Raw genomic sequence first — 100937 nt, 5'->3', positions numbered from 1 at the left:
AGGCCGCTAAGCGCGGCGTATCCCTCCTCCTCTCAGCTTTCGATGATGTGTGAATCTGATAGCCCCTCGGGGAGAAGGTGGCCCGAAGGGTCGGATGAGGGGGCCACACGGCACACCCTTCACATAATTCACCTATTCCGGCAGGAAACGATGCCGGTGCAGTCGGAGCCCGCAGGAGGAAAAGACCAGCTTTGCGGCCCCCTCATCCGCCCTACGGGCACCGACCGGGGTCGAGCCACGGGTCTGGCCCCGTCCTTCGGACCCCCGCTGGGGAGAAGGGGAGTCGAGAAGCCGCGCCTCAGATCGCCTTGCTGCCCTGCTTGTTGCGCTCGAGCAGCGCCTTGACGGTCGCGTCGGTCACCTTGCCGTCCGGTTCCTGGCCGACCGACTTCTGGAAGCTCTTGATCGCGGTCACGGTCTTCGCGCCCATTTCGCCGTCCGGCGCGCCGGCGTCGAAGCCGTTATTGTTGAGGATCGCCTGGATGTTGCGGATCGCCTTTTTCATGTCGACGCTCGCCGTCTTCGGGCCGGTTCCCGCCCATTCGTCGGGAATGTCGATGGCGTTGGTGCGGTGGTCGAGCGGCTCCGGCTTCCACAGATCGGCCTTGGCGCGGGCCCGTTCGAGCTGGTCGGGCTTCATGGCATTGGCCACTTCGTCGCGCTTCTGGCTCGCATCCTTGTCGCCGGCCTTGGCGGCGATCGCAAACCATTTGTAGGATTCTTCGAGATCCGCCGGCACTCCGTTGCCCCGGGCGCAGAGGATCGCCAGGTTGAACTGGCTGTCGGTGATGCCGAGGTTGGCAGCCTTGGTGAACCACGAGGCCGCCGTCGCATAATCCTGCTGGCCGAGCGCGCCGGAGGCGTAGAGCACGGCCAGATTGTGCATGGCGCTGGCATTGCCTTGGTTGGCCGCCTGTTCGTAGAAGCCCTTCGCCTTGGCGATGTCGCGTTCGACGCCGTTGCCCTTCTCGTACATGCTGCCGAGCCGGTATTCTGCGGGCGCAAAACCCTTGTCGGCCGAAAGCTGGTACCAGCTTGCCGCCTGCTTCTGATCGACCGTCATGCCGTTGCGGCCGTCAGAATACCGCGCGCCGATCTCAAACAGCGCCAGCGCATCGCCGGTGCTTGCCGCGTCGGCCAGCGATTTCGGCTGGACCGTGTCGGGAATGGTGATTGCGGCCTGCGGTGCGGATGCTGCCGGCGCGGGAACGAAGCCCGATGTCTCCGGTGCTGCGCCTGATGGAGCCGAGGGAGCAAATGTCGCAGCCCCTTCGCCGTCGAGCGGCGCTGCGTCGGTCAGATGCTCGCCGACAACCGGCGGGGCAGCTTCCGGCTGCGCCTGCTCCGAGAGGGGAGGGGTAGCCTCCGCTGCCGGAGCGGTGGTCCCGAGAGCGGCGGTGTCCGGCTGGGCGGGTGTTACTTCCGGCACGGCCGGTGACGGGTTTTCCGCCGCCCCGGTCAGCGCCGAAACTTCCGCCGGTGCCTGCGGTGCGCGCTCGCCGCTCGTCAGCGTCCGGGCGAGCGGAAAGGCCATGATGGCAAGCAGCACGGCGCCGACCGCCAGCAGGATCGGCCGCCGGTAGCGCGAAAAGGCGCTGGTCTTGCCAGTCTTGTCGGAAGCCTTGTCGGACGTCTTGCCGACCTTGTCGGCGGCGGCACCCTTCTTTTCTGATTGGACGGCTGTCTGTTTTGGGTTGGCGTCGACCTCCATCGCGGCGGCCTGCGCCGCACGGCGAGCAGCAGCAATATAATCGGCGCGATCGGTCTCAGCGGCGGGTTTGCCGCGTGCCGCACTCTGGCTGGCGCGGACCCGCTCGAGGATCTTCTTCACGTCGGGGGCGCCGGAACCCGGCTCAAGCAGCTCGTTTGCCGCATCCGTCGGCACCACGTCGGTCGGATCGATCGACGGTGCGGGGTCGATCATCGGGCGTTCGGTTGCGCGGGCCTCGGCTTTCTTGCCGGGCAGCAGCCGCTTGCCGAGGCTGGCGAGCAGGCTGACCTTTGCCGGTGCCGATGTCGCAGCCTCCGGCGTCCTGGTCGCGGCTTCGATGGCGATCGCGCTCGTTCCGCTCATGGCGGTGGCTTGTGCCGGGGCGGCCGGTTCGGCTGCAACCTCGGCGGTGCGGATCACCGGAGAGGCCTTCAGCGCGGGGGCAGCGGCCGGCGTCCTGTCCATATCGGCCTCCGCCACCATCAGCGCATAGGGATCGACATCAAAATCGACGTCCGCGACCGGCATTTGGGCGACCGGCCGGCCGCGCTCTTCCATGCCGTCGAGGCGGTCGGCGATATGCACCAGCGTCTCGTGCAGCGCCTTGAACGTCTTGTGCGTGCGTTCCTCGCTGTCGCGGCTGATATCTTCGAGGAGTCGCAGATCCTCGGCCAGCGCCGTCAGCGCCGACATGTCGGCAGCGGGCACACCACCCTGTGCGTTGCCATTGCGCGCATAGGCTTCGACCACCGCTTCCGCCGCCTGGCGCGCCGCCTCGATGATATATTCGTCGCTGGTCGCCATATAGTCTTCGATCGCGCCCATGCGCCGGTCGAAATCGGCCGGTATCGCAGCGCTTTCGCGCGGCTCGCTCATCAGCGCCGAAAGATTGGCGATCTGGTCTTCGAGGTTCTTCAGCGCGCGCGAATCGGTTGGCGCTGCCGCCGTGCTCTCTTCCAGCCGGGCGGCAATGTCGCTCAGCCGCCCTTCGAGACGCTGGAAGGCGCCGTCGTCGATCACTGCTGCCGGCGCCGGCTGCTGATAGGCCATCTCGTCGATGCGCCGTGCGAGATAATCGAGCCGCTGTGCCAGCACATCATTGACGGCGCCATTCTCGAGCGCGTCGATCTTGCGGGAAATATCGGACAGCGGGCCGGTGAGGTCGGGCTGGGGTGCTGCCTTCTGCGTGTGCTCCAGAAGATAGGAGAGCTGTTCCAGCCGTTCGTCGAGCCGCGACGTCGCTTCCGCCTTGCTCAGCTCCTCGACGCGCGTCGTCAACGCCTCCAGCCGCATCGCCAGCTCGTCGGCCGGGTTCACGCGGTTCGCCGCATCATGGCTCATCAGGTCGATCTGGTCGGCGAGCGCCGAAAGCCGGCTTTCCAGCCGCTGCATCAGCGCCGGGTCGTTGGTCGCGGCGGCGCGTCCGCTGGCTGCGATCGCCCGGCTGATTTCGTCGAGCCGCGTATCCATGGCGGCGAACTGTTCGGACATGACCCGGTCGTGCGGCTGGATCATGTTGCCGAACTGCTCCATCGCCGTGGCGATGGCAATCAGCTTGTCTTCCAGCGCGCGAACGGCCGGGCTTTCGCCCATGCCGCCGATATGACGCTTGATGTCATCCAGCCGGTAGGCGAGCGAAACCAGCTCTTCCTGCAGCCCCTCGGTATCGAGCGCGGCCAGCCGGCTCTCGAAGCCGTCCCAGCGGTTTTCCATGTGGCGCAGCGAATCCTCGCGCGCCAGCCCGTCCATCAGCGAGCGCAGATCCTCGAAATCCTCGCGCAGGCCGGCGGCCTCCGGGCCGGCGGAGCGGCCGGTCAGCTGGGTGATGCTCTGGGCAAGGCGGCCCATGTCGGCGCGGATTTCGTCGGCGAAACGGCCGTCTCCGGCACTCGTTTTGATCTCGCGCAGTTCGGCGCGCAGCGCGTTCATCTCGCGGGTGACGCCCTCGGAAATGTCGCGCTTCAGGTCCTGGCGCAGATTGACGAGCGCCTGGGCAATCTCCGTCATCGTGTCGTCGCCGGCGCGGAAGGCGGGTGCCGGCAGCGGCGCGGCGGCGCGCGGCGCCGGTTCGCGTGGGAGCGGGGCCGGCTCGCGTCCGTAGAGCCGGTCGCGGCCCGCTTCGAGGGTGCGCTGGCGCTGGCGGATTTCAGCGAGCGGATCCGGCCGCGGCTCGAGCGGCGCCCGTGCGGGCCGCGGGGCGTTGGCGCCGGCATAGGGATCGCGCTCGGCCGTTGCCGTGCGCGGCCGCTGTTCGCGCCCACTGCCCATCAGCCCTTCGATGCGTGCCTCCAGCCCTTCGATCGTGCGGTTCAGCGCATCGAGCGAGGTCCTGTCGGACTGCCGGGAAGGATTTGATCGCGATCCGTTCATCTTCTTGCTCGCTTCGACTGCTCGACCTCTCGTCAGAGCTCGATCCTTGGCTTTTCCGTCTGCTGCCCGCGGCTTGCCGCGGACCGAGCGCACCATTCATCAGAAGTTAGTCAATTAGACTTTCCTCAAGCTGAACGATGTAGCGGCATCCTTAGAAACGCGAGACTGACAAAAGGAGTGCGGATCACTACTGCTCAATCCGCACCTTTCACGAAACGTGGTAAACAAGCCGTTAATCTCGATGAGAATTTTTTAACGTTTGTGTTGCAACCGCCATTTTTGACGGCAATTGCCGTTCAATTCGTCAGATCGATGGCGCCGCCACGATCAGGCCGGACGCGGATATTGCAGCTCGATCTTCACGCTCTCGGGGCCGTAAACGAAGACCTGGCCGAGGTCGGTATCGGGAATATCGTAATATTCGTAGCGGTAGCCGGTCGCCTTGATGCGATCCAGCGCCGGGCCGAATTCGTAAAGGCTGAAGGCGACATGGTTGAAGATGCCGGCCGGAAAATCGGTGCTGCGCGATGTCAGGCTGAGATGGATGACCGGGCGTTCGTCGAGATAGAGCCAGTGGCCGGGCGAAGCGAAGGGTGGCCGATAGCCTTCCTTGACGCCGAGCAAGGTTTCGAAGAAAGCGATCATTCTAGGCGCATCGCGGGTTTCGATGGTGACGTGGTCCAGACGCGGCATCGGTTCCTCCCAGCCAACTCAGAGGACGGAACATAGTCCGTTTGACGCTGTCGCGAAAGTTGCCTTGTCAATCTGTCGCGGAGCTCAGAAGCTCTCCGTCCACGGCCGGACTTCCACCTCCAGCGACCATGCGCTGCGGTGCTGGCGCAGCACGTCGATATAGGTCTGGGCGATCGCATCCGGCAGCAGCGTGCCATCCGGCTTCTCTTCCCTGTCGGGCCGGGTCTGCGAGCGCACCCCGCCGTCGATGACGAAATGCGCGACATGGATGCCCATCGGCCCGAGTTCGCGCGCCGCACTCTGGGCAAGGCCGCGCAGCGCGAACTTGCCCATTGCGAAGGGCGCCGATTGCGCAAAGCCCTTGACGCTTGCCGACGCGCCGGTGAAGAGGATGGCGCCGTGGCCGGGCGGGATCATGCGCTGCGCCGCCTGCTGCGCCACCAGAAAGCCGCCGAAGGCGGTGGTCGCGATCGCCTTTTCCACCTCGGCGGGATCAAGTTCGGCGAGCGGGCCGCGCACGCGGGCGCCGGCATTGAAGATCACCACCTCGGGCCCGCCGATGGCAGAGGCCGCCTCGTCGAACAGCGCCGCGACGCTTGCCGGCTGCGAGACGTCGGCGTGAAAGGCGCTGGCGCCGGTTTCGTCGCAGAGCCCCCGAAGCTTGTCGATATTGCGGGCGGCGAGCCCGACCTTGACGCCGAGCGCCGACAAGTGCCGGGCCAGCGATGCGCTGATGCCGGAACCGGCGCCGACGATCAGCGCGCTGCCATAGGGAAAGTCGGTCATATCTTGTCCTCGATGGATCGTCGCACAGACGTAGGAAGCCCGGAGAGCTCGCGCTACCGTCCGGACGAATTTCAGTGCGGTTGCGCCGCATCGATCGAATAGGCGCTGATGCGCGACAGATGGATGAAGGAAAGGCCGGTCTCCTCGGCCCAATCGTTGAAGGCCTCTTGGATCAGCGTCTGGTCCTTCTTCGCCGTGCCGGAGGAGGAGAGCGGCACGCCGGCCGATTTGAGGCAGGCGAGCACATCCATCGTGGCGACGAAGCTGTCGCGGCCGATGCCGCGCAGGAAATATTGCCCGGTCATGCCGCCGAGCCGGCTGCCGCGTTTGCTCAACAGCTCGAGAAGGCCGATCTGGTCCTCCCGCGGCCAATCGGCGAAGAAGACGCCGGCGCTGCCGTATTCCTTCGCCAGCTCCCGGGTGAAGGCGGCATTGGCGCGAACCGACATGATCTTGGCGCCGTTGCGGATAATCCGTTCGTCCGACGTCAGATCGTGCCAATAATCGTCCGGGGCGATATTCAGCGCCGCCGGATCGAAACCGGCAAAGGCAGCCTCGAAACCCGGCCATTTCGCATCGATCACCTTCTGGACGAAGCCGCTATAGAAGATGCGCCTTGTCATATCCGCCAGAATGCGATCGTCAGGCATAGCGCGCAGCCGGTCGTGATCCGGCCGGTGTTTCTCCAGCAATGCCTGCAGTGCCGCCGCGCCGCCTTTCCGTTGCTCCGCCCGCTGCCTTATCGCCTCGAAACTGATCATCCCGGCGATCCTCCTTTGGCATTCCCGAATGGCGGGTTGAACGACGCTTCCGCTTATACGCCATTCCCGGATGGACAAGGAAGGGGAGATGACGTCTCGTGCCTTTCGGGGGCTTCATCACCGGCAGATTCGCCGGTTGAAATTTTTTCGCAAAAAGCGGGCCGGCCTGCAGATTTTGACGTTTACGCAAACGTCAATATTTTGTAAGACAGTGCCCGAGGCCGGCGCGATCCGGTCAATCGAATGGGAGGAATTCGCAAGATGCCAGTCTACAAGGCCCCGGTGAACGATACGCTCTTCGTCCTGAACGACGTGCTGGGCCTCGAACGCTACAACAATCTTCCCGGTTTTGCCGATGCGACGCCCGATCTGATCGAAGCGATCCTCGGCGAGGCGGCCAAGGTTGCCGAGGAAGCGCTCTTCCCGCTGAATTATTCCGGCGACCAGGAAGGCTGCACGCGCCACGACGATGCCAGCGTCTCGACCCCCAAGGGCTTCAAGGAAGCCTACAAGGCATATCGCGACGGCGGCTGGATCGGCCTTGCGGTGCCGGAGGAATTCGGCGGGCAGGGGCTTCCCTATACGCTGCATACCGCCGTCGGCGAATATACCTCCGCCGCCAACATGTCGCTGATGATGTATCCCGGCCTGACGCAAGGCGCGATTGCCGCCATCCTCGTCCACGGCACCGACGAGCAGAAGAGCACCTATCTGCCGAAGATGGTCGACGGCTCCTGGTCCGGCACCATGAACCTCACCGAGCCGCATTGCGGCACCGATCTCGGCATGCTGCGCACCAAGGCGGTGCCGCAGGCCGACGGAAGCTACAAGATCTCCGGCCAGAAGATCTTCATCTCCGCCGGCGAGCACGACCTGGCCGACAATATCGTTCATCTGGTGCTCGCCCGCATCGAGGGTGCGCCGGAGGGCACCAAGGGCATTTCGCTGTTCATCGTTCCGAAATTCCTCGTCGGCCAGGACGGCGCGCTCGGCGCCCGTAATGCCGTCTCCTGCGGCGCGATCGAGCACAAGATGGGCATCCACGCCAACGCCACCTGCGTGATGAACTACGACGAGGCGACCGGTTTCCTGATCGGCGCCGAAAACCGCGGCCTCAACGCGATGTTCGTGATGATGAACGAGGCTCGCCTGATGGTTGGCCTGCAGGGCATCGCCATTTCCGAGATCGCCTATCAGAATGCCGCCAGCTACGCCCGCGACCGCATCCAGGGCCGTTCGCTGTCCGGCCCCAAGGCGCCGGATAAGAAGGCCGATCCGATCATCGTCCATCCGGATATTCGTCGCTCGCTGATGACCATCCGCGCCTTCAACGAGGCCGGCCGCGCCTTCCTGCTCTGGACGGCGCTGAAATCCGATATCGCCCACCGCTCCACCGACGAGAAGGAGCGACAGACGGCCGACGATATTCTCGGCCTCGTCACCCCGATCCTCAAGGGCGTGATGACCGACAAGGGCTTCGATCATGCCGTCATGGCCCAGCAGGTCTTCGGCGGCCACGGCTATATCGAAGAACACGGCATGAGCCAGTATGTGCGCGATGCCCGCATCGCCATGATTTATGAGGGCGCCAACGGCATCCAGGCGCTCGATCTCGTCGGCCGCAAGCTCGCCCTCAACGGCGGCCGCGCCGCCATGGCGCTCTTCAAGGAGATCGGCGATTTCTGCGAGGAGAACCGCGGCAACGAAAAGCTCTCCTTCTTCACCAAGCATCTGAAGAAGGGCTTGAACGACGTCCAGGCCGCGACCATGTGGTTCATGCAGAACGCCATGGCCAAGCCCGACAATGCCGGCGCCGGCTCGACCGACTACATGCACCTCTTCGGCCTGGTCGTTCTCGGCTATATGTGGGCGAAGATGGCCAAAGCCGCCGAGGATGGCCTTGCATCGGGCGATGCCGCCCGCGAGGATTACCTGAAGAACAAGCTGATCACGGCGAAATTCTTCATGGAGCGGATCATGCCGGAAACCACGCTGCGCAAGGCCCGCATCGAGGCCGGCGCCGACACGATGATGGAATTGGCCGCCGAAGCGTTTTGAGCCGGTTCTCCCTCCCCCTTGTGGGGAGAGGGTTGGGGAGGGGGCCTTTCCCCTCCTTCCAAGATTTGAGGCAGGATAGATTGCCGCCAGGGAGACGAGGAAATGACCGAGGTTTTCATTTACGATCACGCCCGCACGCCGCGCGGCCGCGGCAAGAAGGACGGCGCCCTGCATGAGGTGCCTTCCGTCCGCCTCGCGGCCAAGACGTTGGAAGCGATCCGCGACCGCAACGGGCTGGACACAGGCACCGTCGACGACATCATCATGGGCTGCGTCGATCCGGTCATGGATGCCGGCGCCGTCATCCCCAAGGCCGCCGCCTTCGAAGCCGGTTATTCCACCCGGGCGCCCGGCATGCAGATCTCCCGCTTCTGCGCCTCCGGCCTCGATGCCGTCAATTTCGCCGCCGGCAAGATCGCCCAGGGCGCCGACGACATCGTCATCGCTGGCGGCGTCGAAAGCATGTCCCGCGTCGGTCTCGGCATGTCTGGCGGCGCCTGGTTCATGGACCCTTCGGTAAATTTCCCGGCCTATTTCATGCCGCAGGGCGTCTCGGCCGATCTGATCGCCACCAAATACGGCTTCAGCAGAACCGATGTCGACGCTTATGCGGTCGAGAGCCAGAAGCGTGCCGCCCATGCCTGGGAAAAGGGCTGGTTCGACAAGTCGGTCGTCCCGGTCAAGGACCAGAACGGCCTGACGATCCTTGATAAGGACGAGCATATGCGCCCCGGCACGGATATGCAGGCGCTCGCCTCCCTCAATCCGTCCTTCCAGATGCCCGGCGAGATGGGCGGCTTCGAGGCCGTCGGCATCCAGGCCCATCCGGAGATCGAGCGCATCAACTATGTCCATCATGCCGGCAATTCCTCCGGCATCGTCGATGGCGCCGGTGTCGTCCTGCTCGGCTCCAAAGCCGGCGGTGAGAGCATGGGCAAGAAGCCGCGCGCCCGCATCAAGGCTTTCGCCAATATCGGCTCCGATCCGGCCCTGATGCTGACCGGGCCTGTCGACGTCACCGAGAAACTGTTGAAGCGCACGGGCATGAGCCTTGCCGACATCGACCTCTTCGAACTGAACGAAGCTTTCGCCGCCGTGGTGCTGCGTTACATGCAGGCTTTCGACATCGACCACGGCAGGATCAACGTCAATGGCGGCGCCATCGCCATGGGCCATCCGCTCGGCGCCACCGGAGCGATGATCCTCGGCACGGTGCTGGACGAGCTTGAACGCCGCGACCTCAACACCGCGCTGGTGACGCTCTGCATCGGCGCCGGCATGGGCACGGCAACGGTTATCGAACGCGTTTGATGCGATCCAAGCCCTCTCCCTTGCGGGGAGGGGCTTCACCGCCAAAGAATTCAGGGAGAGGAATTCCCAAGATGAGCACCTACACCAATTTCACGCTCGAAACCGACGCCGACGGCATCGCTCTCGTCACCTGGGACATGCCGGGCAAATCGATGAACGTCTTCACCGCCGAGGTGATGGCTGAACTCGACGCCATCATCGACGCCACCACCGCCGATGCCGCCGTCAAGGGCGTCGTCTTCACCTCGGGCAAATCCTCCTTCTCCGGCGGCGCTGATCTGTCGATGATCAAGTCGATGTTCAGTTCCTACCAGGAGGAGAAGGCAAAGAGCCCCGAGACGGCCGTGCAGACCCTCTTCGGTCTGGTCGGCCGCATGAGCGGTCTGTTCCGCAAGCTCGAAACATCGGGCAAGCCCTGGGTGTCCGCCATCAATGGCACCTGCATGGGCGGCGCTTTCGAACTGTCGCTCGCCTGCCACGGCCGCGTCGCCTCCAATGCCAAGAGCGTCAAGATCGCGCTGCCCGAGGTCAAGGTCGGCATCTTCCCCGGCGCCGGCGGCACCCAGCGTGTGCCGCGGCTGGCGAACGCGCAGGACGCGCTGCAGATGATGACGACGGGCCAGTCGCTGACCGGCTCCCGCGCCAAGGCGATGAACCTCGTGCATCAGGTGGTGGAGCCTGATCAGCTGATCCCGGCCGCCAAGCAGATGATCAAGGATGGCCTGAAGCCGGTCGCCCCCTGGGACGAGAAGGGCTTCAAGGCGCCGGGCGGCGGCATCTGGACGCCGGCTTCCGCCCAGCTCTGGCCGGCCGCTCCGGCGATCCTGCGCAGGGAAACATCGGGCAATTACCCGGCAGCGCTTGCCATCCTGAAATGTGTCTATGAAGGCCTGCAGGTGCCGTTCGACACCGGCCTGAAGATCGAGCAGCGTTATTTCACCGAGGTGCTGCAGACCCGCGAAGCCTTCTCGATGATCCGCTCGCTGTTCATCTCGATGCAGGAGCTCGGCAAGGGTGCGCGCCGCCCGGCAGGCATCCCGAAGACCGCGCTGAAACATGTCGGTGTCGTCGGCGCCGGCTTCATGGGCGCCTCGATCGCCTATGTCACCGCCGCCGCCGGCATTCCGGTGACGCTGATCGACCGCGACATCGAAGCGGCGACCAAGGGCAAAACCGTCTCCGAAGGCCTGGTCAAGGATTCTGTCGGTAAGGGGCGTCTTACGCAAGACGAGGCGGCAGCCCTGCTCTCCCGCATCACGCCGTCGGCCGACTATGCCGCCCTCGCCAATGCAGATCTCGTCATCGAGGCGGTGTTCGAGGATCGCGAGGTGAAGAAAGCCGTCATCGAGGCTGTCGAAGCCGTGCTGCCGGAAGGCGCAATCTTCGCCTCCAATACCTCGACCCTGCCGATCTCGGGGCTGGCGAAGAATTCGAAACGGCCTGCCGATTTCATCGGCATCCACTTCTTCTCGCCCGTCGAGAAGATGATGCTGACCGAAGTCATCCTCGGAAGCGAAAGCGGCGACAGGGCGCTCGCCGTCGCGCTCGATTATGTCGCCGCCATCAAGAAGACGCCAATCGTCGTCAACGACACCCGCGGCTTCTTCGTCAATCGCTGCGTGCTGCGCTACATGTCGGAAAGCTACGACATGTTGATCGAGGGCGTACCGCCTGTTATGATCGAGAATGCCGCCAAGATGGCCGGCATGCCTGTGGGACCCCTAGCGCTGAACGACGAGGTCGCCATCGACCTCTCACTGAAGATCCTCAAGGCGACGGTCGCCGATCTCGGCGACAAGGCCGTCGACCCCAGGCATATGGACCTCATCTCGCGCATGGTCGAAAAGGAAGGCCGTTCCGGCCGCAAGAATTCCAAAGGCTTCTACGACTACCCGCCGAAGCCGGCGAAGAAGTCGCTCTGGCCCGACCTCAAGAGCTTCTACCCGCAGAAGCCGGCGGATGAAGTCGACGTCACCGTCCTGAAGCAGCGCTTCCTCGTTACCATCGCGCTCGAAGCCGCCCGCACCGTCGAGGAAGGCATCGTCACCGACCCGCGCGAGGCCGATGTCGGCTCGATCCTCGGCTTCGGCTTCGCGCCCTATACCGGAGGGGCGTTGAGCTATATCGACGGCATGGGCGCAAAGGCCTTCGTGGAACTGGCTGAAAAGTTAGCCGGAGCTTACGGAAGTCACTTCCAGCCGACGCCGCTTTTGAGGGACATGGCCGCCAAGGGCGAGACGTTCTACGGACGGTTCGATCCCTATGCGAAGATGGGGGCGGCGGCATAAGCTGTCTTTGCCATTGTGCCGTGGCCGCCCCCCTCTGGCCAGCAGGGCAGAGGGGCGCCGCGGCACGATATTTAAGAATTGTTCGATATCGATCAGCCAACCCTAATTCGACTTTTCCTTGCGGACGCCTTGTCACGGACACAATTCCCGATTAAACGTTCACGCATCGATCTTGCTAGATGAACTTTGAAACGGCGCTTGCGTCGTTCCTGGCGAACTTCCTCCAAAATCGGTTTTCATCGCCGCTTGGGCATCTGTCCGGGCTGCATTCTTCTATGAACGATTCGAAAAGGATATCGTCATGAGCACTGGTACCGTAAAGTGGTTCAACGCAACCAAGGGCTTCGGCTTCATTCAGCCGGACGACGGCGCAGCCGACGTTTTCGTCCACATCTCCGCCGTTGAACGCGCTGGCATGCGCGATCTCAAGGATGGCCAGAAGCTGTCTTACGAGCTCGTCCGCGACAACAAGTCCGGCAAGATGTCGGCAGACCGCCTCCAGGCGGCCTAAGCCTTACAGCGCGTCCTTCTGGACGCGCGGGCATTGAATATCATCTCCGGATCGTGACCACGGATGTACTGGCACGGTTCGTTGAGATGGCAGGGAAGGTCGGGTTAGCCCGGCCTTTTTTTGTTTCTGGGTGGTTGATGCTGTGCCCTTTCCTAAGCAATGCGTCCGCGATACCCCCCTCTGCCCTGCCGGGCATCTCCCCCACAGGTGGGGAGATTGGCTGGGCGCACCGGCTTCCCCAAACAATGAGCGTCCAGCACGGCGAAACGGTAGACAAGCAGGAAGTTCAAGCCACTTGTGATCTCCCCACCTGTGGGGGAGATGCCCGGCAGGGCAGAGGGGGCGGCCACGGCAGAACTTTAAAGAATCTTTCGCATCACCAAACTGAATTCGTCGCTGGCGACAACAAGTCCCGCAAGACAGCTAAACCGCTCAACCTCCACCCGTCTCGCCACCCTCCAGCATCTCCATCACCCGCGCCATCACCACCCGCGCCGCATCGAGTTCGGCCGAGGTGAACGCAGCACCGAGCCCATCGGCCCATCCGGCCTGCGCCACCTCGATGACGTCAAGCCGCGCGGCCCCCTCCGCCGTCAGCCGCACCAGCTTGGCCCGCTGGTGCTGCGGGTTATCGGCATATTCGATCAGCCCTTCGCCCTCCAGCACATCGGCAAGCCGCTGTACCCCCTGGCGGGCGAGGCCGAGGGCGCGGGCGATCTGCGCCACCGACATGTCGCCGCGCCTTGCTGCGGCCAGCACTTGCCAGCGGGCGCTTGTCTGTCCTGCCGGTCTTGCCAGCTGGTCGCCGGCGGCCGTCAGATGGCCGGCGAGGCGAAGCGCCGTGATCGCGAAAGCGGAAAAGGCATTCCCCTCCATCGTCCGCTCCGGTCGATTTTGTTTGACAACATGTTGTCGATTTTGTATCTCATCCATAATGACAACATATTGTCATATGTGATTGATCGATGCAACGCCGAAGGAGGAGATCACCCATGAAGAAAACCTACAAGGGAAGCTGCCATTGCGGCAAAGTGCATTATGAAGTGGACATGGACCTCGCAGAAGGCACCGGCCGCTGCAATTGTTCGATCTGCGCCAAGCGGCGCTATTGGGGCGCCAACGTCAAGCCGGAGGATTTCCGGCTGATGTGCGACCCGGCGGAAACATCGGACTACCAGTTCAACACGATGAGCGGTCATCACCGCTTCTGCCGCACCTGCGGCGTGCCGGCCTTTGGCGACGGTTATGTCGAGGCGATCGGCGGCGCCTATGTCTCGATCAACATCGCCTGCCTCGACGATATCACCCCTGAGGAACTCGCGGCCTTGCCGGTCCGTTATTCCGACGGCAGGCATGATGCCTGGTGGAACGAACCTGAAGTGACGAGTTATCTCTGACGTCATTCCGGCAAAACCCTGCAGCAGTTTTGCTGGAATTGCATAAAGCCTGTCGGATCGTCGTCATCCCGTTCGTCCTTGGTTCATAGCGGAGAAGGAGAACGGATGTGAAAGATGAAACGAACGCCAGACATGAGGAAGAGGCGGTCATCGCCATGCTGATGATGCGCGCCAAGGCGCTGGGGGAAAAGAACGCCGAGGAGGCGCTTTCCTATGAGGCGGAAGAGTCCGTCGAGTTTTCGCTGGCGCCGCCGCTCGTCTATTACGGCAAGGACCAGGCCGGCCTGCAGGCCTGGTTCGACACCTGGGAAGGCCCGATCGGCGGTGAAGTGCGCGATGCCAAGCTGACTGTCGGCGGCGATGTCGCCTTCTGGAGCGGCCTCATGCACATGACGGGAACCAAGACCGATGGCGCCAAGGTCGATCTCTGGTTCCGCCAGACGCTCGGCCTCGTCAAAGAGGACGGCCGCTGGCTGGTCGCCCACCAGCACGCCTCGGTGCCTTTCGCCATGGATGGCAGCGGCCGGGCGCTGCTTGATCTCAAGCCGTGAAGCCAAGCTCTGTTTGTATAATTTTATCCTGCAATTGGCAGTAGGGCATGCAGCACGGGATCTAAACTGGAAGCGGATAGTTCCGTTGCCAGTTCGTGGAGAATAAGAACTTTCTTTTAATCAAATTTTGCAAGCATCGATCTTGGGAGGCCTTCAGTTTCTGCTGGATGACGGTTGTTCAAGCGCCGGCGAATTGACTTAAGGCGTGCGCCAGTACAGCAGCGGGGGCGAGCGGGAACATGCTTTTCAAGTCTACGACGAGTCGCAATCTTTTTTCCGTGGCGGCCTGCGGCGTCATTGCCGTTATTGTTGCTTCCGGCATCATTTTCTATCGGTCCTATACTGAAATTCGCAGCGGCAGCATCGAAGCGATGCGCCAGATCGCGACGGCCGAGGCATTGAAGGTCGAAAAGAATATCGGCGGCAGCGTGCATATCGTCGACGGACTGGACACCGTGCTGACGACGATGAAGGAACTGGGCGACACCGATCGCACCAAGGCCGACAAGGTCTTGTTCAACATGCTGCAAGCCAACCCGCCGATCCTTGGGACCTGGACCGGGTGGGAGCCGAATGCCTTCGACGGCAAGGACAAGGACTATGTCGGCAAGGAAGGTCATGATGCGACGGGTCGCTATGTGCCCTACTGGGTGCGCAGCGGCGGCCAGATCACCCATACCGCGCTGACCGATTACACTGTGGCCGGGCCGGGCGACTATTATCAGCTGCCGTTCACCCAGCGCAAAACCCTTGTCATCGAGCCCTATTCCTATGCGATCGACGGCAAGGATGTTTTGATGACCTCCGTGACTAAGCCGATCATCATCGATGGAAAGGCGGTCGGTGTTGCCGGTCTCGACCTGTCGCTGCAGGACACCAACAAGGCGCTGTCGGCCGTTCGCCCCATGGGAGCGGGCTTCCTTGGACTGGTCACCAGCGCCGGCAAGGTCGTCAGCCATCCGGATGCGAGCCTCATCGGCAAGAGCCTGTCGGAGACGGGCGTAAAGACTGCGGATTGGGACCGTCTGATCGCCACTCCAGGCGTCGAGCATGAGGTGACCAATGAGGACGGCAGCATCTCTCTGGCGATTGCCGTCGCGGTCAAGCTTGCCGAGAGCTCGAATTGGTATGCGATCGTTTCGGTCCCGAAGGCGACCCTCTTCGGGGCTCTCTATACGGTGGTGCGGGATGCCATTCTCGCCACCAGCCTGGCGGCCTTGCTGCTCGGTCTCGCCGGCTGGCTGATCGCCCGCCGCTTCGTCGGCCGGATTTCCAGCGTGATCGGCGAGACTGCCGACATTGCCGCCGGCAAACTCGATGTGACCTTGAAAGACGGCGACGCGAAGGACGAAATTGGTGACCTCTCGCGTTCCCTGCAGGCACTGCTCGAGAGCAACCGCGAAAGAGCGCGTCTGCAGGCCGAGGCGGAAGAAAACCGTATGCTGCAGGAAAAGGAGCGTGCAGAGCGCGCCCGGATTGACCAGGCCCAGGAAGCGGACGTCAAATTCGCCGTCGGCGAATTGGCGCTTGGCCTCGCCAAGCTTGCGGAAGGCGACGTGACGATCGCACTCGATCAGTCTTTCGCAGCGACGCTTGACGAGACCCGCGTCAATTTCAACGAGTCGGTCGTCAAACTGCGGTCGGCGCTGCTGTCGTTCTCGCAAAATGCCGCGGTCATTCAAAGCGGCACCGAGGAGATCCGTTCCGCCGCCGACGATCTGGCGCGCCGGACGGAACAGCAGGCGGCTTCCGTCGAGGAAACGGCGGCAGCGCTGGAGCAGATTACGACGTCGGTCAAGGATTCCACGGCGCGTGCCGAAGAAGCAGGATCGATGGTTGTTCGAGCGAAGGAAAATGCCGAACGTTCCGGCCAGATCGTGCAACGGGCCGTCGAGGCGATGCACGACATCGAACAATCGTCCAAGTCGATCTCAAACATCATCGGCGTCATCGACGAGATCGCCTTCCAGACAAACCTGCTGGCGCTGAATGCCGGCGTCGAGGCGGCGCGCGCCGGGGAAGCCGGCAAGGGCTTCGCCGTCGTCGCTCAGGAGGTCCGCGAGCTCGCGCAGCGCTCGGCTGGCGCGGCCAAGGAAATCAAGGCGCTGATCAGCTCATCCGGCGGCCAAGTACAACAGGGTGTTGCTTTGGTCCGCCAGACCGGTGATGCCCTGGAAGGCATCGTCCAGGAGGTGCAGCAGATCGACCGCAATGTCGAGGCGATCGTTCAGTCGGCGCGCGAGCAGTCGACCGGCCTTCAGGAAATCAATACCGCCGTCAATCAGATGGATCAGGCGACGCAGAAGAATGCGGCTATGGTGGAGGAGTCCAACGCGGCGGCCCACACGCTTGCGACCGAGGTCTCTGCCCTCTCCGGACGCCTGGGTCAGTTCCGGCTCGATACCGGCGCGGGCATGACTTCGACTGCGACGCGTTCGAATGTCCCGCGTCCGATCACCGCTCCGAAAGTCGTATCATCGCACACGGCGATCCCCGTTCCCTCTCCGGCCCGCGCATTGAAGAAGACGCTGGCTGTCGCCCTCAGTGGCGGCTCAAAGACAGCAGCTTCGGCCGGCGATGGCTGGGAGGACTTCTGACACAGCCTGTTGACCGGAGACGGATCCCTTCGCCTCGGGCGGTGAAGAATGTCAGGCTGCGCTTTCCGCCGCCTTTCGCCGGCCGGCGCGAACCGCGATGATCCCGACACCCATCAAAACCAGGATCGCCGTCGCATAAATATCCGTTGTCAGCGCATAACCCGCCGATTTCGCCAGGAACCCGGCAAGGATCGCCGGCAGGCTGAATGCGAGGTAGCTCTGCACGTAGAAGGCCGCCAGTAATCCGGCCCGCTCGTCCGGTTTGGCAATCGGCATGATCGTGCCGATCGAGCCGAGGAAATTGGTGCCGAAACCGGTGCCGGTGAAGACGGTGCCGATGAGAAGCAGCGGCACGTTGGCGAGATGCACGCCGGCAACGACCGTCAGGATACCGAGCGTCTTCGCCGACACGCCGAAACCGAGATTGGCCGAGGCCGTCTTGCCGCGCCTGAGATAGACGGCGATTGCCCCGCTCACCATCAGTGCGGTGACGACGGCGCCGCCCGTCAGCGGCGCGCCGCTGCCGGTGGTGCTGGCGACTAGCGACGGGACCAGGGAGAGATAGAAACCGGCGAGCGTCCAGTTGGCGATGTTGATCGGCGTCACCAGCGACAGCGGCCGCTTCACCTGCGGCGGAACGGTGACGCGCGGGATCAGCGACCCGAGCGCGCCCGGCCGGGTGCCGCCGGTCTCGCGCGTCAGCCAGACGGCGGCCGCCTGCAGGGCGAAGGCGACGAGCAGCAGCGCATAGGTGAGGTGCATCGGGAAGGGACCGTATTGGATCAAGGCGCTGGTGCCGACCGCGCCGACCGCCATGCCGCAAAGCGGCGCGATCGAATTGACGATCTGCCCTTTGGCCCGGTCGACATCGACGAGCGCGGCTCCGAGCGAGGCGCCGGCAATCCCCGTTGCAATACCCTGGACGATCCGCGCCGCGATCAGCCAGCCGGGACCGCTGGCGACGACGAAGAGCGCCATGGCGATGATTTCGAGCACCAGGGCGAAAAAGATCACCGGCTTGCGGCCGAGATGGTCGGAGATCGAACCGGCGGTCAGCAGTGCTGCCAGCAGCGCGAAAGCATAGACGGCGAAGACCACTGTGATCAGCACCGGCGAGAGCGCGAAGTTCTCCTGATAGATCCGGTAGAGCGGCGTCGGCGCTGCGGAGGCGCCGAAGAAGGTGGCGAGCGTCAGCGCATGAAAGCCGATCGAGGGGCGCGGCGCATTCTCTGTGGATTTGGTGGCGGTGACCATATATAAGCCCCTTAAAGCTAAGTGATTGCTTTAAACTTTAGGGTCGGCATTTCGTAAAAGCAAATTATTTGCATTAATAGAGCTGTCAAAGATATTGAACCATCGTATTAAGGGGGAAAGTTGCAGGCATGGCAGTGAAAGAGAATCTCCGCCCGGGCGGCAGAAGCGCCAGGGTTCAGGCATCGGTGCACAAGGCGGTGCGTGAACTGCTGGCCGAAATGAGCCGCGCCGAGGTGACCATTCCGCTGATCGCCGGCAAGGCGGGTGTGACGCCATCGACCATCTATCGCCGCTGGGGCGACCTGCAGGCGCTACTTGCCGATGTCGCCGTCGAGCGGCTGCGGCCGGATATGCAGCCGGTCGATGCCGGCAGCGGCAGGGCCGATCTCGAGGCTTGGGCCGAGCAATATGCCGAGGAAATGTCCTCGGGTCCGGGCCGCGAGATGATCCGCGACGTGCTGGCGGCGCAGGCGGGCGCCAATGCCTGCAAATGCTGCGAATATACCCGCCAGCAAATCGTCGTCATCGCCGAGCGGGCAATGGCGCGCGGCGGGCCGTTTCCGGATGTCGATCTCGTCATGGATCAGGTGGTGGCGCCGATCATGTATCGCATCCTGTTCGGCGACGTGCCGGATACGGCGCGTGTGCGCGATCTGGTCACCCGCGTCATGAACACACCGGACTAAGTTTATTCTGCGGCTGCGCGTTTCAGGCCGGAAATCTGGGTGATATAGGCGCGCAGCGCCGCCGGCCGCACCGGTTTGTGCTGAACGGCGATGTCGTACCGCTCGGCTTCGCTGCGCACCTCCGGCGTGCGGTCGGCGGTGATCATCAAAGCAGGGATATCGGCGCCGAACTGCCGACGCAGATGCAGGATCGCCGCAATGCCGGTGCCGTCGCCGAGATGATAGTCGGCGATGGCGAGATCCGGCGGCCCGTCACGGCCGTCGCTTGATATCACGTCGGCGAGGCAATCCAGCGCAGTGACCTCGCAACCCCAGCCGCTGAGCAGCAGCCGCATGCCTTCGAGGATCTTCGGCTCGTTGTCGATGCAGAGGATCTTCAGCCCCTTGAGCGGCTGCCCCGGGCGGTCGGCAGGGGTGGCGGCCGCCGCGGCCGCGGCCGGACGCGAGACGTCGAGCGGCATGGCGATGCGGAATTCAGTGCCCTTGCCATGCGTCGACTGCAGCTCGACCGGATGATTGAGCACGCGGGCGATGCGGTCGACGATCGAAAGGCCGAGCCCGAGGCCGGAGGCGGTTTTGGCGCCTTCATCCAGCCGCGCGAATTCCTTGAACACGGTGCGGAATTTCGACGGCGGAATGCCGATGCCGGAATCGATCACCTGGATGATCACCTGGTTGCCGCGCCGCCGCGCACCCACCAGCACCTTGCCGGTGATCGTGTATTTGATGGCGTTGGAGACCAGGTTCTGCACCAGCCGGCGCAAAAGATTGGGGTCGGAGCGCACCCTGAGCGACGTCGGCATGACCACCAGTTTCAGCTGTTTTTCCCGGGCGATCGGCGCAAAATCGGTCTCGATGCGCTTCAACAGGTCGGAGAGCGCCACGGCGGCAAGCCGCGGCCGCATGGCGCCGGTATCGAGCCTCGAAATATCGAGCACCGCACCGAGAATGGTCTCGACCGATTCCAGTGCGGAATCGATGTTGCGCACGATCGGGCTGTTGTCGGATTGCGCCATGCGCTCGACCAGCGCCGAGGAATAGAGCCGGGCGGCATTGAGCGGCTGCAGAATGTCGTGGCCGGCGGCGGCGAAAAACCGGGTCTTGCCGATATTCGCCTCGTCGGCGGCGGCGCGTGCCTCGCCGAGTTCACGGTTGACGCGGGTGAGCTCGGCCGTGCGTTCGGCGACGCGCTGCTCCAGCGTCTCGTTCGCCTGTTTCAGCGCCTGGTCGGCGTTGACGCGCTGGGTGATGTCGGTGAAGGTGGCGACGATGCCCTTGTCCGGCATGGCGTTGGAGCGCACCTCGATGATCCGCTCGCCGCCGCCGAGCACCAGCGAAAAGGGTTTGTCGAGCGTCAGGAAATGCCGCACCGTCTGGCTGAGATCGCCGGGCGCGATGTCGCCGCGCTGGCTGAGCGTGGTGACGATCTCCGATAGCGGAAAACCGACCTGGCCGGCACTTTCCGGCAGATCCAGCAATTGCCGGAAGCGCCGGTTCCAGATCGTCAGCCGGTTGGAACTGTCGAACACCGCGATGCCCTGATCCATCTGCGACAGCGCCGTCTGCAGCATGTCCTGGTTATATTGCAGCGCCTCGCTCGCCTGGTCGAGCAGCCAGGCCGTGTCGGACGAGGCATCCTCGATCTTCTGCAGGATCAGTGACAGCACCAGCCGGGCCGAGGACGAGCCGATGGCGCTGCCGAGCAGCTGTTCGCTGAAATGGATCAGCGCCATGTCGGCCGGCTGCTCATCCTCCAGCTTGCGGCCGGAAGTCTGTTCGTAGGTGGTGAGCGAACGCTGCATCCGTTCTTCGCCGAGATAGCGCGAGATCGCCGCCTTGAGGTCGCCGACGCTGATGCGGGTCTTCCAGCCGCGCGTGGCAAATTGCGAGCGCGAATGCCGCTTGACGAAGATGCCGGCCTGAATGCGTTCCAGCGGCCTGGCATTGCGGGTGAGCGAACCGACGACGAAGAAGGCGGTGTTGACGAGCAGGCTCATAACGGTCGCATTGACCAGCGGATCGGCGTCGGGCGCGGTAAACAGCGTCGTCCCGGGAAAGATGAAGCCGAGCACGGCGCTTGCCACATAGGAATAATCGGGGCCGCCGAGCGAGGGCAGGAACAACAGGTACACCCAGATGACGAAGCCGGAGGTCAGCCCGAGGATTGCGCCGCGCGCATTCGCCCGCCGCCAGATCAGCCCGCCGAAGAGCGCTGGGGCGATCTGCGCGATTGCGGCAAAGGAAAGCAGGCCGATCGAGGCAAGACCGGCGGTGCTGTCGGTCGAGCGGTAATAGGCATAGCCGAACAGCAGCACGGCGAAGATGGCGCTGCGGCGGATGTTGAGCAGCGTCTTGGCGAAATTGTCGCGCAGGCTGGCGCGGCCGGCGAGTTTGCGCCTGAGGAAGATCGGCATGATGATATCGTTCGACACCATGATCGACAGCGCCACCGAATCGACGATGACCATCGCCGTTGCGGCGGAGAAGCCGCCGATGAAGGTGATCAGCGACACCACCGGCATCTGGCCGGCCAGCGGCAGCGACAGCATGTAGAAATCGGCATTGCCGTTGCCGCCGAAGGTCAACAGCCCGCCGATCGCCACCGGCAGCACGAAGAGATTGATTGATATGAGATAAACAGGAAACAGGAAGCCTGCGAGTTTCAACTGTTTCGGCGTCCGGTTTTCGACGACCGTCACGTGGAATTGCCGCGGCAGCAGGATGATCGCGAAGGCCGACAGCAGGATCAGGGTGATCCAGCGGCTGATCGGCGTATGGTAATTCAGCGCCGACATGACCAGCGTGTTGTCGACGGTCTTCTGCCAGAGGTCGGCCGGACCGTCGAAGAGAAACCAGATGACGCAGACGCCGGCCGTCAGGAAGGCGACGAGCTTGACGACGGATTCCATCGAGACGGCGAGGATCAGCCCGTCCTGGTGTTCGGTCGCATCGGTGTGCCGGGTGCCGAACATGATGGCGAAGCAGGCGAGCACCAGCGTTGCGAGGAGCGGCAGGTCGAGGAAATAGAGATTGCCGCTGCCGATGCCGTAATCGGACGGGTTGACCATGGCGCTGACGGTACTGGAGATGGCTTTCAGCTGCAGCGCGATATAGGGAATGGTGCCGATCAGCGAGATCAGCGCGACGATCGTCGCGACCGTCGGGTTCTTGCCGTAGCGCGCGGCGACGAAATCGGCAACCGAGGTGAGCTTTTCGGCCTTGGCGAGCTCGATGATGCGGCGAAGCAGCGGCATGCCGAGCGTGAAGACCAGGATCGGGCCGATATAGATGCCGGCAAATTCCAACCCGCGCTGTGCGGCAAGCCCGACGCTGCCGAAATAGGTCCAGGAGGTGCAGTAGATCGCAAGGCTCAGCGCATAAACGACCGGCCATCCGCCTTCCAGCGTGCCCGGGCCGAGCATGCCCGGGCCGCGATCAAGCGTGCCCTGGCTGCGGTTCTTGCGGTCGCCATAGCTTGCCACGGCGAAAAGCAGCAGCAGATAGCCGAAGGCAGACGCGAATATGACCCAGCCTGGAAGCATTGACCCTCCGCCGGCGGAAAACCCGCCGGGACCTCCCGCAACGTGGGTCAGCTTAAGTTATTTCAAGCACTTTGAGAATTCCTGGCCGTCTAGGCCTTAAGTCAAAGACCGCACGGGGTATCCCAAACAAATACGATTGCCGATTGATTAATTGCAATGAAGATGTAGCTAATAAAAACAATTGTATCGAAGGGAGACGGATCCGATGCTCAATGAGTTCAAGGCCTTTATCGCTCGCGGCAATGTCATGGATCTTGCAGTAGGCGTCATCATCGGCGGCGCCTTCGGTGGCATCGTCAAATCTTTGGTCGACGACCTTATCATGCCGATCGTAGGCGCCATTTTCGGCGGCTTCGATTTTTCGAATTACTTCCTCCCGCTCTCGTCGGCTGTCAACGCGCCGTCGCTCGCCGCCGCCCGGGCCCAGGGAGCGGTGTTTGCCTATGGCAGTTTCCTCACCGTGCTCATCAACTTCCTCATTCTCGCCTGGATCATTTTTCTGATGGTCAAGGGCGTGAACATCCTGCGTGCCCAGGTCGAGCGCCAGGAAAAGGCCGCACCGGAAGAACTGCCGCCGCCGCCGGCCGACGTCCAGCTGCTCACGGAAATCCGTGATCTTCTCGCCACGCGCCCGACGGCTTGATCCGAGCTGGAGCCCGTCCGTTCCGGCCGGGCTCATTCATCACCAAAATCGATGTGCCATCACGGGATATCATGGGATTTGCCGGCACAAATCCTCTATGAAGGCGGAAACCGGAGATATGCATGTCGATCGTTGAAAGCCTCAGCCCGCGCGCCCTAACGGCGCCCGAAAGCGGGATTGTCGAAGTCGTCAATTATGCCCGCGGCCGCGAAGGCCTGCTTCCGCTCTGGGTGGGTGAAGGTGATCTGCCGACGCCTGACTTCATCAGCCGGGCGGCGATGGATGCGCTGGCCGCTGGCGAGACCTTCTACACCTGGCAGCGCGGCATTCCCGAACTTCGCCGGGCGCTTTCGGATTATTACGCCAGACATTTCGGAATTCGGCTTCCAGTCGAGCATTTCTATGTCACCGGTTCCGGCATGCAGGCGATCCAGATCAGCGTTCAGGCGTTGACCTCGCCGGGTGACGAATTCGTCTATCTCACCCCCGCCTGGCCGAATATCGCCGCCGCCCTCGAGATCGCGGGCGCCCGCTCGGTCGGTGTCGAACTGCAGTTCGAAGGCGGCAAATGGGCGGTCGATCTCAACCGCATCGAAGCCGCGATCACGGAAAAGACCAGGGGCCTCTTCATCAACACGCCGTCGAACCCGACCGGCTGGACAGCAACGAAGAAGGATCTCGCCGATCTCCTGGCGCTGGCCCGCAAGCACGACCTCTGGATCATGGCGGATGAGATCTACGCCCTCTATTATTTTCCGGGCGGTCGCGCGGCCTCCTTCCTCGATGTGATGGCGCCCGACGACAAGATCATCTTCGTCAATTCCTTCTCGAAAAACTGGTCGATGACCGGCTGGCGTGTCGGCTGGATCGTCGCACCCCCTGAGATGGGCCAGGTGCTCGAAAACCTTGTCCAGTATTCGACCTCGGGTGTGGCGCAGTTCATGCAGAAGGGCGCCGTCGCCGCGCTCGATCAGGGCGACGATTTCATCGCTGCCAATATCGCCAAGGCAGCCCGCTCCCGCGATATTCTCTGCGATGCGCTTGTCGCCACCAACCGCGTCGAGACACTGAAGCCGGACGGCGCGCTTTACGCTTTCCTGAAGATCGACGGGGTCACCGACAGCCGCAAGGCAGCGCTCGATATCGTCGACAAGACCGGCGTCGGCCTTGCGCCCGGCACCGCCTTCGGCGCCGGCGGCGAGCTCTTCCTGCGCGCCTGTTTCCTGCGCGACCCCGCCCAGGTGGCGATCGCGGCCGAGCGTCTCTGCGACTATATCCTCAAGCGCTGAGAAGCGGGCCGGCCAAGTCGATTTTGTGCCGGAATCGCCAGATCGATAAAACTCTAGCAAAGCCCGAAATCGGCCTCTAACCACAAGTCCAAACATACCGGTTCAAAGGTCCCCGAACGGCCATTCGATAAGAAAATTGGAAAGAAAAACCGGGCCTGATGCCCCTGCTATAAAACGAAAGCAGGGATGCGGGACATGGCGGTTTTGGTGACGGGCGGCGCCGGATATATCGGCAGTCACATGGTTTGGGCGCTGCTCGATGCGGGCGAGGATGTGGTCGTGCTCGACCGCCTCTCCACGGGCTTTCGCTGGGCCGTGGCGCCGGCGGCGCGTTTCTATCTCGGCGACGTCGCCGATCCCGACATATTGAAGAAGATCTTTATCGAAAACGACATCGAGGCGATCATCCATTTCGCCGGCTCCGCCGTCGTCCCGGTCTCGGTCGCCGATCCACTCTCCTATTACGACAACAATTCCGGCAAGACCCGGGCGCTGCTCTCCGCTTCGGTCAAGGCCGGGATCCGCAACTTCGTCTTCTCCTCGACGGCGGCCGTTTACGGCCAGCAGAAGACGGACCTGCCGGTGAAGGAGACCGCCCCTCTCAATCCGGAAAATCCTTACGGCCAGTCGAAGCTGATGACCGAATTCATGCTGCGCGATGCCGCCGCTGCCTATGATTTCAATTATGTCGCGCTTCGCTACTTCAACGTCGCCGGCGCCGATCCTGACCACCGCGCCGGCCAGTCGACCTCAGGCGCCACCCACCTGATCAAGGTTGCCTGCGAGGCAGCCCTCGGCAGGCGCGACAGCGTCAGTGTCTATGGTATCGATTATCCCACCCATGACGGCACCGGTGTGCGCGATTACATCCATGTCACCGATCTTGTCGATGCACATCTGAAAGCCCTCCAGCACCTGCGCAAGGACAAGGGCTCGCTCGTTGCCAATTGCGGTTATGGCAGCGGCTATTCCGTGCTCGACGTGCTGAACATGGTCACGCGCCTGCACGGGCATTCCTTCAAGATCCACATGGCGCCGCGCCGCGCCGGCGATTCGGCAAGCGTCGTCGCCGACGCTTCGCTCGCAAGGCAGGTGCTCGATTGGAAGCCGAGATACGATTCTCTCGAAACCATCGTCCAGAGCTCGCTCGATTGGGAACTCTTCCTGGCGAACAGAAATGTCGACGATCTGCACAGCATCCACCGGGCACTCGCCGCCGCGTCGTTCTAAACCGCTGCCAGCAAAACTGCGCAGCGAACATACCCGTGCCTGCGGGACCTGCATGACATCAAGTGAATAGGGAAAAATCGCGCATTCTCCTGGCTCCGGCCAATGGAAAAAGAAGATGAGGAACTTTCTAGCCTCCTTGCGGCTGCAAAAAGACAATCCGACCTTTCTGACGGCGCAGTTTCAGGCCCTGTCGTCGCAGATCCCCATTCTCTATGTCCTCCTGATCATCAATGCCCTGGCGGTGGCGGTCACCCATCTCCAATCCGCGCCCCTCTGGCTGTCGTGCTATATTCCGGTCGGCTTGAGCGTCGTCTGTATTTTCCGGCTCTGCTGGTGGGAAACCAGCGGCAAGGACGTGACCGCCGAGCGGGCCTATAGGCTGATGAAGATCACCATATCGGGCGCCTGCATCCTTTGCGTTGCTTTCGGCGGCTGGGCGATCGCGCTTTACCGGTATGGCGATGCTTACCAGCAGGGCCAGATCGCCTATTTCCTCGTCGTGACCGGGATTTCCTGCATCTTCTGCCTGATGCATTTGCCGCTGGCGGCGGTGCTCACCACTGTGATCACCTTCTCGGCCATGGTCGCGACTTTCATGTTTTCGGGCAATCCGGTTTTCGTCGCGACCGCTGTCAGCGGTCTCTTCCTGATCCTGCCCTTTCTCCGGGTGATCGACAGCTATTTCCAGAATTTCGTCGGCCTCGTGCGCTTGACCGAGGAGCTGAAGCAGAAACGGGCGGAAGCCGAAGAGCTGAACCGCGTCAACAGCCGCAACGCCCTGCATGACCAGCTGACCGGCCTTGCCAACCGCCGCAGTTTCTTTGTCTCGCTGGAACAGCGGTTGCAGAAAGACCCGTCCCGACCGCCCGTCATCGGCATTCTCGACCTCGACGGCTTCAAGCCGGTCAACGACGTCTTCGGCCATGCCGCCGGCGATCTCGTGCTCAAGGAGACCGCCCGCCGCTTCTCCACGCTGGTCGGCGAAGAGGGCATCGTCTCCCGTCTCGGCGGCGACGAATTCGGCATCATCTTCCCCTGCTTGATGACTCGCCAGGCGATCGCCGATCTCGGCCAGGCGCTCTGCGCCGCCGTTCGCGACCCTTACGAAATCCCCGACGGCTCGGTGCGCATTTTCGGTTCCTGCGGTATCGTCTATCCCGATAGCGGCAAATACACCGCCGAGGAACTCTACGAGAAAGCGGATTTCGCCCTCTACCAGGTCAAGAGCAAGCGCAGCAGCGGCGTCGAATTCTTCTCGGCCGAGCACGAGAAGATCCTGACGCAGCGCCACCTGATCGAACTCGAGCTGCAGGCGAACGACTTCGACAAGGAATTGAAACTCGACTATCAGCCGATCGTCGAATTGAGGAGCGGCCGCGTCGTCGCTTACGAGGCACTCGCCCGCTGGGACAGCGCCCGCTTCGGCCGCATCAGTCCGGAAGCCTTCATTCCCGCTGCCGAGCGCACCGCCGTCATCGGCCGGATGACGCGCATCCTTTTCGCCAAGGCGCTCGAAGCGCTGGCGATCATTCCCAGGCATCTCAGGCTGTCCTTCAATCTCTCGGCGCGCGATATCTGCGACCACGAGACCTCGATGGCGCTGCTCGCCATGATCACCCGCTCCGGCATGGACCCCAGGCGCATCGAATTCGAGATCACCGAGACGGCGCTGCTCTCCGATTTCGACGCCGCCGACCAGGTGATATCGATGCTGCGCGCCGCCGGCATCTCGATCGCGCTCGATGATTTCGGCACCGGCTATTCCAGCCTCAGCCATATCCACCGTCTCGGCTTCGACAAGCTGAAGATCGACAAGGCCTTCGTGATGAATCTCGATCGCGACGCCCGTTGCATGAACATCACCCGCTCGGTCGCCAATCTCTGCCAGAATCTCGGCATTGCCTCGGTCGCCGAAGGCGTCGAAAGCGAAGAGATCGCCGAGGGATTGAAGGCGATGGGCGTTCGCCTGGCGCAGGGCTATCATTTCTCGCGGCCGCTGCCGCTGGAACTTGCCATCGATTATGCCGCCCGGTGCGAAGTCGCAGCCTCCGCCCGCAATTCGCTGTCTGCCTGAACGGATCCGATCGACCAGTCGCAAATCGACTGGAGCGATGCCTCCTCGTCAGCTATTCATGGTGGTAACAGATGAGGTGAACCATGCAGGACGGCGAAGTCATCATTGAACGGCGGGGCACCGCGGGCGTGATCCGGCTCAACCGGCCGCGGGCGCTGAACAGCCTGACGCTGCCGATGATCCGCGCGATCACCGCGGCGCTGCACGCTTTTGCGGAGGATTCCGAGGTGGCAAGCGTTGTGGCGATGGGCGAGGGCGAACGCGGCTTCTGCGCCGGCGGCGACATCCGCGCCCTGCATGAAAGCGCTCGCGCCGGCGATGGCTTGGCGGCAAGCTTCTGGCGCGAGGAATTCCGCCTCAACCATCAGATCGCCTCCTACCCCAAACCCTATGTCGCGCTGATGGACGGCATCACCATGGGCGGCGGTGTCGGCCTGTCGTCGCACGGCCGCCACCGCGTTGTCACCGAGCGCACGCGCCTCGCCATGCCCGAAACCGGCATCGGCTATGTCCCCGATGTCGGCGCCACCTGGCTGCTGCCGCGGGCACCCGGCGAGGCCGGAACATGGCTCGGCCTGACGGGGCTGGATATCGGTGCGGCCGACGCGCTCCATGCTGGACTTGCCGACCTGCAAATCGCTTCGTCGCGGCTCGGCGCGGTGATCGATGCGTTGTCGGGCCTGGCGCGCGGCAGTTCGTCGAGCGACGTCGATGCGGTGCTGCAGACGCTCTCGGAGCCTGCGGGAGAAAGCCGGCTCAGGCAGAATGCGGCGATGATCGATCGCGCCTTCCGTTTCGACAGCGTCGAAGAGATCCTGACGGCACTTGCCGGGGAGGAGGGCGACTTCGCCGCCGAGACGCGCCGGGTGCTGCTGACCCGTTCGCCGACCAGCCTGAAGCTCGCCTTGGCGCTGCTCCGGGCCGGCCGCCGCAGCGCTTCGCTTGCCGAATGCCTTAGCCGTGAACTCGGCGCCTGCCTGCAGATGCTGGATAATCCCGACTTTTTCGAAGGCATCCGCGCCGCCGTCATCGACAAGGACCGCAATCCGAAATGGTCGCCGGCCTCAGTCGAGGCTGTGGAGGCCGCAAGGATCGAGCATTTCCTGAAACCGGCCGAACCGCCGCTTTCGCTCTAAACTATTTCAGCCTATCGCCACATGCCGCGCATGCGGGCGCCGACATCGATGCGCACCTGCCGCGCCTGCGCTTGGGCGGCGGCGTCCGATTTCACCTGCGGCCAGCTGCAGGCCTCGAAGAACTGCAGCAGCGTCGCCGGGATGAAGCGGCTGCGGGAGGCATAGACATGCCGGTCGCCCTGCGAATTCTGGCCGTAGGTGAAGAAGCGTTGCGGCACGACCAGATCGAGGCCGTCTCTCGCCCGCGTCATCGCGACATAGAGCAGCCGGCGTTCCTCCTCGATTTCGGCGCTGGCGCCGACGGCGAGATCGCTCGGAATGCAGCCGTCGACGACGTTCAGCATGAAGACCCGCGTCCATTCCTGGCCCTTGGCGGAATGGATGGTCGACAGGATCAGATAATCCTCGTCGAGCAGCGGCACGCCGGCCTGGTCGCTGGTGGCATCCGGCGGATCGAGGGTGAGTTCGGTGAGGAAACGTTCGCGCGAGGCATAACCGCCGGCGATCTGCTCGAGCTGCAGCAGATCGGCTTGCCGCGTCGCGGCGTCCTCATGCAGCCGTTCCAGATGCGGCGCGTACCATTGCCGCGCCAGGCCGATCTCCGCCGGCCAGCCGGCCTTGCCGGATTTCATCTCCTGCAGCATGGCAACGAAATCAGTCCAGTCCTCGCCGGAGCGCGGCGGCGCCGGCATTTCGGCGAGCGCCGATAGCGGGCTCGCATCCTCAGCCATCAGGTCGAGCGCCTTCTGTGCCGTCGACGGCCCGACGCCCGGCAGGATCTGCATCAGCCGGAAGCCCGCCACCCGGTCGCGCGGGTTCTGGGCGAAGCGCAGCGCAGCCAGCATGTCTTTGACATGTGCGCTGTCGAGGAACTTCAGCCCGCCGAATTTGACGAAGGGAATGTTGCGTCGGGTCAATTCGACCTCCAGCGGGCCGCTGTGATGCGAGGCGCGGAACAGCACGGCCTGCTGCTTGAGCTTCAAGCCTTCCTCGCGATTGTCGAGCACCATGTCGGCGACGTAACGCGCCTGCTCGGTCTCGTCGCGCACCGTCACCAGGCGCGGCCGCTCCGATGATTGCCGCTCGGTCCAGAGATTCTTGGTGAAGCGTTCCGAGGCGAGATCGATGACGGCGTTGGCAGCCGCCAGGATCGGCTGCGTCGAGCGGTAATTGCGGTCGAGCGTGACGATATCAGCGACCGGGCTGAAGGCAGCGGGAAAATCGAGGATATTGCGCACCGTCGCGGCGCGGAAGGAATAGATCGATTGGGCATCGTCGCCGACGACGGTCAGCCCCTGGCCTTGCGGCTTCAGCGCCATGAGGATCGAGGCCTGCAGCCGGTTGGTGTCCTGATATTCGTCGACCAGCACATGGTCGAAGCGGCTGCCGATATCCTCGGCAATCACGCTCTCACCCACCATCTGCGCCCAATAGAGCAGCAGGTCGTCGTAATCGAGCACGTTTTGACTCTGCTTGGCCTCGACATAACAGGCGAAAAGCTCGCGCAGCTGTTTCTCCCACGTCGCGCACCAGGGAAAGGCGTCGCGCAGCACCTGGTCGAGCGCGGTCTCCGAATTCACCGCCCGGGAATAGATGGCAAGGCAGGTGCCTTTGGCTGGAAACCGGCTTTCCGTCTTGGAGAAGCCGAGGTCGTGCCGGATGAGGTTCATCAGGTCGGCGCTGTCTTCGCGGTCGTGGATGGTAAAGTCAGGATCGAGGCCGATCTGCTGCGCATAGTCGCGCAGCAGCCGCGCGCCGATGCCGTGAAAGGTGCCGGACCAGGACAGTGCATCCGCCATGATGCCGGCATTGGCGCCGAGAACATCCCGGCAGATGCGCTCGACGCGTCGCGCCATCTCGGCGGCTGCTCGGCGCGAGAAGGTCATCAGCAGGATGCGGCGGGGATCGGCACCCTTGACGATCAGATGCGCGACCCGATGCGCCAGCGTATTCGTCTTACCGGAGCCGGCGCCGGCAATGACCAGCAGCGGCCCGGCAATATGGCTGCCGTCGGTGAGCGTGCCGTGCTCGACGGCCATGCGCTGCTGGGGATTGAGTTTTTCGAGGTACATCCAGCCGTCCGGTCGGGCTCCCGCAGAATCACTGGGGAAAGATTAGATGTTCCTTGAATGTTCGCGATTTCAGCCGCTGTCAAGCGCTGTGGTAGGAGCGAGAAGCCTCAATCGGGGAAATCCGGGCCGATCTCGCGCCGCACCAGTTTCAGGCTGCGATCCGGCTGAAGAATATAGGTTTCCTCCACGCGCTGGCCGGTCTCGTTGTAGAACTGGTTGTAGACGGCGCTGCCGACCGGCGACTTGGTGAGCTTCGTTCGCGGCTGACCGCCATAGGTAATGCTGCCGGGAATGGGTTCCAGTGCCGGCCTATCGGCCGAGGAGCAGCCGGCAAGCAAGGCTCCGGTCAACAAGGCGGGCAAAAGCGCTTTCATCGTCGTCATCCCTCTTTCGACTGCAGCCAGATATGGAAATCGCAGCCTCTTTCGCCAAGGGCTATCCGCCCGGCTGCAACGAAACGCCCCGCATGGCGTTAACCTGCATCTACCAACATCAGGAGAGGGTCACGGTGCTCGGGTTTCCAGCATTCACCGACCATGAGGAGCCCGGCCGGCAGGGCCACAGCGATGCGGCGACGCGCGCTTCGGTGGAAAGCGCCCTTCATGCGACCGGCGATATCGAAGCCGACGAAATCATCGTCGGCATGTCGGGCGCCTATGTCGTCTTGGAAGGCTTCGTGCGCCGGCGGGGTGATGTCGAGCGGGCGGTTGAGATCGCTGAGAGCATCGTCGGACGAGGCTATGTGCACAGTCGCTTGCTGCGACGCTAGCCCACTCCACGCCCTCATGTTTTTGCAACGCATGAAGGGAACCAAAACGCCATCCCGGGTGTTGAAAGGCCGGACCTGAACGCTGGAGAACCTCATGCAGTCGCTTCTTCGCATCTCTGCAATGACCTTGATAACAGGCGGTTTCCTTGCCGGCTCGGCTCATGCCTCGCTGGAAACCGGCACAAATTATTCCGCTTTGCCGAAGGACCAGATCGCCCTCAACGACTATACCGGCACTGTCGCCTGCCAGCCGGCAGCGCCTCACTATCTCCCCTCCTTCATCCGCGCGGCGGATGGGACCATCATCGGCGTCGGTTATGTCGAGGTGGAGAATGAGGGCGGCGCGGATTGCTGAACATCCGGGCTTGCTCGGACGAGGCTCGCCTTGCGTTTCCGCAGAGGGTGCGAGCCTCTGACCATCATCATGATGGCTGAACATCTTCTATGAAGACAGCGGTATTAGGCGCAACGCCCGTGGCGCCAAAACCCGGCCCGAGTTCGATGCAGGGTTAAGCAAAATGAAAACATTGCCCCGTTCCGGCACGTTTCCTTAACGAAACGCCGGGAACGGCCGGAAATCTTCAGCGAAGCGCAGCACATAACCCCGAAAATCGGAATCGATTTTCGGAAAGGATTATGCGCCAGTTCAATGCAGCTTCAGCTTTGCCTCTTCGGCGGCCGCCAGGAATTCAGCTCTCGCCTCTTCCACGCTTTTGCGCCCGTCGAGCGCTGCCCGGCAGGTGCTGCGGGCCTTGATGTAACGCAGCCCGCGCGCATTCGGCCAGAAATCCGCCAGGCATTTCAGCGCATCGAACGGGCCGTTGACCGTTCGCGCACTGGCACCTTCGAAACCGACCGTCACCGGACTGTTCCATCTTTCAGTTGCCATCGATGCTCCTCCACGATTGTCGACAGAAACAAGGATGCAGCGCCCCTTGTTCCTCCGGGGAGACGCCGCCATGATCACTATTCTAGCGTGATTTTCACGGTCAACAATGGTGAATCGTTGGTTGCCGATGAGGCGAAATGTCAACCTGCCTAGCCTTGCCGGTTCGCGCCAATGGCTGCCTCTCACCCTAACCCTCTCCCCGCTCGCGGGGCGAGGGGACGTGCCATGCGAGAGGTGAACGAGGAATCGAGAGGTTGCGCCTATCTCCCTTCGCCCCGCGAGCGGGGAGAAGGTGCCGGCAGCCGGATGGGCTAGCCTCATCGAGTGAGCAAAATGATTCCCGATGTCTTTGAAGAAAACTGGTGCTGCCGAGTGGGATTGAACCACCGACCTCACCCTTACCAAGGGTGTGCTCTACCACTGAGCTACGGCAGCAGGACCAGTACCCGTGTGGAGCCGGGCGGCTCAATCGCGGGAACGGGGCGGCTATTGCCACAGCTTGACGGCAAGCGCAAGCAGCAAATTCCAACTTCGCGTGGATTGGCACGCAAGGGACTTTTGGATCGGCGCAAATTCGGCTAATCCTGTTTGCATGAACGACAAGACCGAAACCGGCCAGCAGAGCCGCAAAGAGGCGATCGAGGCACAGGCGAAGCTGCGGCGCGAGCGCGCCGCCGACAAGCTCAGAGAAAATCTTTCAAGACGCAAACAGCAGGTGCGCGCCCGCCGTTCCGGGCAAGCTGACGAAACAAATGGCCTGCCCGCCGCAAAAATGGACGAATCGTAATGTTCCGTCCCTCGCCAATTGAAGCGTTTTGATAAATCCCCTAAACACCTCACTCCTTCTTTCAAGGCAGAACTTTCAGGAAAGGCGGGCGCGGCCCGTAAGCGCACATGGATCGTATCAGAATCGTCGGCGGTAATGAGCTGAATGGCATCATTCCGATTTCCGGCGCCAAGAATGCCGCACTGCCGCTGATGATCGCCTCGCTGCTGACCAGCGATACGCTGACGCTGGAAAACGTGCCGCATCTGGCCGATGTCGAACTCTTGATGCGCATCCTCGGCAATCACGGCGTCGATGTTGCCGTCAACGGCCGCCGCGAGCGCCAGGAAGATTCCTACGCCCGCACGATCCATTTCACCTGCCGCACCATCGTCGATACAACGGCCTCTTACGAGCTGGTCTCGAAGATGCGTGCTTCCTTCTGGGTCATCGGCCCGCTCTTGGCGCGCGAGGGTCATTGCCGTGTATCGCTGCCGGGCGGCTGCGCCATCGGCACGCGCCCTGTCGATCTCTTCATCGACGGCCTGACGGCGCTCGGCGCGTCGATGGAGATCGATGCCGGCTATATCAATGCCAGGGCGCCGGCCGGCGGCCTGATCGGCGCGCGCTACACCTTCCCGAAGGTCTCGGTCGGCGCCACCCATGTGATGATGATGGCGGCAACGCTTGCCCGCGGCACGACGGTGATCGGCAATGCCGCCCGCGAGCCCGAGGTCGTCGATCTCGCCAACTGCCTGAACGCCATGGGCGCCAAGATATCGGGCGCCGGCACTGCGACCCTCACCATCGAAGGCGTCACCTCGCTCTCCGGCGCCCGCCACCGCGTCCTGCCGGATCGCATCGAGACCGGCACCTATGCGATGGCCGTCGCCATGGCCGGCGGTGACGTCGTGCTCGAAAATACCGATGTGGCGCTGCTCGAAACCGCGGTGGAAACGCTGCGCCGGGCCGGCGCGGAAATCTCCTCGACCAACAATGGCATGCGCATCAGGCGCAATGGCGCCGGCATCAGGCCGGTCGATATCGTCACCGATCCCTTCCCGGGTTTCCCCACCGACCTGCAGGCGCAGTTCATGGCGCTGATGACCCGTTCTTCCGGCGTTTCGCATGTCACCGAGACCATCTTCGAAAACCGTTTCATGCATGTGCAGGAGCTTGCCCGCCTCGGCGCCAGGATCTCGCTCTCCGGCCAGACGGCGAAGATCGAGGGCGTCGAACGGCTGCGCGGCGCACCCGTGATGGCGACCGATCTGCGCGCCTCGGTTTCGCTCGTCATCGCCGGCCTTGCCGCCGAGGGCGAAACCACGGTGTCCCGCGTCTATCATCTCGACCGCGGTTTCGAGCGGCTCGAGGAGAAACTGACCCGCTGCGGCGCCATCGTCGAGCGCATCAGCGAGTAAACGCGCCCTTATCCCGGTTGCGTAATCCGCCGCAGCATCCTATTTCCCTTGTCTGACGCATCGCCATTCCGGCGGTGCCCGGCATTGACCGGTAATGGGATGAGGCTGAATGACCGACCTGAAGCTTGTGGCGCTCGATGACGAAGACCTTGCGGTCGTTTCCGCGCATATGCAGGACAGCGTCTTCAAGGTCGGAGACATCGACTGGTCGCCGCGTGACGCGCAGTTCGCCCTTGCCGTCAATCGTTTCGTCTGGGAAGGTGCCGAGCGCAAGCGCCGGGGTTTCGAGCGCCGCCGTGCTGCCGTGGTCTTCAAGCGTGTGCTGGCCGTCCGGTCGCTCGGCATCGATCGTGGCAAACGCGACGAGGTGCTGTCGCTGCTGGCATTGCGCTTCGATCAGAAGGGAGAGGGGCCGGAGGGTACGATCGAACTGTCGCTGTCCGGCACGGCCTCGATTGCGCTCGATGTCGAATGCATCGAGGTCCAGCTGGCCGATATCGGCGGCGCCTGGGAGGCCTCCTCCAAGCCGCGCCATCGCTGACGCTTGACGTTTGAATATCGCAGTTTCGAGTTGAGAAGGAATATCGGCCTTGGCAATCTGGCTGGATCAGGCATCGGAAGGTTTCGAGCAGCATTTCGCCGCCTTTCTGACGACGAAGCGCGAAGTTTCCGAGGACGTGAACGCCACCGTTCGCGCCATCATCGATGATATCAGAGCCCGCGGCGATGTGGCGCTCGCCGAATATTCGCTGAAATTCGACGGCATCGATTACGCCACCGTGCCGATGCGTGTCACATCAGAGGAAATCGACGCCGCCGTCGAGGCGGTGCCTTCGGAGGTGCTGGGCGCGCTGAAGCTCGCGGCACTGCGCATCGAATCCCATCATCGCCGGCAGTTGCCGAAGGACGATATTTACGAGGACGATCTCGGCGTCGGTCTCGGCTCACGCTGGACGGCGATCGAAGCGGTCGGCCTCTATGTTCCGGGCGGCACGGCAAGTTATCCGAGCTCCGTGCTGATGAATGCCGTGCCGGCCAAGGTCGCCGGTGTCGACCGCATCGTCATCGCGGTTCCCGCCACCGGCGGCGCCGTCAATCCGGCGGTGCTTGCCGCCGCCAAGCTCGTCGGTGTCACCGAGATTTATCGTGTCGGCGGCGCCCAGGCGATCGCCGCTCTTGCCTATGGCACCGAGACGATCGCCCCGGTCGCCAAGATCACCGGCCCCGGCAATGCCTATGTCGCCGCCGCCAAGCGCCATGTTTTCGGCACCGTCGGCATCGATATGATCGCCGGCCCCTCCGAGGTGCTTGTCATTGCCGACAAGGACAACAATCCGGATTGGATTGCCGCCGACCTCCTGGCGCAGGCCGAACACGATGTCAGCGCCCAGGCGATCCTGATCACCGATAACGCCGAATTCGGCAAGGCGGTGGAACAGGCGGTCGAACGTCAGCTGAAGACGCTGAACCGCGCCGAAACCGCGGCGGCAAGCTGGCGCGATTTCGGCGCCGTCATCCTGGTTGAAGATTTGAAGCAGGCCGTTCCGCTGACCAACCGCATCGCCGCCGAGCATCTGGAGCTTGCCGTCGCCGATCCGGATCGGCTGCTTGACGGCATCCGCAATGCCGGCGCGATCTTCATCGGCGCCCATACGCCTGAAGTGATCGGCGACTATGTCGGCGGCTCGAACCATGTGCTGCCGACGGCGCGTTCGGCGCGTTTCTCATCCGGTCTGTCGGTGCTCGATTTCGTCAAGCGCACCTCGATCCTGCGCCTTGGGCCGCAGCAGTTGCGTACCCTCGGCCCGGCGGCGATCGCGCTAGCGGTCTCCGAAGGCCTCGATGCCCATGCGCGATCGGTCGCGATCCGCCTCAACCTCGAAAGGTGAGGGGATGGCGAAGGGCGATTTCCGGCTTTGCGACGTCGTCCTCGACGATACGATCGGCCGTTCGACGCCCGATGTCGAGCATGAACGCGCCGTCGCCATCTTCGATCTGATCGAGGAGAACAGCTTCGCGCCGCTCGGCCATGCCGGCGGACCCTACCGGTTGAACATCTCGCTGGTCGATTCGAAGCTGGTTTTCGGCATCACCACGGAAGAGGGCGGTACGGTTGCCACCCATATCCTGTCGCTCACGCCTTTCCGGCGGATCGTCAAGGATTACTTCATGATCTGCGAGAGCTATTATGAGGCGATCCGTTCGGCCACACCGAGCCGCATCGAGGCGATCGACATGGGCCGACGCGGCATCCACAATGAAGGTTCGCAGACGCTGAAGGACAGGCTGACCGGCAAGATAGAGGTCGATTTCGACACCGCCCGGCGGCTTTTCACCCTGGTCTGCGTGCTCTACTGGCGCGGGTGACGGCCATGGATCTCGCCGCTAACGTCGAGGAGGGAAAGCGGCCGGGCGCCATCCTCTTCATGTGCGGCATGAATGCCATCCGCTCGCCGATGGCCGAAGCGATCGCCCGTAGCATTCTGCCATCCAATACCTATATCAGGTCGGCCGGCGTTCGCGCCGGCGAGCGTGATCCCTTCGTGGATGTCGTGCTCGAAGAAATCGGCCTGTCCCTTGGGCGCCGCCAGCCGCAAACGCTGGAAGAACTCGAGGACGATTTTTTCGATCTGATCATCACCCTGTCGCCGCAGGCCCATCATTCAGCACTCGAGCTGACCCGGTCGAATGCGATCGATGTCGTCTACTGGCCGACGATGGATCCGACGGTTGTCAGCGGCACGCGCGAGCAGATTCTGGAGAGCTACCGCGAGGTTCGCGATCACCTGGCCGCCCTCATAGAAAGCCGGCTACTCAAGCGAAATGGCATCGCCGCGCAATCGGCTTGAAAACAAATAAAGGAAAGCCTGATCAACAAGGTTCACAAACCATCGTTGATTGTGTAGTTTCCGCCCAAATTTTGAAGGCGCGCCCTGCGCTGCCTATTCAACCCACAGGAAGAAAACACTTATATGCCTAAAGAAGAAGTCCTCGAATTCCCGGGAATCGTCACCGAACTTCTGCCGAATGCGACGTTCCGCGTGAAGCTCGAAAACGAACACGAGATCATCGCCCATACCGCCGGCCGCATGCGCAAGAACCGCATCCGCGTGCTCGCCGGCGACAAGGTGCTGGTGGAAATGACGCCCTATGATCTGACCAAGGGCCGCATCACCTATCGTTTCAAGTAAGCTTGCCCAAGGCCCTGCAAGGGTTTTTCTCCCGTCTGCCGATGGTCGAGGTTCCATGACGCTGAAATACAAGCTCATTCTGGCCTCGGGCTCGCCCCGTCGCGTCGACCTGCTCAACCAAGCCGGCATCGAGCCTTCGCGCCTGATGCCGATGGATATCGACGAGGCGCCGAAGAAGTCGGAGCATCCGCGTTCCCTCGCCCGCCGGCTTTCGGCGGAGAAGGCCGAGGCCGCCCTTGCCGCCATCAAGGGCGATATCACCTGGAAGGGCAGCTATATCCTGTCTGCCGATACGGTGGTCGCCGTCGGCCGGCGTATTCTCGGCAAGGCCGAGTTTGCCGACGAGGCGTTGAGCTCGCTGCATCTCTTGTCGGGGCGCAACCATATGGTCTACACCGGCGTTTGCCTGGTGACGCCGGATCGCAAGATCCGCCAGAAGATCGTCGAGACCAAGGTCCGCTTCAAGCGACTCTCCGGCTTCGAGATCGAAAACTACCTGGCCTCAGGCCAGTGGCGCGGCAAGGCAGGCGCCTACGGCATCCAGGGCCTTGCCGGCACCTTCGTACAGAAGATGGTGGGCTCCTACACCAATGTCGTCGGCTTGCCGCTTTATGAAACCATTCTGCTTCTGACCGGCGAAGGCTTCGATGTGCATAGCCGGTGGCCCGAGGGCTGAGCCCGACGGCCGATGCTTAAAGCGCTCCGCGATCTTTCAGATTCGCGCGTCGCACTTTAGGCCTTTGTTTTTTCGCATGTCGTTATCTCGCGACATGCTTTAGGACGGACCGATATGCCTGAAGACAAGAAACCGGCCGCCAAGGTCGAACCGCTGCGCAAGGCGCGCCCTTGCCCCGAATGCGGCAAACCCTCCCACCGCGAACATTACCCCTTCTGCTCCAACCGCTGCCGCGAGGTCGATCTCTCCCGCTGGCTGACCGGCGCCTATGCCATCCCGGTGGCCGAAGATGAGGCGAAGACCGATTATCCGGACGACGAAAACTAGAGAAACTTCACGGCGAAGCTCTTATTTTTCCTCATGAATCCGCAAAACCGGCAAGACCGTCAAAAAAGAGTCATTTGACGCTTGCCATGGCCGAACAAGATGCTATAACCCCGCTCGCTTCCGGGGCGAACCAAGGCCCCACGGTTCTTTTTCTGAAAGGCACCATCGGAAGCAGGTTAGCCCAGGTAGCTCAGTTGGTAGAGCAGCGGATTGAAAATCCGCGTGTCACTGGTTCGATTCCGGTCCTGGGCACCACTTTGATTTCCTTACCAATCAGCTGATTCTTGACCACCTTAAACGCGCTGCTTTGCAGCCCCAGAAGGTGGCGGCGAAACGTCGTAACGAACGTCGAACTATATTGCTCCGAGCATAGAGGCGCGCGTGTTGGGCTGCCCTCCGTGCAGCCAAGCGTCGTAGAAAAGCCTCACTTGAAATTGCATTTGCACGATGAGCGCATCGCGCCGCATACCGAACCTAACTCTTTGCTTATAGAGAATTTTTGATGTCAGTAATTCGCAAGCTCCTATTCGGGCTGACCGCAGCCTTGGTCATTGTGATTGTCGTTGGCGCAGGTTTGCTCTGGCAAGTCGCGGGCGCCTATGGGTTCAACACGGTATTGCGTCGCGGCGGAACCTATTGGATCACCGTGAAGCCTGACGACGAGCGGCTATCCGCCTCCATGCAATTGGCGTTGAAGAGCCCGGTTCCGGCCGCGCAGCCGGGGCCGCTGGCCTGGCAACAGCCGGAGCCTGGCTTCGAGGTGGCGGAACTGCCGGTGCTGGCCGATGGACGCGAAGTCGACCGGATTTTTCTCAGCCGGATTGATCCGGCGCGCTTCCGCTTCGTCGTCCATAATGCACCAAAGGGTGATACGGGTATCGACGAATGGGAACATGCCTTGCCGAAGGCCGTGCTGATCGTCAATGGCAGCTACTACGACATGCATGGCCGGCCCGACACGCCCTTCATCAGTGAGGGGGTAGCGATGGGACCCCAGCAGTATGATGCGAAGGCCGGCGCCTTCTTTGCAGACGCAAACTCCGCCGACATCCGTGACCTGACCCATCAAGATTGGGGAAGTGCCCTTGCCGGGGCGACGAATGCGATGGTTTCCTATCCGCTTCTGATCGGCGACGATGGCCAGACTCATGTGAACGTGAAAAGCAACTGGCTGGCCAATCGAACCTTTGTCGCGAAGGACGGCTCAGGCCGCATCGTGATCGGCACGACGAAGGAGGCGTTCTTTTCTCTCGATCGGTTGGCAGAATTTCTCAAGGCGTCGCCGCTCGATCTCAAGGTCGCCCTTAACCTCGACGGCGGCCCCCTCGCGCACCGCAGCGTCCGGCTGAACGGCTATAGTCAAAAGTTTTATGCGCGATGGGAGGCGCAGGTTGACGACGACAACGTCAAATTGCTGCGCTGGCCGATTCTTCAGGTCAACTGGGCCATGCCAATGGTTTTGACGGTAGAGCGGAAATAAGTGAAAGGAATCGCAAGTCCGAGATGAGGGAACTCAGGCGCCTATCTGCTGCATCTGCGTGTCATGAGAAGGCTCGGCAACGACGGCTTGATTGCGGCCTCGCTGCTTGGCGCGATAAAGCGCGCGATCGGCTTCGAGCAACAGCGCTTCCGGAGAGATATTCTGATCGGGTGCTGCCAGCGCAATGCCGACGCTGAGCGTCACCTGCCCGAAAGGCGATCCCTCATGGGACAGCTTGACGGCGGCCATTGCCGAACACAGGGCCTGTCCGATGACGGGTGCGTTGCTGGCTGAGGCGATCCGCGCAATGACGGCGAATTCCTCTCCGCCATAGCGGGCAACGAGGTCCTGCTTGCTCCGCGTGTTGCTTTCCAGCACCCCGGCGATTTGCTTCAGGCAGGCGTCTCCCGCCGGATGGCCGTATCGGTCGTTGTAGCCTTTGAACCAATCGGCATCCACCATCGCAAGCATCAGCAAGTCCTGACCTTGCCCAAGCCCGGCGAGCTCGCTCGCGAGAACCTCGTCGAAGCGACGCCGGTTGGCCACGCCTGTCATCTCGTCCGTCTGGCTGATCGTCAGGAGCTTCTGATTGAGCCGCTCCAGCTCGGACGTCCGATCCCGTATCTTTCCCTCAAGCGCTTCATGGGCTGCGTGAACGCGCGCGGCCATCGACGCAAAATCGCGGGCAAGCTCGCCGATCTCGTCGTCGGAGTGCGTGGGCAGGGCGTCGTTGGCAACGGTAACGCCGGAACGGCCGACCAGCTGCGTGGCGCGGATCAATCTCACCAGCGGTTCGGCGACCTGCTTTTGCAGGATCGAACGGAGGATGAAGAGTTCGACGAACAGAGTGAGCAGCCCGACCGCGACGACGATCCCGAGATTGGTGAGGATGGCGGGTCGCATCAGAGATTTCGGATAGTGGACGGCGAGCACCCAGGGCGTATCCGGGATCCGGCCGACGGCGGCAATTTCGCTATCGCTGTCGATGAGCGACACCGAACCCGCTCCGATCGACTGGCTTGCCTTCAGCAATGGCTGGTAGTCGGCGATTTCAAGCGAGGAAATCGAGGCTTCGCCGGCGCTGGCCGTTATCGCATCGGTGTATTTGCCGTCGAAGATCAGAGTTCCCTGAGCATCGGCCGCAAAGATCGTCGCCCGCGCGCCCGGCAGCGTCGGATTGGCGGTTCGCTTCATCAGATCGTCGAGCAGCACGTCGACACAGGCCATGATGCGATGTCTGCCCGAAGCGTCGGGCGCATCGGGCGTCGCAATCGTCGTCATCCACGCATTGTTGGACGGATCCCAATAGATGCGCGTGAAGAAAGTATCGTTTTGAGGCCCACCGAACCCGCGGGAGAAAAATTCGAAGGTCTCGAGCTTCAGCGCATCCGGGCCTTCATATTTGAAAACCTTGGCGATGTCGGCAGCCTGGTAGATCGGGAAGCCTTTTTCCGGAACCACTCCGTAGAAGTTGAAGAGCCGGCCCTTTGCAGCGGAGCCGAATTGGTAAGAGAGCAGATAGGATAGCGCAAACCGTGTCTTCACATCCTCATCCGGCGTCACGTCAGGCGCGTAAGTCGCCGACATGCCGGGAAACCTGCGCCCGTCCGGCAACGGGTCGCCTTCAAACAATCCCGGACGTTGGGTGTAGGATCCGTCCTCATGGCGATAGAAAATGTCGTCGAAATTCCGGGCCAATGATTGCCGGGCTTCCGTTACCGCGTAGATTCTGTCGAACTCGGCAAGGAAATTCTTCTCGAGGTCCTTCACCTCGCGGAATGGCAGAGACTCGCGCTGCAAGGCCTGTTCGGTCGAAAGAGAGAGCTGCGTGCGCACCGACTGCTCAAGTGCGGAATGATTGATGAAATAGGACACGCCGCCCGCACAAGCGCAGACGAGCGCGATGCGCAGTGTCGCAAGCCGCAACGCCCGCGACGCCAGCGTATGGCGGGTTTTCCGCTCCACCTTCGGTCTCAAGACGATCTTCAACAACGCGCTCATGCCGGTACCGCTCATTTCGACGATCCGGCCTGCATGATCGACAACCCGATTGCGTCGACCGCTCGCATGCCAATAACCAGCAGGCTGCTCGAGATCATGCATTTACCTCAGTCGTTGGAAGCAAACCGGTCCGGCAGCCCCTCGAGAGCAGCATCAAGACGTCGTGCATTTATGGGCATCGCGGGAAAGCGCCACGATTCATTCGTGACGTGGCGAGTTCGGCAGCGGCGCCGAAGCTCACAGCGCATCGAGACATTGCTCGATGGGACTGGAGCCAATAAGTGCAGTCTACAAGTTAACAAAGAATGCTTTTGCTGAAGCGCCGCCGATATTGCCTGCGCAACTTGGATAGAACGGGGAGAAACCGGATCAAACGGTTGCTCAGCGCCGTTGAGGACACGTGCATCGATGGTTGAACCCGTAATCCGCGCTGCCGTGACAGCCGGCAGCTTTCGTTTCAGCCGGTCTCATATCGTGAATCCCCGGTGGGAACCGCGAGTCCGGCCGTCCGTTACCTCTGAGGAACGGAGGACATGGACATGCGCAAGAAAAAAGCCATCGTGGAGGCAGCGCTCGAGTCCGAGTACGAGCGCCAGGCGCTCGGGATCATGAATACGGAGCAAGCTCTGAAGCTCGAGGATTCCGACGGTCTTGTTTTCAGCCATCCGGACAAAGAGGCGGGCGTGACGGATCATTTTATCGATCAGGATGAGCTGCGCCGATTGGTGCGGCGGCCAACGTCGCCGCTTCCCGTATCGCAATCGCGGGATCGTACGACACGTTAATCCTGAACCTCACGCGATCATATAACCGCCGTCCACCGGCATCGATATCCCGTTCACCATGGCCGCCTGATCGGAAAGCAGGAAAAGAACAACCTCGGCAATGTCAGCTGGCTCGGCGAAGCGACCGACGGGAATGCGCTGCTTCATCCCCGCGGCCTTCTCGGGATCGCTCCATGCCTTCACCGCCATCGGCGTCAGCGTCACCGTGGGATGGATTCCGTTGGCGCGGATGCCGTGCGGCGCGAGTTCCTTGGCCATGACCCGCGTCAAGCCGTCCAACCCGCCCTTCGACGCACAATAGGCGGCGTGGTCGGGGAGACCGATGAAGGAGGCGACCGACGAGACGTTGACGATGGCGCCCTTGCGGCCCTGCTTGATCAGCGAACGGGCATATTCCTGGGCGACGATCATCGGCGCACGGGTGTTGACCGCGACAACCCGGTCGAAGGCTTCGACTGTCGTCTCCAGGAACGACTGGAGCTCGGTCGTGCCGGCGCAGTTGACGAGGAAATCGGCGGGAAGGGCAGCGATCGCAGCCTGCCTGGTCGCATCGGCATCGGCAAGATCGACCTGTATGGCCCGGCAACCGGGCTCCCCACGCAGCGCTTCGACGTCGGCGGCACTCCGCGTCAGGGCGACGACCTCAGCACCCCGTTCGGCGAGCATCCTGGCAATTTCGCGTCCGATGCCTTTTCCGGCGCCGGTCACGATGACCGTCTTTCCTTTGAACTCCATGGATCGTCTCCCTTACAGTCTCTGGCCCGTTTCCCGATCGAAGATATGCGCACGTCGGGGATCGATGTGGAAGTACATCGTCCGTCCGGGATCGACCTCGATGCGCTCGCGGATCAGCGCGTCGATCGGCACGCCGCCCGTGCGGCCGAAGATCAATGTCTCCGACCCCGTGGGCTCGAACACCGAGACCTCCACCGGAACGCCTTCGTCGCCGATCGTAATATGCTCCGGCCGGATGCCGTAGGTCACGGCTCTTCCTTCCTCAGCATTGGTATGTCCCATGGGCAGGGCGATACCCTGGTCGGTGACGACGATCTTCCCGCCGTCGCGGGTGGCGATGCGGCCCTGCAGGAAGTTCATCGATGGGCTGCCGATGAAGCCGGCGACGAAGAGGTTGACCGGGAAGTCGTAGAGATCGAGCGGTTTGCCGATCTGCTCGACCCTGCCGTCGCGCATCACCACGATCTTGTTGGCCATCGTCATGGCCTCGATCTGATCATGCGTGACGTAGACGGTGGTGGTCTTCAGCCGCTGGTGAAGCTCCTTGATCTCGACACGCATGGTGACGCGGAGTTTAGCGTCGAGGTTCGACAACGGCTCGTCGAACAGGAAGACCTTCGGATCGCGCACGATCGCGCGGCCCATCGCCACGCGCTGACGCTGCCCGCCCGACAGCTGCTTCGGATAGCGGTCGAGATAACGGCTGAGGTCGAGAATCTCGGCCGCCCTGCCGACCTTCTCGTCGATCTCCGCCTTAGGGCGCTTGGCCATCTTCAGCGGAAAGCCCATATTCTCGGCGACCGTCTTGTGCGGATAGAGCGCATAGCTCTGGAACACCATGGCGATGTCGCGCTCCTTCGGCGGAGCGTTGGTGACGACACGGCCGCCGATCCGGATGTCGCCGCCGCTGACGGTCTCGAGACCGGCGATCATTCGCAGCAGCGTGGACTTGCCGCATCCGGAGGGGCCGACCAGCACGACGAATTCGCCGTCCTCGATGTCGACGCTGACGCCGTGCATGACCTGAAGCGCGCCATACTTCTTGGTGACGTCGCTCACCTGTACATTTGCCAATGTCGTTCCTCCCTAAAGCAGCTCAGCTTGTATCTTGGCGTTGACGGAATTCATCGGCTCATCCCTTCCAGACGAGATAGGCGCCGAGGACCGCCGAAATGGCTGCCGCAAACCAGACCGAAAGCCCGAACGGCTCGATGAACCGCATCCAGAACAGCGAGAGCGCGACCCAGATCACCACCGAGATGAACAACCGGTCGAACCAGTTCGTTTCGATCGGCAGAAAGCCCGGCTTGCGTTCGTTATTTCCTGATGGAGACGTCATGACTTCATCCTTTCACGGCGCCGAAGGTGAGGCCGGCAACGATGTGACGCTGCACCACCGAAAAGACGATCAGCGCCGGGACCAGTGTCAGCATTGAGATCGCCGCCATGATGCCCCAGGCCGTTCCCGTGGTCGTCACATATTCCGACAGGCCGGTGGTCAGCGTCCGCGCATTGAAATTGGTGAGCGTCGCCGCCAGCAGATATTCGTTCCACGCAAACACCCAGGTCAGGATCAGCGTCACCGCAAGTCCGGGCCGCGCCAGGGGAAAGACGATGTCGTAGAGGACGACCCATGGGCTGGCGCCGTCCATATAGGCGGCCTCGTCCAGCTCTTTTGGGATCCCCTCCACGGTCGGGCGCAGCGTCCAGATGGCGAAGGGAAGGTTGAAGGAGCAGTAGACCAGGATCATGCCCAGCCTGGAATCGGCGAGCGAGAAGTCGCCGATCCTGTAGACCTGCGTCAGCAGCAAAAAGAGCGGCAGCAGGAAGACCGCCGGCGGCGCCATGCGGTTGGTGATCGTCCAAAAAAAGATGCTTTCCTTGCCGGCAAGCTCGAAGCGCGTCAGGGCGTAGCAGGCAAAAAAGCCGAGCGTCGTGACGAGCAGCGCGTTGCCCGACGAAATGATCAGCGAATTGAGCATGTAGCCGCGCAAGGTCGGATTGGTCAGCACGTCTTGGTAGTTCTTCCAGAAGAAGCTCCGGAGAATGACGTCGGGCGTCGAGAACAGGTCGAAGGGCTGCTTCACCGATATGACGAACAGCCAGTAGATCGGGAAAAGCGTCGCGAGGCTTATCAGGGTCCACAGGACGACGGGAAGCCAGGGGGTCTGGGTCTTCATCACGTCAACCTCTCTTCACGCGGGGCGCGATCAAGCCGACATAGAGCAGCCAGCAGACGACGATGGTGAGGTAAAGGACGATGACGGATATGGCCGAACCGTAGCCGTAATTCGTCTTCGGAAAGACTTCCCGGAAAATATGGACGCCGATGTAGCGCGTCGATGAACCCGGACCGCCGCCGGTCAGCATCAGCACTTCGTCGACGGTGCGCAGCGCGTCCATCAGCCGGATGAACACTGTGGCGAGCAGGGCCGGGCGGATCAAAGGCAGCGTTATGTGCCAGAAGATCTGGCTCTTGCCGGCGCCGTCGATCTGCGCCTGCTCGAACGGGTCCGACGGAAGCGAGACGAGGGCGGCGATCAGCGAGAGGGTAACGAGCGGCGTCCAGTGCCAGATGTCCATGATGACGGTCACGGTGAAGGCCGCGACGGCACTCTGGCCGATATTCAGGTCGTAGCCGAACCAGCTTCGGAGCAGATAGGGAATGATGCCGATCGACGGCGTGGTCATCAGCTTCCAGACCGAGCCGACGATGATCGGCGCCATGATCAGCGGCAGGGTGTGGATGGTGCGAAACACCGCTTTTCCGGGAAAGTCTTTCAGCAGTGCCTGGGCGAGGATGTAGCCGAGGACCAGCTCCGACACGACCGCGAAGAAGACGAATGCCAGGGTTATGCCGAGCGAAGCCAGGAACTGCGGGTCGAAGACCAGCCGCCGATAATTGTCTGCCCAGTTGAAGACCATGCCCGGATTGGCCGCGAACGGGTTCCATGCGTGGAACGAGACCCAGAGGACGTAGATGAACGGGAAGATCCCGAACAATCCAAGGATTATGATGGTCGGTGACAGCAACAGCCATCCGAGCTTCTGCGAATGCATCGCCTATCCCCCATTGAACGCTATGTGGACGTCCGCTCCGTATAGGAGCGCAAGATGACGGGTCGTCGGAAACGACCCGTCAGTCGGGAGGATGTTTATTTGCGATAGCCGAGCGAGGTGAGCTCCTCTTCCGCCTTGGCCGCCATCTGGTCGAGGCCTTCATCGGGACCGATCTTGCCGGTCAGGATGTCGTAGAAGATCGGAGCGGTCGCTTCACGCACCTGCGCATGGAAGGGGTAGGGAGGAGCGCCGGCGAAGAGCTTGCCCTCGTCCTTCAGCATCGTATAGAAGCCGCCGAGCTTGACGTCCATTTCCTTCACCTTCGGATCGTCGAAGGTCGCCTTGTTGGTGATGCGCGGTGCGGCGATCGCCCAATCGGGCTGCACTTCGTTCTGACCGATGAATTCGAGGAAGAGCAGCGACGCTTCCTTGTTCTTCGAGGTGACCGGCACGCCGAAGGCGCCGCCATCGTAATAGCCGATATAGCCCTTTCCGGCCTTCGCATCGTCCAGCACGCCCGGCTCGAGCGGCGGCAGAGCGAAGCCGACCTGGCCAACCACCTTCGACTGCGCCGGATCGCTGGCGATCCAGGCGGCGTTCTCACCATAGATCAGTCCCTGGGCGACACGGCCCGCGGCAAAGGTCGTTGCGGTTTCCGTCCAGGTCGACTGCGTCGATTCCGGAGGAGCGATGTCGCGCAGGTGCAGCCAATATTTCAGCGCGGCCTTCGCCTTGTCGCCGTTCATCGAGCCGCCGTGTTCGACCGTCGCCGCATAATTGTTCTTGGCGTCGATGCCCCAATTGTAGACGCCGAAGGTCGGCACGATGGACTCGAAGAATTCATACCAGGACGCCGGATGGCCGGTATGGGCCTGAGCGGTCGTGCCCCAGAGTTCCAGGCCGTTGTCCTTGCCGTACTTGGTGAAGAATTCGGCAATCTCCGTATATTCCGCGTGGGTGGTTGCCGGCTTCAGCTCCTTGCCGGTTTCCTTCTTGAAGGCTTCCTTGATCTTCGGATCGTCGAACAGGTCCTTGCGATAGAGATAGGTCTTCAGGAAGGCTTCCATCGGCACGCCGAAGAGATCGCCGCTCGTGTCCTTGAAGTAGTCGGCAAAGCTGGTGAAGTTCGAGTCGTCATAGGTCGGCGCCTTCAGATCCGGCTGGTCTTTCAGCGTCTTGGTGATGTCGACGAGGAAATTCCTGGCGAGATAAGAGTAGATGATGTCCTGCTCGATATAGACCATGTCATAGATGCCGGTCTTGGCTTCCATGTCCTTGATGGCCTTGTCGTACATCTGATCCCAGGACGTCGTCTCGATGTCGACCTTGATGCCGGTCTTCTTTTCGAATTCCGGAGCAAGCACGTTCTTGATGTAGTTCGATGGCGGGGTGCTTTCGGTGACGCCATGCAGCGTCACGCCTTTGTATTTAGCCCCGGCATCGGACCAGAAGTCAGCCCAGGCCGGCGAGGCGGTGGCGGCGAGGCCGAGCGTCAGCGCAAGCGCGCTAGCCTTCAAAGCATAATGCATTTCCAATCCTCCCAGAGTGCAGCGAGATCGTTTCGCCGGTGCTTGTGTAGGCCAAAAAGTCTGCCAGCGCAATATTTGTTGTCTAAACATGCAAATATAGGAGCTATGTCTTTGATTTGTGCGGAAACTAATTTCTCTTTGCAGAGATTGATTTGGTGCGGGTGGCATAAAATGCTGCATTGCAAAGATATTTCGCATGGCAGCAAAAAGTATGAGCCAAAAATTATTTGTTGCCTTGCCAAACTAAAAGGCATAGCACTGTCCGAAATCAAAGGCAGATCGCGGAGGAAAGACCTATGCGGCGATTGGGTATCCATTCATTTGTATGGACAGGCGGCCAAACGCAGGAAGGGCTGGAGATGGCTCTGAACAAGACGGCCGAACACGGATATCGCACCATCGAATTTGCCTATCTGCGCCCGGAGAAATTTAACCTCGATCGACTGGCAAAGCTTGCCCAGTCCCTTGACGTCGAGATCGGCGTGACGATGGGTCTGCCGCTCGACAAGGACGTATCGAGCGAGGACATGTCTGTGGTGTCCGCCGGCAGGCAGACCCTGGCCGACGCCGTTCGCGCGGTCCGCGATATCGGCGGCAACAAGCTCGGCGGGATTCTCTATTCCGCCCACACCAAGTACAATCGCCAGCCGACGAAGAAGGGCTGGGACAACAGTGTGGCCGCGATCGCCGCGACCGGCGAAGTCGCCAGGCAGGCGAACGTCGACCTCGTCCTGGAGGTCGTCAACCGGTTCGAGACGAACCTGCTGAATACGACGGCGCAGGGGCTGAAGTTCATCGCCGAGACGGGATCGGAGCATGTCCGTCTGCACCTCGACACGTTCCACATGAACATCGAGGAAGCCAATCCGGCCGCCGCGATCCGTCTCGCCGGCGACAAGATCGGCTACTTCCACATCGGCGAAAGCAATCGCGGTTATCTTGGCGACGGCGTCATCAACTTCGATCTGATCTTCGACGCGCTGCTCGACATCGACTACAACAGCGACATCGTGTTCGAAAGTTTCTCGACGACGGTGGTCGACGAAGGCCTGTCGCTCGCCTGCGCGATCTGGCGTGACACCTGGGAGGAGAATGATCCGCTTGCAGCCCATGCGAAGCGCTACATCGAGCTGAAATATGACGAAGCCAAGCGCCGCCGCGCCACAAACGCGCGGCCTTAATTATCCTTCTGAAAGCCTGTTCCAGTCGTGTAAGGGTTGGGCGACTGAAGGGAATTGAAATGAACGACACCGTCTCCATCGGGAGTTCGCCGCGCAGGATCCGGCAAAACAATATCGTCGCCGCCTTGCAGACGATCTACGCCCACAGAAGCCTCAGCCGGGCGGATCTGGCCCGCAAGCTCGGCATGAATCGCTCATCCTCGGGAGAGATCGTCGCCGAGCTGACGGAAGGCGGGTTCGTTCAGGAGTCGGATGAGAGCGGCAAGCAGCGCCTGGAGCATTCCCGTGCCGGGCGTCCGGGCATCATGCTCGAACTGGTGCCAGATGCCGCATTCTTCGTCGGGATAGAGATCGGCGTCGAGCATATATCGGCTGCGGTTATCGATCTCTCCGCCGAAGTCCGGGCATGCCGGAAAATGGCGTTCGATACACCGTCTTCGACGGTGGAGGCGGCAGTGGTGCAGGGTGTCGAGCTCATTGTCGGCGCGATGGAAAAGAGCATGATCGCAAGCTGCAAGGGTCTCGGCATATCGACGCCGGCCCATATCCGGCCGGATGGATTTGTCACCCTGGCACCGATCATCGGCTGGCGGGACGTGCCGCTGAAGGAGATTGGCCGCGCTGCCTTCCTGGCCGCCGTCCCGGATACCGTCCCGATCGCGGTCGAAAACGACGCCAACGCCTTTGCGATCGGGGACAGCTATCGTCACGGCGCCGCGGGCGTGACCCTGTTCCTGCTCATGGAAACCGGCGTCGGCGGCGGCATCATGATCGACGGCAAGCTGTTTCGGGGCGGCCACGGCCTGGCGGGAGAAATAGGCCACACCCTGGTGCCGGGAAGCGGCGGCCAGAAGTTCGAACAGCTGATCGGCCGCGAGGTGCTCATCAGGCAATATCGCGAGGCTGTCGGCCGCGAGGAGGCGGATCTGCAGGAATTCCTCGGCGACGTTCGCGACCGTGTCCCGGCCGCGGTCAATATCGCCGAAAGCTGGTCGCGCCATCTCGCCTACGCCTTGCTGCAAGCCTGTCGCCTGCTCGACCCGGACAGGATCGTGCTCGGCGGCTCCGTGGCATCCCTCTATCCGATGGTCGCCGCCCGCGTGGCGGTCCACATGTCGGAGGGCCAGAACATCCCTTTCCCCACGCCCGAGATCGTCGTCGACGGTGATGCGGAGTTCGGTTCCGCCTTCGGGGCGGCATGCATGCTGCACCAGCGCTTTCTGTCACTGGAGAACGAGGAGTTCGGCAGTGAGGATGGTGCGCCGGTCCAATCGGCGACGAGTTGACGACAAGAACGATCGAAAGCAGGATTGAAATGGCTTCAGTATTGGCCCCGGACGCGCTTGGTCCCACGGTTTGCGTCGGCGAGATCCTCGTGGAGATCGTCGCTACGACGGTTGGAGACGGGTTTCTCGAAGCCCAGCCGCTGGTTGGCCCGTTCGCAAGCGGAGCGCCGGCGATCTTCATTTCGCAATGCGGCCGCCTGGGCGGCAAAGCGGCCATGGTCGGCGCCGTCGGCGATGACGATTTCGGCCGCGTTAATACCGATCGTCTCAAACGCGACGGCGTCGACGTTTCGGCGATCTCGATCGATCCGGATTATCCCACGGGAAGCGCCTTTGTCCGCTATCGCAAGGATGGCTCCAGAGATTTTGTCTACAACATCGCCACATCGGCAGCCGCTCGTTTCGGCTGGTCGCAAACGGTCGGCGATCTCATCGATCGGAGCGGGCATCTTCACGTGATGGGCTCGGCTCTGTCGGTCCCCAGTGCACGGGAGGTGATCGGCAAGGCGGTCGATATCGTCAAGGCGCGCGGCGGAACGCTCTCGGTGGATCCGAACATTCGCAAGGAATTGAAGCTGGACGAGGACACCGAGCGCCGGTTTTCCAAGCTTGTCGCCATGGCCGATCTCCTTCTGCCGTCCGGAGAGGAGCTCGAGCGTGCGGCAGGTGTCGAAGGCGAGGCGGAAGCGATCCGCCGCCTGTTCGAGATCGGTGTCAAGGAGGTCGTGCTGAAACGCGGAGCTGATGGCGCGACCTATTTCGGCAGGGGCGGAGACCGCATCGACGCTCCGGCATTTCTCGTTCAGGAGGTCGATCCGACCGGGGCCGGCGACTGCTTCGGCGGCGCCTATCTCACCTGCCGGCGGCTCGGAATGGCTCAGCAGCAAGCGCTGACCTATGCCTCCGCGGCCGGCGCCCGCAACGTGACGGTGCTCGGTCCGATGGAAGGTGCCGGCACTCGCCAGCAACTCGACGCGTTTATCGCTTCAACGGAAAGGCGGCCGTGATGCAGGTGCATCTCGACGAATTGGCCAGGCTGAGGATCGAAGGCCGCCCGAAAGGCGTGACCTCCGTATGCTCCGCCCATCCGATCGTGCTTCGCGCAGCACTCCGGCACGGGGGGCAACAGCAAAGCACCGTCCTGATCGAAGCGACCTGCAACCAGGTTAATCACCTCGGCGGCTACACCGGAATGACGCCAAGCAACTTCGCGTCCCTCGTGATGAAGATCGCGGCGGAGGAAGGGTGCCCCGAAAAACTCATCGTTCTCGGCGGTGACCATCTCGGCCCCAATCCCTGGCGCGACCGCCCGGTGGAAGAGGCCATGGCCGAGGCCGAGAAGATGGTGGCCGCCTATGTCGACGCCGGATTCCGCAAGATTCACCTCGATGCCTCGATGGGCTGCAAGGGTGAGCCGGTGGGGCTCGACGACGAAACCACGGCGCATCGCGCCGCCCGGCTGGCTGCTGTCGCCGAGGTCTCGGCGAAGAAGGCGGGCGGCGCGATGCCGGTTTATGTCATCGGCACCGAGGTGCCGCCGCCGGGTGGGGCCGACCATGCGCTGACGACGATCGAACCGACGGCCGCCGCGGCGGCGCTGAAGACGATCGACGTCCACCGCCGGGTCTTTACCGAGGCAGGACTGGCGGAGGCGTTCGGCCGCGCCATCGGTCTGGTCGTTCAGCCGGGCGTCGAGTTCGGCAATCACAATGTCATCCTCTATGACAGCAGCAAGATCGATGCGCTGCAATCGGTGCTGACAGACGAGCCGCAATTCGTGTTCGAGGCGCACTCGACGGATTATCAGGGCACCGGCCCGTTGACCGCGCTGGTCGAGGACGGGTTTCCCATCCTGAAGGTCGGTCCCGAGCTGACCTTCGTCCTGCGCGAGGCGCTCTACGGGCTGGATGCAATCGCGTCCGACCTCTTGCCCGATTATGGCCAGCGGCCGCTCTATACGGCGATGGAGGCGCTGATGCTCGATCAACCGGGCAATTGGAGCCGCCACTACCACGGAACGAACGGCGAGAAGCGGTGGTTGCGTCACTATTCGCTCTCCGACCGCATCCGCTACTACTGGGCATCGGCTGAAGCGCAAGGCGCCGTCCGGCGCCTATGCGAGGCCCTTCGAGGGCAATCCGTGCCGCTGCCATTGCTTTGGCAGCACATGCCGGCTGCGCAGGGTTTCGCAGATGCGCCCCTCGATCCGGAACAGGTTCTGGTCTGGAGAGTGACGAAGAGTCTTTCGGACTATCACGCCGCCTGCGGCGTCGGGAAGAATGAGCAATCAGCATCAAGATAGGAGGAGAAATCGATGACGGAATTGAATGGGAAGATCGCAGCGGTCACGGGTGCTGCGTCGGGCATTGGCCTCGCTTCGACGGAGGCGATGCTCGCTGCAGGCGCGACGGTCGTGCTGGTGGACCGCGATCAGAAGGCCCTCGAGACGGTTTGCGCCCGGCTTGGCGAGCGCGCTATTCCGCTGGTGATCAACTTGCTGAATCCCAACGAATGCGCTGGGCTGCTCGAGGGCATCCTGTCGAAGACCGGCAAACTCGACATTCTGCATGCCAATGCCGGCACCTATATCGGCGGCGACCTGATGGAAACCGACCTCGATACCATCGATCGGATGCTCAATCTCAACGTCAACGTCGTCATTAAGAACGTTCGAAACGTCATTCCCCACATGATCGAGCGTGGCACCGGCGACATTGTCGTCACCAGTTCCGTCGCCGGACATTCGGCGATTCCATGGGAACCGGTCTATTCGTCATCGAAGTGGGCGATGACCTGCTTCGTCCAGACGATGCGGCGCCAGCTTCTGAAAAACGGCATTCGTGTGGGCTCGGTTTCTCCGGGGCCGGTGATCAGCGCTTTGCTGGCGGATTGGCCGGAGGAAAACCTTCGCAAGGCCAAGGAGGCCGGCGCCTTGATCGAGCCCAAGGAAGTCGCCGACGCGATCATCTTCATGCTGACCCGGCCGCGCAACGTCACCATCCGCGATATCGTGGTGCTTCCAAGCGCATTCGACATTTGAGGAGGCATGACATGAGCTATCAACAAAGGTTTCGCCTCGACGGCGAACGTGCGGTGGTCACCGGCGGAGGGCGCGCGATCGGCCTCTGCTGCACCGAGGCGCTGGCGGAGGCGGGCGCTGCTGTCGTCGTCATCGAACGCAGCGAGGCCGATGCCGAGCAAGCGCTTGCGCTGCGCGACAGAGGCTACGACGTCGAAGTCCGGGTCGGCGACGTCACCGACGCGGCCCGAATGGAGGCGATCGCAACCGAGCTTGCCGACGCAGGCCGGCCGGCGACGATCCTCGTCAACAATGCCGGCATTGGCCAGAGTGGCATTCCGGCGGAGGATCTCACCGATGCCGATTGGCTGCGCATGATGGACGTCAACCTCAACGGCGTCTTCTGGTGCTCGCGCGCCTTCGGTCGTCCGATGATTTCGCTGAAACGGGGCGCCATTGTGAACCTCGGCTCGATGTCGGGGACGATCTGCAACCGGCCCCAGCCTCAGACGGCCTATAACGTATCCAAGGCTGCGGTCCATCACCTCACGCGCTCGTTGGCCGCCGAGTGGGCGCATCACGGCATCAGGGTAAACGCCGTCGCCCCCACCTATATCGAGACACCGATGGTGGTGACCGTCGAAGCCAATCGCGAGCGGATTCCGCTCTGGCTTGCCGACACGCCGATGGGCAGGATGGGAACGCCGGAGGAGGTTGCAAGTGCTGTCCTTTTCCTCGCATCCGGCGCCGCCAGCCTGATGACCGGGGCGATCGTCAACGTCGATGCAGGCTTCACCTGCTGGTAGTCCTTGCGGGACGAATTGCGAGCGGCGTCCCGTCCACACTGGAACCCAGTATGGAAACGTTACCACATTTTCTTGACTCGCAGTCCTGCTCCATTTATTCGAATGTGGAAACGTTGCCATATCTGGGAGGAGTTTGATGAAGTCCGCGCGGTTGAACCGACTTTTCGGCGTGTCTGGAAATTGTTTTGACGTTGCCATCGATCACGGCATGTTCAATGAACGGACGTTCCTTTCCGGCATCGAGAACATGAAGACGGCCATCGAGGTGATCGCGGAGGCCGCACCCGACGCCATTCAGCTTCCGCCGGGGACGGCACCCATTCTGCAAGCGATCCCCGGCAAACATCGCCCGGCGCTGGTGCTGCGCACCGACATCGCCAACATCTACGGCAATCCCCTGCCGTCCCAGCTGTTTTCCGAAATGATCGACAGGGCAGTGGAACAGGGCGTCGCGTTGGATGCCGCCTGTGTCGTCGTCAATCTTTTGATGCTGCCGGACCAGCCGGAGGTCTACCGCGCCTGCGTGCGCAATGTGAACAGCCTGAAGCGTGAATGCGAGATCTACGGCATGCCGCTGATGGTCGAGCCGCTGGTCATGCAGGACAATTCCAAGGGCGCCTACATGGTCGACGGCGCGATCGACAAGATCCTGCCGCTGATGCGCCAGGCGGCCGAACTCGGCGCTGATATCATCAAGGCCGACCCCTGCGACAATGTCGAGGAATATCACCGCGTGGTCGAAATCGCCCAGGGCCTGCCGGTGCTGGTGCGTGGCGGCGGCCGCGTTTCGGATCAGGAAATCCTGGTCCGTACCAAGCAGTTGATGGAGCAGGGCGCCCGTGGCATCGTCTATGGCCGCAACGTCATTCAACACAACAATCCCGGCGGCATGACGCGAGCCCTGATGGCGATCGTCCATGACCAGGCTTCCGTCGAGCAAGCCTCGCGGCATATTGGCTGACGCGCGTCTGGGAGGAGATGTTATGACGAAAATATTCCGTTTCGGCGTCATCGGCTGCGGTCTGATGGGGCGCGAATTCGCCAGTGCCGCGGCGCGCTGGCTGCATCTGGCCGATGTGAAGGCGCGACCGGAAATCGTCGCCGTCTGCGATACCAACGCGACGCTGCTCGACTGGTTCAGGGACAATGTGCCGAGCGTTCGGCAGTTCACTGCCGACTATAAGGCGCTTCTGGCCAATCCCGAGGTCGATGCGGTCTATTGCGCCGTCCCGCATGTGCTGCACCAGCAATTCTACATCGACATCCTGAAGGCCGGAAAACATCTTCTCGGCGAAAAGCCCTTCGGCATGGACGCGGCTCAGAACCGAGAGATCATGGCGGTTCTCGCCGAGCATCCCGAACTCCTGGTCCGCTGCTCCTCTGAAATGCCGTTCTTCCCCGGTGCACAGAAGGTCATTGCGCTCGCAAAAAGCGGCGAGATGGGGGAGATCCTCGAAGTCGAGGCGGGTTTCCTGCATTCTTCGGATATCGACCGGCAGAAGCCGATCAACTGGAAGCGCATGGCCGAGATCAACGGCGATTATGGCTGCATGGGCGATCTCGGCATGCATGTGCTGCACGTGCCGCTGCGTCTTGGCTGGCGTCCGGCGACGCTGCATGCGCAACTGATCAAGAAGGTCACCGAACGTCCCGACGGCAAGGGCGGCATGCTGCCCTGCACCACCTGGGACAATGCCACGATCAGCAGCCGCGTGCGCACCGGCGATCAGGATTTCCCGATGGTGCTGAAAACCTGGCGCATCGCGCCCGGCGAATCCAACAGCTGGTACATCAGGGTTCTCGGCATGAAGAAAAGCGCATTCTTCAGCACGAAGTCGCCGCGTCAGTGGCAATGGATGGATTATAATGGCGGTGCGCAGGCCTGGAGCACCGAGGATCTCGGCTATGGGTCGCTGTTTCCAGCCATAACAGGCAAGATCTTCGAATTCGGTTTTGCCGACGCCATACAGCAAATGTGGGCGGCCTTCGTCGATGAGCTTGCCGGCGGCAACGCCAACGGTTTTGGCTGCGCGACGCCTGATGAAGCGCAGGCGCATCATGCGGTCCTGACGGCAGCCCTCAAATCCGGCCGAGAAGACGTCGTGGTGCCGGTCGCCTATGACGGGGCATCCGTCTGATGCAGCGCTCAGAGATCAACGCCGCCTTGCGGCGGGCAACCGAAACCCTCGAGCGCTGGCACTGGTCGCTGCCGGCATGGGGCTATTGGACGGCAGCAGATTTTGCCGCTAACCCGGAGGCATCGGCCTATTTGCGCGCCCATCAGCTGGGTTGGGACGTCACCGATTTCGGCTCGAACCGGTTTGCCGAATGCGGCCTCGTACTGTTTTGCCTGCGCAACGGCATCGTTGACGTCAGGGGCGAGCGGACCTATGCCGAAAAGCTGCTCTTCGTTGGAGAAGACCAGGTCACGCCGACGCACCGGCATGCGGCGAAAATGGAAGACATCATCAATCGCGCCGGCGGCGATCTCGTCATCGAATTCGCCGCAACCGACGCCGATGGCACTGTGCTGATGGAGGATGTGACGGTTCCGGTCGACGGGCTGCCGCACCGCCTCTCCGCATGGGAGCCGCTGATTCTCCGGCCTGGTCAGAGCGTGACGATCCGCACCGGGCTTTACCACCGCTTCTACGGCCGGAAAGGCGGCGGCCCCGTCCTTGTCGGCGAGGTCAGCCAGGTCAACGACGACCACAGCGATAATGTCTTTCTGGAGCCGATCGGCCGCTTTGCCGCGATCGAGGAGGACGAGCCGCCGCTCAGACCCCTCTGGAACGAAGGAGGCTGCTGATGCGAACCGGGGAGGAGGTTCACCATCGCGACAGTCGGAAAGAGGGCGGCATCGTCTGCGCGGGAAACTTCATCGTCGACCGCGTCCACACCCTGTCCTATTGGCCCGACCAGGGCAATCTCGCGCATATCCTGCACCAGGATCTGGGCGTCGGCGGCGGGGCGGCCAATGTCGTCACCGATCTGGCCTCACTCGGATTTCCCGGAAAGCTGGCGGCGGCCGGCTGTATCGGCGTCGATCAGGACGGTGAGATCGTCAAGGCCCGCCTTGCGGCCGCCGGCGTCGATGTCGGCGGGCTGACGGCGCTGGCCGACCGGGTGACGGCGCATACGCATGTCATGAATGTGCCCGGCCAGAACCGCACCTTCTTCTATCATGGCGGGGCCAACGATGCCGTCACCGACAAGCTCGTCTCACCCGCGACCTTCGCTGAGGCCGGCTATCGTCTGTTCTATCTCGGTTATCTCATGCTGCTGCCGGGTCTCGATCGCATCGGCCCCGACGGTCGTTCGGGAGCGTCGCGCCTGCTGGAAGCCGCGCGCCGCGCCGGGCTGACGACCTGCGTGGACTTCGTATCGAGCGAAGACCCGGAATTTGCCGCCAAGGTCGGTGTTGCCTTACCCTTCTGCGATTACCTGATCATCAACGAGATGGAGGCCGGTCGCGCAACTGGCATTATCGTTCGCGATGCGCAGGGCGATTTGATCGAGGCGGGGCTTTTGACAGCGGGCGAGCGCCTGCTGGCGGCGGGTGTCGCGAAAGGCGCGATCATCCATGCGCCGGAAATTTGCTTCTGGTTTGCGCCGGGCGCTTCCCCGGTCATGACGCGGTCACGCCCCGTCGATCCCGATGACATCGTCAGCACGGTCGGCGCCGGAGACGCCTTCTGCGCCGCCGTGCTCTATGGCCTGCATGAGAACTGGCCGGTCGAACATATCTGCGCCGTCGCCCATGCTGCGGCTGCGCATTGTCTCGCGGGTGCGACGGCCACCGATGGCATCCCCGACATATCCGTCCTCCTTCGGGAGGCGAAGGAGACGCACCCGCAACCCGCTTAGCCCCGTCGTCTCGGGAGCGGGCGGCGCCGATCACCGCCCAGTCAGAAATGGAGGAGCAGACATGAAGCTATTCACTATGGCAGCCGTACACGGCACCTTCGCCGGTGCAGATGCGACCGGGGAGGCACTGCGATGACAGATCCGGAAACGGGGCGGCTCTCCGGCAAGGTGGCATTGGTCACGGGAGGCGCGAGCGGCATCGGCAAGGCGGTCTGCGAACGCTTCGCCGCTGAAGGCGCCAGGGTTGTCGTGGCGGATCTCGACGGCGAACGCTGCGCAAGGGTGGCGGAAGCGATCGGTCCTGATGCCTGGGGTGTGGCGCTTGACGTGACCAGCCAGGACAGCATCGAAGACGCGGCGCGCTTCACCATATCAACCGCCGGTCAGATCGACATCCTGGTCAATGCCGCCGGTATTTATGACGTCGAGTCGATTCTGGAGATATCCCGGGAGCGCACCGCAAAAGTATTTCAGGTCAATATCGAAGGCCTGATCTTCATGACGCAGGCCGTTGCCCGGCACATGGTGGAAAGAGGGGAGGGTGGGCGCATCATCAACTTCTCGTCCCAGGCGGGCGTCGGGGCGAAGGGCCTGCGGTGGCTTACTGCGCTTCCAAGGCGGCCGTCATCAGCATCACGCAAAGCTGCGCCCTGGAGCTGATCCGCTACGGCATCAACGTCAACGCCATCGCGCCCGGCGTCGTCGATACGCCGATGTGGGACGTCGTCGATAGAAAACTCGGCAGCCGCGAAGGTTTGAAACCCGGCGACGTCAAGCGCCGCGTGGCCGCTGCCGTTCCCGCCGGACGATTTGGCGCCCCTCAGGAACAAGCGGCCATGGCGGCCTTCCTGGCCGGGCCCGATGCAGCATACATCGTGGCGCGGTGCCACAATGTCGATGGCGGCAATGTCATGAGCTGACGCCTCGCTTCATCAGCAGTAATAGGCAATCGAATGTGAGGTCTGGAGGAGTGGAATGAAGGCTGTACGCTTGGAGTCGATCGGGTCTTTGACCATGCGCAGCGTCGAGAAACCGGTTGCCGGGCCGGGCGAGCTGCTTGTCCGGGTGGCAGCCGCCGGCATCTGCGGTTCCGATCGCCATATGTACAAGGGCGAGTACCCGACAGCGATCCCCGTCACGCTGGGCCACGAATTCTCCGGCATCGTCGAAGAGATCGGCGATGGTGTCACCCGCTTTACCGGCGGCGAACTGGTGACGGTTGACCCGAATATCGCCTGCGGCACCTGTCCGGCTTGCACGCGGGCGCGGCCGAACTTGTGCGAGCGTCTGACCGCCATCGGCGTGACACGGGATGGCGGCTTTGCCGAATATGTGGCGGTGCCGCACGCGCAGGCCTTCAGGCTGCCGGCCGGCCTCGATCCCGTTCACGGCGCCTTCAGTGAACCGCTGGCCTGCTGTCTCCACGCCATCGACAAGGCAGGGATCCGTCCGGGCGACAGCGTCGCCATCCTTGGCGGCGGCGTGATCGGCCTGCTGATGGTGCAGCTGGCCCGCCTGGCCGGGGCAGGCGAGATCATTTTGATCACGCGGCAGCAATCGAGACGCCAGACCGCTCTGCGGCTGGGGGCGACGCACGCCTTCGACCCGGCCTCTTCGGACATGATCGCTTGCGTTGGAGAGGTCACCAAAGGCGGCGCCGACGTCGTCATCGAATGCGCCGGCGTCAGCGAAACCCTTCAAAGCGGTCTGAGGATGACGCGGCGCGGCGGCGCCTTCGTGCTGTTCGGGGTGACGCCGGCCGGTGTCGAGGTGCCGGTTCTGCCCTTCGATCTGCTGGTCAACGAAGTCGATATCAGGCCGGCCTACCTCAACCCCTTCACCCATTCGCGCGCTGCGGCAATGGTCGCCGGCGGCGCGTTGGAGCTGGACGCATTGGTCACCAGAACCATCGGTCTCGAGGAGGTCGCCGAAGTGGTGGGCAGCGCGCCATTGCCGGGCGAGATCAAGGTCATCGTCCGGCCCTAGCCTCGGGGGCTCGCCTCAGTTGCGGACGGGGCCGGTGGAATCGCGCTCGATCAGCGTGACCGGCACCTTGACGATCGCACCCTGCCGAGAACCGTCGCCTGTCTGGTGCGCCTCGATCAGCGCTTCCAGCAGCCGGGCGGCCTGCTGCCCGACATCGCGGATCGGCTGTGCGACCGTTGTCAGCCGCGGAAAGACATAGGCTGCTTCGGGCAGATCGTCGAAGCCGACGACCGAATAGTCGTTCGGAACGGAAAATCCGCGATCCTGGATGGCATGGATTGCGGCAATCGCCGAAATGTCGGTCGTACCGATGATCGCGGTGACATCAGGCCGGGACGCCAGCAATTCCCGCGCCAGCCGATAGGTCTCGGCAAAGCTGTGCTCTTCCGCCATCGCCACGACGGCAGGGGCGATGCCGTCTTTCGCCATTTCCGCCGTGATGCCCTGAAGGCGAAGCTGAATCGGCTGGCTGTGCGCCGGCGCGCCGACGATGGCGATCGCCCGGTGGCCAAGGCCGATCAGATGGCGCGCCATCAGCCGCCCGCCTTCCTGATGATCGGCCATGACAGCATCGTCGGCGATGCCGTTCAGCTCGCGGTCGATGGCGATGATCGGAATGCGGGCGTCCCGCAGCACCGCGAAATGCTCGATGCTGCCGAAGGCGCTGGCCACGATGACGCCGTCGACGCGCTGGGCGAGCAGCATGGAGATGTAGCGCACCTCGTGGTCCATATTTTCCGCCGTGCTGCAGATCAGCGTCTGATAGCCGTGCCGAAACAATTCCTGTTCGATGGCATGGGCGAGAATGCCGAAGAAAGGCACGTCGATTGACGGCAGCATCAGCCCGATCATCCGGCTAGGTGCACCGCGCAGCATACGCGCACCCTTGCTGGGCGTGTAGTTCAGCGTTCGGATCGCCGCCTCGACGCGATCCCTGAGTTCGGGTGAAGCGTAACCGCTGTTGTTGAGCACGCGCGAGACCGAAGAGACTGACGTTCCGGCAAGTTTGGCGATATGTCTGATGCTGGTCGTCACGTGTTCGCATTTCTTTCTGGCGGTCGAATGAGACGGACTTGCTGAAGTTCACCTCCATTTATCATTCACTAGAGCACTAGCGCGACGCTGCATCAAGCGCGCGACGCTCGCCATCCCGTCGTCCTTCCCCGTTTCAAAGGGCGCAAAGCAGGCATTGTGGGACGATGCCTCAGCGAAGACATGTCCACGTGCCGAATATTTTGGCGATCAATTTCCCATTTTCACGTCGCAACTGCCCATGGACAGTTTTTTGCTCGTCGGAAAAGCCAATAAGGTCGAAGAAAACGCTTTCCTTTCGTTCGATATTGCCAAGGAAGAAAACGTCCTTTCGGACGACCGGCCCCTTGCGGGGAAACCAGTTTTCCAAGGCGCGATCAGCCAATGCCTGATACTCGGCAAAGTAAAACAGTCCGGCGCCGTTGAACTCCTGCGAGGCGCTAGGATCAAACTTAAAGGTTCTGAGCGCTGTGTCGGCGAGGACGGGAAACCCGAAATGCGTGCCGAACCGCCCATTCCGGATATCTGCAGCATTCTGGGCGAGAAGGCTGGGCTGGAACCGTTGTCCCTGCGGCTCGCGCAACGTCACACGTGCGATCGAGTGGTTGTCGCCTTTGATCGTTCTGTGAACGAAGGTCGAGATCAGTTCGACCGCGCCGACCATTCGTCCGTGCACAGATAACTCGTGTCGGGTCGAAGTCCGGGTTCGCGAGACTGCGGACAGCCTCGAGTGGATGGTCAAAATATCGTTTGCCCGCACGACGTCGAAATGGACATCCGTCAGGGACGTAGCACAGATTGCGGCATAGGCCTCCTCTCCATCGGCGGTTCTGAAATCCGCATTGTCGAGCCCGAGATGACACGCGAGCATCAGCCAGTGACGATGGCCGAGTTCCTTCATCAGCCAGGTCTCCGACAGCCCATTTCCATTCAAGTGCGGCATGCCGAGAAGCACATGCGGATCAAGGGCACGTTCCATCAAGTCGCGTGCCGAAGGTCCTGAGGGCGGAAAATCGAGAAGGGCTGCGCTCATCATCAGGCGCTGACCGATCGCTTGAGAGACGATGCCTGTGCCGAAATCCGAGCTGCGAGATGCCCGACCACATGTTCGGCATCCTTGCCGACGCTGAGGAACCGGCCCGAGCCCCAGGTCCAGAGCCAGGGAAGTCCGAGCACATAGACGCCATCGACGACGGTGACGCCACGGCGATGCACGGGATAGGCGTTGCCGTCGAAGATCGGCAGGCCGACGAAGGACCAATCCGGGCTGAATCCCGTGGCCCAGATGACCGAAGTGATCCCCTCCGCCTTCAGGTCGAGCTCGGCAATCTCCGCCCCAGGCTCCCAGACGGGGACATAGGGGGATCCGGCCGGAGCATCGATGCCCTTTTCGGCGATATGCCGGTCAATCAGGGCATTGATGCCGTTATAGACACGGTCGGCACCGTCGAGATTGGCCTTCAGGTTCGGCTCGAACAGCATCCGGCCGGCGGCGACGCCGGACATGCGGCCATAGAGCGCCATGCCCTCCAGTGCGAACTTGCGCAGATCGATATCGCGTCCGCCGTCGCGTCCGGTCAGGTAATGGTTGGTGTCGTGCTTCTTCTTCGTCATGCCATCATGTTCGACGGTGATGTCGTATTGGCCGATATCGGAAAGCCAGTCGACCACATCGCGGCCGCGATAGAACCGGGCGCAACGCGGTGCATTGCCGGTGACGAGATGCACCTTGCGGCCGGCAAGATGCAGATCCTCTGCAATCTGGCAGCCGGACTGGCCGGAGCCGACCACGATGACGCCGCCTTCCGGCAGTTGGTCGGCATTGCGATAGGCGGCGGTGTGGATCTGCATGATGTGCTCGGGCAGGCGCTCGGCCGCACGCGGAGTGGCTGGATCTGCATAGAGGCTGGTGGCGATCACCACGGCATCAGCAGTCACCGCCCCAGCCGAGGTCTCGAGCCGGAAGAGGCCGCCATGCTTTTCGAGCGACGTCACGCCGGTTTGCTCGAAGACCGGCGCCTCGACCTTCTTCACGAAGCGATCGACATAGGCGAGTATCTCGTCCTTGACCATAAAACCGTGCGGATCCGCACCGTCATAGGGATGGCCGGGAAGCTGGCATTGCCAGTTCGGCGTCACCAGGCAGAAGGCGTCCCAGCGTTCGTTCTTCCATTTATGCGCAGCGGTCTTCTTCTCGAAAACCACGTGATCAATGCCGTGCCTCTTCAGATAGTGGGAGGCCGAGAGCCCGGCCTGGCCACCGCCGATGACAACCGCACTGTAGTGGTTCTTGAGGGATGGTGTGGTCATGATGGGTCCTTTCAAAGGATGAAGGTTTTGCAGTGGACGCGGGCATCTGCGTCATGCAGGAAGGCGACAGCGACGCTTTCAATTCGGGCGAGTTGGTCGTTTGCGGATGAACACGCAAAACCAAACTTCGCCTCCACGCGATCGCTGGCGATGGTAAGCGCCCTGCGGCTGCGATCGACGAAATCGGCGACCGAATAGCTTTCACCCTCGGTGAAAAACTCACGGATGATCAGGGAGGGGGAATAACAGGTCTCTTCCTGGCCATCCGGCCAGGTTATGACGAACCGCATTTCAGGCATGGTCGGCCTCCAACAGTGTGTGATAGCGGGCAAGGTGGGCGGTCGCAGTTTGGTGCCAACCATGGCGGGCGGCAACTTCGAGACCACGGGGGATGATCTGCTCGCGGATCGGCGCGACCAGCGCCAGCGCCATGCCCTCGGCAATGGAGACCGGATGGTGCGGATCGCACCAGATCGCATCGCCGGGACCCAGATATTCGGTGAAGGGCGCAATCGAGGATGTCACGACCGGAATGCCGCTGGCCATGGCTTCCAGAACGACGAGGCCGAAGCCTTCCTTGAGCGAGGGAAACACCAGCGCATCCGCCAGCCGGTAGAGGCTGGGCATGTCGGCATCCGCTATCTGACCGGTGATATGCACCGCCGCGGCGTCCCGGCCGAGGCAGGAGAGGCAAGAACGGAACTCTTCCTGATAGTCGCCATGGTCTAGGAGAGAGGCGCCGCCGGCAATGACAAGCTGGGCATCCGGCCGGATGGCGCGGACCTGACGAAAGGCTTCGAGAATGCCGAGAGTGTTCTTTCGCGCCTCGATGCCGCCGACACTGAGGAAGATCGGCCCGCTTCCGAGCTGCAGTCTGTCGCGCAGAGCGACCTGCTCGCCGCTCCAGGCAGGCGAGAAGCGGTTGGTGTCGACGCCATTGCCGACCACCGCCGCCTCAATGCCGCGATCCTCTTTGAGCCTGTCCCGCCAGAGGCGGCTGACGGCGAAGAAGATATCGGCGGCGTCGATCGCGCGATCCTGCAGAGCCATCAGGCGCGGATCGGCGAATTGATCGATGTGGTGGACGGTGCGGGCAAAACTCGGGATGAGGCCCTCCAGCTTGAGGGTCGCCAGCGCATTGCTGGAAATGCCGTCATGGGCGTGAAACAGGTCGAAGCCATTGGTTCCGGTTCTGCGGAAATAACCGACATATCGGCAATTCGCTGCTCGACCATTTCCGTCGTGTCCGGGGGTGCCGTTGCCACGGCAATGCAGGCCGTGCCGCAGGAGGGTTGGCGAAAGAAGCCCGTCCCCTTGGCATCAGGCGCATGCAGGACCACCTCATGACCAAGCGAGGTCAGCGCTTCCGAAAGCTGCATGGCATGAACCACGCCGCCACGCGGATTGGTGGAATGGGTCAGCATGGCAATGCGTAGGGTTCGGTGCGACGGGAGGCTCATGCGGCGACATCCTGCCGACCGAGCTGCAGCAGGGGTGTTTCTGTATGATCGCGCACCACTGCACGGCTCTCGCCATCGACCAGTGCGACCTCGGCACCAGCCACGACTGCGCCGATGACCGCAGCGTTGATGCCGCGCGCGGTGAAGCGGGTGACGACATCGGCCGCATGTTCCGGCGAGACCGAGAGCAGATAGCCGAAGCTCGGAAAGGTGACGAGCCAGCGATCGAGGGCGACACCGGCGGGCAGGGGAATAGCGGTGACGTCGATATCGATGCCGACATGCGAACATTCGGCCAGCATGATGGCGGTGCCGATGATGCCGCCTTGGCTGATATCCTTCGCAGACAGCGCCAGCCCGGCTTCGGCGATCTCGGGTAGCAGCTCGAGGTCGCCGCGCAGGCGCGCCGGTGCGGCATCGGTGGCGGCCTCCCAGTTGTTGAAGGGCTCGCGGTAGCGGCCGCGATGGTCGATCGCCGCAACCAGCACATCGCCCGGCCTTGCATCGAAGCTCGTCAGCAGCGTCTTGGCGCGACCGAGAATGGCGACCGACAATTGGCCGCGCTCGGTGCGGATATTGGTGTGGCCGCCGACGATCGGCACGCCAAAGGCGCTGGATGCCGCCCGCATGCCGTCCAGAACGGGTGCCGCGCCAGCCTCGCCATCGGCCCAGACGGCATCGACCACGGCGATCGGCCGGCCGCCCATGGCAACGACGTCGGAGATATTGACCATGACACCGCACCAGCCGGCGAACCAGGGGTCGGCGGCGACGAACTCGTTCATAAACCCTTCGATGGCAAAAAGCAGATAACCGTCGCCATCGGGCAGCGCGGCGCAATCGTCACCGACGGCAATCTGCTGACCCTGCAGGCCGAGCCTTGCGGCGATCGTGCCGATATCCTGCTTGGCGGCGATGCCGCTGCTGGCCGAGAGTTTTGCCGCCAGCGCCTTGATGTCGATCGCGACCATCCTCACGCCGCCTTTCTGGAAAGGGCGGTGAAGCCTGCCTCGGGTGTGACGCAAGGCGGATAATAGGCAAGGTCGGCCTTCATCCTGAGATGCGGTTTGCCATAGACCTCGAATTCCTCGATCACATCCCAGTGCAACCTGCGGAACAGCAGACCGTTCTGAACCTGCACATTGGCGAGGAACGTGTGGCATCCGATTGCATTGGCGGAGGACACGGCGAGCTTGATCAGGGTCGCCCCCAGGGCGCCGATCTTGCGGAAATCCGGATGGACCGCCAGTCGTGAGCCCCACCAGAGACCGGGTTCGGCCTGATGGATGCGCACCGTTCCGACCAGCTGGTCGGCGGCAATGCCGAGCTTGGAGAGGGCGACGATCGGGATGGCGTGATCGTCGATCTGGTCGCGGTCATCGCCCTCGAAGATCCGCTGTTCCTCGCAGAAGACGGCACGGCGCAGCGCATGCGCTTGGCTGCGCTCCCAGGCGGAGGTCGCGAATTTCACCTGGAATTCGCTCGAGCGATAGGGAGCAAAGGCTTCGAGCATCATTTGGTGAGCATCCTTTCATAGGTGGAAAGGGCGGAGCAGGCGCCGCATTTGCCGCAGCCGGCCTTGATGTCGACGGCCTTCAAGCCGCTGGCGACCAGCATCCTGGACAAGGGTCCGAGGATCGAGTGCATGAAGTCGGGCCTCGGCGCCGGGTGGCTTTCCAGCGGCGTGCCGGAGATCGGTACGAACGGCACGACGAAGGGATAGACGCCGAGCGCAACCAGCTTTTCGCAGATGTCCAGAATGGCTTCACGGCTGTCGCCGAGCCCCGCTAGAATATAGGTCGAGACCTGGCCGCGCCCGAAGACCTCCACTGCGGCCTCGAACGAGGCCATGTATTTGGCGATCGAGACCTGCGCCTTGCCCGGCATGATGCGGGCACGCACCTCCGGCGTCACGGCTTCCAGATGCATGCCCAGTGCATCGACGCCAGCCTGCTTCATGCGGGTGAACCATATATCGTCTTCCGGCGGCTCGCATTGTGCCTGGATGGGAATGTTGACGGCCGCCTTGATGGCGCGGGCGCTGTCGGCGAGGATCGCAGCACCGCGGTCGTCGCCCTTCGGCGTGCCGGTGGTCATCACCATGTGTTTGACGCCGTCCAGTTCGACAGCGGCCCTGGCGACTTCCGCGAGCTGCTCCGGCGTCTTGTGGGCGATGGTGCGGCCGGATGCCAGCGATTGGCCGATGGCGCAGAACTGACAGGTCTTGGTGCGGCTCTGATAGCGGATGCAGGTCTGCAGCACGGTGGTAGCGAGCACGTCCTTGCCGTGGAGAACGGCGATCTGCGAATAGGGAATGCCGTCGGCGGTCGAGCGCTCGTAGAAGCGTGGGCGCAGGGGAAAGGAGACCTCGCCCAGCACCGTACCGTCCCGGCTGATACGGCTGCGGCCCATATCATCCGGCTTTTCCACCAGATAGGGGCTCTCGAACGCAGGTGCGGTATGAACCGGCACCATCACCGTCATGCCGTCAATGGTCAGTGCCTTATGGTCGGAAGGTCCGGCACCACCGCGGCGGCTTTCATGTCCGGCCTTGGGGTCAACGAGCCGAGCTCCGTAGGACTGCAATTCGTTGATCAGAATCTCGGTCGGCAGACGTGTCGTATTCTCCATCGGAAAGGATCCTTGCTTCGGCTGTGGGGAGGGATGGCTGGGTGGTGGTGACCATCGGCGCAGTGGCGCGGCCATTCATGACAAGATGCAGCAGCTCGGGCCGGGCATAATGGCCGACCGAATCCATCATCCGCTTGCGTTTCACGATCAGGCTCATGTCGAGATCGGCGATCAGGATGCCTTCGCCTTCTGTCAGCGGCGGCACGACGTGTTTGCCTTCGGGTGAGATGATCGCGGTCATGCAGCCGCCGCGCAGGGCCTTCTGCAGGCCGGCGTCGGACGTGATGGAGGCGATCTGCCCGTCGGTCAGCCAGCCGGTGGCATTGACCACGAAGCAACCGCTTTCCAGCGCGTGGTGGCGGATGGTGACCTCCATCTGGTCGGCAAAAATCGGCCCGACCATCGAGCCCGGAAACTGGGCGATGTGGATGTCCTCGTGCTGTGCCATCAGGGCGTAGCGGGCCAGAGGGTTATAGTGCTCCCAGCAGGCCAGCGCCCCAAGGCGTCCGACGGCGCTGTCGACCACCTTCAGGCCGGAAGCGTCGCCCTGGCCCCAGATCATCCGCTCGTGAAATGTCGGGGTGATCTTGCGACGCTTGAGGAGGAGCGTGCCATCGGCATCAAACAGCAGCTGGGCATTATAGAGCGATCCGTGGTCACGCTCGTTGACGCCAAGCGCCACGACGATGCCATGCTCGCGGGCGGCTGCCGAGACGGCATCGGTGGCAGCGCTCGGTACCGTGACGGCTTCCTCGTAAAGTCGCACATGCTCCTTGCCGGAGAGAACAGGCGGCAGCACGAAAGAAAAATAGGGGTACCAGGGGACGAAGGTTTCGGGAAAGACGATCAGCTCGGCGCCTTTGGCTGCCGCTTCACGAATTGCATCCAGCACGCGGGCCAGTGTTTTCTCGCGCGAGGTCAGATCCGGCGCGATCTGCGCGGCGGCAACCCGGACGCTCGGTTTTTTCTCCATGACGAAATCCTCGATTGACGGGTGGGGAGGCGGAGCGCCAAGGCTCCGCCCTTTATTCTTTGGGGCGCTTGCTGCTCAGAGCGTCCAGGTATCAAGGATGAAGGCGCCGTCGCGGCGATGGATCAGGATCAGGTCGAGAACGTCGAGCGGACTGATCGGCGTGATGCCGGGGATCAACGCGCCTTCGCCATGGCCGTAAAGCGCCTGAAGGGCAAAACGGCAGGCATAGACCTTGCCGCCTTCCTCCATGAACTTGACGATCTGGTTGTTGAAATTCAGATGGCCGGGAAAGGCCTCCGCGCCGAGCGTCGGAAAACCGCGCTGGACGCCGAGCGTGACGCCCGGGCCGTAGAGAAGAACCGATGTCTCGAACCCCTTCCGCTTCAGGCGTGTCGCCTGTAGCAGGTTGACGAATCCGATCGATCCTTCGAAGGCCACGGTATGGAAGGTGACGAGGGCTTTTTCGCCTTCGCCGGCCTGTACGTCTTCGAAAACCTTGTCCTCGTAATCGACAAGAAAGTCGCCTTTTTGATTGGCTGGCTTGGTCACTGCGGGCATGGATGGCTCCTTGATTGAAATCCGATCCCCATCCGGGGAGCATCCATCCAATTGCAAGCGCTATGCCAGATTGATTATGCACAAATAGCAGTCAAATGTATCCAATAATGCATTCAATTGTGCGATCAATTTCCAGAATGAAAATTCCGGAGCTGATTTTCTGTGCGACAGAATGCAAAAATCGAATGCACGAAAGCCCAAATCAGATGCATCCAATTAGGCGTCAATCATTAGGAGGAGCCATGATATTTGAGCTTCACGAGCCTCTGTCACCTGTTGACGCGGGGCTTTGGGAAGGGCTGCCTGGACTCCGGCCGCTTTCTGGTGTCGGCCGCAATGGCATGGATGCGGCTCGTATCCAAAGGAAGGTCCGCGTCAAGATGACGTATCGCATCAATCGGAAAGATCTAGTATTGAATGCAATCAATTAATGCGGTTGGATGTATATGTAGGACCGTTCGCAGGGCCGCCAACGGCGTGAGCCGCCAATTCCGTCAACGGCGGAGGAAGGAGGCGAAAGAGGATGCTCAGATTCCGTTCGCCGATCACGGCCGTGTCGCTCTTCCCAGGAAACAGGAGAAAACTATGAGTAATAAACCGACGATCATTCTGGTGCATGGCTTTTGGGGTGGAGCCGCACATTGGGGCAAGGTCATACTCGAACTGGCACTGAGGGGCTGTCAGTCCGTTCGCGCCGTCGAACTGCCGTTGACTTCGCTCGTTGAGGACGCTGAGCGGACACGCAAGATGGTGGCACAGCAGAAAGGGCCGGTCCTGCTAGTGGGTCATTCCTACGGCGGCGCGGTCATCACCGAAGCGGGAGATCAACCGAATGTCGCGGGGCTTGTTTATATCGCCGCATTCGCTCCCGACGCAGGCGGAAGTACAGGCGGAATCACCCAACAGCATCCTCCTGCGGCAATGGCCAATATCGAGTCGGACAGCGACAGCTACCTATGGCTCAAGGCCGACAAATTTCACGAAAGCTTCTGCCAGGATATATCCCCGGAAGATGCTTTCGTTTTGGCGGCGACCCAAAAAGCGCCGCTCGCCGGCACCTTTGGAGACGTCATCACCGCGCCAGCCTGGCGGAAGAAGCCGTCCTGGTATCAAATAGCAAGTGAAGACAGAATGATTGCTCCTGAAAATCAAAGGGCAATGTCGGCTCGTCTCAATGCTCGGAAAGTCGCGACCTTGGAGGCAAGCCATGCTTTGCCGCAATCAAAGCCCCTGGAGGTCGCGACCCTTATCGATGAGGCGGCCGTAGACATCTCAAAGTAGGAACTAGGCGCTTGTGGCGGGGGTGTGAGAATAAGCGCACGCCTGCTTTCACGCCTTGCATACTCCGGCTTCGAGCACATGTGCGCCACAACGAAATGGTTCGGATGTCTGGCTATCCGGCATTGATCGACAAGGTTCACCTTGAAAGCTACAGGATAGACCCGATCGATAGCAGCACGTTGAGCGGACACTGATGAACGACACAGTTCTCCTTTTTCACGGCATTGCCCGGACGAAAAAAAGCATGGAGAAGCTCGCCGGCTTCCTGTCCGGCCACGGTTATCGGGTTGTGAATGTCGGTTACCCCTCCACTAGGTTGTCGATCAGCGACCTCGTCGACGTCATTCGACCGGAGATCGACGACGCCGTGAAGAAAGCAGGCGATGGTCGGGTCCACTTTGTCGGTTATTCGATGGGTGGACTGATCATCCGGGCGTTTCTCAAGAACGATCGACCACCCAACCTCGGCAGGGTGGTCATGGTCGGAACGCCGAATAACGGCAGTCAGGTTGCCGATTTCCTCAAGGGCTGGCCCTTATACAGGAGGTTCTATGGACCGGCGGGACAGCAACTGACGACCGATCAAACGGCCATGACCGAACTGTTCGGCGCGGTCGATTACCAACTCGGCATCATCGCCGGCAATCGGACCATCGACCCGGTCTCCTCCCTCATCATCGGCCTCAGCGTGCCGAATGATGGAAAGGTGTCGGTGGAGAGCACCCGTCTCGACGGCGCGGCGGCGCATATCGTCATTCCCGCCAACCACACTTTCTTACCCGTCAGCAGGACGATGTGGAAAGAGACCCTGTCGTTTTTGAAAGATGGGCGGTTTACGGAATGACCAGGGCTTGTTTAACTCTTGAAATCAGAACGCGGGAGCCGTCAGCGGTGAAATGCCCGTAGTCGAATTGGACCGGGTCTCCGGCCTTTGTCCACACCACGCAGTCCGGGTTGCACATCGTCTTATAGGTGGAGATGTAAGTTGCCCCGCTTCCGGCCAAGGCGTCTTGAATGTCCAGGCCGATGTGTTGCCGAGGCACCAGATGATCGGCGGCTTTAAATGGTTGCTTCTCGTAGAGGCTGTGTGCGAGCAGCCGCGGCAAGGAAGATTTATATTCGGCCACTGGTCCGAAGACGACGATCTTTTTGGCAAACGGTGACAGGTAATCAACGGTCTTTCTGATGAGTTTCACGTCATCTTTTGTCCAGCGCCCGGCCAGGACAAGAACATCGACCTTATGGCTCGGCAAGAACTCCTTGAACATGTAGTTCATGAGTTCGATGCAGCGTTCTTCGCCTTCGGCGTCGAGAGTGGGGCGACATCCAGATGCGTTCGCTTGAATGACATTGGCCCCCGAAAGCGCCTTTAGCCCGGGATATAGATGAGCGGCGTGACTATCACCGACCAGCGCTATGTTTTGCTGATTCTGTGAGAGAGCCAAGCAGGCATCACGATCGTATTTTTCGATACCGTCGTTTGAGGTGAGGAAGCATTGTCCGCTGCGAAAGGCTTTCGAAGGGTCGTAGTCAGCAAATTCCGCCACGCGCTCAACGACCGTGTTGTCCTCTTTCATTTGATCGGCAGCGAGTTGCCCGACAAATGCCAGCATGGCTACGGATGCGATTGAAGCAGCCCCGGCGGCGACGGACACGGCAGGTCGGTATCTCATCGTTCGGAACGGCGTTTCGACAAACCGCCACGAAACATACGCGACGATGAAACTCAAAGCGACCGGCACCAACTGCCAGCCATGCTCCCACGCCCCATACTGCTTCGAAAATACCCAAATCGGCCAATGCCACAGATAGAGGGAGTAGGAGATCAAGCCTATGGAAGTGGCAACCCTCAATGAGAGAAGCTTGCTGACCACGGTGCTTGGACCCGTCCAGATGATCAGCGCCGTGCCTGCCGTCGCGGGCAACGCCGTCAATCCGGGAAACTCGGACGTCTTTGATAACAGCAGTGCGCTGAGGCAGATCAGCAAAGCACCGATTGCCGAAAGCACATCGTTGACCCGCGTATCAGCGAATCTCGTCAATGCCGGTCCTGCGATAAGAGAGCCTACGAGCAGTTCCCATGCGCGATATTGCACAAGATAGAAGGCTGCGGAGCGGTTGATTGGAACGGTGATAATGGACGCAATGATGCTGACCGCAAAAAGCCCCGCTATGGCCATCCCGGTTGCCCTGCGCCCATATCGGCTTGCTAACATGACGATCAGGGGAAAAAAGACGTAGAACTGCTCTTCGACCGACAACGACCAGGTGTGCAGGACTGGATTGAATTCCGCGGAATCATCGAAATATCCAGTTGTAAAATAGAAGTAGGCATTTGAAGCAAAAAGCGCGGAGGACGTCACGGACTTAAAGACCCGCAAGCTTTCGTCAGGCAGCATCGTAAAATAGGAAGCCGCCATCACAAAAGCATACATGACCACGACAGCGGGAAGAATTCGTTTTGCTCGGCGACTATAAAAGTTGCCGATCGAGAATCGGCCATCTCGCACGTCGGCAAGAATGATTTTGGTAATCAGGTATCCCGATATCACGAAAAAAATGTCCACCCCGATAAATCCGCCGGGGAGAATGCGATCAAATCCACAGTGATAAAGAATCACAAAAATTACGGCTACGGCACGCAGGCCGTCGATATCTTGACGATGCGTAATCATTTTTGGCCTCGATTTGGCCTCCCGGAACTTCGTACCGTGAGACCGTTCAAGATGCAACCAGCATCAAGGTAATATGAAAATCACTCGCCTTAGACGGGCTTTCGGCCATAGCGAGAGACGACCTCTGGGGTCAGCGCAGCGGCCGCAAGGTCATCGGGGTTTTCGGGGTATTGCCTATTTTACCATTCGTCCGATGAAGCCGGCGACAAGGAGAGCGATATCAATCCGCTTCTCATTTCGACAGGGATTCAACTAAAGGGCACATTCTACAGCTGCCTTTCAACGGTTCCACAACTCAGGCCATAGAGCCTGACGGGCGATTTAACATTGACTGCTGAAACGCAGCGCGGCATTGCCAAGACGGCTTGCAGGCCAAATTGGGCGAAGGTGTGACCGGCACTGTGCCGACAAGCGCTCCCAGGTCGGAGCGCACGGATGGACAGACGTTCCGGCCGATGGGGCCGAACCCGATAAAACGCAAGCGCAGGCATGATTTGCGCGATACGGATTGCGGGGATGTCTGGGGTCTATTGACATCGATTTCCCAGCGGTCGTTCAGGTCAAGATAATTTTCCGATATTCAAACATCCGCCACACGACCCCTCATTATGACGAGCTGCAACCGTATCGAATGGAGATCCGATGACCGCCATCTTGCGAAAGAAAATTCACGGTGCATCCACCCGGGGGCAGGTCATCGACGGCGCCGAGGACATCGGCCTGGCCTATCAGGTGTTTTCCGATACGGTGATCGAAGATGTGATCGTCAAGAATTCTCCCCGCGGCTTCAAATTTCACAACGGCAGGAATCTCGTCATAAGGCGCTGCGAGACCGAGAATGTACGCGGTGACGGCATTTACCTGACGATGACCTCGGACGTGTTGCTGGAGAACAACCGCGTCGGCGCGGCGCCCGGCCAGGGAGCGGATTGTTGCCAATTCGCCTATGAAAACGACGACCGCAATGTGAGTTCCAATGTGGTGGTCCGGGGCAATCTTTTTCTTCAGTCGCCGACCAGCACATCCAACAAGGGGGCGCTGGTTTGCGGCAGAACGCGACAATACCGCGTTGAATATAATTTCATCGGCGGAAAAAACTTCTCCTTTTCATCGATCGGGGACGATGCCGTCGTGCGCAGCAACGTCATGCGCGACGGGAGGATGAACGATTATTCCTTCGGCTACGGAGTTGGCGATCAAGTCGACCATGCCGGCCACCATGTTTATGACAACAGGATCGAGAACAGCAATCGCGGCGTGAGTTTGAGCGGTTACTCGGACCAAAACCGGGCATTTCGCAAAGACATGAATATCCACGATAACGTGATCAGCGAATGTGAGATCGGCTTTTTCGCCAATCGGCCATGGTCCGGAAGCTTTCGACGCAACATATTCCTGCGGTGCAAGCAGGACATCGTTCTGAAGGGAAACGGCAAGGCGACGGCGGGGGAAGTCGACGGCAACTATCTCAACGACGGCAGCTTTCTGAACGTCACGCCGCCGCCGCTTCGCGTCAAACCCGATGGAAAGGTTTCCGTTTCCTCCGGCGAATGGACTTCCGAGCCCGACGAAATCCGCATCCAGTGGCGTGACAAGGGGATCGACATTCCAGGCGCCAACCGGCCCTCCATTGCGATCGAACCCGGCATGGAATTGTCATGCGTCTTGCTGGCCCGCAAGGAGCAGAATTGGATGCTGGCGATCGCCGAGACGGCCTATGACGATTTCACGCCGCGCGCATGGCAAGAAAGCATGCTGCCTTGGCAGAAACGCTATCTCTCGACTTGACGCCGCACTGAGACCAGCGAGCCGCCGTCAAGCCTCGCGCGGTCTCCGGTTTGCCAACAGCCGCGGACGCAGTTCGGAGAGGGCAATCACGGTGTGTGGCCAGAGAATGAACGGTGCGAGCATCATCCCGGCCTCTGTCATCGATCCAAGCATGATCAGGATGACAATCACGATCTCCTTCCGTCTGGCGCCCGATTGCTCTTGATCGGATTCGACGATTGTCATCTTCCGGAACAGACGGGTCACCAAGAACACGACCCATGCACTGACACCGGGAATGCCGATGTTGAGGGCAAGTTCGAGATAGGTGTTGTGCGTCGACCGGGCGTCGAACGTCACCTTGACATATTCTTCCATGACGTCTGGCTGGCGGAACATCGCAAAGCCATAGCCAGTTATGGGCCTATCCCATATCAGCGGAAACAGCTGTTCCCAGATGTTGGTGCGCCCCGAGAAAGTAAGGTCTTTGCCGAAAGCTTCAGCAACGGCAGAGGCCACACCTAGATAGATGAAACTGGCGCCAAAACCCACAAGAAGAAACAGCAGAGCGACGACAAATGAGCGAAATAGGCGATTTGGATAGACGTGGATAATTCGGATCGCATACAGCATGATACTTCCGAACATCGTCAAAACAACCGCTGTCGAGGACTTTGTCGCTACAATCAAAGCGAGGAGGCAAAGCATCGCAGCCCATCGTACCAGCGTGCTGTAACGAAGCCGGCCCAGCTTCTGCGTCGACAACAGACAAACAAAGCTGACCGAGCAAAACTGTCCCAACGTATTCTTGTGGTAAAACGCTCCCTTTACCATGCCGGCATAGCTGCCGCGCATGATGGCGAATTGCGGGAAAGCGGCGGTATAGAGAACGTTGATAAATGCAGCCGCGATCGCAAAACGCCCCAGGACGCGAAATGCTTCCACATTGCCGTACCGCGCGCGAAAAAGAAGCGGTGGAACCGCGAGAACGATGACGGCGGCCAAGCCCTTGAGAGACGCACCTTTGTCGATCGAGAAGGCGATTGATGTCAGGCAGGAAATGGCAACGACCCCGATCAGGGGCGAAATCCTTGAAAAGGTCCTTATGAATTGCCGCTGCTCCAACAGGAAATACAAACCGGACAACGGGATAAGGCTGTAGAGCATCAACTTCATCGGAAGCGGGTCTACCGATGCGCCCTCATCGAAATTTGCCGGCAGGCCGTACCACATGCCGGTCGCCCGCCAAAGCGCTGCGTAAAATGCGACAGTAAGAACCAGCTTCGCCAGCACGTCCCGTCTGACACGCCATCTGGAAGCAGTCCGCCGGCGGTGGCTGCCCTGATAATAGTCCCGTGCTGTAGACGCGTCTTGTATCGCCATTAAGAGCTCTTCTATCTCATGTTCGGGGATGTTCCTATTCGAAATAGGACTGAGCCAAAATTACAATTTACCTCTGTCGGACTCTGCATGCGGCATCGAAATCATCGACACTGGTTTCTGTCTACGACCCATCAGAAACGTTACGGTTCGATCGGTTGACCACTCCCACAATCCAAAACAGCCGACACGCAGCTCTTCCTGCAGTGCATGGTCTTTGCAAAATTAGTGAACTGGATCAATTAGTTATTGCTTCAGTTCCTGCTTGAGCCCGCCATGTGGCGCCACTCTAAGCCATATCATTCCTCGAATCCAGTTTGCTGAACCTTCCAATATGTCGCGCCCACTGGTCCAACCCGCAGGGCGGCGCGATCGCACTCCTGCAGCGCCAGCGGCACCTTGGCTGCTGTCGTCAATCGAAACCTCATTCAGCTCCCGGAACCAAAGACCGGTTCCGCCGTTGATAACAATGCCCAACCGTGTCCGGGAGGCAGGACAGACATGGCGCGTCAGACATTCTGGAAAGGTTATCTCAAGCTCTCGCTCGTCACCGCCGCCGTCTCGCTGACGCCGGCGACGACCGAAAGCAACAAGGTGCGTTTCCATGTGCTCAATCGCCAGACGAAGAACCGCGTCGAAAGCCGCTATGTCGACAGCGTCACCCACAAGCCGGTGGCCGATCGGGACCAGGTGAAAGGTTATCCGCGCGGCGAGGACGACTATGTCCTGCTCGAAGACGAAGAGATCGAGGAGGTCGGGCTCGAAAGCACCCGCACCATCGATATCGACACATTCGTGCCGCGCGGCTCGATCGATTGGATCTGGTACGACAAACCGCATTTTCTCGCCCCCGAGGACAAGGTCGGGGTGGAAGCCTTCTGTGTCATCCGCGAGGCGATGAAGGCCAATAATGTGGTCGGCATCGCCCGCCTTGTTCTCTATCGGCGCGAGCGTGCCGTTCTCCTGGAGCCGCAGGGCAAGGGCATCGTTCTGTGGACCCTGCGTTATGGCGACGAGGTGCGCGAACCGGTGGCCGAGATCGACGGCAAGGCGGAGATCGACAGCAAGCTGCTGACGCTGATGACGCAACTGGTGAAGGAAGAGACGAAAGATTGGAGCCCGGCCATGGTACAGGATCCGATCCAGAAGCGCCTGAAGTCGATGATCCGCGGCAAGCAGAAGAGCCTGAAGAAAGCCGCGCCGGCGAAAAAACCCGCACCGGTGAAATCGACCGGCAACGTCATCAATATCATGGATGCGCTGAAAAAGAGCCTGGCCGCGGAGGGCGAGCGGAAGCCGCCGCGTTAAGAACGGTCAATCCTCTATCGCTTCTTCTCGAGCGGTTTTGCCGCTGGAAAAAACCGTCCCAGCGATTTCTCGGCAAGGCATCGAGTGGTTTCCAGAGCCCTCTCAGCCCGCCTTTTTGCTGGGGCTGTCGCTGCGCGCCGGCGCCTTCTTCGCCGGCGGCTTTTTTGCCGAGCTCTTGCCGCTCATGCCGGCACTCTGGCGCAGGGCTTCCATCAGGTCGACGACCTTGCGTTCCGGCGGCTGTTTCTTCTTCGGTGGTGCCCGGCCATCGATCTTCGCCTTCACCAGTTCGACGAGGGCAGCCTCATAGCGATCCACATATTCGCTCGGTTCGAAACTGCCCTGCTTGGTGCCGATGATATGGCCGGCAAGCGCGATCATCTCCTTGTCGAACGTGATGTCGGGAATGTCCTTGAAGACGGTGTCGGCCGAACGCACCTCATAGTCGAAGTTCAGCATCGTCGCGACGATACAGTCGTCATGCGGACGGATCAGCAGCGTCCGGTTGCGCCGGAACAGCACGGCTTCGGCCAGAGCCGCGACCTTGCCGTCGCGCATGCCCCTGGCAATCAGCAGCAGCGCCTCTTCGTCATGCTCGTCGACCGGGGCGAGGTAATAAGGCCGGTCGAAATAAAGCTTGTCGATATCGTCGTAGCCGATGAAAGCCTTGATATTCAGCACCTTGTCGCTTTCCGGCATGAGTTGAGCGATCTCGTCGCCCTCGATGACGAGGTAATCGCCATTCTCCATCTGGTAGCCCTTGACCTGGTCGTCCCGCTCGACCGGTTTGCCGGTCTCGCTGTCGACGAATTGCCGTTCCACCCGATGGCCGGTCCTGCGGTTGATGATATTGAAGGAGACGCGGTCGGAGGAGGAAATGGCGGTGTAAAGCCCGACGGCGCAGGCAAGGTCGCCCACCTTCAGATGACCCTTCCAGCTTGCCCGCGCGGCCATTCCATCCTCCGTCGCAAATCAGAGCCGACTGTTGCTCTTGTCGGTTTCGAGTTCCTGGAATGCCCAGCCGCGGCCGTCGGGCGCGGGATAGGCAAGCAGCGCGTCGCCATCGCCGATCTTCTGACGCGACGCGGCGTCCCTGGCGTGAACAATCGCTTCATCCGCCGTCGCATAGGTTTCCGACAGCGTGTCGCCGAGCTTATAGGCCCAGCCATTGTCATGCGGCACGACCTGATAGGTGATATCGGCCATTTCGAATCTCCTCTTCTCAATGAGATAGGGAGCATGACGGCGTCGCCATCATACTCTAATTCCGATTTGTTTTGCGCCGCTCGTCCAGCGCGATGATCTTCTCCACCGAGGCGATATCCTCGCTGGTGACGACGGGAACCGGATCGGCGGCAATCGCCTCCAGCACCGCCTGCGAGACGGCGCCGTTGCGGATCGCCCATTCCAGCGTCTCGCGTGTTTCCCGCTCGGCCTTCAGCTGTGCATAGAGCGCGACGATCAGCCGATCGCGGGCGTCCATGCGCCCGCCTTGCCGATCCATTCTGCGGACATGCGCCATCGCAATCCACCTTTGTCACTGATTTCGTTCAGGTGTAATCAACTGCTGACGGATGGAAAGGTTCCGAAACCGGCGGGCAGCCGTTGCCCGGTGCGGTGCCGGGCGCAAATTTGCCATCTGCAGAATGTTCACGAGAGGAGTTCTTCATGGTCGATCTCAAGGCCCGTCCCCGCCCGACCGGCGCCACCGCCGTTCTCGGCCGCACCGGTTTTCCGCATGTCACCTCCGCCACCAAGGGCGAGATCGATATTGTCACGTCGCCGTCGCAGCCGGGCTTCAACCCGCTCGACCTGCTTTATTCCTCGCTGTCGGCCTGCCTGGTGCTCAGCGCCCGCATGGCCGCCAGCCAGATGGGCATTCTCGACAAGATCAGCGAGATCACCGCCGACGTCACCGGCGAGAAGGCGACGGAGGGCCTTTCGCGCGTTGCCAGGTTCAACATCGCCTTCTCGATCAAGGGTGATATCGATGAGGAAAGCCGGCGCAAGATCGTCCATGCCGCGGAGGATGAGATCTGCACGGTGAGCAATACAATCCGCGGCAACCCGGATTTTTCGATGACGATATCGGGATAAGCCTATAAAAATTATAGACAATGGTGGCGGAAGGATTGCGCGGCCGCTGCCCGGCTTCTATGCTTCCGGCATCGAAAGCAATGATCCCGGCCGCCATGCATTCCAAGCCATCTCCGACGTTCGAACCGCCCGTTATCGCCATCATCGGCGGCGGTGTCTCCGGCGCAGGTGTCGCCTATCATCTCGGCCGAACGAGCCGCGGCGAGCGTCCCGTCATCCTGGTCTTCGAGCCGCGCGCCGAGCTCGGCCGCGGCCTTGCCTATGACACAACAGATCCGGCCCATCGCATCAATGTTCCAGCCGCCAAGATGAGCCTGCAGCCCGACGCCATCGGCGAATTCCAGGCCTGGATCGAAGCCCGCGACGCCGTCGCCGACGACCCTGGGGCAAAACGGCCCGATGGCTCGCTCTTCCCGCGGCGTCGGCTGTTCGGCGATTACGTCGCCTGCCTGCTGAAACCGTTGCTGGAAGATGGCGACGTGCGTCATCGCCGCGCCGCCGTGACCAGCGTTGAGCGCCATGCCGGCCGCTGGACGATCCGCGACGACAAAGGCGGCGTCACCGAGGCCGATATCGTTGCGATCGCCACCAGCCACCCGCCGCCCGCAGCCCCCGGCCGGCTCGCGAGCCGGCTTGCAGCCCATCCCCGTTTCGTCGCCGATACCACCAAGCCGGGCGCGCTCGACGTGATCCGCCCGCATGACCGGGTGCTGGTCATCGGCAACGGCCTGACGGCTGCCGATGTCATCGCCTCGCTGGCTGAACGCGGGCATGACGGTCCGGTGACATCAATCTCGCGCCGTGGCCTGCGGTCGCGCGGGCATCCGCCGGTGCCGCAGCCGCTCTTCGGCGATTTCGTCTCCGATTCGGCCCCGTCTGCCGTGTCGCTGCTGGCAGCGATCCGCACCGCCATAAAAGCGGCGAAGGCTGAGGGCATCAGCTGGCACGGCGTGATCGACCAGGTGCGGGCGCAGGGATATGATCTCTGGCAGGCGCTGCCGGTTGCCGAACGCCGCCGTCTCGTCCGCCATCTGCGTCCCTATTGGGACGTGCACCGTTTCCGGATCGCGCCGCAGGTCGAGGCCGTGCTCGACACCGCGGTTGCTGCCGACCGCCTCGAGATTCTCGCCGGCTCGGTCGCCGATGCGCGCATCGAAGGCGAGCGCATCGTCTGCGCCCTGCAGCCGCGCCATCAGCGCCAGCCGCTGGAGCGGAGTTATGACGCCGTCGTCGTCACCACCGGCCCGGCCCATGGCGGCATTCTCGAAACCCAGCCCTGGCTCGCGGCGTTGGCCGCAAGCGGTCACCTGTCGCTTGATCCCACAGGCCTCGGCCTTGCCTGCACCGAGCGCTCGGAGGCGATCGGCCCGTCCGGAAAGGCAGATCCTTCGCTGCTGATCTCCGGCCCCTTGGCGCGCGGTACGTTCGGCGAACTGATGGGCCTGCCGCAGGTGACCGAGCATGCCTTCTTCGTCGCCACCGAGATCGCCGGGAAGCTGCGGGTGAACGCGACCGGAGCAATTCCAGAAGTGTAAGGCGGTTTTCCCAGGCAAAGCGCGAAGCGCTTTTGTCGGCAATTGTAAGAACAAAGTTTGAAGCGGTTCTAAAGCAGAACCGCTGCAAACACGCATCCGGCTGGATCTTATAGTCGGATGTCGCTTGGCGGCTGTCGCCGGCGATCGACTTCTGATACGCACGCGGCAGCCAATATCCCACCGCCCTGTTTTCGGGTGACCAAGAATATCGAGATCATGTCGCAGCCTGCCTCCACCCTTTCCGAAGCCTCGCCTTCCAACCGCTTCCCCCTGGCGGCGCTCATTCTCGGCGGGGCGGCGATCGGCGGCTCGCCGATCTTCGTCCGGCTCTCCGAGGTCGGGCCGATGGCGACGGCCTTCTGGCGGGTGGCGCTGGCGCTGATCCCGATCGTCATCGTTTCGCTGATGAAGAAGGAGAGGGGGCCGAAGCCGCAACACTTGTCCGACTACGGCCTGCTCATCCTTCCAGGCGTCATGCTGTCGCTCGATCTCGCCGCGTGGCACCTTTCGATCACGATGACGTCAGTCGCCAATGCGACGCTGCTCGCCAACCTCGCGCCTGTTTTCGTCACCGTGATCGCCTTCTTCTTTTTCAAAGCGCGGATCAGCCGTGTCTTCCTGCTCGGGCTTGCCCTGGCGCTGGCCGGCGTCGTCGTCTTGAAAGGCGGACCGGCAGCGGTCGGCAACGGCGACCTCCATGGCGACGGCCTGGCGATAACAGCCGCCTTCTTCTATGCCTGCTACATCCTTGCGCTAGGCAGCCTGCGCAGCCGGTTCGATACGATGCGGATCATGCTGTGGAGCACGGCGTCGGCTGCCGTCTGCATCTTTCCGGTCGCCTTCTTCATTGAGGGGCACATGCTGCCGGTGACCGTCTATGGCTGGTCGATGGTCTTCGGCCTCGCCTTTATCAGCCATGCCGGCGGGCAGGCGGCGATCACCTATGCGCTGGCCTATCTGCCGCCGGCCTTTTCCTCGCTGACGCTGCTGCTGCAGCCGGTCGTCGCCGCCATTCTCGCCTGGGCGCTGCTCAACGAAGCGATCGGCACGATGCAGGCGCTGGGCGGCGCCGTCGTGCTTGCCGGGATCATGGTTGCCCGAACATCTCGCTCTTCGGCTTAATCGCTTGCTGCTCCAGCGGCGGTGGATCGTCGCCCATTCTCTGGAGCAGCCACTTCTGGATGATCGGCACATCGGCATCGCCGAGATCGTGGCCGCCGGGGATGACGTCGGAATCGACGGTGGCGCCCGAACTCTTCAGCCGCTCTTCCAGCTCGCTCGCATATTTGCCGTAGGCATCCGTCTTGCCGCTGATGACGAGCAGGTCCGTGCCTTTGAGATCGGCATGGGGATAGTCGCTGAGAACCGGCATGGAGCGCAGCAGCACCGCCTTGTGCACCAGGTTCGGGTGCAGGTAGAGCAGCGAGTTCAAAAGGTTGGCGCCGTTGGAGTAACCGACATAGACGACCTTCTGCGGATCGAGCCCGTAGGATTTGACGGCCCCCTCGATGAAGGCCGCGAAGGCTTCCGCCTCGGTCTTGATGTCGTTCTGGTCGAAGGAGAAGGGGGTGATGCGCTTGTACCAGCGCGGAAAACCTTCCTCCGTTGCGCGGCCGCGCACGCCGAGCAGAGTCGCCCGCGGCGCCGCCTTGTTCAAGAGCGGCATCAGTGTCGTCTCATTGCCGCCGGAGCCGTGCAGCAGCACGAAGACGCTGCCATCCGGGTCCGGGGGCGTATAGAAGCGATGGACGAATGGCAGCTCGCGATAATTGATGCGCGGCTGGCCGGGCATCGAAAATTGCGGCAGCACCACCTTCAGGTCATGGAGATTGGTGATGGCTTCGGGCGGGGCGAAGAGTTTCGTCCCGAGCGCGGCATGTTCTTCATCGACGGTCATGCCCGGCTTGTCGGTGGCAAGCTCCACCAGCGTGCCGCCAGGCTCACGGGCGTAGAGCGAGCGGAAATATTTGCGGTCATGCATGTTGGTCGGCGATGCATCGGTGGCTTCGAGCGCCTTGCGGACGGACAGCAGCGTCTCCTCGTCGGGCGCGCGGAAGGCGACGTGATCGACCGTGCCGGTGCCCGGCGCACCGGACCAGAAGCCGCGGGCATCGCGCACGTCGATGACGTCGCCGGATTGCGAAACCAGCCTATCGATCGTGCCGCGCTTGGCCCGGAAGCGATAGCCGAAATGGCGCTCGAGAAAGCTGCGGCTCTCGGCGGGCTTCTCCGTCAGCATGGTCGCACCGCGCACGCGCTGGATGGCGTGCTCGACCGGGATCGAGGCGCCGTCCCAGACGGCCGGCGATGTCAGGTCCTTTGCGCCTGCAAGCTTGAGGATGATGTTGTCGGGGTCCTTGAGCCTGAGCACCGGTTCGCCGAATTCGTCGGCCGGCCCCTCCGAGCGCAGACCGAAGCTCATGGCGCGGGTCAGCCAGTAGCCGATGCTTGCAGGGTCGATCGACAGCGATATTTCGCTGATCTGGCCGTAGCCGGCCCGGCCGGGCGCGCCGTCTTCCCAGGCGAGGAAAGTCAGGAGCGACCCCGGCGTGCCCGCCGCATCGCCGTAGAAGAGATGCAGTTGCGTCGCATCCTCGTAACCGGCCGTCTGCTTGACAAGCCGCATGCCGAGAAAGCCTGCGTAAAAGTCCACGTTCGCCTGCACTTTTCGGGTGACGGCCGTGACGTGATGTATGCCTGATACCATCTGGAGCAGTCCTGATTGAAGCGGCGTCGTCAGGAGCGCGAGTATGAAAGCTGCGAAGGTCATACCGTTGCCAATGACCATCGCTTAGTTTTGTTCCGCACAAAGCGCAAGCGAATCGCCGCGCTGCAGCAACTCCAAATGATCGACATCTTCGAGTGCCTCTTCCAGTTGCTGCAGGGTCGGTGGCTTGACCATATAGGCGCGCGCGCCGAGATTTCTGGCCCGTCGCATGTCGCTCTCGTCGCTTGACGTGCTGAGAATGCAGACGGGAATTTGGCTAAGGCGGACATCGGCGGAAAGCGCGTTCAGCACCTCGAAGCCGTCCATGATCGGCATGTTGATGTCGAGCAGCATCAGATCGATCTGCGGTAGATCGGCGATGCCGGCGCGCTCTTCCAGCAGCCGCATCGCCTCGCGCCCGTTGGTGGCGACATGCAGGTTGAAATTCACTTTCTCCCGCCGCATCAGCTTGATCTTCAGAATCTGGATGTCGGCCGGGCTGTCCTCGACCAGCAGCACTTCGGCAAGCCTGCCGGGCCCTTCGCCCGGCTGCTCGGCCGGCTTGGCGCTGTGCGGGATGGCCGATACGGCGGATGGCACGGGTCTCGCCTCGGCGAGCGGCACGTCGACGATGAAGGTGGCGCCCGGCCCATTTTCCGCCTCGCACCAGATCGCGCCGCCATGCAGCTGCGCGATGCGGCGGCAGATGGCAAGGCCGAGTCCGGTGCCCTCGATGCCACGGCCGACGAGACGCTTGAACGGCTGGAAGATCAGTTCGCGATGCTGAGGATCGATGCCAGGCCCGTTGTCACGCACGGTGAGGCGGCACATGTCGCCATGCGCCTCGCCTGAGATCGTCACCTCGGGAATCGTCTGCTCGCTGTAGCGGACGGCATTCGAGACGAGGTTCTGCAGCAGCTGGGTCAGCAGCGTCGCATCGCCCATGACCTCCGGCAGCGTCCCGCGGATGATGACGGCGCCGCGGCTTTCGGTCTGCTGGCGCAGATTGTCCTCCACCTGATTAAGCACATCGGAGAGCGAGACCGGCGTCAGCTCAGGCCCGCCGGAGGCCTCGAGCCTGGTGAAACCCGAGACCTTGACGATCAGGTCTTCCATATGGTCGGCGGCGCTGAGCACGTAATCGAGCAGTTCCCGGTCTTCGGCCGGCAGCGCCGATGACCCGTGCAGGATGCGGCTGAAGGATTTGATCGTCCTCAGCGGCTCCTTCAGATCATGGGCCATGGCCCGTGTGAAGATCTCAAGCGATTGCCGCTTCTGCTCCAGCTGCGCTTCCAGCATGCCGTGCATGATGGCGTTCTGGATGCAGCGGTGCAGTGTTTCCGGCGACAGCGAATCCTTCGTCAGATAGTCGCGCGCGCCGCTCTTCATCACCTCGACGGCGACGGTTTCGCTGCCCTGGCCGGTCAGCATGATGACGTTGGCGACGGGGTCGCGCTCCAGGATGTCGGCCAGCACGCCGAGCCCGTCGCGTCCCGGCAGTGAATAGTCGAGCAGGATGCAGTTCGGCCGTTTGCGGCTGTTCAGCGCCAGGCCCTCTTCACCCGTCTCCGCCTCCAGGACGGTATAGGCGGTGCTGGAGACGCGGCCCAATATGCGGCGATAGACCTCGCGATCGTCGATATTGTCGTCGATGATGAGAATGCTGCAGTCTTCCACCAATCTGTCAGTCCTCGAGCGGCAGGATGGCGATTTCGAACCAGTATTCCTTCAGCCGCTGGATCGCCGCAAACAGCCCGTCGAGATCGACCGGCTTCTGCACATAGGTATTGGCGCCGAGCGCATAGCAGCCTTCGATGTCGCGCTCGTCGTCGGAGGTGGTGAGGATCACCACCGGTATCTTGCGCCAGCCGGCGTTCGACTTGATCGCCTCCAGCGTCTTGCGGCCGTCAAGGCCCGGCATGTTGAGATCGAGCAGGATCAGCCCCGGTTTCGGCACCATCGCCGCGAGCATGTCGAGCGCTTCCTGCCCGGAGGCCGCCCAGCGGATCGAATTGCGCAGGTTGGTGCGTTTGAAGGCGCGCATCGTTGCTTCGAAATCGTCTTCGCTGTCCTCGACGATCAGGATCGGTTGCGTGTCACGCTGCTGCATTCTGTCCCTCGCGTTTTTTCCCCAAGGTGAAATAGAATGTGGTGCCGGCGCCGACCTCCGATTCCAGCCAGATATCGCCATTGTGCCGGGCGATGATCTTGCGGACGAAGGTCAGGCCTGCTCCGGTGCCGTCGTCGGAACCCTGCGACTTTTCCAGCCGTTTGAAAATGCGGAAAATGTCCTCATGGAATTCCTGGGGTATGCCCTTGCCGTTATCCCTAACGAAAAACACGTTGCGGGCAACCGTGCCATCCTTGCCGACGAAGCGCTCGAGATAGCCGATCGAGACCAGCGGCGCCGGCTTGTCATTGTATTTGATCGCATTGGTGATGAGATTGCGGAACACCTCGGTCAACCGGGGCGCGTCGCAGACCACATCCGGCAACTGGCCGTCGATGATGACCTTGGCATGCCGCTCCTCCAGCAGCAGTTCCATCGTCGCGACGACATCCTTGACGATCAGGCCGATATCGGTGCGTTTGACCGCCAGTTGCTGCCGCCCGAGCCGGGAGAAATAGAGAAGGTCGTTGACGAGTTTCTCCATGCGCTGGCTGAGGCGCACCAGCCGGTTCAGCCGGCGCACGCCGTCGTCGTCGAGCTTGTCTTCATAGTCCTCCAGCAGGAATCGGGAGTGGTTGTGCAGGCCGCGCAGCGGTTCCTTGAGATCATGCGAGGCGATATAGGCGAATTCGTCGAGGTCGTGGTTGCTGCGCTCGAGTTCGGCCGTATAGGCCTCGAGCTGGGCAAGCGTCGTTTTCATCCGCTCTTCCTGCCGGGCGCGCTCGCTGATGTCGCGCACGATGCCGACGAAGATCTTCGTATCGCCGGTGGCGACGGCGCTGATGGAAACGTCGATCGGAAAGACAATGCCGCTCTTGCGTCGTCCGGAGAGTATGCGCGTCGTGCCGATGATGCGCTCTTCGCCGGTCTGGCGATAATGGGCGAGATAGCCGTCATGCTCGGAATGGTAGGGTTCAGGCATCAGCATCTTGATGTTCCGGCCGATCGTCTCCTGCGGCGAGTAACCGAACATGTTTTCGGCCGCCGGGTTGAAGCTCCTGATCGTTCCACTCTCGTCGATGACGATGACGGCATCCGGGGTGCCGCGCACCAGCGCGCCGAAGCGGACGCGCTCGGTTTCGAGATTGTGATTGTTGCGCATGAAATAAAAGACCAGGATGGCGATCAGCCAGAGCGTCGCCGCGGTAATCGTGCGGTTGGCGATCTCCTGCCAGAACGCCGCCTCATCGTGCCGGACGGCGAAGAAGCCGAGCATCAAAAGCACGGTGCAGGCAAAGGCGAAGAAAAGCGGCGCGTTCCTATTGCCGAACCAGAGCGCCGTCAGCACCAGCGGCACATAAAGAATGCCGTTGGCGAGGCCGAGCGGTGTGTAGAGATCGACGAGAAGGCCGGTGAAGCAGACCGCAGCCGGGATCCAGAGCGGAATCTCAGCCCGGTTTGCCGGCTGTATCCACCAGGAGCGGGCGAGAAGACCCGAGCCGAAGATCACCATGCCGACCGCCGTATGCAGCGCCATCGCCGCATAGGGTCCCCAGCGGTAACCCTGTTCGGCTGATGTGACATAGCTGGCGAGCGCGATCATGCCGAGGGTGATGACGACGTAGCTCGTCAATTCCTGCACGACCTGGCTTTTCCTCTCCGCGTGGAGAGCGAGCAGCAGCGAAAGATTGGCGATCAGGAAGACCAACGCCGTGTTAGGCCCCATGCCGCCGCCGATCTCAGCGATGAAATCGGGCGGAACCAGGAAGCGCGTGATCAACAGGTCGACATTGTGGAACGTCCGCCCGATGGTGATGATTTCCACCAGTCGGGCCGCGGCGATCGCCGCCGCAAGCCCTGCCATGATCGTTGCTGCCAACCGAAAGCGACGGGCAGCCAGCGTCGAGGCCGCAAGCCCCAGACCGGAAAGCACGAAGCAGAGCGCGGTGTTGAAGGCCATCGACGGAAAGCCGGGAACGAGCGAAATGATCACCTTGATCTGCAGCAGCCAGCCGGCAACAGCGCTCACCCCGAGAAGGACCATCAGGCAGCCAACCGCAATCGCAAAGCCACGGTAGCGCCACCGCCTCCGCTGGTCCTGAAGGTCCACGTTGCCCTTATCCTGCACCCGTCGTTTCCTCCTCGCTTGGCGTCGCCATTTTTTCCGAAATCGAGGAATACTCAATAGCCAGTGGCGGGCGGCACCACGCTTTTCGCAAAGGGATTTTTCGATAAGATGGATCGAATTTTCGTGAAATCGCGATATCGTGACGGTGAAGGACAACAAGGTTCATTCGAACAATATCCAAATCACGGTGCTGGATGCCTACCATAATTTATGTTGACGACAGCAGGGATGATCTCTTCTATCTCGACTATATCCGCAGGAAGCAGCAGATAGAGGTCGATCTATTCTGTTTTTCGACCGCCGAGACGGCGCTGGCGGCGCTGGAACAGCGCGCGGCGGAAGGCTGGGCCCTGCCGGAACTGCTGATCGCCGATCTCTACATGCCGCTCGACAGCGGCATCGCCCTGGTGAGCAGGCTGCGCGGGGACGATCGTTTCAAAGCGATGCGGCTTGCTGTCTGCAGCGGATCGGATGCGGCCGAGGACCGGGCGCGCTCACTTGAGGCCGGCGCCGATGCCTATCTGGAAAAGCCGCTTGACCTCGCCAGGATTATTCTCAATCTCGAGATGTAGGAAACGGCGAAGGCCCGCCAAGCTGTTTCCTGTCCTTTGTCCAAGCCATATGACAAACCGCGATTGACAAGGTCGAGGACGCATCCCAAGATGCAACCGAAGCGAAGCAAGTGCGACGCAAATTAAGCGCTGAGAGAACCGATCAACCCGCGTTCGCCGCCACGAACATCAGCCAACCCCTTAGCTGAATGGGTCTATCGGCTCTCTCGCGCTTACGTCTGGCACTGCCTTCTCGCATTCATGGATGTTGAATGCGCGAAGATTTACGACACCCAGGTAAGAACTACTGCCCCTCAGTAACCCGTGCATCACCTGTAGTTGAGATAGTTGATGATTTCCGCCTTAAATATCGAAAGTCCCCGTTTCGATATTCGTCATCAACCGTCTCGCAATTTTTGTAGCTCTTCGCGTTTAAGACGTATATCCCAAGATTTCGGGATTGGAGGCATTGGCGGAGGAGAGGAAGAGTGGGAATGAACAACGTCCCGGCAATTCCCTTTCATGCCGGACCGGAGTTGAGCCGGGCGATCAACCGCACCGATTTTTTCCGGCTGCTGAAATCGGCGGCGCAGCACTACAACTTCGATAATTTCGCGCTGGCCCGCATTTCCGAGGCTTCGGCCCCTTTCGGTGAACGCGATATCGTCATCACCAATGTCGCCGAACGGCGTGTCGGCCTTTTCATCACGACGTTGAAGGAAGCGCTCGGCACCGTCCGGGCAAAGTCCGCCCAGTTTCTGGCAACACCGGTTCATGGCAGGAGCGTGCGGCCGGAAGATGCTCGGTCCGATCTCGTTTTCAACGAATTCCAGAGCGGCGTCTTCCTGTTCATCCCGCTGTTCACGCCGGAAGGGCGGCGCTATTCCCTTGTGCTCAGCGGCGAGCGTCAGGAGCCGGATCAGAGCGAGATCGCCGACATGCTTCTCGACGCCATGCGCATTTTCGACAAGCTCTACGAGGAAATCCTGACCCCGGAAATGTCCGGACGGCTGACCCAGCGCGAATCGGAAATCGTCAAATGGACGAGCGAAGGCAAGACGTCGGCGGAGATCGCCATCATTCTCGGTCTCTCCGAACATACGGTCAATTCGCACATCACCGCGGCCGCGCGCAAACTGGACGCCGTCAATCGCGTTCATATGGTGGCGATCGCCTTGAGGAACGGTTTGGTTACGTGAAGCTGGTTTCGGGATTGAGGAATTAAGACGATGACCGAAACGGGCCGAAGGAACGCCGTAAAGGTTCTCTTTGTCGACGACGAATTCATCGAATTCCGTGCGCTGAAGAAGAAGATCGCCGAGCTCTCCGAGCCGGCCGTCGAGGTCGAATATTCGCCATCGATCGGTGACGCGCTGGAAAAAATCCGCTTGGCGCGTTTCGATCTCATCCTGCTCGACAACCGCCTTCTGCCGAACGCCGATTTCCGCGAAACGGTGCCGGAACTGCGCGGCATCGGTTACACCGGCCCGATCGGCGTCGTCTCGACCGATATATCGGGCGGCTATTTCCAGGAATTCCCGGAATACGGCGTCGATTTCCGCATCGGCAAGGACGAAATCGACGCCCAGACGCTGCAGCACATCATCCGCGAATATGTGACCTATGACGTCCCGGATTTCTGGAAGGACGATTACAACATCTAAAGCGCGTCGCGATCTTTCAGATTCGCTCCTCGCGCTTTAGCACTTTGTTTTTACGCATGTCGTTATCGCAAAGCCGTTGCGCATTTTTGCTGGAAAGTGCTCTGATTTCAGGCAATCGGAAGGCGGATGATGAAGCGGCTGCCGCTTGCATCCGAATGTTCGAGGCTGATATCGCCGCCAAGCGCCGTCAGAAACTCCCGCGCCGTCGTCAATCCGAGGCCGGCGCCCTGGACCGCTCCCGCCTTCGGCAATTTCCAGAACGGCTCGAAGATCCGCTCGCGATAGGCGGGATCGATGCCCGAGCCATTGTCGGAAATCCGGATGAACCAATCCGTCCCCTTTCGCTCCGCCGCAATCACCACATGCGGCGGCACTTCGCTGCGATAGGCGAGGGCGTTGCTCAGCAGATGCCGCAGCACGAGCCCGAGCAGGGCAGCGTCGGTGCGGATGGAGGGCAGGCCCCCGCTTTCAAGCGTCGCATCGCCAACCTCAGTTTCGTCGGTCAGCTCGCCCCAGACATTTTCGCAGAGCGCCTGCAGATCGACCTCTTCGGGTGTCACCTGAGGTGCTCCGCCCGCAAGGCTCATCAATGCCTTGGTGAGGCGTTGTGCGGCTTGCGCCTTCTCCATGATCATCCTCAGGCTCTGCAGCTGTTCGCCGTCGAGCGTTTCCTCGAGATCGTCGAGCAGAAGCTCGGCATACATGGCGATATGGCGGAGCGGCGATTGCAGGTCGTGCGAGGCGGTCGCGAGAAATCGTTTGATGCGCTCCTCGCTGTCGCCGGCAATATGGGTTTCCGATGGTCTCGTCGGGTCGGATGACATCTTACGGTTTCCGATCTTTGTGGCGGCGCCGCGTCTCTTTCCAGACACGCAAAGGACGCTGTAATCCTTTGAAACGCTGCATGATTTTATCCTTGCAGTTACCGACAATAGAAAGAGGGCGCCGGCTCTGCAACCGGCGCCCTCTTCAAGGATGCGTCAACAGGGAATTTTAGCTTGCCGACTTGCGCGGGCGACCCTGTTCCGGCGGGATGATTTCAACGGCCGTATCGTCTCCCGGTGCCGCCTTGGCGTGGCGGCGGCGCCAGTCGCCGAGGAAGAGCAGGATCGGTGCTGCGATGAAGATCGAAGAGGCGCCGGCCACGAGAATGCCGAAGACCATCGGGATCGCGAAGCTCGAGACGGCGCTGCCGCCCCAGATCGCCATCGGCACCAGAGCGAGGAAGGCCGTCGCATTGGTGTAGAGGCTTCGTGCCAGGGTCTCGTTGATCGACTTGTCGATGATCTCGCGCAGCGGCATCGACTTATAGAGCCGCATGTTTTCGCGCATGCGGTCATAGACGACGACCTTGTCGTTCACCGAGTAACCGACGAGCGTCAGGATGGCGGCGATCGCCGTCAGGTTGAAGTCGAGACCGGTGATCGCGAAGAAGCCGATCGCCTTGGTGACGTCGAGCACCAGCGTGACGATGGCGCCGACGGCAAACGGCCATTCGAACCGCACCCAGATATAGATCAGCATCGCGAAACTTGCGATCACCACTGACAGGATGCCGGCCCAGGCAAGCTCGCCGCTGACCTTCGGGCCGATGACGTCGGTGCCCTCGACGGTGGCGGACGGGTCGATCTTGGCGACTTCGGCCTTCAGCTTGGTCACCGCTGCCGTCTGCGCCTCTTCGCCGCCCTCCTGCCGCTGGGCGCGCACGAGGATGCTGTTCTTGTCGCCGAAGGACTGCAGCGTGATTTCGCCGAGGCCGAGACTATCCAGACCTTCGCGGAACTTTGCAAGATCGGCAGCCCCTTGCGTCTTGACGGACATCTGGATGCCGCCGCGGAAATCGACGCCGTAGTTGAGGCCGGGATGAATGAACAGCACGACGGAGGCAATCGACAGCAGCGCCGAAACGGTGACGCCGAAGAAGCGCGCCTTCATGAACTGGATGTGCTTGTCATAGGGGCTGAACGGAATCAGCGGCCGGATGTTCAGCACCTTGAACTTGCGGCGGCGGGTGATCTCGATCATCGCGACGCGGACGAAGGCGACCGAGGTGAACATCGAGATGATCAGGCCGAGCGCCATGGTCACGGCAAAGCCGCGAACCGGTCCGGAGCCGAAATAGAACAGGATGGCGGCCGCAATCAGGGCCGTCATGTTGCCGTCGATGATGGTGGAATAAGCCCGGTTGAAGCCGGTATCGATGGCGGCGAAGGCGCTCTTGCCCTTGCGCGTTTCCTCGCGGATACGCTCGTTGATGAGAACGTTGGCGTCGACCGCAAGGCCGATGCCGAGCACGACGCCGGCAATGCCCGGCAGGGTCAGCGTCGCGCCGACCAGCGTCAGGGCCGAAAAGGTCAGGATCGTGTGGATCAGCAGGGCGATATTCGCCAGCACGCCCCAGGTGCCGTAGAGCACGAAGATGAAGAGGGCGACGAGAGCAAAGCCGACGAGGCCGGAATAGATACCCATCTTGATCGCATCGGCGCCGAGGTCGGCGCCGACGGTGCGTTCCTCGATGACGGTCAGCTTGGCGGGCAGGGCGCCAGCGCGCAGCATGGCGGCAAGCGTCGTTGCGCTGTCGGCCGAGAAGCTGCCGGAGATCTGGCCGGAACCGCCGGTGATCGGCTCGCGGATGACGGGGGCGCTCAGCACCTTGTCGTCGAGGACGATGGCGAAAGGATTGCCGACGTTCTGGCGGGTGATGTCGGCAAAGCGGCTGGCGCCGGCGCTGTCGAAGCGGAAGCTGACGATCGGCTCATGCGTGTTCGGGTCGAAGCTGACACGGGCGTCCGAAAGCCGGTCGCCGGAGATTTCGACACGGTCGAGCACCGGATAGGTACGGCCTTCGTCGTCCTTCAGCATGGTCACGCCGGGACCGGGCTGGTTGTTCGGCGACAGCATATGGAACGACATTTTGGCGGTGGAGCCGAGAAGTTCGCGCAGGCGCGACGGATCCTGTGCGCCCGGAAGCTGGACGAGCACGCGGTTGGCGCCGATGCGCTGGATGGTCGGCTCGGAGACGCCGACCTGGTCGACGCGCTGGCGGATGACTTCAAGGCTCTGCTGGACGGCATTGTCGACATTGGCGGAGATGCCGGCCGGCGAGAATCCGACGGTGATGGTGGCGCCGTTTGCAGTGACGGCGAGATCCGCCTGGCCGGCGCTGATGCCGGTGCTGATCGGATTGGCGAGCGTCTTAAGCTCGGTGACGGCGGCATCGCTCTGGGCGGCATCGGCGAGCGTCACGACGATCTGGTTCTGGCTGCGGACGACGGCCTTAGGCTGGATGCCCTTTTCGCGCAGCACACGGCGCGCATCCTGAAGCAGCGATTGCAGCCGCTCCTTGGTCAGGTCGGCTTCGTCGACTTCCAGAACGAGATGCGAGCCGCCGCGAAGGTCGAGGCCGAGCGAGACCTGTTCATGCGGCAGCCATGCCGGCACGCGCTGGAGGACGGATTGCGGCAGGACGTTCGGCAGGGCGATCAATAGGCCGAGAAAGATGATCACCGTATAGGTGAGCACCAGCCATGGTGAAGTACGCATGTTGTATTCCTTAGATAATCAGGGGCCGGCGCTCGGGCGCTGGCGGCATGTCGTCAGATGTCGGAAGCGCCGCGGCGCAAACGTCAGGCAGCCGCCGGCGGTGCGCGCGGCTGATGGGCTCTGGAGACCGCGGCATGAAGCGGCGCTTCGGATGCCGGAAAAGCGGCTGATATGTCCCAGCCGGCGAAATCGGGAGCCGGGGCGGCGGCAAGGGCGGATGATCCGCTGTCATGGGCTGCCTGCTTCGGCGCAAGCTTGCGCTCGGTGGCGAGCAACCCGCGCACGGCATCGCGCGCAGTCAGCTGCGGCGGCTGCGGATCTCGGCCGGAGGAGGAAAGCGTATTGACGGCGACATCGGGCGAGATGATCAGATTGCCGCCGAAAAGCAGGCCGAGATAGGCAAGGATGGCGAAGAGGAGGGAAGCGGCGATACGGTTCGTCAGACGGTGCTGATCCAGCTCCATCGTCTCCGTCCCGGCGATGTCACTCCCGTATCGGCTCAAAAGCGCGCCAATCTCTCATTCTCTTTGCGGCGGAGGGTCATCCGCCGGGATAATTGTATCAGGCCCATGCCCGTCTTCATAGGGCACACTCTCATGATGCACTTGGGCGAGCCGGTCAACCATGCCAAGCCCGATTTCACGCTCGCCCATGATGACGGTGTCGGCGCCATAGTGCTTCAATTCATCGACCTCGGCGTCGGAATGGGCGCGGGCGACGATAAGGATCAACGGATTGACGCTGCGCGCCTGTTCGGCGATGCGGCAGGCCTCGAAGGCGTTCGGGATGGCGATGGCGATGCTGCGGGCGCCGGAGAGATTGGCGAGGTCGAGCGTCTCCCTCGCCACCGCATTGCCCATCAGGGTTTCGATGCCCTGCGCCTTCAGCTCGCCGATGCGCTTGTCGGAATCCTCGATGACGAGAAAAGGTGTGGCTGACGATTTGAGATTCTGTCCGACGATGCTGCCGACTCGCCCGTAGCCGACGAGAATGGCGTGGCCGCTGAGAGCGGTCGGGTGCACCTCGTCGTCTTCGGCCGGCGTCTCCTCCTGCGCGGCGATCGCATCGGCAGCGGCGGGGTCGGCCACGACGTCTTCACGTTTCGCACCTTCGAAAAGCGGCCGCATGCGGTCGCAGAGGAAGAACAGCAGCGGGTTGAGGATGATCGAGATGATGGCGCCGGCAAGGATCAGATCGCGGCCTTCCCCCGGCAGAAGCCCGAGTTCGACGCCGAGGGCGGCGAGGATGAAGGAGAATTCGCCGATCTGGCCGAGGCTTGCCGAAATCGTCAGCGCCGTGCCGAGCGGCTTCTTGAAGGCGAGCACGATCAGCAGCGCGGCGACGGACTTGCCGATGACGATGATGAAGATGGTGGCCAGGATCGGCAGCGGCTTGTCGATCAGGATGTTCGGATCGAACAGCATGCCGACCGAGACGAAGAACAGCACGGCGAAGGCGTCGCGCAGCGGCAGGCTTTCCTGCGCGGCGCGATGGCTGAGCTCGCTTTCGGCCAGCACCATGCCGGCAAAGAAGGCGCCGAGCGCCAGCGACACGCCGAAGAGCTTCGCCGCGCCGAAAGCGACGCCGAGGGCGATCGCCAGCACGCCGAGCCGGAACAGCTCGCGCGAGCCGGTGTGGGCGATGCGGTGCATCGTCCACGGAATGAGTTTGCGGCCGAAGACCAGCATCAGCGCCACGAACAGCGCCACCTTCACCAGCGTCATGGCGATCATGCCGCCGATGCCGAGATCGAGCCCGAACAGGCGGCTCAGCCCGGCCGAGAGCGGCTCGACGGGAGCGTGACCCTCACCGCCGATGCTGGCTGCGGCCGGGATCAGCACCAGCGCCAGCACCATGGCGAGATCCTCGACGATCAGCCAGCCGACGGCGATCCTGCCGCGCTCCGTCTCGACCAGGCGCCGCTCCTGCAGCGCCTTCAACAGAACCACGGTTGAAGCGACCGAAAGCGCCAGGCCGAAGACCAGGCTGCCGCCGGTCGGCCAGCCCATGAAGGCGCCGAGCCCCCAGCCGAGCAGGGTCGCAAAGGCGATCTGGGCGATGGCGCCGGGCACCGCGATGCCGCGCACCGACAGCAGGTCTTTCAGGGAGAAATGCAGCCCAACACCGAACATCAGCAGGATGACGCCGATTTCGGCAAGCTCCGGCGCAAGGTTCTGATCCGCCACATAACCCGGCGTATGCGGCCCGACCAGCACGCCGGCAATCAGATAGCCCACCAGCGGCGGCATCCGCAGCCGATGGGCAAACGCGCCGAAGATGAAAGCCAGCACGAGGCCGCCGACGATTGTCGAAATCAAGGGCGTATCGTGTGGCATCGCTGTCTCCTGATCTGGAAATCTCGTTCGTAATATGACATATATGATCTATATCGACCAATATGGGTAAATTAGAATTATGGGTCAAGGCGCAAGGGAAACAATTCTCACCCCCGCTCTCTGCCGCGCGGCGCGCGGCCTGCTCGACTGGACCCAGACTGATCTGGCCGAAAGGGCAGCGGTCTCACGCAGCACCATTCGCGATTATGAGGGACGCCACCACGACATCCACCGGGCGACGGAGGCGCAGCTGCGCCTCGCCTTCGAGGAGGGCGGCGTCAAATTCGTCGATATCGAAGGGGCGGGTACCGGCCTCTGCCTAATTCCTTAAAGCGGAATCGATTGCTCAGGGCGCCAGGCAGGCGGCGGAGACCTTGTAAACGGAGAGCGCCTTGCCCTTGTAATAGCCCTCCGTCGGCTGCCAGTTCTTCAGGACTTCGGGCGTCTCGGTGGCGCAGCTGAAGGGACCGTCCGTCAGGAAGAGCACCTTGCCGGTGATGTCGGCCGGCAGGGCGAATTCCTGCTCATAATAGCTCTCGGGAAGGCCCGCCGGCGCGCGCGCATAGATCCTGTAGGATGTGTCGCGCAACGTATAGAAAAGATCGGCGACCATGTCGCGATCATCGGTGACGATGATGTCGGTGCCGGCCTGGCCGGCAAGTGCCGCGGCCTGGCGGCTGACTTCGGCGCGGCCGAGATAGCGCTTCATCAGCTCGTCGCCGCTCGGCAAAAGCAACTGTTGCGGAAAGATTGTCGCCAGCGGAAAGAGCAGGCTGGCGATGCCGTTGATGGCGAGCGACAGCCTGAGCCCTTTCGGCCACAACCGATAGAGCAGCCAGACGGCAAGGATCGTCCCGGCGACATAGGCGGTCACGGCCCAGTTGGCATAGGCCTTGGCGACCGTTGCCTGCAGCGTGATCAGCACTACCACCGGCATCGATAGCCAGATCAGCATCTTTTCCCGGTCGTCGCTCCTGCCCTTGATCATGCGATAGACCGCCCAGAGCATCGCAAAGAAGATGATCGGTCCGACGACGCCGAATTGGGCGGAGAAGAATTCCAGCCCGCGACGGAGATTGATGCCGAGTTCGCTCCAATGGGCGATGTCCTGCGTATGCCGCACCGTCGTATTGTCGTGCTGCAGGTTCCACCAGAGATTCGGCAAGGCGACAACAATCGCGACCGCGACAGCGATGATGAAATCCCGAATGGCGATGCGTGCGGCCGGAATGAGGAGGAGAGCAAGCGCGCCGCCGGGAAGCACGAACAGCACGGCATATTTCGTCAGGAAGGCGAGGCCGACGCCGAGACCCATCACCAGCGCCAGCCCGACCGAGCGCCGCTGTGTCAGGCCGAAATAGGCAAGCAAGACGATCGCGATGAAGAACAGCAGGATCACGTCGGTCGAGAAGAACACCGAAGACAGCGCGACGCCCGGGAGCGTGATATAGGTGGCGCCCGTCCAGCCTTCGATCTCCGGCCCGACGAAACGCTTCGCCACCTTCATCAGCACCAGTGCCGCCGCCATGTGGATCAGCGGTCCGGCGAGCCTGATCCAGTAGATGGCGTCGGAACCGGAGAGTTCGGTGATCGCCCGGATCACCCAGGCAATCATCGGCGGCTTGGAATAATAGCCGAGATCGAGATTCTGCGACCAGAACCAGTACTGCGCCTCATCGACGAAAAGGTCGGTCGCATCGAAATGCAGCGTGACGACGCGCCAGAGCGTGAAGCCAAGAACGATGAGGAGACCTGATCTGGGGGACATGAACCGACTGTTCCGCTGACATGAAAGGCGCGAGTGCGATTACACCAAAGGCGCCGGACTGCCAACAGAATGCTTCAATCTGACCAGGAAAGGCTAAAACACCCGGAGTCCGCGGATATCGCGGTTTGCGGCGAGAGAATCGAGGCGGGCGACGGCGGCAAGCAGCGTCATTGCAATCAAGCAGGAACCCAATCCGAGAACAATCATTGCTCTGTCCTTGTCGACGTCATGTCTTGGTTATCGACCGGCCTATAACACGGAGCTTGCGTGTGCCTTGTAGCAGCCGTGCAACTCCGCAGCAGTATTTATTGCCAACGGCCTTGAATTGCTTCAAAAGCCGGCACTGCGAAAAGGCTTATTAACCTTCAAGCAAGGAATTAACCATAAACATTGGTTTACACGTCGGAATGGGAAGATGCACTCGTTCCCACCAGGCATGACGCCGTCCCGCCGTACCGGGTTGATCCGGTATCCATCTCTTCAGACAGCTCCGAAACATAGCTGATCAGAGGGCTCGACCCGCCGGTTGTCACCGGTGGCAAGGACCGTCTCCACGCTTGGCGTTTATCGGATGCTGCAAAAGTTTTTGGCCGGGCCTTCGCTCGGAACGTGGTTGGGGACAGGCGTTGAGGCAGGACATGCCATCAGATCAGGCTCGTGGAGCGCAGGCAGGCAGCTTGCGCGACCGTCTGCGCTTTGCCGGTCTCGATGCCGAGCAGTGCGATCTGGTGCGCCGCAACCGGCCGGCCCTCGAAGCACATCTGAAGGCAGGTCTCAGGGACCTCTTCCACAGGTTCCAGTCATTCCCCGACGCTTCGCGCAATTTCGAGAGCGAGCGCCAGGTCGAGCGCCTGCATGATCTGCAGTCCTCGCATTGGGACGTGCTGACGGATGCGCGGTTCGACAGCCTCTATGCCGAGCGCGTCAAGGTTCTCTCCGACACCGAAAGCAAGATCGGCCTCGACCCGCGCTGGCACGTGGCCGGCCATGGCGTCATGCTGGAGCATGTGGTTTCCGGTCTCGCCGAGGAGATTGCCGGCCGTCCACTGCTGCCGTCGGCCAAACGCCGCAGCCGCGAAATCTCCGATCTGATGACCGCGATCATCCGCATCGTCATGGTCGATGTGGAAATCGCAGTCTCGCTCCGTTTCAACGCGCTGCGCGCCGCCCAGAGCCGTGCGCTTGGCGATCAGCGCGCCGACAATGAGGCCGAGATCGCCCGGATCTTCGGCGATGTCATCGAAGGCCTGGCCGCCCGCGACCTGACGCGGCGCGCGCCCGTCGACGGCGACCATGCCGGGATCGCCGCCGCGCTGAACGGTGCGCTGGATGGTCTCCAGGCCGAATTTACAGCCATCACCGAGCGCACCCTGAAGGCCGAAGCGGCGACCGGCTCGCTTGCCGGCCTGTCCAGGCAGTTTGCCGGCACGGCGTCCGGTCAGGCCGACAGGCTGCAGCTTTCCGCCGCTGCCCTTGCCGGCATCGCCGGCAGTGTCCGCAACGGTGCTGCCGAGAGCCGCGCCGCCGAACAGGCGGCTGCCTCGACGCGCGCCGCCGTCGAAGAAAGCGGCGAGGTCGTCGGCCGCGCCATCAGCGCCATGGCCGATATCGAGCAGTCGGCCGAGAAAATCGGCCAGATCATCGGCGCAATCGACGAAATCGCCTTCCAAACCAATCTCCTGGCGCTGAATGCCGGCATCGAGGCCGCCCGCGCCGGTGATTCCGGCCGCGGTTTTGCCGTCGTCGCCCAGGAAGTCCGCGCTCTGGCCCAGCGCTCCGCCGAAGCCGCCCGCGAGATCAAGACGCTGGTAACGACGACCAAGGCGCAGGTCGACGCCGGCGTGCAGATGGTCGGCCGCACACAGGATTCGATCGGCAGCATCGTGCGCCAGGTCACCGACATCAACGCCGCCATATCAGGCATCGCCACCCGAACCGGTGAACATGCCGAAAGCCTGGACAGCGTGACATCGGACGTCAAGAGCCTGGGCGGCGAGGTGGCCGGCAACGCCGGCCTTGCCGAGCGCTCCGCCGAAGGCGCCGACCACCTGCACACCGTCATTCTCGAGCTCGGCCGGACCATTCGCGAATTCCGCATCGCCCGGGAAAATGCCCATGCAGGGCGCCCGGCGCCGGCTCGCGTGACGCCGCCGCGCGCCATCGAGGCCGCCGCCCGTCCGGCACCTGTCGAAGACGAATACGAAAATGATGATTTTAGCCTTCCGCAGCCGCTCGCAAGCGTCGGAGGTGGGCGGAATGTTTACTAACCTATCGGATTATCACTTCAGCTCGTCTTCTCGGGCCGGGGACAAGGGGACAAGGAAAAGCTGATGGTAGCAAAGAAGAGTGGCAAGACGCTGGATTTGACAGCGGTGCTCGACCTCAACGA

Annotated in this window: 90 protein-coding genes, 2 tRNA genes and 2 pseudogenes (1 of these 94 running past the window's edge); 52 read left to right on the top strand and 42 right to left on the bottom strand. The window is 61.8% G+C overall.

Annotated features, from left to right (window positions below; all coding sequences use genetic code 11):
* Positions 1–298: 298 nt before the first annotated feature.
* The 4 genes from CO667_RS20020 to CO667_RS20005 all read right to left on the bottom strand — a co-directional run bounded on the left by CO667_RS20020 (position 299) and on the right by CO667_RS20005 (position 6321).
* Complete coding sequence (locus tag CO667_RS20020) at positions 299–4081, bottom strand: peptidoglycan-binding protein (RefSeq protein WP_097620016.1); 3783 nt, start codon at positions 4079–4081, stop codon at positions 299–301.
* A gap of 327 nt (positions 4082–4408) precedes the next feature.
* Complete coding sequence (locus CO667_RS20015; protein WP_097620002.1) at positions 4409–4774, bottom strand: VOC family protein; 366 nt, start codon at positions 4772–4774, stop codon at positions 4409–4411.
* An 84-nt stretch (positions 4775–4858) separates the two neighbouring features.
* Positions 4859–5560: an SDR family NAD(P)-dependent oxidoreductase gene (locus tag CO667_RS20010; RefSeq protein WP_097620001.1), complete on the bottom strand. Its 702-nt coding sequence runs from the start codon at positions 5558–5560 to the stop codon at positions 4859–4861.
* A gap of 71 nt (positions 5561–5631) precedes the next feature.
* Positions 5632–6321 carry a DNA-3-methyladenine glycosylase I gene (locus CO667_RS20005; protein ID WP_097620000.1) on the bottom strand — a complete coding sequence of 230 codons (690 nt, stop codon included), beginning with the start codon at positions 6319–6321 and terminating at the stop codon, positions 5632–5634.
* 261 nt (positions 6322–6582) lie between these two features.
* Here CO667_RS20005 and CO667_RS20000 point away from each other — a divergent pair, with 261 nt between their 5' ends.
* The 4 genes from CO667_RS20000 to CO667_RS19985 all read left to right on the top strand — a co-directional run bounded on the left by CO667_RS20000 (position 6583) and on the right by CO667_RS19985 (position 12489).
* The gene (locus CO667_RS20000) at positions 6583–8379 is read left to right on the top strand and encodes an acyl-CoA dehydrogenase C-terminal domain-containing protein (protein WP_097619999.1); all 1797 of its coding nucleotides are present in this window, start codon (positions 6583–6585) and stop codon (positions 8377–8379) included.
* Between the two features lie 102 nt (positions 8380–8481).
* A complete protein-coding gene (locus CO667_RS19995; RefSeq protein ID WP_097619998.1) occupies positions 8482–9690 on the top strand; it encodes an acetyl-CoA C-acetyltransferase in 1209 nt (402 codons plus the stop codon).
* Positions 9691–9761: 71 nt separating this feature from the next.
* Positions 9762–11978, top strand: a complete 2217-nt coding sequence (locus CO667_RS19990; RefSeq protein WP_097619997.1) for a 3-hydroxyacyl-CoA dehydrogenase NAD-binding domain-containing protein — start codon at positions 9762–9764, stop codon at positions 11976–11978.
* Between the two features lie 301 nt (positions 11979–12279).
* The gene (locus CO667_RS19985; protein ID WP_003545273.1) at positions 12280–12489 is read left to right on the top strand and encodes a cold-shock protein; all 210 of its coding nucleotides are present in this window, start codon (positions 12280–12282) and stop codon (positions 12487–12489) included.
* 432 nt (positions 12490–12921) lie between these two features.
* Here the strand turns inward: CO667_RS19985 and CO667_RS19975 are convergent, their stop codons facing one another.
* The gene (locus CO667_RS19975) at positions 12922–13422 is read right to left on the bottom strand and encodes a MarR family transcriptional regulator (RefSeq protein ID WP_097619996.1); all 501 of its coding nucleotides are present in this window, start codon (positions 13420–13422) and stop codon (positions 12922–12924) included.
* Between the two features lie 59 nt (positions 13423–13481).
* Between CO667_RS19975 and CO667_RS19970 the strand changes: the two genes are divergently transcribed.
* The 3 genes from CO667_RS19970 to CO667_RS19960 all read left to right on the top strand — a co-directional run bounded on the left by CO667_RS19970 (position 13482) and on the right by CO667_RS19960 (position 17034).
* The gene (locus tag CO667_RS19970; RefSeq protein ID WP_097619995.1) at positions 13482–13886 is read left to right on the top strand and encodes a GFA family protein; all 405 of its coding nucleotides are present in this window, start codon (positions 13482–13484) and stop codon (positions 13884–13886) included.
* 107 nt (positions 13887–13993) lie between these two features.
* On the top strand, positions 13994–14437 hold the full coding sequence (locus CO667_RS19965) for a nuclear transport factor 2 family protein (protein ID WP_097619994.1): 444 nt from the start codon (positions 13994–13996) through the stop codon (positions 14435–14437).
* Between the two features lie 239 nt (positions 14438–14676).
* A complete protein-coding gene (locus tag CO667_RS19960; protein WP_097619993.1) occupies positions 14677–17034 on the top strand; it encodes a methyl-accepting chemotaxis protein in 2358 nt (785 codons plus the stop codon).
* Positions 17035–17085: 51 nt separating this feature from the next.
* Here CO667_RS19960 and CO667_RS19955 read toward each other — a convergent pair whose 3' ends face one another.
* Positions 17086–18288: an MFS transporter gene (locus CO667_RS19955; RefSeq protein ID WP_097619992.1), complete on the bottom strand. Its 1203-nt coding sequence runs from the start codon at positions 18286–18288 to the stop codon at positions 17086–17088.
* A 128-nt stretch (positions 18289–18416) separates the two neighbouring features.
* Here CO667_RS19955 and CO667_RS19950 point away from each other — a divergent pair, with 128 nt between their 5' ends.
* On the top strand, positions 18417–18974 hold the full coding sequence (locus tag CO667_RS19950) for a TetR/AcrR family transcriptional regulator (RefSeq protein ID WP_097619991.1): 558 nt from the start codon (positions 18417–18419) through the stop codon (positions 18972–18974).
* Between the two features lie 2 nt (positions 18975–18976).
* Here CO667_RS19950 and CO667_RS19945 read toward each other — a convergent pair whose 3' ends face one another.
* Complete coding sequence (locus CO667_RS19945) at positions 18977–22516, bottom strand: PAS domain-containing hybrid sensor histidine kinase/response regulator (RefSeq protein WP_097619990.1); 3540 nt, start codon at positions 22514–22516, stop codon at positions 18977–18979.
* Positions 22517–22721: 205 nt separating this feature from the next.
* Here CO667_RS19945 and mscL point away from each other — a divergent pair, with 205 nt between their 5' ends.
* The 5 genes from mscL to CO667_RS19920 all read left to right on the top strand — a co-directional run bounded on the left by mscL (position 22722) and on the right by CO667_RS19920 (position 28888).
* Positions 22722–23159, top strand: coding sequence for a large conductance mechanosensitive channel protein MscL (gene mscL / locus CO667_RS19940; RefSeq protein ID WP_097619989.1), 438 nt, complete (start codon positions 22722–22724; stop codon positions 23157–23159).
* Positions 23160–23281: 122 nt separating this feature from the next.
* Complete coding sequence (locus tag CO667_RS19935; protein WP_097619988.1) at positions 23282–24448, top strand: pyridoxal phosphate-dependent aminotransferase; 1167 nt, start codon at positions 23282–23284, stop codon at positions 24446–24448.
* Between the two features lie 195 nt (positions 24449–24643).
* Complete coding sequence (gene galE / locus CO667_RS19930; protein ID WP_097620015.1) at positions 24644–25678, top strand: UDP-glucose 4-epimerase GalE; 1035 nt, start codon at positions 24644–24646, stop codon at positions 25676–25678.
* 115 nt (positions 25679–25793) lie between these two features.
* On the top strand, positions 25794–27752 hold the full coding sequence (locus tag CO667_RS19925) for an EAL domain-containing protein (protein ID WP_097619987.1): 1959 nt from the start codon (positions 25794–25796) through the stop codon (positions 27750–27752).
* A gap of 83 nt (positions 27753–27835) precedes the next feature.
* Positions 27836–28888 carry an enoyl-CoA hydratase/isomerase family protein gene (locus tag CO667_RS19920; RefSeq protein WP_097619986.1) on the top strand — a complete coding sequence of 351 codons (1053 nt, stop codon included), beginning with the start codon at positions 27836–27838 and terminating at the stop codon, positions 28886–28888.
* A gap of 11 nt (positions 28889–28899) precedes the next feature.
* Here CO667_RS19920 and CO667_RS19915 read toward each other — a convergent pair whose 3' ends face one another.
* Together CO667_RS19915 and CO667_RS19910 are read right to left on the bottom strand one after the other, a co-directional pair.
* A complete protein-coding gene (locus tag CO667_RS19915; protein WP_097619985.1) occupies positions 28900–30960 on the bottom strand; it encodes an ATP-dependent helicase in 2061 nt (686 codons plus the stop codon).
* Between the two features lie 107 nt (positions 30961–31067).
* A complete protein-coding gene (locus CO667_RS19910) occupies positions 31068–31334 on the bottom strand; it encodes a hypothetical protein (protein ID WP_097620014.1) in 267 nt (88 codons plus the stop codon).
* A gap of 134 nt (positions 31335–31468) precedes the next feature.
* Between CO667_RS19910 and CO667_RS19905 the strand changes: the two genes are divergently transcribed.
* Together CO667_RS19905 and CO667_RS19900 are read left to right on the top strand one after the other, a co-directional pair.
* A complete protein-coding gene (locus CO667_RS19905; protein ID WP_097620013.1) occupies positions 31469–31729 on the top strand; it encodes a BON domain-containing protein in 261 nt (86 codons plus the stop codon).
* A gap of 94 nt (positions 31730–31823) precedes the next feature.
* Positions 31824–32084 (top strand): hypothetical protein, encoded by a 261-nt coding sequence (locus CO667_RS19900; RefSeq protein ID WP_097619984.1) that lies wholly within the window; start codon positions 31824–31826, stop codon positions 32082–32084.
* 291 nt (positions 32085–32375) lie between these two features.
* Here the strand turns inward: CO667_RS19900 and CO667_RS19895 are convergent, their stop codons facing one another.
* Together CO667_RS19895 and CO667_RS19890 are read right to left on the bottom strand one after the other, a co-directional pair.
* On the bottom strand, positions 32376–32618 hold the full coding sequence (locus CO667_RS19895) for a DUF982 domain-containing protein (protein ID WP_097619983.1): 243 nt from the start codon (positions 32616–32618) through the stop codon (positions 32376–32378).
* 360 nt (positions 32619–32978) lie between these two features.
* Positions 32979–33053 (bottom strand) — tRNA-Thr (locus CO667_RS19890).
* 157 nt (positions 33054–33210) lie between these two features.
* Between CO667_RS19890 and CO667_RS19885 the strand changes: the two genes are divergently transcribed.
* The 11 genes from CO667_RS19885 to CO667_RS19835 all read left to right on the top strand — a co-directional run bounded on the left by CO667_RS19885 (position 33211) and on the right by CO667_RS19835 (position 40479).
* The gene (locus CO667_RS19885) at positions 33211–33405 is read left to right on the top strand and encodes a hypothetical protein (protein WP_010069185.1); all 195 of its coding nucleotides are present in this window, start codon (positions 33211–33213) and stop codon (positions 33403–33405) included.
* A gap of 107 nt (positions 33406–33512) precedes the next feature.
* Positions 33513–34805, top strand: a complete 1293-nt coding sequence (gene murA / locus CO667_RS19880) for a UDP-N-acetylglucosamine 1-carboxyvinyltransferase (RefSeq protein ID WP_097619982.1) — start codon at positions 33513–33515, stop codon at positions 34803–34805.
* Positions 34806–34914: 109 nt separating this feature from the next.
* Positions 34915–35346, top strand: a complete 432-nt coding sequence (locus tag CO667_RS19875; RefSeq protein WP_097619981.1) for a DUF2948 family protein — start codon at positions 34915–34917, stop codon at positions 35344–35346.
* 49 nt (positions 35347–35395) lie between these two features.
* Complete coding sequence (gene hisD / locus CO667_RS19870; RefSeq protein ID WP_097619980.1) at positions 35396–36694, top strand: histidinol dehydrogenase; 1299 nt, start codon at positions 35396–35398, stop codon at positions 36692–36694.
* Positions 36695–36698: 4 nt separating this feature from the next.
* Complete coding sequence (locus CO667_RS19865; protein ID WP_097619979.1) at positions 36699–37172, top strand: UPF0262 family protein; 474 nt, start codon at positions 36699–36701, stop codon at positions 37170–37172.
* A 5-nt stretch (positions 37173–37177) separates the two neighbouring features.
* The gene (locus CO667_RS19860; protein ID WP_097619978.1) at positions 37178–37654 is read left to right on the top strand and encodes a low molecular weight phosphatase family protein; all 477 of its coding nucleotides are present in this window, start codon (positions 37178–37180) and stop codon (positions 37652–37654) included.
* Between the two features lie 123 nt (positions 37655–37777).
* Positions 37778–37996, top strand: coding sequence for a translation initiation factor IF-1 (gene infA, locus CO667_RS19855; RefSeq protein ID WP_003545338.1), 219 nt, complete (start codon positions 37778–37780; stop codon positions 37994–37996).
* Positions 37997–38051: 55 nt separating this feature from the next.
* Entirely contained in the window at positions 38052–38672 is a 621-nt protein-coding gene (locus CO667_RS19850; RefSeq protein ID WP_028757471.1) for a Maf-like protein, read from the top strand.
* Between the two features lie 114 nt (positions 38673–38786).
* Positions 38787–38999 (top strand): DNA gyrase inhibitor YacG, encoded by a 213-nt coding sequence (gene yacG / locus CO667_RS19845; protein ID WP_097619977.1) that lies wholly within the window; start codon positions 38787–38789, stop codon positions 38997–38999.
* A 179-nt stretch (positions 39000–39178) separates the two neighbouring features.
* Positions 39179–39254: transfer RNA gene (locus tag CO667_RS19840), tRNA-Phe, on the top strand.
* Between the two features lie 247 nt (positions 39255–39501).
* Complete coding sequence (locus tag CO667_RS19835; protein ID WP_097619976.1) at positions 39502–40479, top strand: phosphodiester glycosidase family protein; 978 nt, start codon at positions 39502–39504, stop codon at positions 40477–40479.
* 33 nt (positions 40480–40512) lie between these two features.
* Here the strand turns inward: CO667_RS19835 and CO667_RS19830 are convergent, their stop codons facing one another.
* Positions 40513–42495 carry a diguanylate cyclase gene (locus tag CO667_RS19830; RefSeq protein ID WP_097620012.1) on the bottom strand — a complete coding sequence of 661 codons (1983 nt, stop codon included), beginning with the start codon at positions 42493–42495 and terminating at the stop codon, positions 40513–40515.
* Positions 42496–43013: 518 nt separating this feature from the next.
* Between CO667_RS19830 and CO667_RS19825 the strand changes: the two genes are divergently transcribed.
* On the top strand, positions 43014–43265 hold the full coding sequence (locus CO667_RS19825) for a hypothetical protein (RefSeq protein WP_179874184.1): 252 nt from the start codon (positions 43014–43016) through the stop codon (positions 43263–43265).
* 9 nt (positions 43266–43274) lie between these two features.
* On the opposite strand, the gene CO667_RS19820 is transcribed toward CO667_RS19825, so the two are convergent.
* The 6 genes from CO667_RS19820 to CO667_RS19795 form a co-directional block, all read right to left on the bottom strand.
* Complete coding sequence (locus CO667_RS19820; RefSeq protein ID WP_097619975.1) at positions 43275–44000, bottom strand: SDR family oxidoreductase; 726 nt, start codon at positions 43998–44000, stop codon at positions 43275–43277.
* 12 nt (positions 44001–44012) lie between these two features.
* The gene (ugpC, locus tag CO667_RS19815; protein WP_097619974.1) at positions 44013–45074 is read right to left on the bottom strand and encodes a sn-glycerol-3-phosphate ABC transporter ATP-binding protein UgpC; all 1062 of its coding nucleotides are present in this window, start codon (positions 45072–45074) and stop codon (positions 44013–44015) included.
* A 58-nt stretch (positions 45075–45132) separates the two neighbouring features.
* The gene (locus CO667_RS19810; protein ID WP_097619973.1) at positions 45133–45339 is read right to left on the bottom strand and encodes a DUF2160 family membrane protein; all 207 of its coding nucleotides are present in this window, start codon (positions 45337–45339) and stop codon (positions 45133–45135) included.
* Positions 45340–45343: 4 nt separating this feature from the next.
* A complete protein-coding gene (locus tag CO667_RS19805; protein WP_097619972.1) occupies positions 45344–46180 on the bottom strand; it encodes a carbohydrate ABC transporter permease in 837 nt (278 codons plus the stop codon).
* Between the two features lie 4 nt (positions 46181–46184).
* Complete coding sequence (locus tag CO667_RS19800; protein WP_097619971.1) at positions 46185–47060, bottom strand: sugar ABC transporter permease; 876 nt, start codon at positions 47058–47060, stop codon at positions 46185–46187.
* Positions 47061–47155: 95 nt separating this feature from the next.
* Complete coding sequence (locus tag CO667_RS19795) at positions 47156–48589, bottom strand: extracellular solute-binding protein (protein ID WP_097619970.1); 1434 nt, start codon at positions 48587–48589, stop codon at positions 47156–47158.
* Between the two features lie 296 nt (positions 48590–48885).
* On the opposite strand from CO667_RS19795, the gene CO667_RS19790 reads away from it, so the two are divergent.
* From CO667_RS19790 to CO667_RS19735, 12 genes and pseudogenes are all read left to right on the top strand, one after another.
* A complete protein-coding gene (locus tag CO667_RS19790; RefSeq protein ID WP_097619969.1) occupies positions 48886–49770 on the top strand; it encodes a sugar phosphate isomerase/epimerase in 885 nt (294 codons plus the stop codon).
* Positions 49771–49829: 59 nt separating this feature from the next.
* The gene (locus tag CO667_RS19785) at positions 49830–51056 is read left to right on the top strand and encodes an ROK family transcriptional regulator (RefSeq protein ID WP_097619968.1); all 1227 of its coding nucleotides are present in this window, start codon (positions 49830–49832) and stop codon (positions 51054–51056) included.
* A gap of 29 nt (positions 51057–51085) precedes the next feature.
* The gene (locus tag CO667_RS19780) at positions 51086–52063 is read left to right on the top strand and encodes a sugar kinase (RefSeq protein WP_097620010.1); all 978 of its coding nucleotides are present in this window, start codon (positions 51086–51088) and stop codon (positions 52061–52063) included.
* The gene (locus tag CO667_RS19775) at positions 52063–53358 is read left to right on the top strand and encodes a class II D-tagatose-bisphosphate aldolase, non-catalytic subunit (RefSeq protein WP_097619967.1); all 1296 of its coding nucleotides are present in this window, start codon (positions 52063–52065) and stop codon (positions 53356–53358) included. Before CO667_RS19780 ends, CO667_RS19775 begins: the two co-directional genes overlap by 1 nt.
* Before the next feature lie 12 nt (positions 53359–53370).
* A complete protein-coding gene (locus CO667_RS19770) occupies positions 53371–54096 on the top strand; it encodes an SDR family oxidoreductase (RefSeq protein WP_097619966.1) in 726 nt (241 codons plus the stop codon).
* Positions 54097–54107: 11 nt separating this feature from the next.
* The gene (locus CO667_RS19765) at positions 54108–54881 is read left to right on the top strand and encodes an SDR family oxidoreductase (protein WP_097619965.1); all 774 of its coding nucleotides are present in this window, start codon (positions 54108–54110) and stop codon (positions 54879–54881) included.
* Between the two features lie 136 nt (positions 54882–55017).
* On the top strand, positions 55018–55842 hold the full coding sequence (locus CO667_RS19760) for an aldolase (RefSeq protein WP_097619964.1): 825 nt from the start codon (positions 55018–55020) through the stop codon (positions 55840–55842).
* Positions 55843–55864: 22 nt separating this feature from the next.
* Positions 55865–57019 (top strand): Gfo/Idh/MocA family oxidoreductase, encoded by a 1155-nt coding sequence (locus tag CO667_RS19755; RefSeq protein ID WP_097619963.1) that lies wholly within the window; start codon positions 55865–55867, stop codon positions 57017–57019.
* The gene (locus tag CO667_RS19750; RefSeq protein WP_097619962.1) at positions 57019–57690 is read left to right on the top strand and encodes a D-lyxose/D-mannose family sugar isomerase; all 672 of its coding nucleotides are present in this window, start codon (positions 57019–57021) and stop codon (positions 57688–57690) included. Before CO667_RS19755 ends, CO667_RS19750 begins: the two co-directional genes overlap by 1 nt.
* Positions 57690–58748 (top strand): carbohydrate kinase family protein, encoded by a 1059-nt coding sequence (locus CO667_RS19745; protein ID WP_097619961.1) that lies wholly within the window; start codon positions 57690–57692, stop codon positions 58746–58748. The genes CO667_RS19750 and CO667_RS19745 overlap by 1 nt, the downstream gene beginning before the upstream one ends.
* Positions 58749–58880: 132 nt before the next feature.
* Positions 58881–59668, top strand: a pseudogene (locus CO667_RS19740) (L-iditol 2-dehydrogenase).
* Between the two features lie 55 nt (positions 59669–59723).
* A complete protein-coding gene (locus CO667_RS19735) occupies positions 59724–60734 on the top strand; it encodes a zinc-dependent alcohol dehydrogenase family protein (protein WP_097619960.1) in 1011 nt (336 codons plus the stop codon).
* Positions 60735–60749: 15 nt separating this feature from the next.
* Here CO667_RS19735 and CO667_RS19730 read toward each other — a convergent pair whose 3' ends face one another.
* The 10 genes and pseudogenes from CO667_RS19730 to CO667_RS19685 form a co-directional block, all read right to left on the bottom strand.
* Positions 60750–61769, bottom strand: a complete 1020-nt coding sequence (locus CO667_RS19730; RefSeq protein ID WP_097619959.1) for a LacI family DNA-binding transcriptional regulator — start codon at positions 61767–61769, stop codon at positions 60750–60752.
* Positions 61770–61938: 169 nt separating this feature from the next.
* Complete coding sequence (locus CO667_RS19725) at positions 61939–62799, bottom strand: Pnap_2097 family protein (RefSeq protein WP_097620009.1); 861 nt, start codon at positions 62797–62799, stop codon at positions 61939–61941.
* A 2-nt stretch (positions 62800–62801) separates the two neighbouring features.
* Entirely contained in the window at positions 62802–64076 is a 1275-nt protein-coding gene (locus CO667_RS19720; RefSeq protein WP_097619958.1) for an MSMEG_0569 family flavin-dependent oxidoreductase, read from the bottom strand.
* Positions 64077–64087: 11 nt separating this feature from the next.
* A complete protein-coding gene (locus tag CO667_RS19715; RefSeq protein WP_097619957.1) occupies positions 64088–64375 on the bottom strand; it encodes an MSMEG_0570 family nitrogen starvation response protein in 288 nt (95 codons plus the stop codon).
* Positions 64368–65536, bottom strand: a pseudogene (locus CO667_RS19710) (MSMEG_0565 family glycosyltransferase). Before CO667_RS19710 ends, CO667_RS19715 begins: the two are co-directional and overlap by 8 nt.
* Positions 65533–66507, bottom strand: coding sequence for a sll0787 family AIR synthase-like protein (locus tag CO667_RS19705; RefSeq protein ID WP_097619956.1), 975 nt, complete (start codon positions 66505–66507; stop codon positions 65533–65535). The pseudogene CO667_RS19710 and the gene CO667_RS19705 overlap by 4 nt, the downstream one beginning before the upstream one ends.
* A gap of 2 nt (positions 66508–66509) precedes the next feature.
* Positions 66510–67052 (bottom strand): MSMEG_0567/Sll0786 family nitrogen starvation N-acetyltransferase, encoded by a 543-nt coding sequence (locus CO667_RS19700; RefSeq protein WP_097619955.1) that lies wholly within the window; start codon positions 67050–67052, stop codon positions 66510–66512.
* On the bottom strand, positions 67049–68167 hold the full coding sequence (locus CO667_RS19695; protein ID WP_097619954.1) for an MSMEG_0568 family radical SAM protein: 1119 nt from the start codon (positions 68165–68167) through the stop codon (positions 67049–67051). The genes CO667_RS19700 and CO667_RS19695 overlap by 4 nt, the downstream gene beginning before the upstream one ends.
* Positions 68094–69140, bottom strand: a complete 1047-nt coding sequence (locus CO667_RS19690) for a Nit6803 family nitrilase (RefSeq protein WP_097620008.1) — start codon at positions 69138–69140, stop codon at positions 68094–68096. The genes CO667_RS19695 and CO667_RS19690 overlap by 74 nt, the downstream gene beginning before the upstream one ends.
* 75 nt (positions 69141–69215) lie before the next feature.
* On the bottom strand, positions 69216–69698 hold the full coding sequence (locus CO667_RS19685) for an MSMEG_0572/Sll0783 family nitrogen starvation response protein (RefSeq protein ID WP_018244765.1): 483 nt from the start codon (positions 69696–69698) through the stop codon (positions 69216–69218).
* Positions 69699–70283: 585 nt separating this feature from the next.
* Between CO667_RS19685 and CO667_RS19675 the strand changes: the two genes are divergently transcribed.
* Both CO667_RS19675 and CO667_RS19670 read left to right on the top strand, forming a co-directional pair.
* Positions 70284–70979 carry an alpha/beta hydrolase gene (locus CO667_RS19675; RefSeq protein WP_097619952.1) on the top strand — a complete coding sequence of 232 codons (696 nt, stop codon included), beginning with the start codon at positions 70284–70286 and terminating at the stop codon, positions 70977–70979.
* A gap of 193 nt (positions 70980–71172) precedes the next feature.
* A complete protein-coding gene (locus CO667_RS19670; RefSeq protein ID WP_097619951.1) occupies positions 71173–71823 on the top strand; it encodes an alpha/beta fold hydrolase in 651 nt (216 codons plus the stop codon).
* On the opposite strand, the gene CO667_RS19665 is transcribed toward CO667_RS19670, so the two are convergent.
* Positions 71813–73654 carry an acyltransferase family protein gene (locus CO667_RS19665; protein WP_097619950.1) on the bottom strand — a complete coding sequence of 614 codons (1842 nt, stop codon included), beginning with the start codon at positions 73652–73654 and terminating at the stop codon, positions 71813–71815. The two genes, CO667_RS19670 and CO667_RS19665, sit on opposite strands and share 11 nt — an antisense overlap.
* A 642-nt stretch (positions 73655–74296) precedes the next feature.
* Between CO667_RS19665 and CO667_RS19660 the strand changes: the two genes are divergently transcribed.
* Positions 74297–75442 (top strand): right-handed parallel beta-helix repeat-containing protein, encoded by a 1146-nt coding sequence (locus tag CO667_RS19660; protein WP_097619949.1) that lies wholly within the window; start codon positions 74297–74299, stop codon positions 75440–75442.
* Positions 75443–75469: 27 nt separating this feature from the next.
* Here CO667_RS19660 and CO667_RS19655 read toward each other — a convergent pair whose 3' ends face one another.
* Positions 75470–76804 (bottom strand): O-antigen ligase family protein, encoded by a 1335-nt coding sequence (locus tag CO667_RS19655; RefSeq protein ID WP_097619948.1) that lies wholly within the window; start codon positions 76802–76804, stop codon positions 75470–75472.
* Positions 76805–77302: 498 nt separating this feature from the next.
* Between CO667_RS19655 and CO667_RS19650 the strand changes: the two genes are divergently transcribed.
* Positions 77303–78109 (top strand): Ku protein, encoded by an 807-nt coding sequence (locus CO667_RS19650; protein ID WP_097619947.1) that lies wholly within the window; start codon positions 77303–77305, stop codon positions 78107–78109.
* A gap of 102 nt (positions 78110–78211) precedes the next feature.
* Here the strand turns inward: CO667_RS19650 and CO667_RS19645 are convergent, their stop codons facing one another.
* The 3 genes from CO667_RS19645 to CO667_RS19635 are packed head-to-tail and all read right to left on the bottom strand — an operon-like array spanning position 78212 to position 79631.
* On the bottom strand, positions 78212–79063 hold the full coding sequence (locus CO667_RS19645; RefSeq protein WP_097619946.1) for a Ku protein: 852 nt from the start codon (positions 79061–79063) through the stop codon (positions 78212–78214).
* Between the two features lie 18 nt (positions 79064–79081).
* The gene (locus CO667_RS19640; RefSeq protein WP_003570400.1) at positions 79082–79315 is read right to left on the bottom strand and encodes a DUF2188 domain-containing protein; all 234 of its coding nucleotides are present in this window, start codon (positions 79313–79315) and stop codon (positions 79082–79084) included.
* Between the two features lie 55 nt (positions 79316–79370).
* A complete protein-coding gene (locus CO667_RS19635; RefSeq protein WP_097619945.1) occupies positions 79371–79631 on the bottom strand; it encodes a hypothetical protein in 261 nt (86 codons plus the stop codon).
* A gap of 146 nt (positions 79632–79777) precedes the next feature.
* On the opposite strand from CO667_RS19635, the gene CO667_RS19630 reads away from it, so the two are divergent.
* The 3 genes from CO667_RS19630 to CO667_RS19620 all read left to right on the top strand — a co-directional run bounded on the left by CO667_RS19630 (position 79778) and on the right by CO667_RS19620 (position 82863).
* Positions 79778–80206: an OsmC family protein gene (locus CO667_RS19630; protein WP_097619944.1), complete on the top strand. Its 429-nt coding sequence runs from the start codon at positions 79778–79780 to the stop codon at positions 80204–80206.
* 80 nt (positions 80207–80286) lie between these two features.
* The gene (locus CO667_RS19625; RefSeq protein WP_179874183.1) at positions 80287–81741 is read left to right on the top strand and encodes an FAD/NAD(P)-binding protein; all 1455 of its coding nucleotides are present in this window, start codon (positions 80287–80289) and stop codon (positions 81739–81741) included.
* Between the two features lie 216 nt (positions 81742–81957).
* The gene (locus tag CO667_RS19620) at positions 81958–82863 is read left to right on the top strand and encodes a DMT family transporter (protein WP_097620006.1); all 906 of its coding nucleotides are present in this window, start codon (positions 81958–81960) and stop codon (positions 82861–82863) included.
* Here CO667_RS19620 and CO667_RS19615 read toward each other — a convergent pair.
* The 4 genes from CO667_RS19615 to CO667_RS19600 are packed head-to-tail and all read right to left on the bottom strand — an operon-like array spanning position 82829 to position 88686.
* On the bottom strand, positions 82829–84511 hold the full coding sequence (locus tag CO667_RS19615) for a VOC family protein (RefSeq protein ID WP_245433165.1): 1683 nt from the start codon (positions 84509–84511) through the stop codon (positions 82829–82831). The two genes, CO667_RS19620 and CO667_RS19615, sit on opposite strands and share 35 nt — an antisense overlap.
* Positions 84512–84532: 21 nt before the next feature.
* Positions 84533–86128, bottom strand: a complete 1596-nt coding sequence (locus tag CO667_RS19610) for a response regulator (protein ID WP_097619943.1) — start codon at positions 86126–86128, stop codon at positions 84533–84535.
* A gap of 4 nt (positions 86129–86132) precedes the next feature.
* Positions 86133–86558, bottom strand: a complete 426-nt coding sequence (locus tag CO667_RS19605) for a response regulator (protein WP_085736129.1) — start codon at positions 86556–86558, stop codon at positions 86133–86135.
* Positions 86545–88686, bottom strand: a complete 2142-nt coding sequence (locus CO667_RS19600) for a PAS domain-containing sensor histidine kinase (RefSeq protein WP_097619942.1) — start codon at positions 88684–88686, stop codon at positions 86545–86547. The genes CO667_RS19605 and CO667_RS19600 overlap by 14 nt, the downstream gene beginning before the upstream one ends.
* A 194-nt stretch (positions 88687–88880) precedes the next feature.
* On the opposite strand from CO667_RS19600, the gene CO667_RS19595 reads away from it, so the two are divergent.
* From CO667_RS19595 to CO667_RS19585, 3 genes are all read left to right on the top strand, one after another.
* The gene (locus tag CO667_RS19595) at positions 88881–89258 is read left to right on the top strand and encodes a response regulator (RefSeq protein ID WP_097619941.1); all 378 of its coding nucleotides are present in this window, start codon (positions 88881–88883) and stop codon (positions 89256–89258) included.
* 473 nt (positions 89259–89731) lie between these two features.
* Positions 89732–90436, top strand: coding sequence for a LuxR C-terminal-related transcriptional regulator (locus CO667_RS19590; RefSeq protein ID WP_097619940.1), 705 nt, complete (start codon positions 89732–89734; stop codon positions 90434–90436).
* 30 nt (positions 90437–90466) lie between these two features.
* Positions 90467–90901, top strand: a complete 435-nt coding sequence (locus tag CO667_RS19585; protein ID WP_097619939.1) for a response regulator — start codon at positions 90467–90469, stop codon at positions 90899–90901.
* Between the two features lie 107 nt (positions 90902–91008).
* Here CO667_RS19585 and CO667_RS19580 read toward each other — a convergent pair whose 3' ends face one another.
* The 4 genes from CO667_RS19580 to ybaL form a co-directional block, all read right to left on the bottom strand.
* The gene (locus CO667_RS19580; RefSeq protein WP_097619938.1) at positions 91009–91725 is read right to left on the bottom strand and encodes an ATP-binding protein; all 717 of its coding nucleotides are present in this window, start codon (positions 91723–91725) and stop codon (positions 91009–91011) included.
* Between the two features lie 169 nt (positions 91726–91894).
* On the bottom strand, positions 91895–94444 hold the full coding sequence (secD, locus tag CO667_RS19575) for a protein translocase subunit SecD (RefSeq protein WP_097619937.1): 2550 nt from the start codon (positions 94442–94444) through the stop codon (positions 91895–91897).
* Between the two features lie 83 nt (positions 94445–94527).
* Positions 94528–94908 (bottom strand): hypothetical protein, encoded by a 381-nt coding sequence (locus CO667_RS19570; protein ID WP_097619936.1) that lies wholly within the window; start codon positions 94906–94908, stop codon positions 94528–94530.
* Positions 94909–94962: 54 nt separating this feature from the next.
* Positions 94963–96780, bottom strand: a complete 1818-nt coding sequence (gene ybaL, locus CO667_RS19565) for a YbaL family putative K(+) efflux transporter (RefSeq protein WP_097619935.1) — start codon at positions 96778–96780, stop codon at positions 94963–94965.
* Positions 96781–96859: 79 nt separating this feature from the next.
* Between ybaL and CO667_RS19560 the strand changes: the two genes are divergently transcribed.
* Positions 96860–97111 carry a helix-turn-helix transcriptional regulator gene (locus CO667_RS19560; protein WP_097619934.1) on the top strand — a complete coding sequence of 84 codons (252 nt, stop codon included), beginning with the start codon at positions 96860–96862 and terminating at the stop codon, positions 97109–97111.
* 15 nt (positions 97112–97126) lie between these two features.
* Here the strand turns inward: CO667_RS19560 and CO667_RS19555 are convergent, their stop codons facing one another.
* The gene (locus tag CO667_RS19555) at positions 97127–98548 is read right to left on the bottom strand and encodes a glycosyltransferase family 39 protein (protein ID WP_097619933.1); all 1422 of its coding nucleotides are present in this window, start codon (positions 98546–98548) and stop codon (positions 97127–97129) included.
* Positions 98549–99186: 638 nt separating this feature from the next.
* Between CO667_RS19555 and CO667_RS19550 the strand changes: the two genes are divergently transcribed.
* Together CO667_RS19550 and CO667_RS19545 are read left to right on the top strand one after the other, a co-directional pair.
* Positions 99187–100815: a globin-coupled sensor protein gene (locus tag CO667_RS19550; RefSeq protein WP_097619932.1), complete on the top strand. Its 1629-nt coding sequence runs from the start codon at positions 99187–99189 to the stop codon at positions 100813–100815.
* 63 nt (positions 100816–100878) lie between these two features.
* Positions 100879–100937 carry the 5' end (the start) of an STAS domain-containing protein gene (locus CO667_RS19545; protein WP_097619931.1) on the top strand. 238 nt of this gene lie beyond the right edge of the window, so only the first 59 of its 297 coding nucleotides appear in the window; the start codon lies at positions 100879–100881; its stop codon lies beyond the right edge, outside the window.

Source organism: Rhizobium sp. L43 (assembly GCF_002531725.1).
Taxonomy (GTDB): domain Bacteria; phylum Pseudomonadota; class Alphaproteobacteria; order Rhizobiales; family Rhizobiaceae; genus Rhizobium.
This window is presented reverse-complemented; position numbering and strand designations above follow the sequence as displayed.

What these genes read in the sequence shown, in the direction of transcription:
- CO667_RS20020 (WP_097620016.1), bottom strand. Translation starts at nt 4,081, where the DNA reads ATGAACGGATCGCGATCAAATCCTTCCCGGCAGTCCGACAGGACCTCG.
- CO667_RS20015 (WP_097620002.1), bottom strand. Translation starts at nt 4,774, where the DNA reads ATGCCGCGTCTGGACCACGTCACCATCGAAACCCGCGATGCGCCTAGA.
- CO667_RS20010 (WP_097620001.1), bottom strand. Translation starts at nt 5,560, where the DNA reads ATGACCGACTTTCCCTATGGCAGCGCGCTGATCGTCGGCGCCGGTTCC.
- CO667_RS20005 (WP_097620000.1), bottom strand. Translation starts at nt 6,321, where the DNA reads ATGATCAGTTTCGAGGCGATAAGGCAGCGGGCGGAGCAACGGAAAGGC.
- CO667_RS20000 (WP_097619999.1), top strand. Translation starts at nt 6,583, where the DNA reads ATGCCAGTCTACAAGGCCCCGGTGAACGATACGCTCTTCGTCCTGAAC.
- CO667_RS19995 (WP_097619998.1), top strand. Translation starts at nt 8,482, where the DNA reads ATGACCGAGGTTTTCATTTACGATCACGCCCGCACGCCGCGCGGCCGC.
- CO667_RS19990 (WP_097619997.1), top strand. Translation starts at nt 9,762, where the DNA reads ATGAGCACCTACACCAATTTCACGCTCGAAACCGACGCCGACGGCATC.
- CO667_RS19985 (WP_003545273.1), top strand. Translation starts at nt 12,280, where the DNA reads ATGAGCACTGGTACCGTAAAGTGGTTCAACGCAACCAAGGGCTTCGGC.
- CO667_RS19975 (WP_097619996.1), bottom strand. Translation starts at nt 13,422, where the DNA reads ATGGATGAGATACAAAATCGACAACATGTTGTCAAACAAAATCGACCG.
- CO667_RS19970 (WP_097619995.1), top strand. Translation starts at nt 13,482, where the DNA reads ATGAAGAAAACCTACAAGGGAAGCTGCCATTGCGGCAAAGTGCATTAT.
- CO667_RS19960 (WP_097619993.1), top strand. Translation starts at nt 14,677, where the DNA reads ATGCTTTTCAAGTCTACGACGAGTCGCAATCTTTTTTCCGTGGCGGCC.
- CO667_RS19955 (WP_097619992.1), bottom strand. Translation starts at nt 18,288, where the DNA reads ATGGTCACCGCCACCAAATCCACAGAGAATGCGCCGCGCCCCTCGATC.
- CO667_RS19950 (WP_097619991.1), top strand. Translation starts at nt 18,417, where the DNA reads ATGGCAGTGAAAGAGAATCTCCGCCCGGGCGGCAGAAGCGCCAGGGTT.
- CO667_RS19945 (WP_097619990.1), bottom strand. Translation starts at nt 22,516, where the DNA reads ATGCTTCCAGGCTGGGTCATATTCGCGTCTGCCTTCGGCTATCTGCTG.
- mscL (WP_097619989.1), top strand. Translation starts at nt 22,722, where the DNA reads ATGCTCAATGAGTTCAAGGCCTTTATCGCTCGCGGCAATGTCATGGAT.
- CO667_RS19935 (WP_097619988.1), top strand. Translation starts at nt 23,282, where the DNA reads ATGTCGATCGTTGAAAGCCTCAGCCCGCGCGCCCTAACGGCGCCCGAA.
- galE (WP_097620015.1), top strand. Translation starts at nt 24,644, where the DNA reads ATGGCGGTTTTGGTGACGGGCGGCGCCGGATATATCGGCAGTCACATG.
- CO667_RS19925 (WP_097619987.1), top strand. Translation starts at nt 25,794, where the DNA reads ATGAGGAACTTTCTAGCCTCCTTGCGGCTGCAAAAAGACAATCCGACC.
- CO667_RS19920 (WP_097619986.1), top strand. Translation starts at nt 27,836, where the DNA reads ATGCAGGACGGCGAAGTCATCATTGAACGGCGGGGCACCGCGGGCGTG.
- CO667_RS19915 (WP_097619985.1), bottom strand. Translation starts at nt 30,960, where the DNA reads ATGTACCTCGAAAAACTCAATCCCCAGCAGCGCATGGCCGTCGAGCAC.
- CO667_RS19910 (WP_097620014.1), bottom strand. Translation starts at nt 31,334, where the DNA reads ATGAAAGCGCTTTTGCCCGCCTTGTTGACCGGAGCCTTGCTTGCCGGC.
- CO667_RS19900 (WP_097619984.1), top strand. Translation starts at nt 31,824, where the DNA reads ATGCAGTCGCTTCTTCGCATCTCTGCAATGACCTTGATAACAGGCGGT.
- CO667_RS19895 (WP_097619983.1), bottom strand. Translation starts at nt 32,618, where the DNA reads ATGGCAACTGAAAGATGGAACAGTCCGGTGACGGTCGGTTTCGAAGGT.
- CO667_RS19885 (WP_010069185.1), top strand. Translation starts at nt 33,211, where the DNA reads ATGAACGACAAGACCGAAACCGGCCAGCAGAGCCGCAAAGAGGCGATC.
- murA (WP_097619982.1), top strand. Translation starts at nt 33,513, where the DNA reads ATGGATCGTATCAGAATCGTCGGCGGTAATGAGCTGAATGGCATCATT.
- CO667_RS19875 (WP_097619981.1), top strand. Translation starts at nt 34,915, where the DNA reads ATGACCGACCTGAAGCTTGTGGCGCTCGATGACGAAGACCTTGCGGTC.
- CO667_RS19865 (WP_097619979.1), top strand. Translation starts at nt 36,699, where the DNA reads ATGGCGAAGGGCGATTTCCGGCTTTGCGACGTCGTCCTCGACGATACG.
- CO667_RS19860 (WP_097619978.1), top strand. Translation starts at nt 37,178, where the DNA reads ATGGATCTCGCCGCTAACGTCGAGGAGGGAAAGCGGCCGGGCGCCATC.
- infA (WP_003545338.1), top strand. Translation starts at nt 37,778, where the DNA reads ATGCCTAAAGAAGAAGTCCTCGAATTCCCGGGAATCGTCACCGAACTT.
- CO667_RS19850 (WP_028757471.1), top strand. Translation starts at nt 38,052, where the DNA reads ATGACGCTGAAATACAAGCTCATTCTGGCCTCGGGCTCGCCCCGTCGC.
- yacG (WP_097619977.1), top strand. Translation starts at nt 38,787, where the DNA reads ATGCCTGAAGACAAGAAACCGGCCGCCAAGGTCGAACCGCTGCGCAAG.
- CO667_RS19835 (WP_097619976.1), top strand. Translation starts at nt 39,502, where the DNA reads ATGTCAGTAATTCGCAAGCTCCTATTCGGGCTGACCGCAGCCTTGGTC.
- CO667_RS19830 (WP_097620012.1), bottom strand. Translation starts at nt 42,495, where the DNA reads ATGAGCGGTACCGGCATGAGCGCGTTGTTGAAGATCGTCTTGAGACCG.
- CO667_RS19825 (WP_179874184.1), top strand. Translation starts at nt 43,014, where the DNA reads ATGGACATGCGCAAGAAAAAAGCCATCGTGGAGGCAGCGCTCGAGTCC.
- CO667_RS19820 (WP_097619975.1), bottom strand. Translation starts at nt 44,000, where the DNA reads ATGGAGTTCAAAGGAAAGACGGTCATCGTGACCGGCGCCGGAAAAGGC.
- CO667_RS19810 (WP_097619973.1), bottom strand. Translation starts at nt 45,339, where the DNA reads ATGACGTCTCCATCAGGAAATAACGAACGCAAGCCGGGCTTTCTGCCG.
- CO667_RS19805 (WP_097619972.1), bottom strand. Translation starts at nt 46,180, where the DNA reads ATGAAGACCCAGACCCCCTGGCTTCCCGTCGTCCTGTGGACCCTGATA.
- CO667_RS19800 (WP_097619971.1), bottom strand. Translation starts at nt 47,060, where the DNA reads ATGCATTCGCAGAAGCTCGGATGGCTGTTGCTGTCACCGACCATCATA.
- CO667_RS19795 (WP_097619970.1), bottom strand. Translation starts at nt 48,589, where the DNA reads ATGCATTATGCTTTGAAGGCTAGCGCGCTTGCGCTGACGCTCGGCCTC.
- CO667_RS19790 (WP_097619969.1), top strand. Translation starts at nt 48,886, where the DNA reads ATGCGGCGATTGGGTATCCATTCATTTGTATGGACAGGCGGCCAAACG.
- CO667_RS19785 (WP_097619968.1), top strand. Translation starts at nt 49,830, where the DNA reads ATGAACGACACCGTCTCCATCGGGAGTTCGCCGCGCAGGATCCGGCAA.
- CO667_RS19780 (WP_097620010.1), top strand. Translation starts at nt 51,086, where the DNA reads ATGGCTTCAGTATTGGCCCCGGACGCGCTTGGTCCCACGGTTTGCGTC.
- CO667_RS19775 (WP_097619967.1), top strand. Translation starts at nt 52,063, where the DNA reads ATGCAGGTGCATCTCGACGAATTGGCCAGGCTGAGGATCGAAGGCCGC.
- CO667_RS19770 (WP_097619966.1), top strand. Translation starts at nt 53,371, where the DNA reads ATGACGGAATTGAATGGGAAGATCGCAGCGGTCACGGGTGCTGCGTCG.
- CO667_RS19765 (WP_097619965.1), top strand. Translation starts at nt 54,108, where the DNA reads ATGAGCTATCAACAAAGGTTTCGCCTCGACGGCGAACGTGCGGTGGTC.
- CO667_RS19760 (WP_097619964.1), top strand. Translation starts at nt 55,018, where the DNA reads ATGAAGTCCGCGCGGTTGAACCGACTTTTCGGCGTGTCTGGAAATTGT.
- CO667_RS19755 (WP_097619963.1), top strand. Translation starts at nt 55,865, where the DNA reads ATGACGAAAATATTCCGTTTCGGCGTCATCGGCTGCGGTCTGATGGGG.
- CO667_RS19750 (WP_097619962.1), top strand. Translation starts at nt 57,019, where the DNA reads ATGCAGCGCTCAGAGATCAACGCCGCCTTGCGGCGGGCAACCGAAACC.
- CO667_RS19745 (WP_097619961.1), top strand. Translation starts at nt 57,690, where the DNA reads ATGCGAACCGGGGAGGAGGTTCACCATCGCGACAGTCGGAAAGAGGGC.
- CO667_RS19735 (WP_097619960.1), top strand. Translation starts at nt 59,724, where the DNA reads ATGAAGGCTGTACGCTTGGAGTCGATCGGGTCTTTGACCATGCGCAGC.
- CO667_RS19725 (WP_097620009.1), bottom strand. Translation starts at nt 62,799, where the DNA reads ATGAGCGCAGCCCTTCTCGATTTTCCGCCCTCAGGACCTTCGGCACGC.
- CO667_RS19720 (WP_097619958.1), bottom strand. Translation starts at nt 64,076, where the DNA reads ATGACCACACCATCCCTCAAGAACCACTACAGTGCGGTTGTCATCGGC.
- CO667_RS19715 (WP_097619957.1), bottom strand. Translation starts at nt 64,375, where the DNA reads ATGCCTGAAATGCGGTTCGTCATAACCTGGCCGGATGGCCAGGAAGAG.
- CO667_RS19705 (WP_097619956.1), bottom strand. Translation starts at nt 66,507, where the DNA reads ATGGTCGCGATCGACATCAAGGCGCTGGCGGCAAAACTCTCGGCCAGC.
- CO667_RS19700 (WP_097619955.1), bottom strand. Translation starts at nt 67,052, where the DNA reads ATGATGCTCGAAGCCTTTGCTCCCTATCGCTCGAGCGAATTCCAGGTG.
- CO667_RS19695 (WP_097619954.1), bottom strand. Translation starts at nt 68,167, where the DNA reads ATGGAGAATACGACACGTCTGCCGACCGAGATTCTGATCAACGAATTG.
- CO667_RS19690 (WP_097620008.1), bottom strand. Translation starts at nt 69,140, where the DNA reads ATGGAGAAAAAACCGAGCGTCCGGGTTGCCGCCGCGCAGATCGCGCCG.
- CO667_RS19685 (WP_018244765.1), bottom strand. Translation starts at nt 69,698, where the DNA reads ATGCCCGCAGTGACCAAGCCAGCCAATCAAAAAGGCGACTTTCTTGTC.
- CO667_RS19675 (WP_097619952.1), top strand. Translation starts at nt 70,284, where the DNA reads ATGAGTAATAAACCGACGATCATTCTGGTGCATGGCTTTTGGGGTGGA.
- CO667_RS19670 (WP_097619951.1), top strand. Translation starts at nt 71,173, where the DNA reads ATGAACGACACAGTTCTCCTTTTTCACGGCATTGCCCGGACGAAAAAA.
- CO667_RS19665 (WP_097619950.1), bottom strand. Translation starts at nt 73,654, where the DNA reads ATGATTACGCATCGTCAAGATATCGACGGCCTGCGTGCCGTAGCCGTA.
- CO667_RS19660 (WP_097619949.1), top strand. Translation starts at nt 74,297, where the DNA reads ATGACCGCCATCTTGCGAAAGAAAATTCACGGTGCATCCACCCGGGGG.
- CO667_RS19655 (WP_097619948.1), bottom strand. Translation starts at nt 76,804, where the DNA reads ATGGCGATACAAGACGCGTCTACAGCACGGGACTATTATCAGGGCAGC.
- CO667_RS19650 (WP_097619947.1), top strand. Translation starts at nt 77,303, where the DNA reads ATGGCGCGTCAGACATTCTGGAAAGGTTATCTCAAGCTCTCGCTCGTC.
- CO667_RS19645 (WP_097619946.1), bottom strand. Translation starts at nt 79,063, where the DNA reads ATGGCCGCGCGGGCAAGCTGGAAGGGTCATCTGAAGGTGGGCGACCTT.
- CO667_RS19640 (WP_003570400.1), bottom strand. Translation starts at nt 79,315, where the DNA reads ATGGCCGATATCACCTATCAGGTCGTGCCGCATGACAATGGCTGGGCC.
- CO667_RS19635 (WP_097619945.1), bottom strand. Translation starts at nt 79,631, where the DNA reads ATGGCGCATGTCCGCAGAATGGATCGGCAAGGCGGGCGCATGGACGCC.
- CO667_RS19630 (WP_097619944.1), top strand. Translation starts at nt 79,778, where the DNA reads ATGGTCGATCTCAAGGCCCGTCCCCGCCCGACCGGCGCCACCGCCGTT.
- CO667_RS19625 (WP_179874183.1), top strand. Translation starts at nt 80,287, where the DNA reads ATGATCCCGGCCGCCATGCATTCCAAGCCATCTCCGACGTTCGAACCG.
- CO667_RS19620 (WP_097620006.1), top strand. Translation starts at nt 81,958, where the DNA reads ATGTCGCAGCCTGCCTCCACCCTTTCCGAAGCCTCGCCTTCCAACCGC.
- CO667_RS19615 (WP_245433165.1), bottom strand. Translation starts at nt 84,511, where the DNA reads ATGACCTTCGCAGCTTTCATACTCGCGCTCCTGACGACGCCGCTTCAA.
- CO667_RS19605 (WP_085736129.1), bottom strand. Translation starts at nt 86,558, where the DNA reads ATGCAGCAGCGTGACACGCAACCGATCCTGATCGTCGAGGACAGCGAA.
- CO667_RS19595 (WP_097619941.1), top strand. Translation starts at nt 88,881, where the DNA reads ATGCCTACCATAATTTATGTTGACGACAGCAGGGATGATCTCTTCTAT.
- CO667_RS19590 (WP_097619940.1), top strand. Translation starts at nt 89,732, where the DNA reads ATGAACAACGTCCCGGCAATTCCCTTTCATGCCGGACCGGAGTTGAGC.
- CO667_RS19585 (WP_097619939.1), top strand. Translation starts at nt 90,467, where the DNA reads ATGACCGAAACGGGCCGAAGGAACGCCGTAAAGGTTCTCTTTGTCGAC.
- CO667_RS19580 (WP_097619938.1), bottom strand. Translation starts at nt 91,725, where the DNA reads ATGTCATCCGACCCGACGAGACCATCGGAAACCCATATTGCCGGCGAC.
- secD (WP_097619937.1), bottom strand. Translation starts at nt 94,444, where the DNA reads ATGCGTACTTCACCATGGCTGGTGCTCACCTATACGGTGATCATCTTT.
- CO667_RS19570 (WP_097619936.1), bottom strand. Translation starts at nt 94,908, where the DNA reads ATGGAGCTGGATCAGCACCGTCTGACGAACCGTATCGCCGCTTCCCTC.
- ybaL (WP_097619935.1), bottom strand. Translation starts at nt 96,780, where the DNA reads ATGCCACACGATACGCCCTTGATTTCGACAATCGTCGGCGGCCTCGTG.
- CO667_RS19560 (WP_097619934.1), top strand. Translation starts at nt 96,860, where the DNA reads ATGGGTCAAGGCGCAAGGGAAACAATTCTCACCCCCGCTCTCTGCCGC.
- CO667_RS19555 (WP_097619933.1), bottom strand. Translation starts at nt 98,548, where the DNA reads ATGTCCCCCAGATCAGGTCTCCTCATCGTTCTTGGCTTCACGCTCTGG.
- CO667_RS19550 (WP_097619932.1), top strand. Translation starts at nt 99,187, where the DNA reads ATGCCATCAGATCAGGCTCGTGGAGCGCAGGCAGGCAGCTTGCGCGAC.